The organism is Pseudomonas sp. SG20052, from assembly GCF_031766055.1.
In the GTDB taxonomy this organism is placed as follows: domain Bacteria; phylum Pseudomonadota; class Gammaproteobacteria; order Pseudomonadales; family Pseudomonadaceae; genus Aquipseudomonas; species Aquipseudomonas mandelii.
Map to the genome: position 1 here is coordinate 286,604 of NZ_CP134498.1, position 109,975 is coordinate 396,578.

General features: G+C 57.9%; 120 protein-coding genes, 1 tRNA gene and 4 pseudogenes (1 of these 125 only partly in view). 63 read left to right on the forward strand and 62 right to left on the reverse strand.

The genetic code is table 11. The features are described from left to right. Window positions 1-390 carry the 3' portion of an ATP-binding protein gene (locus RHP74_RS01250; protein WP_010464772.1) on the forward strand. 924 nt of this gene lie to the left of the window's left edge, so the window shows 390 of its 1,314 coding nt (coding positions 925-1,314); its start codon lies beyond the left edge, outside the window; it ends in the stop codon at window positions 388-390. 125 nt (window positions 391-515) lie between these two features. Here RHP74_RS01250 and rimK read toward each other — a convergent pair whose 3' ends face one another. The 3 genes from rimK to RHP74_RS01265 all read right to left on the reverse strand — a co-directional run bounded on the left by rimK (window position 516) and on the right by RHP74_RS01265 (window position 2,694). After that, the gene (gene rimK, locus RHP74_RS01255) at window positions 516-1,421 is read right to left on the reverse strand and encodes a 30S ribosomal protein S6--L-glutamate ligase (RefSeq protein WP_007949201.1); all 906 of its coding nucleotides are present in this window, start codon (window positions 1,419-1,421) and stop codon (window positions 516-518) included. Beyond that, window positions 1,418-1,837: an ATP-dependent zinc protease gene (locus RHP74_RS01260; protein ID WP_229801818.1), complete on the reverse strand. Its 420-nt coding sequence runs from the start codon at window positions 1,835-1,837 to the stop codon at window positions 1,418-1,420. The genes rimK and RHP74_RS01260 overlap by 4 nt, the downstream gene beginning before the upstream one ends. A gap of 77 nt (window positions 1,838-1,914) precedes the next feature. Next, on the reverse strand, window positions 1,915-2,694 hold the full coding sequence (locus tag RHP74_RS01265) for an EAL domain-containing protein (RefSeq protein ID WP_102593423.1): 780 nt from the start codon (window positions 2,692-2,694) through the stop codon (window positions 1,915-1,917). A 116-nt stretch (window positions 2,695-2,810) separates the two neighbouring features. Between RHP74_RS01265 and RHP74_RS01270 the strand changes: the two genes are divergently transcribed. Further along, complete coding sequence (locus tag RHP74_RS01270) at window positions 2,811-3,218, forward strand: S4 domain-containing protein (RefSeq protein ID WP_311097325.1); 408 nt, start codon at window positions 2,811-2,813, stop codon at window positions 3,216-3,218. A gap of 174 nt (window positions 3,219-3,392) precedes the next feature. On the opposite strand, the pseudogene RHP74_RS01275 reads toward RHP74_RS01270, so the two are convergent. After that, window positions 3,393-3,611 (reverse strand): annotated as a pseudogene (locus tag RHP74_RS01275) (phosphoesterase); the annotation flags it as partial. Between the two features lie 102 nt (window positions 3,612-3,713). On the opposite strand from RHP74_RS01275, the gene hslO reads away from it, so the two are divergent. Further along, on the forward strand, window positions 3,714-4,616 hold the full coding sequence (gene hslO / locus RHP74_RS01280) for an Hsp33 family molecular chaperone HslO (protein ID WP_083375279.1): 903 nt from the start codon (window positions 3,714-3,716) through the stop codon (window positions 4,614-4,616). A gap of 182 nt (window positions 4,617-4,798) precedes the next feature. Next, window positions 4,799-6,340 carry a phosphoenolpyruvate carboxykinase gene (locus RHP74_RS01285; protein WP_288114019.1) on the forward strand — a complete coding sequence of 514 codons (1,542 nt, stop codon included), beginning with the start codon at window positions 4,799-4,801 and terminating at the stop codon, window positions 6,338-6,340. Window positions 6,341-6,470: 130 nt separating this feature from the next. Here the strand turns inward: RHP74_RS01285 and RHP74_RS01290 are convergent, their stop codons facing one another. The 5 genes and pseudogenes from RHP74_RS01290 to RHP74_RS01310 all read right to left on the reverse strand — a co-directional run bounded on the left by RHP74_RS01290 (window position 6,471) and on the right by RHP74_RS01310 (window position 9,388). Next, window positions 6,471-6,836, reverse strand: coding sequence for a DUF1493 family protein (locus tag RHP74_RS01290; RefSeq protein ID WP_311097328.1), 366 nt, complete (start codon window positions 6,834-6,836; stop codon window positions 6,471-6,473). A gap of 108 nt (window positions 6,837-6,944) precedes the next feature. Further along, window positions 6,945-7,058 (reverse strand): annotated as a pseudogene (locus RHP74_RS01295) (transcriptional regulator); the annotation flags it as partial. A gap of 102 nt (window positions 7,059-7,160) precedes the next feature. Continuing rightward, the gene (locus RHP74_RS01300; protein WP_288114021.1) at window positions 7,161-7,460 is read right to left on the reverse strand and encodes a hypothetical protein; all 300 of its coding nucleotides are present in this window, start codon (window positions 7,458-7,460) and stop codon (window positions 7,161-7,163) included. Window positions 7,461-7,908: 448 nt separating this feature from the next. Beyond that, the gene (locus RHP74_RS01305) at window positions 7,909-9,036 is read right to left on the reverse strand and encodes a hypothetical protein (protein WP_288114023.1); all 1,128 of its coding nucleotides are present in this window, start codon (window positions 9,034-9,036) and stop codon (window positions 7,909-7,911) included. Between the two features lie 88 nt (window positions 9,037-9,124). Beyond that, on the reverse strand, window positions 9,125-9,388 hold the full coding sequence (locus RHP74_RS01310; RefSeq protein WP_010464748.1) for a hypothetical protein: 264 nt from the start codon (window positions 9,386-9,388) through the stop codon (window positions 9,125-9,127). A gap of 270 nt (window positions 9,389-9,658) precedes the next feature. Here RHP74_RS01310 and RHP74_RS01315 point away from each other — a divergent pair, with 270 nt between their 5' ends. The 4 genes from RHP74_RS01315 to RHP74_RS01330 all read left to right on the forward strand — a co-directional run bounded on the left by RHP74_RS01315 (window position 9,659) and on the right by RHP74_RS01330 (window position 14,419). Continuing rightward, window positions 9,659-10,162 carry a polysaccharide deacetylase gene (locus RHP74_RS01315; RefSeq protein ID WP_145309113.1) on the forward strand — a complete coding sequence of 168 codons (504 nt, stop codon included), beginning with the start codon at window positions 9,659-9,661 and terminating at the stop codon, window positions 10,160-10,162. A 259-nt stretch (window positions 10,163-10,421) separates the two neighbouring features. Continuing rightward, complete coding sequence (locus RHP74_RS01320) at window positions 10,422-12,356, forward strand: ATP-dependent DNA helicase RecQ (RefSeq protein WP_311097333.1); 1,935 nt, start codon at window positions 10,422-10,424, stop codon at window positions 12,354-12,356. A gap of 231 nt (window positions 12,357-12,587) precedes the next feature. After that, on the forward strand, window positions 12,588-13,814 hold the full coding sequence (locus tag RHP74_RS01325; protein ID WP_311097335.1) for a 3-hydroxyacyl-CoA dehydrogenase NAD-binding domain-containing protein: 1,227 nt from the start codon (window positions 12,588-12,590) through the stop codon (window positions 13,812-13,814). Window positions 13,815-13,987: 173 nt separating this feature from the next. Next, window positions 13,988-14,419 (forward strand): thioesterase family protein, encoded by a 432-nt coding sequence (locus RHP74_RS01330; protein ID WP_311097337.1) that lies wholly within the window; start codon window positions 13,988-13,990, stop codon window positions 14,417-14,419. Window positions 14,420-14,487: 68 nt separating this feature from the next. On the opposite strand, the gene RHP74_RS01335 is transcribed toward RHP74_RS01330, so the two are convergent. The 4 genes from RHP74_RS01335 to RHP74_RS01350 form a co-directional block, all read right to left on the reverse strand. Next, on the reverse strand, window positions 14,488-14,976 hold the full coding sequence (locus tag RHP74_RS01335) for a glycine zipper domain-containing protein (RefSeq protein WP_311097338.1): 489 nt from the start codon (window positions 14,974-14,976) through the stop codon (window positions 14,488-14,490). Window positions 14,977-15,334: 358 nt separating this feature from the next. Continuing rightward, window positions 15,335-17,683, reverse strand: coding sequence for an FdhF/YdeP family oxidoreductase (locus RHP74_RS01340; protein WP_311097340.1), 2,349 nt, complete (start codon window positions 17,681-17,683; stop codon window positions 15,335-15,337). Then, window positions 17,680-18,519 (reverse strand): formate dehydrogenase accessory sulfurtransferase FdhD, encoded by an 840-nt coding sequence (gene fdhD, locus RHP74_RS01345; protein ID WP_077747511.1) that lies wholly within the window; start codon window positions 18,517-18,519, stop codon window positions 17,680-17,682. The genes RHP74_RS01340 and fdhD overlap by 4 nt, the downstream gene beginning before the upstream one ends. Window positions 18,520-18,612: 93 nt before the next feature. Further along, a complete protein-coding gene (locus RHP74_RS01350; RefSeq protein WP_077747512.1) occupies window positions 18,613-19,500 on the reverse strand; it encodes a LysR family transcriptional regulator in 888 nt (295 codons plus the stop codon). 137 nt (window positions 19,501-19,637) lie between these two features. Here RHP74_RS01350 and lysM point away from each other — a divergent pair, with 137 nt between their 5' ends. Beyond that, window positions 19,638-20,078 (forward strand): peptidoglycan-binding protein LysM, encoded by a 441-nt coding sequence (gene lysM / locus RHP74_RS01355; protein WP_102593431.1) that lies wholly within the window; start codon window positions 19,638-19,640, stop codon window positions 20,076-20,078. Between the two features lie 124 nt (window positions 20,079-20,202). On the opposite strand, the gene yrfG is transcribed toward lysM, so the two are convergent. Next, the gene (yrfG, locus tag RHP74_RS01360; RefSeq protein ID WP_010464712.1) at window positions 20,203-20,865 is read right to left on the reverse strand and encodes a GMP/IMP nucleotidase; all 663 of its coding nucleotides are present in this window, start codon (window positions 20,863-20,865) and stop codon (window positions 20,203-20,205) included. A 90-nt stretch (window positions 20,866-20,955) separates the two neighbouring features. Here yrfG and nudE point away from each other — a divergent pair, with 90 nt between their 5' ends. Continuing rightward, window positions 20,956-21,522 carry an ADP compounds hydrolase NudE gene (nudE, locus tag RHP74_RS01365; protein ID WP_311097346.1) on the forward strand — a complete coding sequence of 189 codons (567 nt, stop codon included), beginning with the start codon at window positions 20,956-20,958 and terminating at the stop codon, window positions 21,520-21,522. Further along, window positions 21,519-22,346 carry a 3'(2'),5'-bisphosphate nucleotidase CysQ gene (gene cysQ / locus RHP74_RS01370; RefSeq protein ID WP_311097348.1) on the forward strand — a complete coding sequence of 276 codons (828 nt, stop codon included), beginning with the start codon at window positions 21,519-21,521 and terminating at the stop codon, window positions 22,344-22,346. Before nudE ends, cysQ begins: the two co-directional genes overlap by 4 nt. A gap of 170 nt (window positions 22,347-22,516) precedes the next feature. Here the strand turns inward: cysQ and RHP74_RS01375 are convergent, their stop codons facing one another. The 4 genes from RHP74_RS01375 to rfbC all read right to left on the reverse strand — a co-directional run bounded on the left by RHP74_RS01375 (window position 22,517) and on the right by rfbC (window position 26,864). Beyond that, entirely contained in the window at window positions 22,517-22,972 is a 456-nt protein-coding gene (locus tag RHP74_RS01375) for a YiiD C-terminal domain-containing protein (RefSeq protein ID WP_010464706.1), read from the reverse strand. Window positions 22,973-23,012: 40 nt separating this feature from the next. Beyond that, window positions 23,013-24,407 carry a sigma-54 dependent transcriptional regulator gene (locus tag RHP74_RS01380; protein WP_311097350.1) on the reverse strand — a complete coding sequence of 465 codons (1,395 nt, stop codon included), beginning with the start codon at window positions 24,405-24,407 and terminating at the stop codon, window positions 23,013-23,015. After that, window positions 24,404-26,212: an ATP-binding protein gene (locus RHP74_RS01385; protein WP_010464701.1), complete on the reverse strand. Its 1,809-nt coding sequence runs from the start codon at window positions 26,210-26,212 to the stop codon at window positions 24,404-24,406. Before RHP74_RS01385 ends, RHP74_RS01380 begins: the two co-directional genes overlap by 4 nt. A 106-nt stretch (window positions 26,213-26,318) precedes the next feature. Further along, a complete protein-coding gene (rfbC, locus tag RHP74_RS01390; protein WP_311097352.1) occupies window positions 26,319-26,864 on the reverse strand; it encodes a dTDP-4-dehydrorhamnose 3,5-epimerase in 546 nt (181 codons plus the stop codon). 282 nt (window positions 26,865-27,146) lie between these two features. On the opposite strand from rfbC, the gene RHP74_RS01395 reads away from it, so the two are divergent. From RHP74_RS01395 to RHP74_RS01410, 4 genes are all read left to right on the forward strand, one after another. Continuing rightward, a complete protein-coding gene (locus RHP74_RS01395) occupies window positions 27,147-30,059 on the forward strand; it encodes an aminotransferase (protein WP_311097353.1) in 2,913 nt (970 codons plus the stop codon). A gap of 297 nt (window positions 30,060-30,356) precedes the next feature. Beyond that, window positions 30,357-31,235, forward strand: coding sequence for an N-carbamoylputrescine amidase (gene aguB, locus RHP74_RS01400; protein WP_077747518.1), 879 nt, complete (start codon window positions 30,357-30,359; stop codon window positions 31,233-31,235). A 4-nt stretch (window positions 31,236-31,239) separates the two neighbouring features. Next, a complete protein-coding gene (aguA, locus tag RHP74_RS01405; RefSeq protein WP_304818384.1) occupies window positions 31,240-32,346 on the forward strand; it encodes an agmatine deiminase in 1,107 nt (368 codons plus the stop codon). 246 nt (window positions 32,347-32,592) lie between these two features. Continuing rightward, window positions 32,593-32,805: a hypothetical protein gene (locus tag RHP74_RS01410; RefSeq protein ID WP_094469623.1), complete on the forward strand. Its 213-nt coding sequence runs from the start codon at window positions 32,593-32,595 to the stop codon at window positions 32,803-32,805. Between the two features lie 206 nt (window positions 32,806-33,011). Here RHP74_RS01410 and RHP74_RS01415 read toward each other — a convergent pair whose 3' ends face one another. Further along, complete coding sequence (locus RHP74_RS01415) at window positions 33,012-35,105, reverse strand: TonB-dependent siderophore receptor (RefSeq protein WP_311097358.1); 2,094 nt, start codon at window positions 35,103-35,105, stop codon at window positions 33,012-33,014. 254 nt (window positions 35,106-35,359) lie between these two features. On the opposite strand from RHP74_RS01415, the gene RHP74_RS01420 reads away from it, so the two are divergent. The 6 genes from RHP74_RS01420 (at window position 35,360) to RHP74_RS01445 (ending at window position 39,944) form a co-directional block, all read left to right on the forward strand. Beyond that, the gene (locus RHP74_RS01420; RefSeq protein ID WP_221108018.1) at window positions 35,360-35,974 is read left to right on the forward strand and encodes a DsbA family protein; all 615 of its coding nucleotides are present in this window, start codon (window positions 35,360-35,362) and stop codon (window positions 35,972-35,974) included. A gap of 233 nt (window positions 35,975-36,207) precedes the next feature. Continuing rightward, complete coding sequence (locus tag RHP74_RS01425) at window positions 36,208-37,494, forward strand: OprD family porin (RefSeq protein ID WP_010464680.1); 1,287 nt, start codon at window positions 36,208-36,210, stop codon at window positions 37,492-37,494. Between the two features lie 231 nt (window positions 37,495-37,725). Next, entirely contained in the window at window positions 37,726-38,475 is a 750-nt protein-coding gene (locus RHP74_RS01430; protein WP_010464678.1) for a 2OG-Fe dioxygenase family protein, read from the forward strand. A 46-nt stretch (window positions 38,476-38,521) separates the two neighbouring features. Next, window positions 38,522-38,935 (forward strand): GNAT family N-acetyltransferase, encoded by a 414-nt coding sequence (locus RHP74_RS01435; protein ID WP_169857613.1) that lies wholly within the window; start codon window positions 38,522-38,524, stop codon window positions 38,933-38,935. After that, window positions 38,932-39,648: an AzlC family ABC transporter permease gene (locus RHP74_RS01440; protein ID WP_010464674.1), complete on the forward strand. Its 717-nt coding sequence runs from the start codon at window positions 38,932-38,934 to the stop codon at window positions 39,646-39,648. The genes RHP74_RS01435 and RHP74_RS01440 overlap by 4 nt, the downstream gene beginning before the upstream one ends. Next, window positions 39,627-39,944 carry an AzlD domain-containing protein gene (locus RHP74_RS01445; RefSeq protein ID WP_010464672.1) on the forward strand — a complete coding sequence of 106 codons (318 nt, stop codon included), beginning with the start codon at window positions 39,627-39,629 and terminating at the stop codon, window positions 39,942-39,944. Before RHP74_RS01440 ends, RHP74_RS01445 begins: the two co-directional genes overlap by 22 nt. On the opposite strand, the gene RHP74_RS01450 is transcribed toward RHP74_RS01445, so the two are convergent. Further along, on the reverse strand, window positions 39,861-40,787 hold the full coding sequence (locus RHP74_RS01450) for a LysR family transcriptional regulator (protein WP_042932449.1): 927 nt from the start codon (window positions 40,785-40,787) through the stop codon (window positions 39,861-39,863). The genes RHP74_RS01445 and RHP74_RS01450 overlap by 84 nt on opposite strands. Before the next feature lie 474 nt (window positions 40,788-41,261). Between RHP74_RS01450 and RHP74_RS01455 the strand changes: the two genes are divergently transcribed. Genes RHP74_RS01455 through RHP74_RS01470 form a run of 4 tightly spaced genes read left to right on the forward strand, consistent with a single transcriptional unit; the run spans window position 41,262 to window position 45,394 of the window. Continuing rightward, window positions 41,262-42,275: a 2-keto-3-deoxygluconate permease gene (locus RHP74_RS01455; protein WP_311097364.1), complete on the forward strand. Its 1,014-nt coding sequence runs from the start codon at window positions 41,262-41,264 to the stop codon at window positions 42,273-42,275. Beyond that, complete coding sequence (locus RHP74_RS01460; protein WP_311097365.1) at window positions 42,272-43,552, forward strand: four-carbon acid sugar kinase family protein; 1,281 nt, start codon at window positions 42,272-42,274, stop codon at window positions 43,550-43,552. Before RHP74_RS01455 ends, RHP74_RS01460 begins: the two co-directional genes overlap by 4 nt. Before the next feature lie 5 nt (window positions 43,553-43,557). After that, complete coding sequence (gene pdxA / locus RHP74_RS01465) at window positions 43,558-44,559, forward strand: 4-hydroxythreonine-4-phosphate dehydrogenase PdxA (protein WP_311097367.1); 1,002 nt, start codon at window positions 43,558-43,560, stop codon at window positions 44,557-44,559. Window positions 44,560-44,614: 55 nt separating this feature from the next. Further along, window positions 44,615-45,394, forward strand: a complete 780-nt coding sequence (locus RHP74_RS01470; RefSeq protein ID WP_311097369.1) for a DeoR/GlpR family DNA-binding transcription regulator — start codon at window positions 44,615-44,617, stop codon at window positions 45,392-45,394. A gap of 144 nt (window positions 45,395-45,538) precedes the next feature. On the opposite strand, the gene RHP74_RS01475 is transcribed toward RHP74_RS01470, so the two are convergent. Then, entirely contained in the window at window positions 45,539-45,835 is a 297-nt protein-coding gene (locus RHP74_RS01475; RefSeq protein ID WP_311097371.1) for a DUF3077 domain-containing protein, read from the reverse strand. 539 nt (window positions 45,836-46,374) lie between these two features. Between RHP74_RS01475 and RHP74_RS01480 the strand changes: the two genes are divergently transcribed. From RHP74_RS01480 to RHP74_RS01505, 6 genes are all read left to right on the forward strand, one after another. Continuing rightward, window positions 46,375-47,310 carry a hypothetical protein gene (locus RHP74_RS01480; RefSeq protein ID WP_311097372.1) on the forward strand — a complete coding sequence of 312 codons (936 nt, stop codon included), beginning with the start codon at window positions 46,375-46,377 and terminating at the stop codon, window positions 47,308-47,310. Continuing rightward, window positions 47,307-47,534 carry a hypothetical protein gene (locus tag RHP74_RS01485; protein ID WP_311097374.1) on the forward strand — a complete coding sequence of 76 codons (228 nt, stop codon included), beginning with the start codon at window positions 47,307-47,309 and terminating at the stop codon, window positions 47,532-47,534. The genes RHP74_RS01480 and RHP74_RS01485 overlap by 4 nt, the downstream gene beginning before the upstream one ends. A 411-nt stretch (window positions 47,535-47,945) precedes the next feature. Then, the gene (locus RHP74_RS01490; RefSeq protein WP_059406388.1) at window positions 47,946-48,167 is read left to right on the forward strand and encodes a 4-oxalocrotonate tautomerase family protein; all 222 of its coding nucleotides are present in this window, start codon (window positions 47,946-47,948) and stop codon (window positions 48,165-48,167) included. Beyond that, entirely contained in the window at window positions 48,164-48,820 is a 657-nt protein-coding gene (locus tag RHP74_RS01495; protein ID WP_010464653.1) for a DsbA family oxidoreductase, read from the forward strand. Before RHP74_RS01490 ends, RHP74_RS01495 begins: the two co-directional genes overlap by 4 nt. Window positions 48,821-48,863: 43 nt before the next feature. Next, window positions 48,864-49,574, forward strand: coding sequence for an SDR family NAD(P)-dependent oxidoreductase (locus tag RHP74_RS01500; protein ID WP_145309145.1), 711 nt, complete (start codon window positions 48,864-48,866; stop codon window positions 49,572-49,574). Window positions 49,575-49,640: 66 nt separating this feature from the next. After that, window positions 49,641-50,483 (forward strand): oxidoreductase, encoded by an 843-nt coding sequence (locus RHP74_RS01505; RefSeq protein ID WP_311097378.1) that lies wholly within the window; start codon window positions 49,641-49,643, stop codon window positions 50,481-50,483. 152 nt (window positions 50,484-50,635) lie between these two features. On the opposite strand, the gene RHP74_RS01510 is transcribed toward RHP74_RS01505, so the two are convergent. The 3 genes and pseudogenes from RHP74_RS01510 to RHP74_RS01520 form a co-directional block, all read right to left on the reverse strand. Then, window positions 50,636-50,854 carry a hypothetical protein gene (locus tag RHP74_RS01510; RefSeq protein ID WP_311097380.1) on the reverse strand — a complete coding sequence of 73 codons (219 nt, stop codon included), beginning with the start codon at window positions 50,852-50,854 and terminating at the stop codon, window positions 50,636-50,638. A 253-nt stretch (window positions 50,855-51,107) separates the two neighbouring features. Further along, window positions 51,108-52,361: pseudogene (locus tag RHP74_RS01515) on the reverse strand (IS3 family transposase). A 348-nt stretch (window positions 52,362-52,709) separates the two neighbouring features. Then, window positions 52,710-53,609, reverse strand: coding sequence for a LysR substrate-binding domain-containing protein (locus tag RHP74_RS01520; RefSeq protein WP_311097382.1), 900 nt, complete (start codon window positions 53,607-53,609; stop codon window positions 52,710-52,712). A gap of 157 nt (window positions 53,610-53,766) precedes the next feature. On the opposite strand from RHP74_RS01520, the gene RHP74_RS01525 reads away from it, so the two are divergent. From RHP74_RS01525 to RHP74_RS01540, 4 genes are all read left to right on the forward strand, one after another. Further along, window positions 53,767-55,326: an MFS transporter gene (locus RHP74_RS01525; protein WP_311097383.1), complete on the forward strand. Its 1,560-nt coding sequence runs from the start codon at window positions 53,767-53,769 to the stop codon at window positions 55,324-55,326. Next, window positions 55,323-56,309, forward strand: coding sequence for an LLM class oxidoreductase (locus RHP74_RS01530; protein ID WP_311097385.1), 987 nt, complete (start codon window positions 55,323-55,325; stop codon window positions 56,307-56,309). The genes RHP74_RS01525 and RHP74_RS01530 overlap by 4 nt, the downstream gene beginning before the upstream one ends. A 67-nt stretch (window positions 56,310-56,376) precedes the next feature. Continuing rightward, window positions 56,377-57,540 (forward strand): MFS transporter, encoded by a 1,164-nt coding sequence (locus tag RHP74_RS01535; protein ID WP_311097387.1) that lies wholly within the window; start codon window positions 56,377-56,379, stop codon window positions 57,538-57,540. 17 nt (window positions 57,541-57,557) lie between these two features. Continuing rightward, complete coding sequence (locus tag RHP74_RS01540) at window positions 57,558-58,748, forward strand: LLM class flavin-dependent oxidoreductase (protein ID WP_311097389.1); 1,191 nt, start codon at window positions 57,558-57,560, stop codon at window positions 58,746-58,748. A gap of 43 nt (window positions 58,749-58,791) precedes the next feature. Here RHP74_RS01540 and RHP74_RS01545 read toward each other — a convergent pair whose 3' ends face one another. From RHP74_RS01545 to RHP74_RS01645, 21 genes are all read right to left on the reverse strand, one after another. Beyond that, window positions 58,792-59,661, reverse strand: coding sequence for a DUF6282 family protein (locus RHP74_RS01545; protein WP_311097390.1), 870 nt, complete (start codon window positions 59,659-59,661; stop codon window positions 58,792-58,794). Further along, complete coding sequence (locus RHP74_RS01550; RefSeq protein WP_311097391.1) at window positions 59,658-60,431, reverse strand: hypothetical protein; 774 nt, start codon at window positions 60,429-60,431, stop codon at window positions 59,658-59,660. Before RHP74_RS01550 ends, RHP74_RS01545 begins: the two co-directional genes overlap by 4 nt. Window positions 60,432-60,499: 68 nt before the next feature. Next, window positions 60,500-61,471 (reverse strand): nitronate monooxygenase, encoded by a 972-nt coding sequence (locus RHP74_RS01555; RefSeq protein ID WP_311100408.1) that lies wholly within the window; start codon window positions 61,469-61,471, stop codon window positions 60,500-60,502. A gap of 72 nt (window positions 61,472-61,543) precedes the next feature. Next, a complete protein-coding gene (locus RHP74_RS01560; RefSeq protein WP_311097392.1) occupies window positions 61,544-61,912 on the reverse strand; it encodes an antibiotic biosynthesis monooxygenase in 369 nt (122 codons plus the stop codon). A 31-nt stretch (window positions 61,913-61,943) separates the two neighbouring features. After that, the gene (locus RHP74_RS01565) at window positions 61,944-62,507 is read right to left on the reverse strand and encodes a flavin reductase family protein (RefSeq protein ID WP_311097393.1); all 564 of its coding nucleotides are present in this window, start codon (window positions 62,505-62,507) and stop codon (window positions 61,944-61,946) included. After that, window positions 62,504-63,217: an RraA family protein gene (locus RHP74_RS01570; protein ID WP_311097394.1), complete on the reverse strand. Its 714-nt coding sequence runs from the start codon at window positions 63,215-63,217 to the stop codon at window positions 62,504-62,506. The genes RHP74_RS01565 and RHP74_RS01570 overlap by 4 nt, the downstream gene beginning before the upstream one ends. After that, window positions 63,201-64,391, reverse strand: coding sequence for an isocitrate/isopropylmalate family dehydrogenase (locus RHP74_RS01575; protein WP_311097395.1), 1,191 nt, complete (start codon window positions 64,389-64,391; stop codon window positions 63,201-63,203). The genes RHP74_RS01570 and RHP74_RS01575 overlap by 17 nt, the downstream gene beginning before the upstream one ends. After that, a complete protein-coding gene (locus RHP74_RS01580) occupies window positions 64,388-65,413 on the reverse strand; it encodes a nucleoid-structuring protein H-NS (protein WP_311097396.1) in 1,026 nt (341 codons plus the stop codon). Before RHP74_RS01580 ends, RHP74_RS01575 begins: the two co-directional genes overlap by 4 nt. A gap of 278 nt (window positions 65,414-65,691) precedes the next feature. After that, a complete protein-coding gene (locus tag RHP74_RS01585; RefSeq protein ID WP_311097397.1) occupies window positions 65,692-66,615 on the reverse strand; it encodes a LysR family transcriptional regulator in 924 nt (307 codons plus the stop codon). Between the two features lie 1,163 nt (window positions 66,616-67,778). Next, on the reverse strand, window positions 67,779-68,195 hold the full coding sequence (locus tag RHP74_RS01590; protein WP_311097398.1) for a transposase: 417 nt from the start codon (window positions 68,193-68,195) through the stop codon (window positions 67,779-67,781). Window positions 68,196-68,260: 65 nt separating this feature from the next. Next, the gene (xerC, locus tag RHP74_RS01595) at window positions 68,261-69,409 is read right to left on the reverse strand and encodes an integrase (RefSeq protein ID WP_311097399.1); all 1,149 of its coding nucleotides are present in this window, start codon (window positions 69,407-69,409) and stop codon (window positions 68,261-68,263) included. Next, window positions 69,406-69,618 (reverse strand): DUF4224 domain-containing protein, encoded by a 213-nt coding sequence (locus RHP74_RS01600; protein WP_311097401.1) that lies wholly within the window; start codon window positions 69,616-69,618, stop codon window positions 69,406-69,408. Before RHP74_RS01600 ends, xerC begins: the two co-directional genes overlap by 4 nt. Further along, entirely contained in the window at window positions 69,615-69,935 is a 321-nt protein-coding gene (locus tag RHP74_RS01605; protein WP_311097403.1) for an Arc family DNA-binding protein, read from the reverse strand. Before RHP74_RS01605 ends, RHP74_RS01600 begins: the two co-directional genes overlap by 4 nt. After that, complete coding sequence (locus RHP74_RS01610) at window positions 69,928-70,140, reverse strand: hypothetical protein (protein ID WP_311097405.1); 213 nt, start codon at window positions 70,138-70,140, stop codon at window positions 69,928-69,930. Before RHP74_RS01610 ends, RHP74_RS01605 begins: the two co-directional genes overlap by 8 nt. Beyond that, complete coding sequence (locus tag RHP74_RS01615) at window positions 70,137-70,400, reverse strand: hypothetical protein (RefSeq protein WP_311097407.1); 264 nt, start codon at window positions 70,398-70,400, stop codon at window positions 70,137-70,139. Before RHP74_RS01615 ends, RHP74_RS01610 begins: the two co-directional genes overlap by 4 nt. Window positions 70,401-70,459: 59 nt before the next feature. Then, on the reverse strand, window positions 70,460-70,783 hold the full coding sequence (locus RHP74_RS01620) for a hypothetical protein (protein WP_311097409.1): 324 nt from the start codon (window positions 70,781-70,783) through the stop codon (window positions 70,460-70,462). A 19-nt stretch (window positions 70,784-70,802) separates the two neighbouring features. Continuing rightward, window positions 70,803-73,505, reverse strand: coding sequence for a toprim domain-containing protein (locus RHP74_RS01625; RefSeq protein WP_311097411.1), 2,703 nt, complete (start codon window positions 73,503-73,505; stop codon window positions 70,803-70,805). Further along, window positions 73,502-73,753: a hypothetical protein gene (locus RHP74_RS01630; RefSeq protein WP_311097413.1), complete on the reverse strand. Its 252-nt coding sequence runs from the start codon at window positions 73,751-73,753 to the stop codon at window positions 73,502-73,504. The genes RHP74_RS01625 and RHP74_RS01630 overlap by 4 nt, the downstream gene beginning before the upstream one ends. Window positions 73,754-73,827: 74 nt before the next feature. After that, window positions 73,828-74,193 (reverse strand): hypothetical protein, encoded by a 366-nt coding sequence (locus RHP74_RS01635; RefSeq protein ID WP_311097415.1) that lies wholly within the window; start codon window positions 74,191-74,193, stop codon window positions 73,828-73,830. Beyond that, a complete protein-coding gene (locus RHP74_RS01640; protein WP_311097417.1) occupies window positions 74,190-74,669 on the reverse strand; it encodes a YmfL family putative regulatory protein in 480 nt (159 codons plus the stop codon). Before RHP74_RS01640 ends, RHP74_RS01635 begins: the two co-directional genes overlap by 4 nt. Window positions 74,670-74,698: 29 nt before the next feature. Continuing rightward, window positions 74,699-74,899, reverse strand: coding sequence for a DNA-binding protein (locus tag RHP74_RS01645; RefSeq protein ID WP_018929266.1), 201 nt, complete (start codon window positions 74,897-74,899; stop codon window positions 74,699-74,701). A gap of 92 nt (window positions 74,900-74,991) precedes the next feature. On the opposite strand from RHP74_RS01645, the gene RHP74_RS01650 reads away from it, so the two are divergent. Together RHP74_RS01650 and RHP74_RS01655 are read left to right on the forward strand one after the other, a co-directional pair. Next, window positions 74,992-75,339, forward strand: a complete 348-nt coding sequence (locus RHP74_RS01650) for a helix-turn-helix domain-containing protein (protein WP_311100410.1) — start codon at window positions 74,992-74,994, stop codon at window positions 75,337-75,339. 101 nt (window positions 75,340-75,440) lie between these two features. Next, window positions 75,441-75,626 (forward strand): hypothetical protein, encoded by a 186-nt coding sequence (locus tag RHP74_RS01655; protein WP_311097421.1) that lies wholly within the window; start codon window positions 75,441-75,443, stop codon window positions 75,624-75,626. Between the two features lie 57 nt (window positions 75,627-75,683). On the opposite strand, the gene RHP74_RS01660 is transcribed toward RHP74_RS01655, so the two are convergent. The 3 genes from RHP74_RS01660 to RHP74_RS01670 form a co-directional block, all read right to left on the reverse strand. Next, a complete protein-coding gene (locus RHP74_RS01660) occupies window positions 75,684-75,941 on the reverse strand; it encodes an ogr/Delta-like zinc finger family protein (RefSeq protein ID WP_018929263.1) in 258 nt (85 codons plus the stop codon). A 75-nt stretch (window positions 75,942-76,016) separates the two neighbouring features. Further along, window positions 76,017-76,886, reverse strand: a complete 870-nt coding sequence (locus RHP74_RS01665; protein ID WP_311100412.1) for a phage portal protein — start codon at window positions 76,884-76,886, stop codon at window positions 76,017-76,019. Further along, window positions 76,798-78,840 (reverse strand): terminase large subunit domain-containing protein, encoded by a 2,043-nt coding sequence (locus RHP74_RS01670; protein ID WP_311097424.1) that lies wholly within the window; start codon window positions 78,838-78,840, stop codon window positions 76,798-76,800. Before RHP74_RS01670 ends, RHP74_RS01665 begins: the two co-directional genes overlap by 89 nt. Window positions 78,841-79,002: 162 nt before the next feature. Here RHP74_RS01670 and RHP74_RS01675 point away from each other — a divergent pair, with 162 nt between their 5' ends. The 24 genes and pseudogenes from RHP74_RS01675 to RHP74_RS01790 all read left to right on the forward strand — a co-directional run bounded on the left by RHP74_RS01675 (window position 79,003) and on the right by RHP74_RS01790 (window position 96,463). Continuing rightward, the gene (locus tag RHP74_RS01675; RefSeq protein WP_311097426.1) at window positions 79,003-79,929 is read left to right on the forward strand and encodes a GPO family capsid scaffolding protein; all 927 of its coding nucleotides are present in this window, start codon (window positions 79,003-79,005) and stop codon (window positions 79,927-79,929) included. Between the two features lies 1 nt (window position 79,930). Continuing rightward, window positions 79,931-80,950 (forward strand): phage major capsid protein, P2 family, encoded by a 1,020-nt coding sequence (locus RHP74_RS01680; protein ID WP_311097427.1) that lies wholly within the window; start codon window positions 79,931-79,933, stop codon window positions 80,948-80,950. Beyond that, a complete protein-coding gene (gene gpM / locus RHP74_RS01685; protein WP_311097429.1) occupies window positions 80,947-81,669 on the forward strand; it encodes a phage terminase small subunit in 723 nt (240 codons plus the stop codon). The genes RHP74_RS01680 and gpM overlap by 4 nt, the downstream gene beginning before the upstream one ends. A 98-nt stretch (window positions 81,670-81,767) precedes the next feature. Next, complete coding sequence (locus RHP74_RS01690; RefSeq protein ID WP_311097432.1) at window positions 81,768-82,229, forward strand: head completion/stabilization protein; 462 nt, start codon at window positions 81,768-81,770, stop codon at window positions 82,227-82,229. Continuing rightward, window positions 82,226-82,678 (forward strand): phage tail protein, encoded by a 453-nt coding sequence (locus RHP74_RS01695; protein WP_311097434.1) that lies wholly within the window; start codon window positions 82,226-82,228, stop codon window positions 82,676-82,678. Before RHP74_RS01690 ends, RHP74_RS01695 begins: the two co-directional genes overlap by 4 nt. After that, window positions 82,665-83,348, forward strand: a complete 684-nt coding sequence (locus tag RHP74_RS01700; protein ID WP_311097436.1) for a phage virion morphogenesis protein — start codon at window positions 82,665-82,667, stop codon at window positions 83,346-83,348. Before RHP74_RS01695 ends, RHP74_RS01700 begins: the two co-directional genes overlap by 14 nt. 11 nt (window positions 83,349-83,359) lie before the next feature. Continuing rightward, window positions 83,360-84,475 carry a DUF2586 domain-containing protein gene (locus RHP74_RS01705; RefSeq protein ID WP_311097437.1) on the forward strand — a complete coding sequence of 372 codons (1,116 nt, stop codon included), beginning with the start codon at window positions 83,360-83,362 and terminating at the stop codon, window positions 84,473-84,475. 6 nt (window positions 84,476-84,481) lie between these two features. Beyond that, complete coding sequence (locus RHP74_RS01710) at window positions 84,482-84,934, forward strand: phage protein (RefSeq protein ID WP_311097439.1); 453 nt, start codon at window positions 84,482-84,484, stop codon at window positions 84,932-84,934. After that, window positions 84,934-85,143, forward strand: coding sequence for a TraR/DksA family transcriptional regulator (locus tag RHP74_RS01715; RefSeq protein WP_311097441.1), 210 nt, complete (start codon window positions 84,934-84,936; stop codon window positions 85,141-85,143). Before RHP74_RS01710 ends, RHP74_RS01715 begins: the two co-directional genes overlap by 1 nt. Next, window positions 85,143-85,439: a hypothetical protein gene (locus tag RHP74_RS01720; RefSeq protein WP_311097443.1), complete on the forward strand. Its 297-nt coding sequence runs from the start codon at window positions 85,143-85,145 to the stop codon at window positions 85,437-85,439. The genes RHP74_RS01715 and RHP74_RS01720 overlap by 1 nt, the downstream gene beginning before the upstream one ends. Further along, on the forward strand, window positions 85,436-85,963 hold the full coding sequence (locus RHP74_RS01725) for a glycoside hydrolase family protein (protein WP_311097445.1): 528 nt from the start codon (window positions 85,436-85,438) through the stop codon (window positions 85,961-85,963). The genes RHP74_RS01720 and RHP74_RS01725 overlap by 4 nt, the downstream gene beginning before the upstream one ends. Then, window positions 85,960-86,424, forward strand: coding sequence for a lysis system i-spanin subunit Rz (locus tag RHP74_RS01730; protein ID WP_311097446.1), 465 nt, complete (start codon window positions 85,960-85,962; stop codon window positions 86,422-86,424). Before RHP74_RS01725 ends, RHP74_RS01730 begins: the two co-directional genes overlap by 4 nt. A 51-nt stretch (window positions 86,425-86,475) precedes the next feature. Next, on the forward strand, window positions 86,476-86,766 hold the full coding sequence (locus tag RHP74_RS01735) for a putative phage tail assembly chaperone (RefSeq protein WP_085654345.1): 291 nt from the start codon (window positions 86,476-86,478) through the stop codon (window positions 86,764-86,766). A 23-nt stretch (window positions 86,767-86,789) separates the two neighbouring features. Next, complete coding sequence (locus RHP74_RS01740; protein ID WP_039013052.1) at window positions 86,790-86,930, forward strand: DUF6890 family protein; 141 nt, start codon at window positions 86,790-86,792, stop codon at window positions 86,928-86,930. Between the two features lie 5 nt (window positions 86,931-86,935). Beyond that, the gene (locus RHP74_RS01745) at window positions 86,936-88,921 is read left to right on the forward strand and encodes a phage tail tape measure protein (protein ID WP_311097451.1); all 1,986 of its coding nucleotides are present in this window, start codon (window positions 86,936-86,938) and stop codon (window positions 88,919-88,921) included. Continuing rightward, window positions 88,918-89,235 carry a DUF2590 family protein gene (locus RHP74_RS01750; protein ID WP_217858313.1) on the forward strand — a complete coding sequence of 106 codons (318 nt, stop codon included), beginning with the start codon at window positions 88,918-88,920 and terminating at the stop codon, window positions 89,233-89,235. Before RHP74_RS01745 ends, RHP74_RS01750 begins: the two co-directional genes overlap by 4 nt. Then, complete coding sequence (locus RHP74_RS01755; RefSeq protein WP_311097453.1) at window positions 89,232-90,407, forward strand: baseplate J/gp47 family protein; 1,176 nt, start codon at window positions 89,232-89,234, stop codon at window positions 90,405-90,407. Before RHP74_RS01750 ends, RHP74_RS01755 begins: the two co-directional genes overlap by 4 nt. Further along, window positions 90,404-90,928: a phage tail protein gene (locus RHP74_RS01760; protein WP_311097455.1), complete on the forward strand. Its 525-nt coding sequence runs from the start codon at window positions 90,404-90,406 to the stop codon at window positions 90,926-90,928. The genes RHP74_RS01755 and RHP74_RS01760 overlap by 4 nt, the downstream gene beginning before the upstream one ends. Before the next feature lie 9 nt (window positions 90,929-90,937). Continuing rightward, window positions 90,938-92,635, forward strand: coding sequence for a phage tail protein (locus RHP74_RS01765; RefSeq protein ID WP_311097457.1), 1,698 nt, complete (start codon window positions 90,938-90,940; stop codon window positions 92,633-92,635). A gap of 8 nt (window positions 92,636-92,643) precedes the next feature. After that, window positions 92,644-93,351: a hypothetical protein gene (locus tag RHP74_RS01770; RefSeq protein ID WP_311097459.1), complete on the forward strand. Its 708-nt coding sequence runs from the start codon at window positions 92,644-92,646 to the stop codon at window positions 93,349-93,351. After that, a complete protein-coding gene (locus tag RHP74_RS01775) occupies window positions 93,348-94,271 on the forward strand; it encodes a hypothetical protein (RefSeq protein ID WP_311097461.1) in 924 nt (307 codons plus the stop codon). The genes RHP74_RS01770 and RHP74_RS01775 overlap by 4 nt, the downstream gene beginning before the upstream one ends. Beyond that, window positions 94,268-94,819: a DNA-binding protein gene (locus RHP74_RS01780; protein WP_311097463.1), complete on the forward strand. Its 552-nt coding sequence runs from the start codon at window positions 94,268-94,270 to the stop codon at window positions 94,817-94,819. Before RHP74_RS01775 ends, RHP74_RS01780 begins: the two co-directional genes overlap by 4 nt. After that, window positions 94,816-95,520, forward strand: a complete 705-nt coding sequence (locus RHP74_RS01785; RefSeq protein ID WP_311097465.1) for a hypothetical protein — start codon at window positions 94,816-94,818, stop codon at window positions 95,518-95,520. The genes RHP74_RS01780 and RHP74_RS01785 overlap by 4 nt, the downstream gene beginning before the upstream one ends. Continuing rightward, window positions 95,493-96,463 (forward strand): annotated as a pseudogene (locus tag RHP74_RS01790) (hypothetical protein). The gene RHP74_RS01785 and the pseudogene RHP74_RS01790 overlap by 28 nt, the downstream one beginning before the upstream one ends. Window positions 96,464-96,465: 2 nt before the next feature. On the opposite strand, the gene RHP74_RS01795 reads toward RHP74_RS01790, so the two are convergent. The 12 genes from RHP74_RS01795 to RHP74_RS01850 all read right to left on the reverse strand — a co-directional run bounded on the left by RHP74_RS01795 (window position 96,466) and on the right by RHP74_RS01850 (window position 106,630). Continuing rightward, the gene (locus RHP74_RS01795) at window positions 96,466-98,295 is read right to left on the reverse strand and encodes an AAA family ATPase (RefSeq protein ID WP_311097467.1); all 1,830 of its coding nucleotides are present in this window, start codon (window positions 98,293-98,295) and stop codon (window positions 96,466-96,468) included. Between the two features lie 36 nt (window positions 98,296-98,331). Further along, window positions 98,332-98,628: a hypothetical protein gene (locus RHP74_RS01800; RefSeq protein ID WP_311097469.1), complete on the reverse strand. Its 297-nt coding sequence runs from the start codon at window positions 98,626-98,628 to the stop codon at window positions 98,332-98,334. Between the two features lie 451 nt (window positions 98,629-99,079). Then, entirely contained in the window at window positions 99,080-99,517 is a 438-nt protein-coding gene (locus tag RHP74_RS01805) for a DUF2335 domain-containing protein (RefSeq protein ID WP_311097471.1), read from the reverse strand. 28 nt (window positions 99,518-99,545) lie between these two features. Further along, window positions 99,546-99,761 carry a hypothetical protein gene (locus tag RHP74_RS01810; protein ID WP_018929232.1) on the reverse strand — a complete coding sequence of 72 codons (216 nt, stop codon included), beginning with the start codon at window positions 99,759-99,761 and terminating at the stop codon, window positions 99,546-99,548. A 630-nt stretch (window positions 99,762-100,391) separates the two neighbouring features. Further along, entirely contained in the window at window positions 100,392-100,829 is a 438-nt protein-coding gene (locus tag RHP74_RS01815; protein WP_311097473.1) for a DUF4145 domain-containing protein, read from the reverse strand. Between the two features lie 275 nt (window positions 100,830-101,104). Continuing rightward, window positions 101,105-101,180: transfer RNA gene (locus RHP74_RS01820), tRNA-Thr, on the reverse strand. Window positions 101,181-101,258: 78 nt separating this feature from the next. Beyond that, entirely contained in the window at window positions 101,259-102,083 is an 825-nt protein-coding gene (locus RHP74_RS01825; protein WP_311097475.1) for an FkbM family methyltransferase, read from the reverse strand. A 343-nt stretch (window positions 102,084-102,426) separates the two neighbouring features. Beyond that, entirely contained in the window at window positions 102,427-103,656 is a 1,230-nt protein-coding gene (locus RHP74_RS01830; RefSeq protein ID WP_311097477.1) for a methyltransferase, read from the reverse strand. Further along, complete coding sequence (locus tag RHP74_RS01835) at window positions 103,637-104,326, reverse strand: ABC transporter permease (RefSeq protein ID WP_221108040.1); 690 nt, start codon at window positions 104,324-104,326, stop codon at window positions 103,637-103,639. Before RHP74_RS01835 ends, RHP74_RS01830 begins: the two co-directional genes overlap by 20 nt. Further along, a complete protein-coding gene (locus RHP74_RS01840; protein WP_010464638.1) occupies window positions 104,323-105,018 on the reverse strand; it encodes an ABC transporter permease in 696 nt (231 codons plus the stop codon). Before RHP74_RS01840 ends, RHP74_RS01835 begins: the two co-directional genes overlap by 4 nt. 78 nt (window positions 105,019-105,096) lie before the next feature. Continuing rightward, the gene (locus tag RHP74_RS01845; RefSeq protein WP_311097480.1) at window positions 105,097-105,843 is read right to left on the reverse strand and encodes an ABC transporter substrate-binding protein; all 747 of its coding nucleotides are present in this window, start codon (window positions 105,841-105,843) and stop codon (window positions 105,097-105,099) included. Between the two features lie 13 nt (window positions 105,844-105,856). Then, window positions 105,857-106,630 (reverse strand): ABC transporter ATP-binding protein, encoded by a 774-nt coding sequence (locus RHP74_RS01850; protein WP_007897462.1) that lies wholly within the window; start codon window positions 106,628-106,630, stop codon window positions 105,857-105,859. Window positions 106,631-107,183: 553 nt separating this feature from the next. On the opposite strand from RHP74_RS01850, the gene gabP reads away from it, so the two are divergent. Together gabP and RHP74_RS01860 are read left to right on the forward strand one after the other, a co-directional pair. After that, window positions 107,184-108,575: a GABA permease gene (gene gabP, locus RHP74_RS01855; protein WP_311097489.1), complete on the forward strand. Its 1,392-nt coding sequence runs from the start codon at window positions 107,184-107,186 to the stop codon at window positions 108,573-108,575. 345 nt (window positions 108,576-108,920) lie between these two features. Next, the gene (locus tag RHP74_RS01860) at window positions 108,921-109,247 is read left to right on the forward strand and encodes a hypothetical protein (protein ID WP_010464627.1); all 327 of its coding nucleotides are present in this window, start codon (window positions 108,921-108,923) and stop codon (window positions 109,245-109,247) included. A 79-nt stretch (window positions 109,248-109,326) separates the two neighbouring features. On the opposite strand, the gene vapC is transcribed toward RHP74_RS01860, so the two are convergent. Both vapC and vapB read right to left on the reverse strand, forming a co-directional pair. After that, window positions 109,327-109,734, reverse strand: coding sequence for a tRNA(fMet)-specific endonuclease VapC (gene vapC, locus RHP74_RS01865; protein WP_010464625.1), 408 nt, complete (start codon window positions 109,732-109,734; stop codon window positions 109,327-109,329). Then, on the reverse strand, window positions 109,734-109,964 hold the full coding sequence (vapB, locus tag RHP74_RS01870; RefSeq protein ID WP_083375253.1) for a type II toxin-antitoxin system VapB family antitoxin: 231 nt from the start codon (window positions 109,962-109,964) through the stop codon (window positions 109,734-109,736). Before vapB ends, vapC begins: the two co-directional genes overlap by 1 nt. Window positions 109,965-109,975 lie beyond the last annotated feature (11 nt).

A 109,975-nucleotide genomic window follows, 5' to 3' on the forward strand; every position in this document is an offset into this window, starting at 1 on the left:
CGCCTGGAACCGATCCAGGCGTTTCCCCTGCGTCGGGTGTCGATGAAGCGGCTGCTGAACAATTTGATCGGCAACGCGTTGCACCATGCTGGCAGCGGGGTTGAGGTGGCGGCTTATGTCTCCGGTGATACCAGCGCGCCGTACGTGGTGCTGAGCGTCATGGACCGTGGGGCAGGGATTGATCCGTCGGAACTGGAGGCGATCTTCAACCCGTTCACCCGGGGTGATCGTGCCAGGGGCGGGAAGGGGACAGGACTTGGACTGGCCATCGTGAAGCGGATCGCTTCGATGCATGGCGGGAATGTCGAGTTGCGCAATCGGCCGGGTGGCGGGCTTGAAGCTCGGGTGCGGTTGCCGCTTGGGCTTATGTTGCCGCGGGATGCGGTTTAACAGCTGACTACTATTCCCACGCTCTGCGTGGGAATGCAGCCCTGGACGCTCGGCGTCCCAGCAACAGCCGAACGCGGAGCGTCCGTTAGAGCATTCCCACGCAAAGCGTGGGAATGCTCAGTGGGTCAGCCCTTGCCTTTGGTGCGCGTCATATTCGGCCCGCCATTCTTCTCAAGATGCTCGATGATGATCCCCGCCACATTCTTCCCGGTGGTGGTCTCGATCCCTTCCAGCCCTGGCGACGAGTTCACTTCCATCACCAGCGGCCCGTGATTGGAGCGCAGGATATCCACGCCCGCCACCGCCAGCCCCATGACCTTGGCCGCCCGCAACGCGGTCATGCGTTCTTCAGGGGTGATCTTGATCAGGCTGGCACTACCACCGCGATGCAGGTTGGAGCGGAACTCCCCAGGCTTGGCCTGGCGCTTCATCGCCGCGATCACCTTGTCGCCCACCACGAAGCAGCGAATGTCCGCGCCCCCGGCTTCCTTGATGTATTCCTGAACCATGATGTTCTGCTTCAGGCCCATGAAGGCCTCAATCACCGACTCTGCCGCCGTCGCCGTTTCACACAACACCACACCGATGCCTTGCGTACCTTCCAGCACCTTGATCACCAGCGGTGCGCCGTTGACCATGTCGATCAGGTCGGGAATGTCATCCGGGGAGTGCGCAAACCCGGTGACCGGCAAGCCGATGCCGCGGCGCGAGAGCAATTGCAGTGACCGCAGTTTGTCCCGCGAACGGGCGATGGCCACCGATTCATTGAGCGGGAAAACCCCCATCATTTCGAACTGACGCAACACCGCGCAGCCATAAAACGTCACAGACGCACCGATCCGCGGGATCACCGCGTCGAAACCTTCCAGCGGCTTGCCGCGGTAATGGATCTGCGGTTTGTGGCTGGCAATGTTCATATAGGCGCGCAGGGTGTCGATCACCACCATTTCATGTCCACGCTCGGTACCGGCTTCGACCAGACGACGAGTGGAATACAGACGCGGGTTCCGCGACAGCACAGCGATCTTCATGCAACACCTGTGGAAGAGGTAGATACCGGGAACACCGGCTTGTCTTGTACATATTTGATGCCCGGATTGACCACCAGTTGGCCGTCGATCAGGGCTTTGGAGCCGAGGAGCAGGCGATAACGCATGGACTTGCGGCAGGCGAGGGTGAATTCGACCCGCCATACCCGATCACCCAGGGCCAGTGTGGTGCTGACCACGTAACGCATCTGAGCGTGACCGTTGGAGCTTTTGATGGTTTTGCGCGTCACCAGTGGCGCCTCGCAGCGTCGATGGCGCAACTGCACCACCGTGCCCAGGTGCGCGGTGAAGCGCACCCAGCTTTCACCGTCGCGCTCGAACGGCTCGATGTCGGTGGCATGCAGGCTTGAGGTGCTGGCGCCGGTGTCGATTTTTGCGCGCAGGCCCGCGACTCCCAGATCCGGGAGCGCCACCCACTCGCGCAGACCGATAACGGTCAAATGGTCAAATGTCTTCAATAGGAAAAAACCGGCGATTAACGCGTCCAGGCCTCAGGTGCTACCTGGGCCAACGCTTTGAATGCAGGCTTGGCGAACCAGTAACCCTGCATCAGAAATATTCCACAGTCCGCCAGGAAATCCCGTTCTCCGGCGCTTTCGATGCCTTCGGCGATGACTGTAACGTTCAACTCCGCACACATTGTGACAACCCCTCGGACGATCGCCTGACGAACACGGTCGCGATCGACATCGCGGATCAGTGCCATGTCGAGTTTGATCAGGTCCGGTTGGAAATCAGCCAGCAGATTGAGCCCCGAGTAGCCCGCGCCGAAATCGTCGATGGCGGTCTTGAAGCCGAATTCGCGGTATTCACGCAGAATATTAGTCAAATGGCGATAGTTATCTACGTGCTCGCTTTCCAGGGTTTCGAAAATCAGCCGGTTGATGGGGAAGTTGTGTGTTTTCGCGGCTTCCAGAGTGGTGCGGATGCACAGCTCTGGGCGGTACACGGCGTTGGGCATGAAGTTGATGGACAAGTGTGTCTGCATGTTTAGATTGGCCGCTCCTGCAATGGCGCGGGTCCGGCAGAGCTGGTCGAAGCGGTAGCGATTTTCCTCGGTGACCTGGTCGAGCACCGACAGTGCGCCTTCCCCGGCAATGCCACGCACCAACGCTTCGTGAGCAAAAACTGATTGGTCGCGCAAATCGACGATCGGTTGGTAGGCAAAAGAAAAATCGAAGCCCAGCGGCTCGCTTTGCTGGCAGCCCTGGCAACCGCCCTGAGGCGAGGTCAATGAAGACGGGAATATAGTCACTCGATCACTCCATGCCGGTGAGCCGGCCAAGATCACAGTCTATCTGGGGGGCCGAGTTCTTGCGCCCGACAGAAACGGTAGTACAGTTCCGACTATGGGCTGAAAGAGGAATTCCAGTGGCACAAAAAAACGAAGAGGACGACAAGGTCCGTCTCGATAAGTGGTTGTGGGCCGCGCGTTTTTATAAAACACGTGCCTTGGCCAAGGCGGCAATTGAAAGCGGCAAGGTGCATTGCCGTGGTGAGCGCTGCAAACCGGGCAAGGAGCCGAGGGTGGGCGACGAGTTTAAGATTCGTGTGGGGTTCGAGGAACGCACGGTGGTGGTTCAGGCGCTATCGATTGTGCGCCGTGGCGCGCCAGAGGCTCAGACGTTGTATGCGGAAACCGATGCCAGCATCGCCAAGCGCGAAGCGGCTGCGGCCATGCGCAAGGCGGGCGCGTTGGGCATGAGCACCGATGGCAAGCCAAGCAAGAAACAGCGGCGGGATTTGTTCAAGTTTCGTGGGAGCAGTAACGACGAGTGAGGTAGATGCTTCTGTGTCGTCTGGGCTGAAGTCTTCGCGGGCAAGTCACGCTCCCACAGGTATAGCGCAGACCTTTGTGGGAGTGAGCCTGCTCGCGATCGAGTGCGCAGCACTCGCCGGCAGCACCACAAAAAGCAGGCCCTAAGCACCACACTCATCCGCGAAACTCCCCACATCGAATGGGCGCAGACTTGCAATCGCCCAGATGCGTAGCCATATCGGGTTGCTGGCCAGCGGTGCATTCAGCAGATGAAACAGCCACTCGTCGAAAATCACACACAGCATCTGACCTGTAGGCCATAACCAAAAGGCCAGCAGCGCCAGAGGCACGAGATTGCACAGAGCCAACCGGCGCAGGTTCCACCTTGCTTGGAACAAACCCGGATTGTTCATAAAATGCCTCCCATGGCTGAACGTCGCGCACCAAAGCGGTGTTGCAAAGGCGCAATTTTCACGATTTGTAACCATTTTGTCATTACTTCAGAACCCAGACCTATGACCGATCTACCGGATACCGACTACACCCAACGCTTCATCTTCGATGACAGCGACACCCGCGGCGAGCTGGTTTCGTTGGAACGGAGTTACGCTGAAGTCCTCGCCAAACACCCGTATCCGGAGCCGGTCGCGCAACTGCTCGGCGAACTGATGGCGGCTGCGTCGTTGCTGGTCGGCACGTTGAAGTTCGATGGCTTGCTGATTCTTCAGGCCCGTTCCGACGGTCCGATTCCGCTGCTGATGATCGAGTGCTCCAGCGAGCGTGAAATCCGTGGCCTGGCCCGTTACGAAGCCGACCGGATTGCCCCCGACGCGACCCTCGCCGACCTGATGCCCAATGGCGTGCTGGCACTGACCGTTGACCCGACACAGGGTCAGCGTTACCAAGGCATTGTCGACCTGGATGGCGAAACCCTGTCGGAGTGCTTCACCAACTACTTCGTCATGTCGCAACAGGTTGGCACCCGGTTCTGGCTGTACGCCGATGGCCGTCGCGCCCGCGGCATGTTGTTGCAGCAACTGCCTGCCGACCGCTTGAAAGACCAGGAAGAACGCGAGGACAGTTGGCAGCACATCACCGCGCTGGGCAACACCCTGACCGCCGACGAATTGCTGAGCCTGGACAACGAAACCGTGCTTCATCGCCTCTACCATGAAGAACAGGTGCGCCTGTTCGATGTGCAGAGATTGCGTTTCCGTTGCAGCTGCTCGCGAGAACGTTCGGCCAATGCTCTGGTCAGTTTGGGCATGGAAGACGCGCAGGCGCTGGTCATCGAGCACGGCGGCAACATCGAGATCGATTGCCAGTTCTGCAACCAGCGCTACCTGTTTGACGCGGCCGATATCACCCAATTGTTCGCCGGTGCGGGTGTCGAGACACCGTCAGATACCCGGCACTAAAACGGTTCAGCGCAGGTAAATTCACTGGATAGCGCCGGAATAACGCCGTTCTGACGGGAGGGCCCTACTATTTTTGGGCGTTTCTGGCATAATCCGGCCCACTTTTTGTCGCGGTAGTAGTGCACGACTTTCTACTACAAAACGTTTGGAGCACACTCGGCCACTGGCCGACGGGGAATCTCATGACGCAAGCCAATAACGCCGTGTACACCGATCTGAGTGTTGATGATCTGGTAAAAGAAGCTCTGAGTCGCGGTGAAGGCGAGCTTGCCGACACTGGCGCACTGGTTGTTCGCACCGGTCACCGTACCGGCCGCTCGCCAGTCGACCGTTTCATCGTTGAAGAGCCGTCCACTCAGGCCGCCATTGCCTGGGGCCCGATCAACCGCAAGTTCCCGGCCGACAAGTTCGATGCCCTGTGGGACCGCGTTGAGGCCTTCAACAACGCGCAAGAACATTTCGTTTCCCACGTCCATGTAGGTTCGGCTGAAGAGCACTACTTGGCCGTGAAAATGACCACTCAGACGGCCTGGCAGAACCTGTTCGGTCGTTGCCTGTTCATCAACCCGGCTCAGTACAACCCGGCCGGTCGTGAAGAGTGGCAAGTTCTGAACGTCGCCAACTTCGAGTGCGTTCCAGAGCGTGACGGCACCAACTCCGACGGCTGCGTGATCATCAACTTCGCCCAGAAAAAAGTGCTGCTCGCCGGCATGCGTTACGCCGGTGAAATGAAGAAAGCCATGTTCTCGGTGCAGAACTTCCTGCTGCCGGCCGCCGACGTGCTGCCAATGCACTGCGCTGCCAACATCGGTGAAGCGGGCGACGTGACCCTGTTCTTCGGCCTGTCGGGCACTGGTAAAACCACTCTGTCCGCCGACGAGAGCCGTTACCTGATCGGTGACGACGAACACGGCTGGGGCGAAGGCGTTGTCTTCAATATCGAAGGCGGCTGCTACGCCAAGTGCATCGACTTGTCCGAGAAGAACGAGCCGGTCATCTGGAAAGCCATCAAGCACGGCGCCGTCCTGGAAAACGTCGTAATCGACGATGCCAAGCACGCCGACTACGCCGACGTCAGCCTGACCCAGAACAGCCGCGCCGCTTACCCGCTGGAGCACGTTGCCAAGCGTTCCGAGAAGAACCTCGGTGGTGAGCCAAACGCTGTGATCTTCCTGACCTGTGACCTGACCGGCGTTCTGCCGCCAGTCTCGATCCTCAGCGAAGAACAAGCGGCCTACCACTTCCTGTCCGGCTACACCGCACTGGTGGGCTCGACCGAAATGGGTTCCGGCAGCGGCATCAAGTCGACCTTCTCCACCTGCTTCGGCGCACCGTTCTTCCCGCGTCCGGCCGGCGAATACGCAGAACTGCTGATCAAGCGCATCCGCGGCTTCGGCTCCAAGGTTTACTTGGTCAACACCGGCTGGACCGGCGGCGGCTACGGCGTTGGCAAACGCTTCAACATCCCGACCACTCGTGGCGTGATTGCAGCGATCCAGAGCGGCGCGTTGATCGGTGCAGAAACCGAGCACCTCGACACCATCAACCTGGACGTGCCGTTGGCAGTGCCAGGCGTTGAGACTGGCCTGTTGAACCCACGTAACACCTGGGCTGACAAGGCTGCTTATGATGAAGCGGCCAAGGCGCTGGCTGGGTTGTTTGTTGAGAACTTCAAGAAGTTTGAAGTGAGCGACGCGATCAAGGCTGCGGGTCCTAAGCTGTAAGGCTTGGATTTAGCAGATGAAAAAGCCGCCCTTTCAGGGCGGCTTTTTTGTGGGCGTTTGATTCCACCATCCAACTCACAACTGCCAATATTCCAGCTGTGTTGGCGCTAAACGACCAGAATAATGGCACTTATGTGTTGGGCTCGATGCCTTCCAGTTGCTGCGTATCCCACCGTTGCATTTTGATCGCTTGGTAAAGCATGCCGATGGTCAGCGGGACTTTGTCACCGCGACCCTTTGCCTTTCGTTTGAGATGCACATCAAACCCTTCGGGCTGAAAGTAGCGATAGGCGTCGTAGTCCACGAGGTCGATCCCGAACTGTTCTTCCAGCGCCTCCATCAAATGCCGCGCATCAGCGCCATTGCAGCCCAGGTCGAAGTTGATCGAGGTGGTGAGGCTGATGGTTTTGCGTTCGGGCAGGCCGAGTTCTTCGTGCAGCAGTTGCATGAGCAGGTGCATGGTGTGGTCGTCGGGGAAGTTTGGGGCGAGGTTCATGGTGCAGGTGTCCGGTTGGGCTTGCGCGGATCTTATTGGGCGTCAGGCGTGGGGGGAAGGGAGGATCTGTTGATCGCTTCCACACAAGCATCTAATCGACCCCGGTTTTTTTTTGACTGGCGACTCATCGATATAAAACTCGCGGGAAGGCTCTCGCTCAACGCTTATGATCTCGTTCATCTGTTGCACGCTCTCCATTAGCTCATCGAAAAACTTGCTCATGGTTATCTCCGGTGTTTTACGCTCGACGTTCCCAGAGCCGAACGCGGAGCGTCCGTGGAGGCATTCCCACGCGGAGCGTGGGAACGATCTTTTCACTCGGCGTCAGGCAGGTGCTTTCCAGCCCATCATGCGTTGTTGGGCGACTTGGAGCAGGTCGCAGCCGTCCTGGGCCAAGAGGTAGAGCGCGTGGGTGATGTGGGGGATATCTTCGACGTCGCCGTGTTTGAAGCAAACGCAGTGCAGGGTTTTGAGGAGGTCGCTGGAGGCTCGGATGCGCTGGAGGGCGGCTTCGAGGATGTCCTGGGGGTTGGCCTCTGTGTCGATGATCAGGGGCGGGGAATCGGTTAGGTTGGTTTGTAGTGGGAGGTAGCGATCATTTGCGGACGTATTAAATTTATTCATTTCGTTTGATCTCAAATGCATCAGTAGGAACCGCCACCATCGTGACCAAGCGATGGGAGGCGGACTGTGTTCGGGTTGGTCAACCGGTGAGATCACACGCAAACCCGGCACGCCCGAGGACGTCCCAAACACAGCCGCCATAAAGCATGCTGACGCAAAAGCGCCGGCAGCATACAACGGGTGCGTGCGTAGATCTAATTCGGGTGACCAAGCCCGAGTCGCTGATTTGGCAGCGACAGTCACGACTATAGATACGAGCTACCAAGCAGCGATAGGCGACAAAGCATCCCCGCTTGTAGGAACGGGCCGAACCTCGGTTAGGCCCTTTCTATAGGAATTTTCCGCGGCGCAATTTTCCGCGTTTTTCAGCCATCAGCTTCCTCGCGTCCCCATCAGAAATGCTCGGTCGTGAATCATCAAGGTTGGCCTGAACCTGCCCCCCAACCACTCAACCAATATGCTGATAAGCCCCCACATCCTGCAGGCCAGTGGTCAAGCCAGTCGCCGGCGCATAGATCGTGCCTTTCACTGCCGAGAACTTGACCCCGTTGCTGCCTAGCGAAACGTAGCGCTCGCCCTGGTCCAGTTCGGTGAAGAAGGTGTACGAGCACTTTTCCATCGCTTTGTATTTCGCGGCGGCGCTGGCCATGGCGTTGTGGTGGTTTTGCAGGTCGGTCGGGGTCAGGTTGGTGGTTTTGTTCAGCGGCACACCCCAGCGTTTCAAGCACACTTCGGCAAAGTGGCGGACGATCAGGCCGGGTTCGGCCAGCGCTTTAGGGCCGCTGACACCATCGGCGGCGGCGTTGCCGACCAACGTGCCGTGGCGGCCGGGCATCGGGTAGATGTGAGTGCGGGTGCCGGTGGCCGTTTGCGGGATGACGCAGCTGAAGCCTTTGGAGCGTTCGTCCCGGGCGTAGAAGCCAACGTATTCTTTTACGTTGGCATTCAATTTGACTTTTTCTTCCTGAAAGTTACCGATGCCCGGTACCGGATCTATCGCAAAGATGTTCACCGGGATGTTCTTCAGTGCGCTGTCCTTGAACATGGCATTGGCCAGCATATGGCAACTAATGCCGCCGCGGCTCCAGCCTACCAAGTTGACGTTTGTTGGAATAACGCCGTCCTTGCGGAATGTTTTGATGATCTGTTCCTGTAACTTCTGTTGGGTCACGCTGCGGTCGCCGTAGTTGTACTTGCGCCACAACCAGGAACCTTCGACGATCACATCTTCAATAGGGATTCCGGCAGCCTTGAGACGGTTGTATTCAGCCTCCGTCAGTTTTTCACGTTCCCAGTCGCATTTGCCTTTGATGATGTTGATGGCGTGTTTGACGTTTTCTTCCCAGCCCTTGCCGAACAGCGTGCCGCTCAGGCCGTAGTCCCCGGATTTGGTGAACAGCTCGTCGGCTTGCAGGTTGCTGGTGCCGGGGCCGTCAATCACGATCCATTCGGCAAATTCGCGGCCGCCGTGATGGGAAGCCAGTGTCGAGACCAATTCGCCGTTCCAGTAAGTCGGGTTCTGGTTGTCGAATTTGGTCGAGCCGGTGCCGCAGAAGAAAATAGTTAATGTAGTCATTGTAGTGCTCTTGATGGGTTTAAGAGCTTGCAGACTAGTGTTTGTTATTTGCAAGTTGAAGAAGTTAGTTGTTTCTGTATTTGTGTTTTTAAAGTTCTGTTCGTTGTCTTGCAACTTCAAGAAGTTCGCAGCCGTCCTGCGTTAATAAATAAAGTGCATTCACTATATGAGGAATATCCTTCACATCCGCCTGTTTGAAGCACAGGCAGTAAAGTGTTTCGAGCAGGTCACTGGCGGCGCGCAGACGTTGGTGGGCGGCGTCGAGGATTTCGTGAGGGTCGGCCTCGGTGTCGATGACCAACACGGGCGATTCGCTGTAGCGGGTTTTGAGCGGGCGATAGCGGTCTTGCATGAGGTCCGTCCTGTTTTCAGCGGCGACGCAAACTATAGAGGCGTACTTCCTGGCGTCGCAATACAGCGCAAATGGACGGGATTTGTAGGGGATTTACTTGCGTTGTGGCTTTTTGCCTACGTGTACCCCGAGGCTTTTTTCAGCAAATCCCTTAGAAGTCGAATTTCCTACATGTTTGTCAGGCGCAACGCAGCAATCCTCTGTATGGTGCGCGCCAGAATCTGTAGGACGTTTCGAAAACGTCTGTTCAATGCTTAAAGGGAATTAGGTATGCAATGGCTACGTATGGCCTCGATTTTGTTGCTGTGGGCAGGTGTTTGTCGTTTGGCGGGCGCAGCTGACACGGATAATTCGTTAATCCTCGCCAATGTGGATCGCACCGGTTGGCCAGATGCGATGACAAGCCAGGCCAATGTGGACACTGCGTCCCGCGCCGAAGTGTTGATGTTCGGTAAGGCGCTGCTGGCCAGCGAAATGCTCGACGAACAAAGTCTGAAACAGCGACTGGGCGTGCAGGATGTAAAGCTCAAGTCGGTCAGGCGAGTGCGTGACGGGTTGTGGGATCGGTTACTGATCACCTACCGCGGCGCCAGTCAGAACTGCGACGGCGAACCCTTCTGCCCTCGCGTGCGAAGCGTCGCCGATTTGCGTCAGTTGGCGGCGGCCTTCACGGGTGAAATCAGCCCGGCCCATGCGGTTTGGGTGAGCAAGAGCCAAACCGTTCACGAGCAAGCGCTGAATGATCAATTGCGTGTGGCGGTGTTGGTGCCCTGAGGGCTCTCGAAAGTCTTGCGGAGATTGCTCTGGCCTTCTCGCGAGCAGACTCGCTCCCACATTATTTTGAAATGCATTTCCCTTAGGAGTGGGCCTGCTCGCGATAGCGATCTGAACGCTGCCCAACCCTCATGCCTTGCCGTGTCCAGGTTGCATCCGCTGTATCATCCCGTATCGTTTTGGTCCCCGACCTTTTCTCGACTCGCTGCGTTTGCCGGCTAGGCTTTGGGCTTCGCAGCGGTCAACGGAGTGACAGCTTATGCACAACACCCTGGAACAGGTTTTCGGTTATCCACAGTTTCGACCCGGCCAGGAGGCGGCGGTCAGCGCGGTGTTGGCCGGGCGTTCGGCAGCGGCGATTTTCCCCACCGGCTCGGGCAAGTCCCTTTGTTATCAATTGCCGGCGCTTTTGCTGCCGCACCTGACGCTGGTGGTCTCGCCACTGCTGGCGTTGATGCAAGATCAGTTGGCCTTCTTGCAGCGCCACGGTATTGCGGCGGGCAGCATCGATTCGGCCCAGAGTCGGGACGACGCAAGTGATGTGATGGCCCGGGCCAGGTCCGGCGAACTGAAGATTTTGATGATCTCTGTGGAGCGCCTGAAGAACGAGCGCTTTCGCAATTTCCTGCAGCAGGTGCCCATCTCGTTGTTGGTGGTGGACGAGGCGCACTGCATCTCGGAGTGGGGCCACAATTTCCGTCCCGACTATCTCAAGCTTCCCGACTACCAGCGCCAGTTCAACATTCCGCAGGCGCTGCTGCTGACCGCCACTGCGACGCCCAAAGTGATCGCGGACATGGAGGCCAAATTCGCCATCGCACCCGAAGACGTGGTGACCACCGGTTTCTACAGGCCGAACCTCAATCTGCTGGTCGAGCCGGTACGCGGTCAGGACAAGCGCCGACGTCTGGTCGAATGGATGAGCGAACGACCGGGCCAGCCGAGTATCGTCTACGTCACCCTGCAAAAAACCGCCGAGCACATCGCCGAACACCTGGGCCGTAACGGCATACAGGCCGAGGCCTATCACGCCGGTTTGCCCCACGAACAACGCGAAGCCATTCAAAAACGGTTCATGGGCGGGCAGTCCAATTGCATCGTCGCCACCATTGCCTTCGGGATGGGGATCGATAAGAGCGATATCCGCAACGTCGTGCATTTCGACCTGCCCAAATCCATCGAAAACTACAGCCAGGAAATCGGCCGTGCCGGGCGTGACGGGCAAACGTCCGACTGCCTTGTGCTGGCCAATCGCGACAGCCTCAACGTGCTGGAAAACTTCGTCTACGGCGACACGCCGGAACTGGACGGCATTCGTTGTGTGCTCGATGAGATGCAAGCTGCCGCGCCAGAGGGGCAGTGGGAGTTTCTGTTGGGGCCCTTGTCGGACCAGAGCAACATTCGCCAGTTGCCGCTCAAGACTTTGCTGGTGCAACTCGAGCTGCGTGGCTTGATTGCCCCGCGTTACGCCTATTACGCCGAATACCGCTTCAAGTATCTGCAAGAGCCGGAAGCCTTGCTGGCCCGCTTCGAGGGCGAGCGAAGAGACTTCGTTGGAGCCATCATCCAGACTTCCAGCCGTGCGCGGACTTGGGCTACGGTGAATTTCGACGCGCTCTATGAACAGCATCAGGCCGAGCGTAACCGGGTGGTCAAGGCGCTGGATTATTTCCAGGAGAAAGGCTGGGTCGAGCTGGAAAGCAAGCAGATGACCGAGGTCTACAGCCTGCTGCAAGCGAATGTCGACAGTCAGGCACTGAGCGCCGAACTGCACGCCTATTTCACCCAGCACGAACGTACCGAGATTGCTCGGATTCACGCGATGCTGGATCTGTTTGCCACCGACCACTGCCTGGGCTATCGCCTGGCCGAGTACTTCGGCGATGAAAACGCGCCTCGTCAGTGTGGACATTGTTCGGTGTGTCATGGGCACGTGGCGCGGCTGCCATCGCCGCCGGAATTGCCGGCGCTTGTGGATAAAAACTTTGAAGCGCTGTGCGGTGATTTTATCAACAGGCATGAACAGCACACCGGCAATGTGCCGTCGGCTGAACGCGTAACGCGATTTTTGTGCGGGATCAGCGTGCCGCTGTTTACCAAGCTCAAGGCGCGTTCGATATCGGGATTTGCGGCGCTGGAAAACTATCCGTATGCCGACGTGCGGGAGTGGGCTGAACAACATCTCGCAGGCTGAACTGCGCCCCCCTGTAGGAGTGAGCCTGCTCGCGATAGCGGATTGTCAGCCGCTGTCGTTGTTGAATGTACTAACGCCATCGCGAGCAGGCTCACTCCTACAGGGGGCTCCAGTGTCTGGCTGAGGTAGATCCATCCGCTGAATGTTGCTCATCACAGGAATAAATTTCAAAAATGCCCAGCGGCTGACTATGGTGAGGACTGTCTTTGGATCGCCAACAAGAGAGCAAACATGAGCCAGACACCGTTCAACATTCAGCGCGCCGCCGTGATTGGTGCGGGCACCATGGGCCGTGGCATTGTCATGTGCCTGGCCAATGCCGGGGTGCCGGTCCAATGGGTCGATAACAACTCGCAGATGCTGGAACAGGCGCTGATTACCGTGGCGGACACCTACGCGCACAATGTGCGCCAGGGTCGCATCGATCAGGCCGAGGCGGATGCGCGCATCGCTCGGGTCACGGCAGCGGCTGATTATGCGGCGATCCGCGAGGTTGACCTGGTGATCGAAGCGGTTTACGAAAACCTTGAGCTCAAGCAAAAGATCTTTCGCGAACTGGACGGGCTGCTCAAACCCGAAGCCATTCTGGCCAGCAACACTTCAGCTCTGGATATCGACGCCATCGCCGCGGCGACTCACCGTCCGGCTCAGGTCCTGGGGCTGCACTTCTTCAGCCCGGCGCACATCATGAAATTGCTGGAAATCGTTCGCGGTGCGAAGACTTCGCCCGCCGTACTCGATGCGGCGCTGGAGCTGGGCACGCGCATGGGCAAGGTCAGCGTGGTGGCGGGCAACTGTGAGGGTTTCATCGGCAACCGCATGCTCAATACCTACGTGCTTGAAGCGCGCAAGATGCTGCTTGAGGGCGCTTATCCCTATCAGGTGGATGCGGCGTTGCAAGGCTTCGGTTTTGCCATGGGGCCGTTTCGCATGTACGACGTGGTGGGCGTCGACCTGGGATGGCGGGCTCGGGAACTGGCAGGCACAGGCCAGGATGCGCCTGAGGTTCAGGTGGATAACCGTCTGTGCGAACTGGGGCGATTTGGTCAGAAGAGCGGCAATGGCTATTACCACTATGAGCCGGGCAGTCGACAGGCAGAACACGATCCTGAAGTCGATGCGCTGGTGCTAAGTGTTAGCGAAGGGCTTGGCTTCCAGCGTCGGGAGATAAGCCCTGAGGAGATTCTTGAGCGCTGTCTTCTGGCACTGGTCAATGAAGGCGCGAAGATCCTTCAGGAAGGTATTGCGGGGTCGGCGCACGACATTGATCTGGTGTACCTCAACGGTTATGGCTTCCCGGCGGACAAGGGCGGGCCAATGGCGTGGGCGGATCAGCAAGGGCTGGCGGATATTCATCAGCGTTTGATGGCGCTGGAGGCTCGCCAGGGCGATCACTGGAAGCCGGCGCGGTTGATTGGTGAGTTGGAGTTGATGGGTAAAGGGTTTGCTGACAAGTAATTGATGCAGCGCCTGTGCCGGCGCTTTCGCGAGCAGGCTCGCTCCCACAAGGGATCTCGGTCGCCCACAAATTCTGTGTTCACAGAAGATCAAATGTGGGAGCGAGCCTGCTCGCGATGAATACAGCGCGGTATTCGCCTTAGACTGGCAATCCAACTCCAGGAATCGACACGATGTCCAACCCGATGCCCCAACGCACCGACTACCCGCACTTCCAGCCCATCACCACCCGCTGGCACGACAACGACGCCTACGGTCACGTCAACAACGTTACTTACTACAGCTTCTTCGACACGGCAGTGAACACCTACCTGATCGAAGTCGGCGGCCTGGATATCCATGACGGCGAGGTGGTGGGTTTTGTGGTGAGTTCGTCTTGCGATTATTTCGCCTCCATCGCCTTTCCGGAGCGGATCGAGATCGGTCTGCGGGTGGGCAAGTTGGGTAACAGCTCGGTGCAGTACGAACTGGCGGTATTCAAGGCCGGGGAAGACGAGGCCTGCGCGGCGGGGCGCTTCGTGCATGTGTTTGTGGATCGGACGTCGAATCAGCCGGTGGCGATCCCTGCCAGATTGCGTGGTGCATTGGAGCGTCTGGTGGTTTGACGGACAAAAAAAATCGCAGCCCTTGGGCTGCGATTTTTTATCTATCGGTCAGCGAAGCCGTTCAGGCCTCAATGATGACGATAGTGCTTCTTATGTTTGCGATGACCGTAGGCATGACCTCGGCCCGGGTGGCCGTCACGGTAGTAGCGACGATCATCACGGCCGCCGCGATAGGAGCGACGATCTTCGTCTTCATCGCTCTTGTTGCCCATGTAGTTACCCAGCGCGCCACCGGCGCCGCCGCCTGCTGCGGAGCCGATCAGGCTGCCGGTGGTGCCGCCCATGCTGCGGCCGACCACGTTACCGCCTGCTGCGCCCAACGCACCACCAATGGCGGCTTCGCCACGGCTGCGTTTGTCTGCGCCGACTGCGCTACCACCCGCGCCGCCCAAGGCCGCGCCAATGGTGGAACCCGTATTACCGCCAAGCGACTGACCGACGACCGAGCCAAGAACCCCGCCCAATGCGCCGCCCACACCTGCTTCGGTGGTGCCTCCGGCAGAAGCGAAGCCACTGACCAGGCCAAGGGACAACAAGAGAATCGAGGAGAACTTCATAGAGGAACCTCAAGGGGATGACGGCGCGATCCTGAGGCTGTGTCGGGGTTGTGACAATCGAAATCCGACGAGTAACACGACTTGAGCACATTTCTATAAGTTGCTGTTTTTTGGGCGGAACTTAACGGTTTTTCGCCGGTCTTTAGCTACTTCGGATAGGCCGTTTTTGTGAAAAAGCGGCCTTTTTTGTGGGCGATTGGAAAGTACCGAAAGGGGCCCGATCATGTGTTGTCATGTCGGACGCCTTCGCGGGCAAGCCTCGCTCCTACAGGATTCGTGTCATGTACAAAAAAATGCGTAAGACACCGATCCTGTAGGAGCGAGGCTTGCCCGCGAAGAGGCCAGACCTGCCGTCCCGTTAAGCCGACTTGGCCAAAATCAACCCGGTCTCACTCGCCATTTCCAGACGGATCGCCACAAACTTCGACGTTGGCGTATGGCTGCCATCCCCGGTGCTTTCCAGCGGCACCAGCGGATTCACTTCTGGATAGTAAGCAGCCGCCTGCCCTGCAGGAATATCAAACGCCAGCAGCGTAAAGCCCTTCACTCGACGCTCACGTCCATCATCCCAGATCGAAACGATGTCAGCCTTCTGCCCAGGCTTGAACCCCAGGCGAATGATGTCCGCTTCATTGACGAACAACACATCCCGCTGACCCTTCACGCCACGGTAACGGTCATCCAGCCCATAAATCGTGGTGTTGTACTGATCGTGAGAACGCATCGATTGCATGATCAGGTCCGGCAACACGCCCGTGGCGCGGGTGCGTTCGTGCACCAGGTCCTTGGGCAGGGCGTTCGGGCGGAAATTGGCGCGCCCGGACGGGGTGTTCCACCTGCGTGCACCGGCGCTGTTGCCGAGGTAGAAACCGCCCGGATTCTTGATCTTCTCGTTGAAGTCGCGAAAGCCCGGAATGGTATCGGCGATCAGATCGCGAATGCGGCTGTAATCGGCCACGAGCCAGTTCCAGTCCACCGGTCTGCTGCCCAGGGTTGCGGCAGCGATGCCGGCGATGATCCAAGGCTCCGAGCGCATCTGGTTCGACAGGGCCTGCAACTGGCCGTTGGAGGCGTGGACCATGCTGAACGAATCTTCGACGGTCACCGCTTGCGCGCCTTCGGCCTGGATATCGATGTCGGTACGGCCCAGGCACGGCAGAATCAGCGCATCTTTACCGTGGGCCAAATGGCTGCGGTTGAGCTTGGTGCTGATCTGCACGGTCAGGTCGCAATTGCTCAGGGCCTGGAAGGTGCGCGGGCTGTCCGGGGTCGCCTGGGCGAAGTTGCCACCCAGACCGATAAAGACTTTGGCGCGGCCTTCGGCCATGGCATGAATCGCCTCGACCACGTTATGACCGTTTTCACGCGGCACCTTGAACTGGAAGCGCCGCTCCAGGGAATCGAGGAACGCCACCGGCGGACGTTCGTTGATGCCCATCGTCCGGTCACCCTGCACGTTACTGTGGCCACGCACCGGGCACAGGCCGGCGCCCGGCCGGCCGATGTTGCCGCGCAGCAGCATCAGGTTGGCGATTTCCTGGATGGTTGCCACTGAGTGGCGGTGCTGGGTGATGCCCATGGCCCAGCACATGATGACGTTCTTGCCTTTGGCGTACATGCGCGCCGCTTGCTCGATTTCCACCAGGGGCAGGCCGGACTGCTCGACGATCTGCTCCCAGGAAGTGTCGTTGACGGTGCCCAGGTACTCCAGGACGTTGACGCTGTGCTCATTGAGGAAATCGTGGTCGAACACGGCCGGCTCACCCGCCTTCTGCGCGTCGCGCTCCCATTGCAGCAGGAATTTCGCCATGCCACGCAGCACCGCCATATCGCCGCCCAGCGCCGGGCGGAAGTAGGCGGTGTTGGTCGGCTTGTCGCCGTTGGTGAGCATTTCGATCGGGTGCTGCGGGTGCTGGAAGCGTTCCAGGCCCCGCTCTTTCAACGGGTTGATACAGACCACCTGCGCGCCGCGTTTCACGGCTTCGCGCAAAGGTTCGAGCATCCGCGGATGGTTGGTGCCCGGGTTCTGGCCCCAGACAAAAATCGCGTCGGCGTGTTCGAAGTCGTCGAAGGTCACGGTGCCTTTGCCGACACCGACACTTTGCGCCAACGCCACGCCGCTGGCCTCGTGGCACATGTTCGAGCAGTCGGGGAAGTTGTTGGTGCCGTAGGTGCGCACGAACAATTGATAGAGGTACGCCGCTTCGTTGCTGGCGCGGCCCGAGGTGTAGAACTCGGCCTGATTCGGGCTCGACAGGCCCTGCAAATGTTTGGCGATCAAGGCGAACGCCGCTTCCCAGCTGATCGGCTTGTAGCGATCAGTTTCGGCGTCATAGCTTAATGGCTCGGTCAGGCGACCCTGATACTCCAGCCAATAGTCGCTCTGTTCCAGCAACGAACTGACGCTGTGTTTAGCAAAGAAAGCGCCGTCGACACGCCGTTTGGTCGCTTCCCAGTTCACCGCTTTGGCGCCGTTCTCGCAGAACGCCACCATGCCGGCTTCGTTGGAATCGCCCCAGGCGCAACCGGGGCAGTCGAACCCGCCGTTCTTGTTGGTTTTGAGCATCATGCGCAGGTTTTTCAGCGCGTTGTCACTGGTCAACCAGGCCCGGGCAACGCTGGCCAGTGCGCCCCAGCCACCGGCCGGGCCTTTGTAGGGCTTGTAGCGAGGGACGGGTTTCTGGTCGGCTTGACGGTGTTGACTCACGCTTGATTCTCCAATGCCGGGCTGTAGACCCGCGGCGCATTCTTCTGGGGCAGATGGATGAGGTTGAGGTTGTGGCGACGGGCCCATTGCACGGCAAGGCCCGTGGGCGACGACAGGCTGACGAGGGTCTGGATGCCGGCGCGCAATACTTTTTGAATCAATTCGAGGCTGCAACGGCTGGTGACAATCGCCAGACCGCCTTCAGTCGGGATCTTCTGGCGGATGAGCCCGCCAATCAGTTTGTCGAGGGCGTTATGCCGGCCGATGTCTTCACGGCCCAGCAGTAATTCCCCCTGACCGTTCATGAACACCGCCGCATGCACCGCGCCGGAGTACTGACCAAGAGGCTGGAACGCACCGATGCGCTGGCGCAAGCCATCGAGCCATTCGGCGGGGGGCAATGGGGCGCCGGGCAATACCTTGAGGTCTGGCAACGCCTGTTCAACCGCTTCCACGCCGCAGAGCCCGCAGCCGCTGGTGCCGGCCATTTGCCGACGCTGCTGCTTGAGGTTCCAGAACGCGCGGTTGGCGATGGTCACTTGCGCGTACTGCGCCGAGCCCGAGCCGCTGAGTTGCAAGTCATAGATGTCAGAGGCGGCTTCGATGATGCCGCTGCCGAGGCTGAAACCGACGATGAAGTCTTCAAGGTCTGTCGGCGTTACCAGCATCACCGCCTGACTGATGCCGTTATAAGCGATCGCCAACGCGACTTCTTCGGCGAGCGCGGTGCTGGCCGATTCGGTTTGTTGAAGGTCGCTGTAACTGTAGGTCTGGCTGGCGGCGGGTGCGGGCGCTTCAGAGGCGGGCGCCGCGCAGGCAGGGCGCTTGGCTTTCATGGGCATCACCGACGGTTTAGTCAGCTTTAAGCCTAGGCGCGTCAACATGTCGCGTCTAATCGTTATTACTGATCTGCCGATAGATGACGTCGATCAAGAAGCTGTCAGCGATTTCTGATAGATCGCAAAGCAGGCTTCGGCCAGCGCCGAACGCGGAGCGCTGCGACGCATGATCAGCCCAAGCCGGGCAAGGGTCTTGGCGTTTTCGATGGGTTGCAGACGCAAGTGATCGGTGAGGTTTTCCAGGCCGCCATCCAACGGCATCACCGCGCAGCAGAGGCCGCCGTGCACCCCTTGTAACAATTGGTGGACCGCGTCGGTTTGCAGAAGCGGCTGGGGTGTCAGGCCGCGGCTGTGGAAGTTGTGATCGATGGACTGGCGAAAGTGCATGCCGCTGGTGAGCATGCCCAAGGGCAACTCGATCAAGGACTCCCAACTCAACGGCGCCTCGCCGAAGCTGAAGAAGCGCTGATCGTAGAGCAGGCCCATGCGGGTTTCGCTGAAGGCCAGGGAGTCGAAACGCTCGTTGTCCAGTCGCTCCAGGTAAGACACGCCGAGGTCCAGGCGATTGTTCGCCAGTTGTTCGAGGATTTGTTCGGAGCTCAGGGCTGAGAGTTCAAAGCGCAGGTTCGGGTGTTCGGCATGCAGGCGTTGCATCAACGGCAGCGGATCGAAACTCGACAGCGGCACCACGCCCAACCGCAGCGTACCGACCAGATTGCCGCGACAGGCGGCGGCCTCGGCCTGCAAGCCGTCGTAGGCCGCCAGCACCGTCCGTGCCCACGCCAACACGCGCTCGCCCGGCGCGGTGAAGCCTTCGAAGCGCTGGCCGCGATTGACCAACGGCAGGTCGAGCTCTTCTTCGAGGCTGCGCAGGCGCATGGACAGGGTCGGCTGGGTAATATGGCAGCGCGCCGCGGCCTGGCCGAAGTGGCGGGTTTCGTCGAGGGCGATGAGGAATTTCAGCTGCTTGATGTCCATCTTCGCTCCAGGGCGCGGTGAAGGTCGGGATTCTAGCGCTTGTGCCGGATCAGCGTCATTGGTCGGGTTGGAACCGGGGGGTTCAAGCTTGGTCTAGTCTTTTGCGTCTGGAACCCTAAACCCAAGGAGCGTGCACCATGAGTATTTTTAGCTTTGTGAAAGAAGCAGGCGAAAAACTTATCGATCTACTGACACCGGGCAACGCCAATGCCAGTGAGCAGTTGAAGGAACACATCAGCAAGGTCGGCCTGGGTAACCCGAATGTGCAGGCTACGGTGGACGGCGACAAAGTCACCGTCACCGGTGATGTGGGCAGCCAGGAAGAGAAGGAAAAGATTCTGCTGGCGGTGGGCAATATCGCTGGAGTTGGCAGTGTGGACGATCAGATGACCGTGACCGGGCCGGTGGTAGTGGCCGCAAAGTTTGTCACCGTCGTGAAGGGCGACACCCTCAGCGCTATTTCCTTGCGCGTGTATGGCGATGCCAACAAGTATCAAAAAATCTTCGACGCCAACAAACCGATGCTCAAGCATCCGGACAAGATCTATCCGGGGCAGACGTTGCGGATTCCTGAGTAATCCTTAAGTCCGTTTGATGGCCTTCGCGGGCAAGTCGGAACGCCGCATCGCTCGCTCCTACAGGTTTTGTGCACGACGCAAACCCTGTAGGAGCGAGGGTTGCCCGCGAAGCAGGCGATAAGGTCTAAAGCCCTGCAATAAGCTCCCGATAATCCCCCACCGCCGCAAACTCCGCCGTGTCCTTCGGCCCTTTGCGACTGTCCGGCTCACTCACCGCCAACAGGTGCGCCACCCCAAAACTCTGCGCACTGCGCAGGATCGGCAACGTATCGTCGATAAACAGGCTGCGCGCCGGGTCGAAACCGATGTCGGCCTGCAACGCCTCCCAGAACTGCGGATTCTCCTTGGGAAAACCATAGTCATGTGAGCTGATCAACCGCTCGAAGTAGGGCGCCAGTTCAATCCGTTCCAGTTTCAATGACAGCGAATCACGGTGCGCATTGGTGATCATCACCACGCGCTTGCCCGCCTGTTTGATCGCCGCCAGAAACGTGTCCGCATCCGGTCGCAGGGCGATCAGGTGGGCGGTTTCCAGTTTCAGTTCGCGCACCGGCAGTTTCAGCTCGGCGCTCCAGAAATCCAGGCAATACCACTGCAATTGGCCGGCGTTGCGTTCGAACAGCGGCTGCAATTCCATCTCGGCCATGGCCCGGCTGACCCCGTGCAGCTCGGCATAACGCTGAGGCAGGTGCTCCATCCAGAAATGGTTGTCGTAGTGCAGGTCCAGCAGCGTGCCGTCCATATCCAGCAGAACGGTGTCAATGTCGCGCCAGGGCAGCAGGGACATAAAAAACTTCTCCAGCGGTAAAAAAGATATCCGAGGTCAACAATCAGGATAGGCCGGGTATAGTAACCCGCTTACGCCAAGGAGCCTTTCATGCGCCAGAAACCCACCGTACTCGCCCGCGAGATCGTCGCCACCAGCCGTTTGTTCTGCGTCGAGGAGCTGAAGCTGCGCTTTTCCAATGGCGTGGAGCGCACCTACGAGCGCTTGGTCGGCAAAGGCGCCGGCTATGGCGCGGTGATGATCGTGGCGATGCTCGATGCGGATCATGCCGTGCTGGTCGAAGAGTATTGTGGCGGCACCGATGCTTATGAGCTGTCGTTGCCCAAAGGCTTGATCGAGCCGGGCGAGGACGTGCTGGCGGCGGCCGAGCGCGAACTCAAGGAAGAGGCCGGGTATGGCGCGCGGCAACTGGAGCACCTGACCGAGTTGTCGTTATCGCCCGGTTACATGAGCCAGAAGATCCAGGTGGTGCTGGCCACCGATCTGTACGAAGAGCGCCTGGAGGGCGACGAGCCCGAGCCGATGGGCGTGGACAAGATCAACCTGGGCGAGCTCTCATCCCTGGCGCAGAACCCGCGATTCACTGAGGGCCGTGCCTTGGCGGCGCTGTATCTGGCCCGTGATCTGCTGACTCAGCGAGGGGTGTTTCTGCCATGACGTTCCCGCATCCATTGATGGCGCCTGTGATTGAGCTGGCGCTGAAGGCTGGCGAAGCGATTTTGCCGTTCTGGCGCATCGGCACGGCGGTGACCGCCAAGGCTGACGATTCGCCCGTCACCGCAGCCGATCTGGCCGCCCACCATCTGATCCTGGACGGACTGACGGCACTGGACCCGAGTATTCCGGTGCTGTCCGAAGAAGACGCCAACATTCCCCAAAGCGTGCGAGCCGGCTGGCAGCGTTGGTGGCTGGTGGACCCGTTGGACGGGACCAAGGAGTTCATCTCCGGCAGCGAAGAGTTCACCGTCAACATCGCGCTGATCGAGGAGGGCCGGGTGGTGTTTGGCGTGGTGTCGATGCCGACCAACGGGCGGTTTTATGTCGGTGGTGCCGGTCTGGGCGCGTGGCGCGGTGATAAAGGTGCCGAGGCGTTGCCGATTCAGGTTCGGGAGGTTCCTGCTGCGGGTGAGGCGTTTACCGTGGTCGCCAGCCGCCGGCATTCGAGTCCTGAGCAGGAACGTTTGCTGGCCGGTTTGAGCGCCAGTCTGGGTGAGTTGCAACTGGCTAATATCGGCAGTTCGTTGAAGTTCTGTTTGCTGGCGGAAGGCGCGGCGGATTGTTATCCGCGCCTGGCGCCGACCTCGCAGTGGGACACGGCGGCGGCCCAAGGTGTGCTGGAAGGGGCGGGTGGTGAAGTGCTGGATTTGAGCGGGAAGCCTTTTTGTTATCCGGCGCGGGAATCGCTGTTGAATGAGTTTTTTCTGGCGCTGCCGGCGAAGGCTGCGTGGCGAGAGAAGTTACTGGAACTGGCCCGATCCTGAGTTCACCCAAACCTGTGGCGAGGGAGCTTGCTCCCGCTGGGCTGCGAAGCGGCCCCAAAACCTAGACTCCGCGCAGCATCAGTTAAACCCGGCTGCCTGATGTGCGACTGCTGCGCCCGAGCGCGGACCGGCCGGCGGGAGCAAGCTCCCTCGCCACAGGTTTTGTGTCTTTACCGGTGCAAGACGTACTGCCCGGTAAACCTCACCGCATCCTCATCACTATCGGCATTGACGATCCGCGAATGCAACGCCAGCCGCGCCCGTCCATAGCGCTGATACATCGCCAAAAACTTCTTCCACACCACGGCGCTCGGCGCCTGGCAAATCGCAATCGCGTCCATGGTCACCGGCAGCGGATAAGTGATGTGCCCTTCCTGAATCACAATGTGCCCGCCTTCAATCCCTTCTTCGTGCAAGCGCAAATGCAGCCAGCCCCAACCTGCCAGCACCGCGCCGCAGTACAGGCTGCCGCCGAACATGGTGCTTTTGTGATTGACGTTGGCCTCCAGCGGCAAGTGCAGTCGCAGTTGCTGGTCGTGCCAGTCGAGCACTTTGAGGCCCATGTCCCGGGTCAACGGAATATCGCGGTGGAGGACTGATTCCAGGTGACGACTGTCGCGGCTCATTCACGGGTCTCTTTTTTAAAGATGATGATGGGACGGTAGCTCAATCGAGTTCGTCGGTGTGGCTACTGGCGCCGCCGTCGGCGAAGTTCAGGCCGTGCTTGCGCAGTTTGTCGTGCAGAGTCTTGCGCGGAATGCCGAGGGCCTCGGCGAGGCTGCGTACCGAGCTGTGAGAGCGCGCCAGTTCGGCGGCAATCAACGATTTCTCGAAGTTTTCCACTTGCTCGCTCAGGCCGCCGCTGACCACTTCGACGGTCATGCCGGCAGCGCCCTGCGGTGTGTTGTTGTCCAGGGCCAGTTCCAGGCCCAGGGCAAAACGTTCGGCGGCGTTTTGCAGTTCACGCACGTTGCCCGGCCAGGTGTGGCGCAGCAGCAGGGCGCGTTGCCCCGGTTGCAGTTCATGGGGCGGCAAGCCATGGCGGGCGCTGGCTTCGTCGGCGAAATACTGGAACAGCACCAGCGCGTCTTCGCCGCGTTCACGCAGCGGCGGAATACGCAGCGGCGCGACGTTCAGGCGGTAATACAAGTCGGCCCGGAAGCGCCCTTGATCGGCGGATTGACGCAGGTCTTCCTTGGTCGCGGCGATGATGCGGATGTCCAAAGGGATCAGTTGATTGCCGCCCAAGCGTTCGACCACGCGCTCCTGAAGCAAGCGCAGCAATTTCACCTGCACATCCAGGCTCATGCTTTCGATTTCATCGAGGAACAGCGTGCCGCCGTTGGCGAACTCGAATTTGCCGATGCGGCGCTTTTGCGCGCCGGTGAAGGCCCCCGGCTCGTGACCGAACAGCTCGCTTTCCACCACAGATTCAGCCAAGGCCCCGGCGTTGATCGCTACAAACGGACCGCTACGTCGGCTCGACAAATCGTGCAGCGCCCGGGCCACGACTTCTTTGCCGGCGCCGGTTTCGCCAAGAATCAGCACGTCAGCCTTGGTCGCCGCCAGCGCACCAATTTGCTCGCGCAAGCGCAGCATCGGCGCCGATTGCCCGACCAGTCGGGTGCTCAGTTCATTGCGATCGCTCAGGGCCAGACGCAGGCTGCGGTTATCCAGAACCAGTCGGCGCAGGGCCAAGGCGCGGCGAACGCTGTCCAGCAGCGCGTCGCTGGCGAAGGGTTTTTCCAGGAAGTCATACGCCCCGGCGCGCATCGCTTGCACGGCCAGCGGCACATCGCCGTGGCCGGTGATCAGCAACACGGGCAACTCAGGGTCCTGGGCATGCAGTTCGGTCAGCAGTTCGAGGCCGTCCATGCCCGGCATGCGGATGTCGCTGACCACCACGCCGGGCCAGTCGCGCTCCAGTTGCCCGGCCAGGCCCTTGGCTTCGGCCAGTGGCAGGATTTTCAGGCCCGCCAGGTCCAGCGTCTGGCTCAACGCCTGACGCAGGTGGGGATCGTCGTCGATCAGCACGACCTGGACACGGTTATCGATGGTCATGCACTTCGGTCCTCGGACGGTTGCAGGCTCACACCCGGTGCGCCTGCGCGCAACTTCAGGGTAATCAGGGCGCCGCCTTCCTTGTGGTTGGCGAACGACAGTTCACCGCCGAAGGCGCGCATCAGGGTTTCGCAAATCGCCAACCCCAGGCCAAGCCCCTGGGTGCGGGTCTTGGTGGTGTAGAAGGGCTCGCTGGCGCGACCAAGGGCTTCCATGCAGAAGCCGGGGCCGTTGTCGCGAATGTACAGCGTGACGCCGTCCGCGGTGGATTGGGCACTCAACCAGAGTTTACGCGGCGGGCCTTTTTCGGTCAGCGCGTCCAGCGCGTTGGCCAACAGGTTGCCGAGCACCTGGCGCAGACGGGTTTCCCCGGCCTCGACCCACAACGTGGCCGCCGGCAAATCGCGGATCAGTTCGACTTCCATGCTGCGCCGACGCTTGGCCAGCAACGCCAGGGCGTCATCCAGCGCTGGTTGCAGGGCGACACTTTCCGGCGCATGGCGATCGCGCCGGGCGAAGGCGCGCAAATGAGCAATGATCGACGCCATGCGTCCGGTCAGTTCGCTGATCAGCTTGAGGTTACCGCGGGCATCGTCGGTGCGCTGATGATCGAGCAGCACTTCGGCGTTTTCCGCGTAGCTGCGAATGGCGGCCAACGGTTGATTCAATTCGTGGCTGATGCTCGCCGACATCGTCCCCAGCGCCGACAACTTGCCGGCCTGCACCAAGTCGTCCTGGGCGCGCACCAGTTCCTGCTGGGCATGTTCGCGCTCCAGCACTTCCTGTTTCAATCGACGGTTGAGGCCTTCGAGGTCACTGGTCCGCTCGGCGACCCGGCCTTCCAGCTCGCGCCGCGCCTTGGCTTCGAAGGCGATGCGTTCGAGGTAATGGCGGCGGCGCTGCATCATCAGGCCGAGCAGCAACATCAAGACCAGCAACGTCGCGCCGCCAATGGCGACAACGGTACGCACCGGGCGGTCGATCAGGGTGCGGGGGGCGAGGATGCTGACGTTCCAGCCGGTTTCGGCGATCTGCTGGGTTTGAGTCAGCCAGGCGTTGGGGTTGAGCCTCAATGGTTTCGGATCGCGGGTCGGGTACGGCTGGATCGCAGTGATCGCTTTGCTTTCTTCTTCGCTCAAGGGTCGGGTCGAGCGGAATCGCCACTCAGGCCGCGACGTGAGGATGACCACACCGTTATGGTCGGTCAGCAGCAGTTGTTCCGGGGTTTTACCCCACAGGCTTTCTGTGTGGTCCAGGTCGACCTTGACCACCAGTACGCCGATGATTTTCTCGCCGTTGCGCACGGCGGCGGCGAAGAAATAGCCGCGCTTGGCTGACGTGGTGCCTAAGCCGAAAAAGCGCCCGAGCCGCCCGGCCATGGCTTCGCTGAAATACGGACGGAAGGAAAAATTGCGGCCGACGAAACTGTCGTGTTTGTCCCAGTTCGATGCGGCCAGGGTCTTGCCCGTGGTGTCCATCAGGTACATGACTTCGGCGCCGGTCTGGGCGCTGATGTTTTTCAACAGGCGATTGGCATTGCCTTGGGTGACGCTGTCATCCGGCGCCCCGAGCACCGCGCGCAGGGCCGGCAGGTCGCCGAGGATCTGCGGCAACACTTCATAACGGTGCAGCGTGCCCAGCAGGTTGGCAACGTAAAGGTCGAGGGTCTGACGGTTCTGCCCGGCCAGCTCGCTGCGGTAGTAACGCTCGGCCAGATGTTCCAGCGGCCACAGCAACGGCGCCAGGCACAGCGCAAGCAGTGCGAGGCTGCGCCAGCGGGGTCTGCGGGGAAGGGTCGGAGTCATGAGCATCGGGCGCCTGTGGGTACAGGCGCATTATGCCTAGGCTTGCGGGCGCAGTCTGCGCACCATGGGGGCGGCACGCCTGTACGGTGAAAATTCAGACGGTAATTCAGGAAAAGACGTCAGCATCCTTGAAGAACGCAGCGGCTTGGTCCTTGCCGGACAGTTGCGGTGCTTCGTCCAGTTGCCAGTCGATAGCCAGGTCCGGGTCATCCCAACGAATGCTGCGCTCCGCCGACGGAGTGTAATAGTCGGTGGTCTTGTAGAGAAATTCGGCGAAATCACTCAACACCACAAATCCGTGAGCGAAACCTTCCGGAATCCAGAGTTGGCGATTGTTTTCGGCGGACAGGCGCACGGCGACCCATTTACCGAAATGCGGCGAGCTGCGACGAATGTCGACGGCGACATCAAGCACTTCACCGGCGGTGACGCGCACCAATTTGCCCTGGGTGTTTTCCAGTTGGTAGTGCAGGCCGCGCAGTACGCCTTTTTGCGAGCGGGAATGGTTGTCCTGAACAAACTGTGTGGCCAGGCCTGTCGCTTCTTCGAAAGCCTTGGCGTTGAAGCTTTCATAGAAAAAGCCGCGCTCGTCACCAAATACCTTGGGTTCGATGATCAGAACACCGGGCAGGTCGGTGGTGACTACATTCATGTCTTTTCTCCAGCAAATGGCATTGATGGCGGACATTCTTACGCAAAGTGTCAGCCGACGCGAGTGGTGTGGTTTATCAAGACAGAAATGGCGACTTGAGCCTGAGTGAAAGGGTCGCATTGTGGTTGTGTTCATTTCTATAGGACGTCAGGGTCAATAAAGGCCAACCGGGATTTGTGCAGGAAAGTCCGGCCAAGAGGTTTCAGGTTTGAGAGGGGGGGGTTGCGTATCGCCTCCAGCAGTGGCGATATAAGCGCCTAATAAAACTTCAGGGGTCGTTGTATGCCGCTCGCCACGTTGATTCACCGCGCCAGTTTGCCCAGCCCGCAAGTGTCTGCGGAGCAAGCGCTAGAGCTGCTGGAAGGGCATTACGGGCTGAGTGGAAGGTTGCACGCCCTGGGTAGCCAGCAGGACCTCAATTTTCGGGTCGACAGTGATCACGGGCGTTTCGTCCTGAAAATCTGCCGTGGCGACTATTCGGCGCTGGAGCTGCAAGCCCAACATGCCGGACTCAAGCAGTTGGGTGAACACTCCGGCGTGCATGTGCCGCGAGTGATTCCTGCAATAAACGGCGCTGAACTGCTCACGCTGGAAGTCGGGGGTCAGGCCGTGCATATGCGCCTGCTCGATTACATCGAAGGCCAGTCGCTGACGCACCTTGATCATTTGCCCGGTCCGGTGGTGGCCGGTTTCGGTCGGCTGTGCGGCGAAATGGACCTGGCGCTGGCTGCTTTTGAGCATCCGGGGCTTGAGCGCACGCTGCAGTGGGATGCCCGCCACGCCAGCGCGCTGATTGGCCATTTGCTGCCGGTGATCAAGGATGACGCGCAACGCCAGTTGATCGCCGACGCGGCGGAACGAGCCGAGCGCCATTTGCTGCCGCTGGTGGACAAGCTGCCGGTGCAGGCGATTCACATGGACATCACCGACGACAACGTGGTCTGGCAGCGTGACTCGCAACGCCAATGGCAGTTGCAGGGCGTGATCGATTTCGGCGACCTGATCCGTACCTGGCGCATCACCGATCTGTCGGTCACTTGCGCGGCGTTGCTGCATCACGCCGATGGCGATCCTTTCTATATTTTGCCGGCGGTTCAGGCGTATCACGCCGTCAATCCGCTCACCCATGAAGAACTGCGGGCGCTGTGGCCGCTGATCGTTGCGCGCGCGGCGGTGCTGGTGCTCAGTGGCGAGCAGCAAGTCAGCATCGATCCGGGCAATGATTACAGCCGCGACAACCTGAGCCACGAGTGGGAGATCTTCCGCGTGGCCACGTCGTTGCCGCTGGAATTGATGGAAGCGGCGATTCTGACGTCGGTCGGCCAGACACTGCCGAGCATTGGCAGCGAAGGTTTCGCGCCGTTGCTGCCGAGCCTGGTGGGGCGTGAATTTGCCTTGATCGATCTGGGTGTGCTGAGCCCGCATTTTGAGGCGGGCAACTGGGAGCAAGAGGGGGTTGATCAGCGTTTGCTGACTGAAGCTGCGGCGGCGCATGGATTGGCGGCCAGTCGTTATGGTCAATACCGGCTGTCCCGTACTCGTCCAGATAGCTCAGGCGAACCCGACACCTGCCCGTTGCACGTGGAGTTGCGAGTGCCAAACGGCACGGCGGTCGAATCGCCGTTTGCCGGCGTGGTCCATCAGCCGGCGGCGGGTGTGTTGCAACTGGACGGTCCGCAACTGAGCGTGCGGTTGTGGGGCGTGACGCCGTCGCTGCACACCGGCGCGGCGCTGGTCAAAGGTCAGGTGCTGGGTGCGGTCAGCGGGCCGTTGATTGTGCAGTTGTGCCGAGGCGCTTCGTTCGATGCGCCGTTGTTTTGCACGCCGTCTCGCGCACCGGCCTGGCAAGCGTTGTGCCCGTCACCGGCGGCGCTGCTGGGGCTGGCTTGCGATGCTGAAGCCGAGCTCGATTCGCAGACGTTGCTGGCGCGCCGTGACGCCAGTTTCGCGCGCACGCAGAAGCATTATTACGTCGACCCGCCGCGCATCGAGCGTGGCTGGCGCAATCACCTGATCGACATGCAGGGCCGCTCCTACCTCGACATGCTCAACAACGTCGCGGTGCTGGGCCACGGTCATCCGCGCATGGCGGCGGTCGCCAGTCGTCAGTGGTCGTTGCTCAATACCAACTCGCGCTTCAACTACGCGGCGGTGGCCGAGTTTTCCGAGCGCCTGCTGAAGCTGTCACCGGAGGGCATGGACCGGGTGTTCCTGGTCAACAGCGGCAGCGAGGCCAATGACTTGGCGATCCGTCTGGCATGGGCCTACAGCGGCGGTCGCGACATGCTCAGCGTGCTGGAGGCTTATCACGGCTGGACAGTCGGCGCGGACGCGGTTTCGACCTCGATTGCCGACAACCCGCAAGCCTTGAGCAGCCGTCCCGATTGGGTGCATCCGGTGATCGCGCCGAATACTTATCGCGGCGAATTCCGTGGCCCAGGCAGCGCGCCGGACTACGTGCGCAACGTTGAACACAACCTGGCGAAAATCGCTGAGCAGAAGCGCCAGTTGGCCGGTTTCATCTGCGAACCGGTGTACGGCAATGCCGGCGGGATCTCGCTGCCGCCGGGTTATCTGAAACAGGTCTATGCGTTGGTTCGCGCCCAAGGCGGTGTGTGCATCGCCGATGAAGTGCAGGTCGGCTACGGGCGCATGGGTCACTTCTTCTGGGGCTTCGAGGAGCAAGGCGTGGTGCCGGACATCATCACGATGGCCAAAGGCATGGGCAACGGCCAGCCGTTGGGCGCGGTGATCACCCGCCGGGAAATCGCCGAGGCGCTGGAGGCCGAGGGTTACTTCTTCTCGTCGGCCGGTGGCAGTCCGGTCAGTTGCCAGGTCGGCATGGCGGTGCTGGACGTGATGGAGGAAGAAAAGCTCTGGGAAAACGCTCAGGTGGTGGGCGGGTATTTCAAGGAGCGGCTTGAAGCGCTGATCGATATTCATCCGTTGGTGGGCGCGGTGCATGGTTCCGGCTTCTATCTGGGTGTCGAGCTGATCCGCAACCGCGAGACCCTGGAACCGGCGACCGAAGAAACCACGGCGCTGTGTGACCGGTTGCGGGAGTTGGGGATTTTCATGCAGCCGACAGGGGATTATCTGAACGTACTGAAGATCAAACCGCCGATGGTGACCTCGCGCCGGAGTGTGGATTTCTTTGTCGACATGCTTTCGAAGGTGTTGGGTGAAGGGTTGTAAGGCTTGATATCGCCTTCGGGGGCAAGCCTCGCTCCTACAGAATTTGCGCGATTTAAACGTCGTCGCATGACCTGTAGGAGCGAGGCTTGCCCGCGAAGGAGTATTCGGTAATACCGATTGTTATCGGGATTAAGTGCGTAAAACTAGACAGCCGGAAGATTAATTGCTTTTAAAGCCGATATTTATCGGCTATAAAGTCGCCATTGCTCACGGCGTGCCTCATCGCGCCCGTGCTTCCCGTTTCTGTCATCGGTCGAGGCCATACTCGACCCATCAGCACTTGCCCGGAGATGATTCATGAGTCGTATCGTTACCGTCGCCGCCACCCAGATGGCCTGTTCCTGGGACCTTGAAGCCAACATCGAGACCGCTGAGAAGCTGGTTCGTGAGGCTGCAGCCAAAGGCGCGCAGATCATACTGATCCAGGAGCTGTTCGAGGCGCCGTACTTCTGCCAGAAACCGAACCCGGATTACCTGCAACTGGCCACGACGGTTGAAGACAACGTCGCCATCAAGCACTTCCGGAAAGTCGCCAAGGAACTGCAAGTGGTGCTGCCGATCAGCTTCTATGAACTGGCCGGCCGTGCCCGTTTCAACAGCATCGCGATCATCGATGCCGACGGCAGCAACCTCGGGATTTATCGTAAAAGCCACATCCCGGACGGCCCTGGCTACCACGAAAAGTATTACTTCAACCCGGGCGATACCGGCTTCAAAGTCTGGAACACCCGTTACGCGAAAATCGGCGTCGGCATCTGCTGGGACCAGTGGTTCCCGGAGTGCGCCCGCAGCATGGCGTTGCTGGGCGCGGAAATCCTGTTCTACCCGACCGCCATCGGCAGCGAGCCGCACGACAAAACCATTTCGTCCCGCGACCACTGGCAGCGCGTGCAACAAGGCCATGCCGGCGCCAACCTGATGCCGCTGATCGCGAGCAACCGCATCGGTAACGAAGAACAGGACGGCTACGACATCACGTTCTACGGCTCATCGTTCATCGCCAACCAGTTCGGCGAGAAGGTCCAGGAACTCGACAAGACTGAAGAGGGCGTGCTGGTCCAGAGCTTCGACCTCGACGAGCTGGAGCACATTCGCAGCGCGTGGGGTTCGTTCCGTGATCGTCGCCCGAACCTATACAATGCGATCAAAACCCTCGACGGTTCCCTGGAGTCCTGATCGCATGACCACTTTAAACAGCACCCCGCGCGCCGACGGCTTCTACATGCCCGCCGAGTGGGCGCCACAAACCCAGACCTGGATGATCTGGCCGGAGCGCCCGGACAACTGGCGCCTGGGCGGCAAACCCGCGCAAGCCGCGCACGTGGTCGTCGCCAAGGCCATCGCCCGTTTCGAACCGGTGACCGTGGCGGTCTCTGCCGGCCAATACGAAAACGCCCGTGCCCGTCTCGACGTGCCGAATATTCGTGTGGTCGAGATGTCCAGCGACGACGCCTGGGTTCGCGACACCGGCCCGACGTTCGTCATCAATAACAGTGGCGAAGTCCGTGGTGTGAACTGGGACTTCAACTCGTGGGGCGGTTTCGATGGCGGTTTGTACTCGCCGTGGAACCGCGACTCGCAGGTGGGCGGCAAGATCCTCGAGATCGAGCGCAGCCAGCGCTACCGTACCGAGGGCTTCGTGCTCGAGGGCGGTTCGATTCACGTCGATGGCGAAGGCACCCTGATCACCACCGAAGAATGCCTGCTCAACCGCAATCGCAACCCGCACCTGAGCCGTGGGGAAATCGAAGCGGTGCTCAGTGCTCATCTGGCTGTGGATAAGATCATCTGGCTGCCGGACGGTCTGTTCAACGACGAAACCGACGGCCATGTGGATAACTTCTGCTGCTACGTGCGTCCGGGCGAAGTATTGCTGGCCTGGACCGATGATCCGCAGGACCCGAACTACCCCCGCTGCCAGGCGGCAATGAAAGTGCTGGAAAGCAGCACCGATGCCAAGGGTCGCCCATTCACGGTGCACAAGATGCCGATCCCGGGGCCGCTGTATGCGACCGAGGAAGAGTGTGCCGGTGTGGACCCGGTGGACGGGACTCAGGAGCGTAATCCGAGCGTGCGTCTGGCCGGTTCCTACGTGAACTTCCTGATCGTCAACGGCGGCATTATCGCGCCGAGTTTCGACGACCCGCTGGACGGTCCTGCGAAAGAGATTCTGCAGGCGCTATTCCCGCAGCATGAAGTGGTGATGGTGCCGGGCCGCGAACTGTTACTGGGGGGCGGTAACATCCACTGCCTTACCCAACAACAGCCGGCGCCGCACAAGGAGTGAGTGGGGTTGTAACAGCCTGAACCGGCTGAAAAAATCACCAAGACGCCGGTTTATCCCCGCTGTTCACCCAGAAGCCCGCAGCCCCAAAGGACTGCGGGCTTCTTTGTATCCACTTGTCGACACTTGGGAAACATTGGCACAGCTCTTGTATCTGTCACGGGGTGAAACAGGGAGGGGGAGGACTTCGATGTTCTGTCATAAACCTTGGATAAGTTAGCCGCTCACGAACCAGGAGAGAGCGCTGAAATGAACGCCGAAGTGAACGTAGTAAGCGAGCGGGCGTTGCATCCCCTGGCAGTTAATAGCGAATCGCTCCAGGTCCTGGCGCACTGGTTGAAGTCCAATGGAACGCGTCAGATCAGAGAACCTGATCCGCGCCGGATGATGATCGAGCGCTACCCCGCTGGTTTATTCAGCGAGGCGGAACTGGAAGCGTTGTGGGATGTGATGGAAGGATAAGAAGAAAAAACAAAGGATTGATGAGAGCGCTGCCGGGATGGCGGCGCTTTTTTATGGGCGATGGATTTGTAAGCTACACCCTGACCATTGTAGGAGCGAGCCTGCTCGCGATGGCGGCCTGGCAGTCACATTAACGTTGACTGACCCGCCGCCATCGCGAGCAGGCTCGCTCCCACAGGTGATTGGTGGGAACACATCAGCAGTGTTTAGAAGCTGTAGGTCCCCGTCACCACCAGGCTGCGCGGTTCGCCGGGTTGAATCTGCGCGGCGCTGGTGGCCGACGAGTAATAGTTCTTGTCGCTGATGTTGTTCAGTGCCGCACGCAAGTCCCAGTCCTTCTGCCGGAATCCAGCCAGTGCATCCCAACGGCCATAACCCGGCAGCACGACGGTGTTGAGGTTATCGGCGTAACGCTGGCCGACCAGGGTCAACCCGGTTTCCGCATACCAGCCCATTTCCGGTTTCCAGGTCAGGAACAGACTGCCGTTGTGCTTGGCCACGTTGCTGATGCGTTTGCCTTCAAAGCCGTTGTTGTCCTTCTCGACCGTCGCGTCCTGTACGCCCACGCCACCGCGCACGTACCAGTTGCCGGCAATTTTACCGGTGCCGGTCAGCTCGATCCCGCGGGAACGTTGCAAGCCCGAGAGCAAGGTGACGGTCGGGTTGAGTGGATCGCTGGTGCGGCGGTTGTAGAGTTCCAGTTCGTAGATTGCCAGGGTGGTGCTCAGGCGGTCGTCGAGCCAGTCGCTCTTCACGCCGATTTCCTTCTGCTTGGTCAGCTCCGGGCTCAAGTCGTTGCTGTTACCGGCAGCGCCGGGCGTGATGCCGATCAAGCCGCCGCCCACTGGCGAGAACGTCTTGGTCCAGGAGGCATAGAAGGAATGATTCTGCAGCGGCGTCCAGACCAGGCCTACACGCGGGCTTGTGCTGTGGCTGTCACGGTCTTCGGAAATGTCGCGCAGCTTGTTGGTCGATTCGATGTCGAACGTGTCGTAGCGCAAACCGGCCAGCAGTTGCCATTGATCGTTCAGACGCAATTGATCCTGCACGTACACCGCACGGCTTTCGACTTCGGTGTGGTTGTCGCTGGACACCTGCATGCGGCCGGTATGCCGCAGATCGCGATTCGGGTTGTGCAGGTCCAGCGCCGGCACCGGCGAGCTGCCCGGCCCGGAAGTGGCCGCGTTGTAAAGGGTCGGATCGCGGCGCTGGCTGCCGATCTCGATGCCGGTCAGCAGGCGATGCTCCAGGCCGAAGGTGTCGAAACCTCCCTCCAGTTCGACGTTGTTGTAGACATTGCGGGTGGTCAGGTCTTGCTGCCAATGCTGACGCGTGACCTTGTTGGTGGCCGGGGTGTAACCGGTCGGGTACGTGTTGTCGAAATCGCTGTCGAGCTTGAACACGCCCAGGGTGTGGCGCAGCTGCCAGTTGTCGCTCAGTTCATAGCTGAGTTTGGAACGCAGGGATTGCGACTTGTCGTCGATGAAATCGTGCTCGCTGCCGTAGGTCGTATCGCGTCCTACGTCTGCCGGGCGCCCGTTTACGCCAGGAATACCGCGATCCGGCGTGCGGTTGTAACGGCTGTATTCGTATTGCACCAACCAGTTCAGGTCCGGCGTCAATTGCCAGCTCATGGAGGGCGCGAACAGTTGGCGGTTGCCGCTGACACCCTCGCGAAAGCTGTTCTGATCCATGTTACCCATGTTCAGGCGCAGGCTGATGTTCTCGGACGGATCGGTGCTGAGGTCGGCATAAAGGCTGCGTAAATCATCGCTGCCGCCCTGGGCTTCGATGGTCGAACGGCGGCCGAACTCGGGCAGTTTGCTGACCCGGTTGACGATCCCGCCCTGGCTGCCACGCCCGTATAACACGGCGGCCGGCCCTTTGAGGACTTCGATACGCTCGATGTTGTGCAAGTCGCGCACGTATTGGCTGTCGTCACGAATGCCATCGAGGTAGAAGTCGTTGCTCGCATCGAAACCGCGGATGCGCAGGCTGTCGAAACGGGTGTCTGCACCGCTGCTGACGTTGGGGATGCCGCTCAATGCAGTGCCCAGATCATTGGTGCCGTAATCCGAGACGTTCGAGGTTTTAATCGAGTCGATGGCTTGTGGCACGTAGCGCACCGGGGTCGCAGTCCGGGTGGCGGTGCTGGTTTCCTTTACTCGCGGATCGTCGGCCTCCGCTTCGGCACTGATCGAGGTTTCGGGTAAAACGGTGGTCGCGGCGCAGGTGAATCCGGCAGACAGAAAAGCAGAAAACCCAAGGGTGACGGGCATAAGGCGGAAGGGGGCAGGCATCTGAAGCGCATCCGAAAGGGTAGAAGAATTCGAGGGTGCGAATGGTAATGCTTGTTATTTGCTTCGGTTAATTATTCCTGAAAAGCTTCGCTGTTCGATTGTTTCAAGTTGTGTCGAGATTGCTACAGAGGCTTGTCGAGGCTATTCGACCGATTCATGAAACAGACTGAACGCCATTCCAGCGTTTTTCCGCAACGGTCCGAGGATTAGTCTGCCGGCACTGAGTTTCCCTGATTGATTGCCGGAGTCTTTCCATGATCCTTCACTACATTTACGACCCTTTGTGCGGCTGGTGCTACGGCGCCAAACCGCTGGTGCACGCCGCCCAAGGCGTGTTGCCGGTGATCGCCCACGGTGGCGGCATGATGAGCGGTGCCAACCGCAAAGCCGTTTCGCCACAATTGCGCAACTATGTGATGCCCCACGACCGCCGAATCGCCGAGTACACCGGCCAGCCATTTGGCGAAGCGTATTTCGAAGGTTTGCTACGCGACGACACGGCGGTGTTCGATTCCACCCCACCAATCGCTGCGGTGCTGGCCGCCGAACACATCGCCGGCCGTGGGCTTGAGTTGCTGGGGCGTTTGCAAACCGCCCATTACGTGGAAGGGAGGCGGATTGCCGATGAGGCGGTGTTATTTGAGCTGGCAAAAGAGATTGGTATTGAGCCTGATGCCTTTGCGTCAGCCTTCATAAGCACCGACTCGGATCGCCACATCAAGGACAGCCGCGCATTGCTGGCCCGTGTCGGTGGTCAAGGTTTTCCGACCTTGGCGTTGGAGCAAAATGGTCATTTCACGGTGGTCGATATCAGCCCTTGGCTTGGTAAGCCGCAAGCGTTCGCGTCCTGGCTTGCTCAGTCCGCTTAGATGTTTTTCGCCTATGGATAGACGATTCATCAAATTGACACAGCCTTCTGGGCGCGGCTACGATCGCGCCCAACGCCTGTGGCTAACCGCCATGACTCATAAAATAATAAAAAGGCCCGCCACGATTTCTTCGTGGGCGGGCCTTTTTGTTTTGGGGTGAAAAAAGAGTGCGATAGCGCCGTTTCAGCCGTTCGACACAGCGCGTATCAACCGGTAATAAGGAAAAAAACAAAATGTTGAATAAGCGAATCAGCTTGATCGCTCTGGGGATGTTGAGCGCTACACAGGCCATGGCTAACGACCAGGCCGAATCCAAGGGATTTGTTGAAGACAGCAGCCTCAAAGTGCTGCTGCGCAACGCCTACATCAATCGTGACTACAAAGATGGTCGTGCGGACAAAGCCGAATGGGGCCAAGCGGCCATCGGCACGTTCTCGTCCGGCTTCACCCAAGGCACCGTCGGTGTCGGTGTGGATGCTTTCGGTCTGTACGCACTGCGTCTGGATGGCGGCAAGGGTCGCACCGGCGCACAAGGCATCGACTTCTTTAAAAAGGGCGACAGCGGCAACGCGGCTGACGACCTGTCCAAAGGCGGTGCAGCAGTCAAATTCCGTGTCTCCAGCACCACGCTGACCTACGGCGACCAGATGCCGGCCCTGCCGGTGCTGAGCTACGACAACTCGCGCCTGCTGCCGGAAAGCTACACCGGCACCTTGATCACCTCCAAGGAGATCAAAGGCCTGGAGCTGAACGCCGGTCGCTTCACCGCCGAATCGCGCAAAAGCGCTGAAGGCCGTGACAGTGGTGGCCTGAAGTCGATCAACGTATTGGGCGGTAGCTACCAGTTCACCGAACAATTCAAGGCGGCGCTGTACGCATCCGACGTTGAAGACGTGTTGAAGAAGCAATACGTGAACGCCAACTACGTGTTCCCGATCGACAAGGATCAGTCCCTGACCCTGGACTTCAACGGCTATCGCACCAAGCTGGATGATTCCTACGTTCGCGAAAGCGGCGCCACCGGCGACGACAACAAAATCTGGAGCCTGGCGGCGACCTTCGCCACCGGCCCGCACTCGTTCACCCTCGCGCACCAGCGCAGCACCGGTGACAGCAACCTGGGCTATGCCTACGGCGGTTACCAGAAGGATCAAGGTCGTGTCGGCGACGGCGGCAACACCATCTACCTGGCGAACTCCTACTGGTCTGACTTCAACGCCGAAGACGAGCGCAGCTGGCAGTTGGGCTACGGCCTGGACTTCACCGCATTCGGCGTTCCTGGCCTGAGCTACAACTTCGCCTACGTGCGCGGTGACAACATCACCACGTCCACCAGCGAAGGCGGCACCGAGCGTGAAATCTTCAACCAGTTCAAGTACGTCGTGCAAAGCGGCCCGGCCAAAGACCTGAGCGTGAAACTGCGCAGCTCGATCCTGCGTGTCTCGCAGAAATCCAGCGAGTACAACGTCAGCGGTAACGAAGTGCGTGTGTTCGTGGATTACCCGATCAACATCTTCTGATGATCGACTGAGTGTTCAACACTCACTAAAGAACCCCGACTGGCTCGGGGTTTTTTTCGCCTGAGAACCGTTGAAAAACGCATAAAAAGGCCATTTTCGATCGTAAAAAGTCAAACTAAAGCAACGTCATGCTCCGTTTCAAGCAGCGCTTGATATGCCTCAAATTCTTTCTCATGGACGTAAATCCTGTGCTCTCTAGATTAGGCAGCTAAATGCACGGAGATTTTTAAAATGATCGTTTTGAACAAAGAAGTGGGCGAGTTTCTACGGCGTGACAAATATGCGAACGTCCGGGGTGCTGACTTCAATCTTTTCGGTCATTTCAACGATTTCGTCAGATTGACCAAAAGCTGGGAAAACATGGAGCCGGACAGTTACTACGGACAGTCCGAGGCGGGCATGCGCTACCGTCGCTACAGCGATTTCGAGTACAACCCGGTCACGCGCGATCTGAAGCAGCTGGAACACCGCGCCTATGTTCAGTCCAAGGCGAACAACAGTTACGTTGGCGGGATGGTTCGGCACTTCCAGGACTTCTCTGATGAAATCATCAGTTCGCCGGTGATGCGCAGCCTGATCGACACCGACTTCGAAGTGTACAAAAACGTTTTGCCACCTGAGTTGCACGACGAAATCTGGCAATGCCAGATTCATCAGATCCGCATCGAGATCAAGCCCGGCAAACAACTGGAAATCACCCCGGAAGGTATTCACTGCGACGGTTATCCGTTCAGCGGCGTGCACTTCTGGGGACGCAATAACGTTGAAGGGGCAGAGAGCCGTTTGTACGACACGGAAAACCAGGAGCACCTGGCCTCGACGACGTATCAGGAAATCCTCGACACCACCTACTTTCTCGATCGCGACATGCGTCACTACGTGACACCGGCACGCAATACCCATTCTCACGACATGGCGTACCGGCAGATTCTGGCGATCTCTTTCTCGCGGCCCGGGACCGCTTTCGACATTGTTCGCTGAACAGTACAACACCGTGACCAGCCTCGCCGAGTGCCCCGCACCGGTGATGCTGCGGCGCACCACGGCCAAGGATGCACAGCGCCTGGAACGCTTCTTTCGGCAATTCGAAGAAGTGTCTTTCTGTGAGTGGCAGGACGCCAAATGCCTGCGCAGTGTGCTGGTGCAGAAGACCACCACCGCGTTTATCGCACTGGACGTCAGCGGCGAAATAGTCGGCGCGGTGTTGGGCGGAATGCTCGGCAGTCGCGGCACGATCAACCACCTCGCCGTGAGCCCGGATTACCGCAGCCAAGGCGTCGGTCAACGCCTGGTTGAAGCAGCGTCGTCAGACATGAAGCGCGTGGGCGTGCTGCGGATGTTCCTGTTTGTCGACGATGCTAACCTTGCCGGCCAGCGCTTCTGGAGTGCCCAGGGTTTTTGCGAGCCGCGCGGCGAAAGAACATTTGAGAGGGACCTATGAATGAGACGTCCAGCAGCCAGCCGCTGATGGTCGAGCCGCACGCTTCGCGCACCTTCGCCGAAGCCAGCCCGGTGGTTGCGGGTTACTTCACGGTGTCGTTTGTGTTCGGTTTGATGGCGGTGAACGCCGGGTTGCCTGTGTGGTTGCCGGTCGCCATGTGCCTGTTCGTGTATGCCGGCGCTTCGCAGTTCGCCGCCCTCGCGCTGATTTCCAGCGGTGCGTCGCTGACCACCATCATCCTCACCACGTTTCTGATCAACGCGCGGCACATGCTGATGTCGGTCTACATGGCCAAGGCGTTGCAGGCGATGGGCCTCAGCCGAATGGAGCGCTGGTGTTACGCGGGTGGGCTGACCGATGAGTCATTCGCTTTTCACAGCGTCAAACTGGGCAAAGGCTCGCCCGTCAACGTGCGTTACCTGATCGGTTTCAATCTGTATTGCCACACCTCGTGGGTGCTCGGCGGTTTGCTGGGGGCGATTTGCGCGCAGTATGCGGCGCACTTGATCCAGTATCAGCTCGACTACGCGTTGACCGCGATGATGCTCTACGTGCTGGTGTCGCTGTGCAACACGCGTAACAAACTCATCGCCGCACTGGCCGCCGTCGCCTGCATGGGCGTGCTGAGCCTGGTCGGCAGCTCGCCCTTCAACGTATTCATCGCCACATTTGTGGGCTGCGGGGTGGGCGTATGCCTGACCAAACGTTCCTGATTCTGGTCGTTGTGCTGATGATGGCCGTGACCTTCCTGCCGCGCGCATTGCCGCTGCAAGTGAACACTGACCATTGGCCGCCCTTCGTCGCCCGGGCGCTGGAATACCTGCCGGTGGCGATCGTCGCTGCAATCAGCCTCACGCCGTTGTTGATCAAGGATCAGCACGTGCAGCTCGATCGCCCGGAATTTTATGCCGCGATTCCGACGTTGTTATGTGCGTATTTCAGCAAAAACCTCTTTCTCTCCGTTGCGGTGGGAACGGCTGCGTACATTGCGCTCGGCTCGTTCATGTAGCGGGAGGTCGACCACATCGTGCAAAGCCTGGCCCGACAACTCAGGATTATTGATCGCCAGCCGCACTTCAAGGGCATCCTCGAAGCCGGGGAAAATCGTCAGGCCATTGCGCTGGGCTGCATCCCGCGAAACCATGCCAAGGCCGTCCATCTGGGTGATCAACGACAGCGTCAGGGTTTCGCTGCACGAATAGACCATCCGCTTGCCCGACTCGTAATTGCCCAGACCCGCGTCGAGAAAGCGCAAGAAGCTGTGGGAATACGGACAATCGTCTGCCGGACGCACCTGAAACTTGTTGCCGAGCAGCACCAGCGGATCATGTTCCTGACCGCAATGCGCACCGACCACCTGCACCTGGACCTCGGGCAGGATGATGCTGGGCAATCCCGGCTTCTGCGGACCAATCAGCACCGCCAGGTCAAAGTCTTCGTTCTTCAGCTTGCTGAGGTTTTCCATCGACTCGGCGTAGCTGAATTCCAGCTGATAGTCGGGAAACACCTCAATCAAGCGTCCGATCATTCGCCGATTGAAGTCAGCCGACAGCGTCGTGTTCAGCGCTACCTTGAGCGTGCGCTGCCCAGGCACCTTCAACGCGGCGACTTTTTCTTCCAGTTGCCGCGTGGCAACCAACACCTTGTCCATGTAAGGCGTGAGTTCCGTGCCCTGCGTGGTCAGGGTCAACCCCTTGTTGGAGCGACGAAACAACCGAAAACCGAACTGTTCTTCGACCTTGTTCAACTGCGCGGCCAACGCCTGCACGGTTAAACAGGAATGCTCTGCCGCGGCCGACAAAGAGCCGGTCTGAACAATGCGCATGAGGTTGCGTAGGGTTCTGCTATCCATTGGGTAATGCCCTCTAAAGTGGGCTGGCTATTGTTGAGTACCTGGCCGCCGGTTGGGCGATACGTGCTGGCTATAATCCTGCACCTGAACACGCTTGTCCCGAGTTTAGTAGCGAATTGATGCTGCGTCCGATGGTTGGAGGCTTACATAGAGTCGAGGTTTTTTGGGAATGTTGGGTGATCAGGGTCAAAAAAATGCTCAGGCCGGGAGGTTTGGGCATTTTTTTTGGGGTTGTGAATGCTCGACCTTGCCGCTTTTCTGTATCTGAGGGCGGCTACTGCGGTGGCTGGCAAAGGTATTTGTGAAAAAACAGGTTTCCTCCATAAATGATCAAAACGATCATTTGAATGATTGGTTTGCGCAATTAAGAACGAAAGCCTAAGATTATTTTGACTGACTCAATCACTAGATGATCGAATCAGTCAGTTTCGAGGTGAAGTACGTCTTACCAAACAATTATAAAAGGAGACCCTCGTGGCCCAAATTCCTATCAAGCGCACCATTGAACGCATCCCTGGCGGCATGATGATTGTCCCGCTGCTGATTGGCTCACTGGTGGCTACATTCCTTCCTGACACACCGAAGTTTTTCGGCTCTTTCACCAATGCGCTGTTCACCGGGGCGTTACCCATCCTAGCGGTGTTCTACGTCTGCATGGGCGCGAGCATCAATATCAAGGCCACGCCTTATCTGCTGAAGAAGGGCGGCACGCTGCTCATCACCAAAGTCGGCATCGCCGTGCTTATCGGTATTGTGCTCGGGCATTTTCTCGGCGAGCAGCCGATCTCGTCTGGCCTCTTCGCCGGCATTTCAACGCTGGCGGTCGTCGCAGCGATGAACGACACCAATGGCGGCTTGTACATGGCGCTGATGGGGCAATACGGTCGATCCGAAGACGTCGGCGCCTATTCGGTCATGTCCCTGGAGTCCGGGCCTTTTCTGACCATGGTCACCTTGGGCATCGCAGGCCTGTCGGCTTTCCCTTGGCCGACGCTGGTGGGCAGCATCCTGCCATTGGCCCTCGGTATGTTGCTGGGAAACCTCGACCGTGACATGCGCGACTTTCTGGCCAAGGCCGTCCCGGTGATGATCCCGTTTTTTGCCCTTGCACTCGGCGCCAGTCTGGACTTGCATAACGTCTGGCAGGCCGGTTTGCTGGGTCTCGGTATGGGCGTTGCAGTGGTTGTGCTGACCGGCATTCCGCTGTTCTTCGCCGATCGTTTGACCGGTGGCACGGGCGTCGCGGGTGTTGCCGCCGCCACCACCGCCGGGAATGCCGCCGCCGTCCCAGCGCTGATTGCGGCAGCCAACCCGGTGTACGCCGAAGCGGCCAAGAGCGCGACCATACTGGTAGCCGCCTGCGTCGTGGTCACCGCGATCCTCGCGCCGTTACTCACCGCCGCCGTCGCCAAACGCGTGCAGCAGCGCAATCCTGTCGTCATACTTGAACCGGGGATCGAACCTCAAAAGCAGGAGGCTTTGCGATGAGGATTCTGATCATCGCTGACGATCTGTCCGGCGCGGCAGATTGCGCCATCGGCTTTGCCAGCGTGGGGATGCAAACGGTCGTTACCCTCGACCCCCTGAATGACGAGGCTGACGCTCAAGTGATTGCCGCGGATACGGACACTCGGCGCCTCCCACCCGCGCGGGCTGCCGAGCGCACGGTGGCGGCATTCAAAGCACTGCACAAACCCGGGCAATGGCTGTACAAAAAAATCGATTCGACGCTGCGTGGCAACTGGGCGGCTGAGGTTGCCGCCCTGCAACCGTTGGCCGGCCTGGCCATCGTCGCCCCGGCGTTCCCGGCCACCGGGCGCACGTTGCGCGGCGGTCGCGTGTTCGTCAACGGCCAGCCGCTGGAAACCACCGACACCTGGAAACTGGAAAACGCCGACCGTCCGGCCGATGTCGAAGCGATGCTGATTGCCGCAGGCCTGAGCACTGCGAAGCTCGATCTCGACACCTTGCGCGGCAACGAAAAAGCGCTCGAGCGGCACATTGCTGAAATTGCCGGCAATGGCACGCAGGCGCTGATCGTCGATGCGCAGACCGAAGACGACCTGCTGACCCTCGCTCGCTTGACCGCGTCGATGGATCAGCCGCTGTTCTGGATCGGTTCGGGGGGGCTGGCACGGGAAATCGCCAGTCTTCCTGATTTATCCGAAGCACAGTTCACGGCTGTCGAACCTGCGACCCTCGAAAAAAGCCAGGCGCCGATTCTGATCCTTGTCGGCAGCCTCTCCGGCGTCTGCGAGCGACAATGCGAGCGGCTCAAAGCGCGTGGCGGCGTCAGCGAACTGGTTATACCGCCTGAAGTCCTTCGTCAGGGTTCAACCCACGGCGATTGGTCGCTCTGGCAATCGCGCATTGGCGAGCAACTGGACGGCTGGAGTGACCTGCTGCTGCGCATCGGCCGCGATCAAGCGTTCGATCCCCAAGAGGGCGCGCAACTCTCGACCATGCTCGCCGTGCTGGTCGAACCGCACTTCGCCAAGGTCGGCGGCCTGATCGCCACCGGCGGCGAAACCGCGCGGGCCATATTGACCACCGTCGGCATCGACAGCCTGCAACTGCTGACCGAAATCGAAGCCGGCGTCGCCTTCGCCCGCCCGACCGTTTCCCGCCAGGGCCATCGTCCCGGCATCGTTACCAAGGCCGGCGCGTTCGGTACCGACAACGCCTTATATGCGGCATGGCAACACCTGAGCGACAGCGCCGATCGCTCCCCGCCCCAACGCACACGAATCCAAGGACTCGAATGAACACTATGAGCAATTACCTCCCCATCATCGGCATCACCATGGGCGACGCGACGGGTGTCGGCCCGGAAATCATCGTCAAGAGCCTGACTCACGACATCGTCTACCAACAATGCCGGCCGCTGGTGATCGGCGATGCCCGCCGCCTTGAACAGGCCAACGTCATCGTCGGCGGAAAGGCCAAAGTGCGCCGCATCGAAGACGCCTCCCAAGCCTTGTACGAAGCCGGCACCATTGACTGCATCGACCTTAACCTGATCCCCGACGACCTGCCGTTCGGCGAGTTGTCGCCCATCGCCGGTGACGCTGCTTATCAATACATCGCCCGCGCCGTGCAACTCGCCGAGGCCAGCCAGATCGACGCGATCTGCACCGCACCGCTGAACAAGGAAGCGCTGCACGCCGGTGGCCACAAATACCCCGGCCACACAGAAATGCTCGCGCACCTGACCAACGTCGACGAAGTGTCGATGATGTTGGTGGCGCCGCAGTTGCGGGTGATTCACGTCACGACCCACATCGGCATCATCGACGCGATCCGCAAGATCGAACCGGGCCTGGTCCAGCGCACCATCGAGCGCGGCAACGCGACACTGATCAAGGCCGGCATTGCTCGCCCGCGAATTGGTGTTTGCGGGATCAACCCCCATGCCGGTGAAAACGGACTGTTCGGTTATGGCGAAGAAGAGGAAAAAATCATCCCTGCGGTGAAGCTGCTGCAAGAACGCGGCGTCGACGTCACCGGCCCGCTGCCCGCTGACACCCTGTTCTTCCGCGCCGGTCGCGGTGACTTCGACCTAGTGGTGGCGATGTATCACGACCAAGGCCACGGCCCGGTCAAAGTGCTCGGCCTGGAAGCCGGCGTGAACGTCACCGTCGGCCTGGACGTGATCCGTACCTCGGTCGACCACGGCACCGCGTTCGACATCGCCGGTAAAGGCATCGCCGATGAGCGCAGCCTGCTCGAAGCACTGCGCCAGGGCGCCGAGCTTGCCACGCGACGGGGATGAGGCGCAGGGGCTCGGTCGTGTAAGATCGACCACCGTCCCCACAACGAGACCCGCCATGAAAGCCTCCGAACGCCACCGCGCCATCCTCGATCTCGTACGCATTGGCGACGCCAACGTCGAGCAATTGAGCGCGGCACTCGGAGTCTCGGAAGCCACAGTGCGACGCGACCTGACCATGCTCGCCAAACAGCGGCACCTGGTGCGGACCTATGGCGGCGCGACTGCGGTAATCGGCGTTCATGAGCCGGAAGCCTCACTCGAAGAACGCAAAACATCCCAGTGGGAACAGAAAGACGCCATCGCCCAGGCTGCGGCGGCTCACGTTCAGGATGGCGATACCGTGTTGCTTGATGGCGGCACCACGTGTGCTGCGCTGGCCCATCATCTTTGCTCGCGACAAGACGTGCATGTGGTCACCAACAACCTGCTCGCCGTGATGACTTTGGCCAATGCGCCGGGGGTGCGGTTGACGTTGATCGGTGGCGATCTGCGCGGTTCGAGCATGAGCACGTTGGGGCCGCTGGCGGAGCTGACGTTGAGTCGGCTCAGTGTCGACAAGGCTTTTCTTGGTGCGGATGGTGTGGTGGCGGAGTTTGGGTTGTGTGAGGCGAGTGCGCAGCAGGCGTATTTGAAGGAATGCATCATCAAGCGGGCGGCGCAGATTGTTGTCCTCGCTGACACTGACAAATTGGGTCGTGCCCGGCAGCAGCACTGGACGCCGATTGAGCGGGAGTGGCGGTTGATTACCGGCTCCACCGCGGATGAAGCTGCGCTTGCGCCGTTTTATGCGCTGAAGCAGATCACTGTGGAAACTGTGAGCGTCGACAACGCTTAAGGTTGTGAACGTTTTTATGCAAAAGACCCATTTTATGATCGTTTTTGTGCACGTAGATTCGTTTTTACGCACAAAGCATATGCCAACACCCTCTCATTGACGCAAAAAGCCCCGATTGATTCGGGGCTTTTTTATGCATGCGATTTAGATAGGTACGACGTTACTGGCTCGGTTGTTACATGGCGCGTCCAACACCTTCACCACATCATCAATGATCGCCTTGCTCATATCCTGCAAGTAATTCGATGCCCAGGCGTGCCGGTCGGTGTCGCGAACCATGGCCGCGTCTGACGCGAGCAGTTTGGCGACGTGGAGCAGATCGGAGGCGTGGGAGAGGGCTGCAATGACCGGGACGCCGGCGTTGATGCGGAAGAGCGGTTCGTTGGCGTGGTAGGAGAAGGGGGTGAGGCCGATGGTTTTAAGGTCTTTGGGGTTGGTCATTGAGCACCTCCGGTTTTTGGGCGGTGGTGGGTGATGGCAGGCGTAGCAAAGAGGGAAGTTTTGAACGGATCAATAGCGTGCATTTGCAATACTCCAAAATCAAAGTAGAGCTGCCGCGTTCGTTCTCAGGCGAATGGGTGGCAGCTGTGCGCAGGCTGAGAAACCGGTATGCACGACCCGGCAGACCCGAAGGTCTCCCACGCACAGCCGCCATTGCACGGAAATGCAGGCACAAAAAAACGCCGGCAATCGTGATTTAGGGCGCTGGTGCGCGCGCATATTACCCGGGTTCTCAGGCCCGGTCGCTGAATTGGCAGCGACGGTCTGAAGGTAGCTTGAGGGCGGCGGATGCGCAATCGTGGCTAGGTGGTGGCTTGTGTGCAAATTTAACAAAGGAGATTAATAAGAATTTTAAATTACACCTACGTCGGAAAATTCATTCGACTTTTTAGGAGGGATTTGTAGGAGCGCTGTGTCACTGAACTAAAAAAGTCAGCTATATTTATGGCTTGGATCGAGCCTTGAAAAAATGCGGGTGTATGTTGAAAAAAATAACAAAAAACAATTCAAAAAACAGATCGATTGAAGGTAGGGTTTTTTATTTTTCTGTAATGTTTTCCAATTTTTGGATGACGCTAATTTCTCCCGTTATCATTGGTGCGTTTATTAGTAAATATTTTGCGACTGGGGAATTATCTAAGTTTACGTTGGGTGAAACGGTACTTTTTTCATTAAGCGCTTTTCTGCATCTAGTGTTTACCAGTGTTTTATTGTCGTCGAGCACTCGTAAATCCGTGACTCAAGAAGTAGAGAAGCTTATTAAGCAGAATAAGATTTTCAGAAAGATAGTGATTCCGAAAGCTTCCCAAATGTATCAAAACCTAAAGTTTCAACAAACTGTGTCGTATATTTCCACGTTGGAGTTGGAGAATTTAATCGATGAAATCAATGATTCTAATAATACTGACTGCACAAGCGCTCGGGTATCTGCTGATTTAGGAAAAATACTTTCGCCTCTAGTCAAATATAGAGCGGAGCTTTTTGGTTATAGCTCAACGGCTTTATATAACTTTGCATTATACCTTTATAATGAGAGCACAGCTCAGCTTGAGCTTAAATGGAGAAGCCATGATGACAGGCTCGTTACCACGGGGAGGAGCTGGAAACCGGGATTCGGCCATGTAGGATTAACATACATTTTGGATGAGATAAAAATTTGCCATGATATTACTAGGAGCACGGAGCTTTCGGTAAGCTCAAGTACTATCGGTGATGAGCATAAATATAAGTCATTTCTTTCTATGCCAATAAAAGACTCTGCAAAACTCAGCTCTGGCAGCAAACCGTTGGGTGTGCTAGTATTCACTAGTAATGAATCTAATCAATTTTCCCTGGAGAGAGATAAGATGTTAGGCCTGACAATAGCTAAACTCTTATCGATTTATCTGGATAAACGATTTGGAGCAAGATCATGAGGATATTTAATTTTCTTTCAAAGAAAAACAGCGAAATTGATAAAAATAGAGTTGCTGGCGGAAATGATATATATCATTCGTCGATATCTATGTTTTTTGAAGACGAGCTTTTAAAGGGCTCCGAAGAGAAAAATTCGTTTGTAGCGAGCTGGGTTGATTCTGAAATAAAAAATAGCGAAGATTATTTTAATAATGAGCTGAGGTCATCAGTTTCAAAAGAGTAGAGTCTTGTATTTGTTAATGACTAAGTAAGAGTTTTTTGAGTTTATATACTTACTTCGGTTCAATGCAGCATCACTATAATGAACTTAGGTGTCGAAGGCTCTAATTAGAGGCCGTCCTGAGTGGAATTATGAAATTACGATTTGTTGACGAGAGCCCGACCTGTTCGGGCTTTTTTACGTCCGGAAAGGTACTGGGCGCCCCAGGAAAATGTGCCCCTAACAACAGATCTCTTAAATCTCTGCGAGAGCTTCCTGATTAGCGAAGAAGTCACGTCGAGCTCGGATTGTAATAATTACACCGCGTAACTAATGATGTTCCCGCCCCCACCTTTATCCCCTCCAGCGAACTCCCTACATTGAACTCCAACGCCGACCCATTCATTCCGAAGGGAAGGTCACTGGAGATTCCTCATGCCTTTCGTAAGCGTACGCATCACCCGCGATGGCGTTACCTCTGAGCAGAAAGCTCAGGTGATCGCCGAAATCACTGAAACCCTGGAACGCGTCCTGAAGAAGGATCCGCACCTGACCCACATCGTGATCGAAGAAGTCGACACCGATAACTGGGGCTACGCCGGCATCACCACCACCCAGTATCGAAAGCAGCTGGCTGAGGCGGAGGGCAAGTCATGACCGCGTCCGTCTCCATCGATTTCATCTCCGACGTGGTGTGCCCGTGGTGTGCATTGGGTGCGACGGCGCTGGAGCAAGCAATCGAGAACGTGGCCGGTGAGATTTCGGTGGAGCTGACCTACAAGCCTTTCGAACTGAACCCGGACATGCCGGCAGTCGGCGAAAAAGCGGTCGAGCATTTGATGCGCAAATATGGACGCACCGCCGCAGACGTCGCCGCTGGCAAAGCGATGCAGATCGAACGTGGCGCGGCCCTGGGTTTCAAGTTCGATCTGGACAAGCGCACTCACTTCTACAACACGTTTGATGCGCATCGGCTGCTGTTGTGGGCGTTGCAGGAAGGGCGGCAGGTCGCACTCAAGAAAATCCTGCTCCGCGCTTACTTCACCGACGGCCAGAACCCGAGCGATCGCGAGACGTTGGTGAGTCTGGCTGCTGAAGCGGGACTGGATGCGGCGGCGGCTCAAGAGGTGTTGGCGTCCGGCGCATTTGCCAAAGAAGTGCGTGAGCTTGAAGCGTTTTACCGCCAGCACGGCATCAACTCGGTCCCGGCCATGGTGCTGAACGGTCGCCACCTGGTGTCCGGTTCGCAGTCAGTCGAGTACTACGAACAAATGTTGAGACAAATGGCCAAGGCCCCCGCCGAAGCCTGATTACTTACTTATTCAAACCATTCTTAATTAGTAGAGGTTCATCATGAGCAATTCGAAAAAAGTCATCGTTATCACTGGCGCATCCCAAGGCCTCGGCGCCGGCATGGTCAAAGCCTTCCGCGATCTGGATTACAAAGTTGTCGCCACTTCGCGTTCGATCAAACCGTCCACCGATCCGGACATCCTCACCGTGGCGGGCGACATCGGCAACCCGGAAGTCGCACAACAAGTCATCCGTGAAGCCATCGCACGTTTTGGTCGCATCGACACCCTGATCAACAACGCCGGCATCTTCATCGCCAAACCGTTCACCGCGTACACCGCCGAAGACTACGCCAACGTGCTGTCGGTGAACCTGAACGGCTTCTTCTACATCACCCAACTCGCGATCAACGAGATGGAAAAGCAAGGCAAAGGCCACGTCGTCAACATCACCACCAGCCTGACAGACCACGCGATTGACGGTGTGCCGTCGGTATTGGCCTCGCTGACCAAAGGTGGTTTGAACGCTGCGACCAAGTCCCTGGCGATTGAGTACGCCAAGCGCGGGATTCGGGTGAACGCGGTTTCCCCGGGCATCATCAAGACCCCGATGCACGGCGAAGAAACCCATGCAGCGCTGGGCAGTCTGCACCCGGTCGGCCACATGGGCGAAATCAACGACATCGCTCAGGCGGTTGTGTATCTGGACAACGCCAACTTCGTCACTGGCGAAATCCTGCACGTCGATGGCGGTCAGAGCGCCGGTCACTAAGACCTCTTTGACTTGTCCACAGCGCCGTCGATCACTATCGACGGCGTTTTTATTGGAGAACGCAGCATGAACACCCACGCTCACAAGGTTTTCCTGATCACCGGCGTCAGTTCAGGTTTCGGCCTGGCCTTTTCGCAAGCAGCGCTGGCGGCGGGGCACACGGTGGTTGGCACGGTGCGGCGCGAATCCGAGTGCGCCGCGTTCGAAGCGCTGGACGCCCATCGCGCTAAAGCGTTCGTGCTCGACGTCACCGATTTCCCATCCATCGAACCACTGGTGGCTGACATCCTGCGCGAGGTGGGGCAGATCGACGTGCTGGTGAACAACGCCGGCTATGGGCACGAAGGCATTCTCGAGGAATCGCCACTGACTGAAATGCAGCGCCAGTTCGACGTCAACGTGTTTGGCGCGGTGGCAATGATCAAAGCAGTCCTGCCCGGCATGCGTGAACGGCGCAGCGGGCATATCGTCAACATCACCTCCATGGCCGGCTTCATCACCTTGCCGGGCATCGCTTACTACAGCGGCAGCAAATTCGCCCTTGAAGGCATCAGCGAAGCGCTGGCCAAAGAAGTCGAAAGCCTGGGCATCCACGTGACCGCCATGGCACCTGGCTCATTTCGCACCGAATGGGCGGGGCGCTCGATGATCCGATCCGGTCGCACCGTGAGTGACTACGACGCGGTGTTCGATCCAGTGCGCAAGGCGCGGGAAGAGAAGAGTGGCAAGCAGGCTGGCGATCCGCAAAAGGCTGCGCAGGCGTTGCTGACCTTGGTCGCCGCTGAAAAGCCGCCGGTTCATCTGTTGCTGGGTAAGGATGCGGTGAGGTTGGTGCGTGAAAAGATTGCGCGGTTGCAGGGGGAGATTGATGCTTGGGAGCATCTTTCGGTTTCTACGGAGTTTGAGTGATTGATGGCCGGTGTATAAAAATCCAGAACCCAGAAACAACAAAGCCCTCGTATTTCTACGAGGGCTTTGTTTTGTGGTATCGGCAATAGATCTGAAAATCATTTGGGCGCCCCCCTCCTCTCGTAGGAGGCGAGTGATTCCATTCGCTACAGTCAGAAAAGCGCCACATCTTCTTCGTCGGGGACTTCGTCGGGGACTTCGTCCGTGACAATCACCCGTGCGTGTGCGCTGTGCTCGTCCTCCATGCGCAACCCGAAGTAGCGGGTATCGTTGGCGTCCCAAAATGCCTCTATCTGCGCCATGGCTGCATGTTCAAGCAGCACCTCGGCGCTGTGCTCCAAGATGATCGAGTAACGTCGTTCGGTGTTCATTACAAAGGGGCTCGCAACGGCGGAGTGAAGTGGCAGGTTGTGCATAAGCACTGCTGTCATTATGCCGCCTCACTGATTTTCGACCGTAACCGCTCATCGTTTCGGTGAGATATGTAGATGCACGGTACCAGAATTGGCTGCGTCGATTCCGCACCTTTGATGAATATAACCACCCTTCAGCGAGCGGGGCGCAAAAAGGGGCGAACACGAAACGGGGAGCGAGCAGAGGAAACCCAGGAGCGTAAGACCCTGTCTAGTCCTGAAATAGGTTTACACCTGTTTCACCCTAACGCCCGATGCACCGCATCGGGCGTTTTGTATTTCAAAGACAGGTGCGGTCGCTCGCCGTTGTAGATCGATACCGACTCACTCACCATCTTCTTCGCTTGCGTCAAATCCTGCGGCCGCTGAAGCATAAGCTCTGTCTTCAGTATCCCGTTGACCCTCTCTGCCAAGGCATTTTGGTAGCAGTCATAGCCATCCGTCATTGAACATCGAATGCCGTATTTCGCGTGCAACGCTTGGTACATCCCCGAGCAATATTGGATACCTCTATCTGAGTGGTGCACCAACGGCTGCTCTGTCCGACGGTGCTTTACCGCCCAGCTCAGCGCGTGTGCTACCGACTCGGCATGAAGGCTTTCATGGACGTGATAGCCCACGATCTTTCGCGAAAAAGCATCCGTCACAAGGCTCAGATAAGCCACACCTTCCTGAGTTGGCAAATAGGTTATGTCAGCCACCCAGACTTGTTCCGGGCCGCAGGGAACAACCTGATCAGGACCTGGTTTGAGCAGGTTCGGGTGGCGGTGAAAGCGATGATGACTATTGGTCGTCTTGTGATAAGCCCGCTTGCGAGCCACCAATAAACGCCGTTCACGCAGAATCGAAAACAGCCGATCTCGCCCCACTTGCAGCTCAAGTTGAGGCTGGCATTGCAGCAAGTAATACAGCTTTCGGGTGCCCAGCCGCGGCTGCCGCAGGCGCTTTTGTTGAACGAAATCGGCAACTTTCTGATCCAGAACCAGACGAGCTGCATCGGCGCGATTGCGTTTGTAGTAAGCCTGGCGGCTTATCCCCATGAACTGGCAAGCCCTGCTGATGCTCAGGTTTTGGATTCGTTTTTGCGCGAGGACTTGCCGGGACGCTTTTTTACGACAGAGAGACCGTAGTCATTTTTCAAGACATCCACGACCGCCTCGAAAAACTGCGCTTTCTGATTGGACAGCGCCAACTGTTCTTCAAGCTCTTTGATGCGTTGTTCTGGCGTTAATGGTCGGTTTTTGTCGGGCATAGACCCCATCCTCGGCGAGCCAATGTATGTGCCTGGGCTCCAATCCTGCCGACCGTGCTTGCGTAACCACGTCAGAACGGTCGTTTTGCCTTGAATCCCGTAGCGCTCCTGAGCCTCTTTATAGCTCAGCTCGCCTTTTTCGACCTGATCGACTACCGACAATTTAAAGGTCAGCGTGTAGTCTCGCTGACTACGCCTTTTTGCTGATTCCATTACGTCCTCCTGAAAAACAGATCAGAAGGTGTAAACCTTATTCAGGACGGGACACCCATAAACGAAAAAGGCCCACCTTTCGGTGAGCCTTTTTCGATACTGCGTATGGTGCGGGCACCAAGAGTCGAATGGATATTTAACTATTTGCCATTAATGATTTTTCTGAAGGTAAATATTCTTTTCTACCTCTAAAACTACCCTTTACTTCTAGATAAGGAAGGTCCTCTCGCTCTTGGCCTAGCTGATGAGCTTGGCAAAGGGGCAGGACTGTCAAGTGGTGTGATTGTGACATCCTAGGCTTAGGGTCGTCGCTGCGAGGTGAGCTGCGTCGGCGAGCAGATAAACGAACTATCCGTGCAGGTCACTAGTAAATAGCTGACTGTGCATAAAATCTATGAATACCCGTAGTCTTAGAGAAAGGTGTTTGCTCGAGGGCCACAGAAGCCTGAACACCCCGGTGTGAACCGTATAGTCTGCTAACACCTGAACCAGTTCGCCGTTTTTGATGGACTTAGAAGTCATGAAGTCAGGTAGGCAAGCAATTCCCAAACCTGAACGAGCCACATCGACAATCACTTCAGTCGTGTTGCATACCATAGTCTGAGGTAGCTCGAAATCCGGCTCTCCAGTCTCAATGCGTAGCGGCCAAGGTTCAACCTTCCCAGTCGAAGGAAACTTGTGCAACAAACATGAGTGCGTAGCGAGTTCTGCTGGCCGTTTGGGTACACCGTACTGTGCGAGATAGTCCGGAGACGCCACAATCTGGAGCTGAAAGCCCCCCAGCCTTTTAGAAATCAACCGAGAGTCACTAGGCTCGCCTGTTCGCAACACAGCATCAAAGCCCTCCTCAATAACGTCGACCATTCGATCAGAAAAATCAATGTCGAGTTCTATTTCGGGGTAAGTGCGCATGAATTGAATGATTGCTGGCATCACTAGACCGCTGACTAGAGGCAAGCTAATTCGCAATTTGCCCTTCGGTTGTTCACGGGCATTGCTTAGCTCCATTTCTGCGGCTTCAAGCTCCGACAGTATCCGTCGGCACCGCTCAAGAAACAGTGACCCTTCTAACGTCAGGGCAATACTGCGGGTGTTGCGCTGGAATAGGCGTACTCCGAGTTTCTCCTCCAGCCGACCAATACTTTTGCCGACGCCAGAAGAGGAAATACCTAGTCGTTTCCCTGCTTCTGTAAAGCTTCGAGTCTCAGCCACCAATACGAATAGTGAAATGCTGCCAAGCGATTCCAAGGGCTGCCCTCACTGCGGACACCAGCGTCCGATATGTTCGGATTATAGGCCTGTTTTTGTTTGCGGACGCAAGCCCTAACCTCTTGTCGGCCGATCACCGCGGACAACCGTGCGCTGAGGACCAACACCTCCGCACACCAATCAGGGAAACATTCAGATGAATTCAACACGCAGCGTTCAGGCGGCTCCCCAGTTTTTGAAGTGGATGCAGTTATTCGCAGCTTGCCTGACAGGCGTTCTCATCCCGCTTTGCTTCACCGGGCCGGCAGTTGTCCTCTCTTCCATCAGCGCTGCCATGGGCGGATCTGCTGTCGAGCTCAGCTGGGTCGTCAATGCATACATCCTGACTTATGGCAGCGCCATGATGGCGGCAGGGAGTCTGACGGATATCTATGGACGCAAGCGGGTATGGCTGATTGGTCTAGTAATCTTTGTGTTGTCTACCATTGCTATTCCCTTCTCTTCCACTGTTTTGCAGATTGATGTCCTACGGCTTGTACAGGGGTTGGGCGGAGCAGCTGCTTTCGCCGGCGCCATGTCGTCTCTAGCTCAGGTATTCCACGGTTCTGAACGCACCAAGGTTTTCAGTCTCCTTGGGACGACTTTCGGCATTGGATTAGCTTTCGGCCCATTGGCAGCGGGGCTACTGGTCGACTCTGCAGGCTGGAAATGGACGTTCCACGCTACGGCATTGATAGGTGTAGCGGGCTTCGTACTTGTCTGCGTGAGCGCGACTGATTCTAAAGACCCGGCTAACAATGGTATGGACTGGCCCGGTGCTCTCAGCTTCACGGCCGCACTAACCTTGTTTACCTATGGCATTCTCCTCGCGCCTGAGGATGGCTGGGCCAGCCCAATCGTTTTGGGAAGTGTCGCCGGCGCGATCTTGCTGTTCATGATATTCGTGCTGATAGAGCGCCGAACCAGTAGTCCTATGCTCGACCTTTCGTTGTTCAAGCAATCCAAGTTTGTTGGTGTGCAGATTCTTGCAGCGAGCCCTGCATTCTTTTTTGTCGTCCTCATCATCATGCTCCCAGCGCGATTCATCGGAGTCGATGGGCTTAGTGCTTTGCAGACCGGACAAATGATGATCGCACTGGCCGCACCGTTGTTGCTTGTGCCGTTTCTGGCTGCTCAGCTCGCGCGACACTACACCTCAGGGATGCTCTCGGCGATCGGGCTGATGCTGGTGGCTGTCGGACTGTTTTGGCTAGGCGTCGTGCTAGATAGCGGAGTCAGTAATGCGGTAATGCCTATGGCGCTGATCGGCATCGGCATTGGCCTGCCTTGGGGTTTGATGGATGGCATGGCCGTTAGCGTGGTTGAAAAAGAACGCGCGGGAATGGCCACAGGGATTTTTAACGCAGTTCGCGTTTCCGCCGACGGTATAGCCATCGCCGTCGCCGGGGCGTTGCTGGCGACGTTCATTCAATGGGGGCTATTCGACGCCGCCACGAATTTTGCACCACATCAGATTATGGAGGCATCCAGCCGGGCTGCGCTCGGCGATCTGCAGAACGCCGGCAACCAACTACCAGGGCAGTCAGAGCTTTTGCGCCACGAGTACGCGAACGCGTTTCGTCATCTGCTTTTCATCTTGGGCGCTGGCAGCGTGCTCACGGCAGTGGCTGTGTTCGCAACGCTCGGTCGAGTTAGCGCGCATGATCATCAACCAGTAGAAGCAGTCCGTCCCGTGATCGTGGGTGACCGCGAGTGATCGGGCGGATACGAACGAGCGGCGATTCCAATGAAGCTCACCCTGCGTTTTCCCGAGTGTTCGCACCAGGCCATCTTACGTTTGGCCTGATCGCGCCGCTGGAGGGATATCCCAACCTCATGGCTCCGACTATGCAAGATCATGTTGACTTGGCCCGACAAGCTGACGTCGCTGGTTTCTCAGCGATCTGGCTACGCGACGTGCCTCTGCTGGATCCGGAGTTTGGAGACGCGGGCCAGATGTTTGATCCCTTGGTGTACGCAGCTCACTTAGGGGCGGTCACTCAAAGAATCTGTATCGGTACTGCCGGGATTGTACTGACGCTACGCGATCCCTTGATGGTCGCCAAGCAAGCCGCAACCCTTGATGTGCTACTGCAGGGCCGCTTTCTACTCGGACTCTCAACGGGAGATCGGCCCAGCGAGTATCCAGCATTCGGCCAGGACTTCGACAACCGGGCGGAGCGATTTAGAGACGGTTGCGAAATTTTGCGTATCGCTACCCAACAGTCTTTTCCCAAGTATGAGCTTTGTCACTATGGCAGGCTCGACGGGACACTGGATTTGCTTCCAAAGCCATGGTCCACGCGAATGCCAATGCTCGCCGTTGGCCGTTGTGGGCAAGATATGAAGTGGTTGGCATCGCATATGGATGGATGGCTATGGCACCAAAGCGACTTTGGCAGCCTGCCCAACTTGATTGAGCAATGGCAGTCCTGTACTGAGCCTGGCACATTCAAACCCTACGGCTATGCGACATTTTTCAACCTGGAAGAAAACCCCGACGCCCCCTTGAAGGTTGGACGAGGGATAAGCACCGGCCGCAATGCGCTCATTGACTTGTGGCAGCGACAACAAGCGCAAGGTGTTTCACATGTCGCATTGAACCTGAAGCCATTACGACGGCCTGCAAAGGACGTCTTGCAGGAACTTGCAGAATACGTGCTGCCGCTTTTTCCGGCACAGGGAGCGAGCCTTGTCTGATCGAAATGCTCCATCCGCTCAAGATTTGCTGAACCAAAGTACCGACCTGCCCCGGAGCCCCATACGTATGTGGCTCGCTGGTTGGATGGTAGTGTCGGTGTTTATCTTGTCCAATACAGCGACCCCGCTATACGTCTTGTGGCAGGGCCAACTCGGTTTCGCATCATCGACCCTTACGTTGATATTCGCAGCTTATATCTTGGGGCTATTGCTCAGCTTGCTGATAGCTGGACAAGTATCTGATCGCTACGGCCGCAGGGTGGTACTGCTGCCCGGTCTAGTCTGCGCTATGTCGGCTGCATTGCTGTTCAGGTCCGCCGAATCAGTTGAAGGATTGCTTTTTGCACGCCTACTCACAGGTATTGCCGTGGGGATTATCGTCTCAGCGGGGATGGCAAGTGTTGTTGACCAGGGTGGTGTGCAGAGGCGAAGGCTATCTTCGTTAGTGGCCTCAATGTCGATGGTGCTGGGCGCAGGCCTCGGGCCTTTGCTGGCTGGAAGCCTTGCCACGTTTGCCAGCCGGCCGATCGAAAAAGTGTTTACCTTGGAGCTGGGGATACTTGCACTCGCTTTTCTGATCGCCTGGACGATGCCAAACGGAGCGAGTGACACCCAACGAAGAGGCGGCGCCAGATGGAGGCTCCCTTCGGTAGAGCGACATCATCGCCTTCACATACTGCTAGGTGTCGCGCTGTTCGGTCCAGGAATCACAGCTACATCGTTTGTCTTGTCGTTGGGACCGTCTCTAATGGCAAGTCTGCTCCACATTAAAACACCGCTGATGGCAGGTGCCACTGCGTTTCTAATGTTTATCTCGGCTTTCGCCGTACAGATTGTGCTGCGTCGGCGAACTGTTGAACACATCTTCTATTTCAGTGCCGCCGCGACCTTCGCCTCGATGCTGGGTATCTCCACTGCGATAGTGATCTCCTCTCCCGCTGTTCTGATTATCGCCGCGTTGCTAGCCGGTGCCGGACAGGGATTGGGGCAACTGGGGGGGCTGACGTTAATAGCCTTGAGGGTATCGGACAACAAGCGGGCGCAGGCAAATGCATTACTCAATATGGGCGGCTATGTGCCCGCGGGCCTACTGCCTGTAGCAACTGGTTTCTTGATCGACCGAACTAACTTGGCCGTCGGTGCTTACACATTGGCAGGCCTGCTCGCTAGCTGTGCGCTACTCGCAGCCTGGTTCGTCGCAAGAAACAAGGAAGAAGTTCACTACTATTGACGACCTAGGAGGTCATCATGCGCTCTACAAAGTCCAACCCTGCTAAACCTAATCCAATGCGTGTCAGCCGCAACAAGATGCAATTAGGGGTTTTTTCCACCAACACGGAGGGTGGTTGTACGGTGACGAATGCGCCAGAGCGGATTCGAGGGGATGACTGGGCGGGCAATCTGGAGATCGCGAAGGATGCGGACCGGGCAGGTTTTGAAGCGTTCATCCCGGTCGGCCGTTGGAAGGGATTTGGGGGCGCCAATAACACCGGTGGTGTGTGTTACGAGACCTACACGTGGGCGGCGGGTATCGCTGCACTGACTGATCAAATCGCGGTGTTCACGACGTCGCATTTGCCGACTGTACACCCTCTGTTCGCCGCTAAACAGGCGGTTACAATCGATCACATCAGCGGCGGACGATTCGGTCTAAACATTTTGTGCGGCTGGTATGGCGCTGAGATGAGGATGTTCAGCGGCCAGATGATGGAACACGACAAGCGATATGACTACGCTGAAGAGTGGTTGCACATCGCGCAAAACGCCTGGCAGCAACAGACCCCTTTTAACTTCAAAGGGGAGTATTTCACGATCTGCGACGCGATCTCTCAGCCGCAGCCAATCAACAAGCCTTACCTTATCAACGCTGGCGGCTCCCCTCGCGGGAAGCGGTTCTGCGCAGAGCATTGTGATGCGGCGTTCTTGATCATCAAGCACTTGGATGGCGAAGCGGCTGTGCGTGAACAGATCGCCTCCTACAAGGATCTCGCCAAGAACGAGTTCGGCAGAGACCTCAAAATTTGGTGCTATGGCTACGTTGTTCAGAAAGACACGCAAGAAGAAGCCGAAGCGTACCTTGACTATTACGCAAACCAAGTGGGCGACGACGAAGGGTGCGACATCATCACGACCGAACTGGGCATTCAGACCGGAATCTTTACGCCGGAGGATGCGGTCCGGTTCCGTTTTCACTTCAAGGCTGGCTTTGCTGGCGTACCGTTGGTAGGAACGCCAGAACAGATTGTAGAGCTCTTCCAAAAATATTCAGACTGGGGAATCGACGGCATCGCGCTTACATGGTTGGACTACCACCAAGGGATCAAGGACTTCGTGGCGGGCGTACAACCACTCATGGAGGTTGCAGGTTTGCGCGAGCCATTCCTTAAGGAAGCTCTACCAGCGCCGAAAGAGGAGCGGGAGGCTGTGGAAGTGGCATAACTGTTGGGGCCCCGGCGAATTTACCTAGGGGCCCAACTCCAACTTAGATTTCCAACATCTTTTGCGGATTAGAAAGGGTCACCTCCGCGCGGCGAGAGACAACCAGTTCAAACGTATCAAACCACTGTTGGCTTCGTTCGAGCCAGTCGTTGACGTCCATCTGGCTCGTTTGCCCCAAGTCTGAGCTATAGACAACATTGGGGACAGACGACAATACCTCGCGAAAATCCTCTTCTTGTTGATACCCTAAAAGATAGGTCAACGCTGTCTGTTCGATGTACACATTTGGGGCTGCGGCGATCTCTAAAAGCTCGGCAGCCTTCAAATCAGTCAACGGGTTAGCTGGTTGATTGAGCATCAAACGTGGCACACCCAACCGAACGGATTCATCAACTAAAGCACGAACCTCGCGAGCGTCAGCGTGGCCGGTTGATATCACAAGAGGGTAGTCACACGCCATCTTGAGTACATCCAACGCCTGGGGCGTTAGCCGCCCTGCGTCTGTTGTCACGCGGAGGGGCTTGATCGGTTTGCTTAGCAATAGCGGATGGCTGACATTACGAGCGAGGGTGCTGGTGTGCTTGCGTCCTGTCACTGTAGGAAAGTGGACAATGAAGCGTCCCGGTTCGTCGCCGCGCAAACACAGACTTCGCTCCACGACCCTGAAGTCAACACCTCCTGCAATCTCGTTTAAAACCAAAGAGCCGCTGACGGGAAAACCCTGCGAGCGCGCCTCCCAGGCTTGTCCGGCAGTGCATCCCATGTGATTTTTCAGTACGACCCAGCCTTTTGCTGCTGCGTACAGCTTCCCGGCATCTATTGCGCCGTGGCGGCGAATGAACGCATCCGGATTCGCGTGGTAATGCAGGTCTATAAACCTCGGGGAGTGGCTATTACCTTTGAGATCGTTCATGCCGCGCGTTCCGACCGGGGTATAAGAAAAGTGTCGACTGCGCTCAGCACCGAATCGAGGTCGTCAGCCAAAGGTCGCATACCTCCCCCCTGGATGCAGAGTGTGCGCTGATTGTTTCCGGTGGTTTCTATCGCGTGCGTCTGGGTAACAAGTTGAGATCGCTCGCCAACAATACTCAGGACCCTTCCTTGATATTTCTGCAGGCTGTGACTGAGATCGATACCGGCCAAAAATCCAAAACCACGCGTTAGCCGTTGTCCCTGTACCACGAGGGGAACGTTACTTTGACTCTCTGTGGTCTGCTGAGGAACCCCGTCCTCGGGTAAAACGAGCGCATCCAATAGGCGCTTGGCTTCTTCAACTTGGCCAAGGCTTGCAAGCTCTGCCATTCGCCCAAGTCTGGCATCCAGTAACGCGTTGGCTTTGGCCGGGGATGAGAGCAGCAGCAGAGCCGTCGTGGACGCAAGTGAAGATGAGCTAACCAGCTCTAGGGCCAAGGCGCCGCCTAATGCGACGCCGGCAAGTACGTTGGGTACGCCCCAAGGTTGCAGTACCTCAGCCCAACGCTCGCTAAAGGTTTTCAAAGTCTCACCTGCGATAACCGGTATCGAGAGCGAATCAAACACCACCACCCGATAGCCTGCGCTGAGAAAGTGGCCTATCAGGGGCTTGATAAATGCTCCTTCATCCCACACAGGCATGACCGGGGAAAGAACAAAAACGGACAACTTCCCTTCCCCATACTCTTTGAATTGCACGTCCTGGTTCATTGCTTTGCTCCTGCAGAAATAACAAAGCCCACTTTTACAAGCAGGCCGATTGTGATCAGTGGATCCGGTTAGAGGGTGAGACCAAGCTTTGCTACGATGTCGGCATAGCCTTTCATAGTGGCCTCGACTATTGAGTGCGCTGGCTGTACGTCTTTGATTAAATCCGCCACCTCGCCTGCCCAAATAGCCTTAGTACCTATGTCATCCTCTGCCAGGGCCTGTTCGTACTGAGGCCGCAACTGATCAATTGCTGCCGAGAACGCCTTTTCATTGCCTACCCATGACTCGGAAAAGTGGTTCGCGATTGCCCGCCCGCTGTACTCCGCGGGCCAGGATATTCCGCGCACGTCATCAAAGATGCGGGTTCTGACGGTATCGCTTGCGACGGCGTGGACCAGTCTGCTTTTCACCCGTTCTGAGGGGAGTGCTTCGTCGGACGCCAAGAACCGCGTTCCCATCATTACCCCGTCCATTCCGAGCGCCATCGCCGCGGCCATTCCCCGGCCGTCAGCTATCCCACCGGTTCCGATCAGGATTACATCCTCGCCCACAGCATCCCGAACTGCCGGGAATAAAGGCATGGAGGATCTGCGCAAGCTATGCCCCCCTGCTTCCGCACCCTGCACTATCAATGCATCGGCGCCGGCGTCGAGGGCGTAGAGCGCCTGGTCAACGTCATGCACCTGAACGATAACTTTCGCGTTCGCTTGATGAATGGGACCGACAAATGGACGGACATCGCCAAAGGACAGGGCTACCACGTCCGGGCCATAATCCAACGCCAAATGCAGTAACTCGAAACGTTTCGCGACTGTGAACATAACCAGCCCGATGCCCCAGGGCTTGTCCAGATTTTGCATGAGCGGCAACTGCTGAGCCATCCAGTCAGGGTCCCCATAGCTTGCTCCCACTAGGCCAAGGCCACCTGCGTTTGAAACTGCTGCCGCCAACCGTCCTCCGGACGCTCCCCCCATGGGCGCGAGAACCAGCGGGTGCTGGATGCCCAGGAATGTTGTTAACGCTGAATGAATTGCGACCATAGCTTCTTCCTTGATCGAATATTGATAGGCTTGGGCGGGGCGCAGCGCCAAGCACTGCGCACGCGGTTGCAGCTAGCCAACAGTTTCGAGGGCGGCGGCGGTGGCGGGGGTGATGTATGTGGCGACGGTGTACAGGTGGTATTCCCAAGTACCAGTTTCTTTCAAGCGCGAATAACGCGAAAGAAATTCCTCGTCGGTGAAGAGCGATTCGAACTGCCCACGATCACTCCACTGAGCTTGGTTGATGACCGTCTTACCGTCCGTACTCTTCATCAAACGGCTCCACTGGAAAGCACTGTATGTCCTTGCGACGTAGTTGACCGTGTCTTCCAGAATTTCCACAGCGAGGTCCTGCGCGCCTTCTTGGACATGCACCACATTCACGAGGTAAATCGCGGTGTCGTCCGAAACAGATTGAGGGTCAAACAATTCCATTTTCATGGTTATCTTCCATTAGTGAGTAACGAGCGTTTTAAGAGAGAGCGGGGACCGATCCCGTCGGCTTTCCGTCCTGCCAAAGCAATGGGGTGATGGCTTCAGCCACCACAACGTCGTCGACTTGACCGATGATTATTTCGTGGGTCCCATAGCTCATGCGTTGAGCAACTGTGCAAAAAAGTGAGGCTTGTGCACTTCGCAGAAACGGCAGGCCGTTGGAATGTTCCCAATCGGCCGTTTCGAATCGGGCTGGGCCGTTGACTGCCCCACCGAAGACCTTCACTAAATCCTCTTGGCCAACCCGCAGCAGATTCACCGAAAACCTTCCATGGTCAATGAGAGGCCAGTACATGCTTGCCCCGTGGTTGATACAGACAAGGATGGACGAAGGGTCAGTGCATACCGACGTTACGGCGGTTGCAGCCATTCCAAAAGGAACGCCCTCATGTTCAGTAGCAATGAGGGTGACCGTGGAGGTCAGGCGACGCATCGCCTTCTTGAATGCGTCAGTGATCGAACCCTTATCTGTGAAGGAATGCTGTTGCAGGGGCGGGCTTAAGGCGCTAGCCCTGGCTAAGTACTCACTTGAAAGGCTCATTGGCTTAGCTCCGTTTCAACCTTTTCAGCAGCACCCAGCCAAGGCTGGTCATAGCGATAGGTCTTTCGAGCGTCCTCAAGTGAAGACCCGGTTGTTATCGCCCCGATGATCTGCCGTTCGGTGTGCTCTACGGCGCACGCACGGCGAATGACCTCGGCAGCTATCTGCTGCGGAATAACAAGACAGCCGCTGCCATCGCAGACCATAAGGTCTCCTGGATTGACAGTGACGTCACCGATCTCAATCGGGACCTGCACTGCTTTTAGCTGTGTTCGGTTTTTTGCTGACTGCATGAACCTTCCGCGACTGAACAGGGGATAACCGAGCTTGACGACCGTATCGATATCCCTGGCCACTCCATCGATCACAGTCCCTTTGATGCCTCTCGCCACCGCGAAATGCGTCATGATATCGCCCCAGACAGTGCAGTCCTGGCGCCCCGCGTTGGAGCTAACGATCACTGCTCCGCGCGGGACCTGGTCGATGTAATTAGCAGCATTTTTGAACCCGTGTGAATTCCCGACCGGTTCATACTGCACGGTAAAAGCGATGCCCACGCAGCGAGTTCCAGGCACTTGCGTACCGATACCCAGCAGGCCACCAGAAACGTCCAGGCTATCCAAAGCGTCGGACAGAGACGCGGTGTCCAATCTTTCGCATTCGTCCAACAAGGTTTGAGAAATATCGGTCGACTCAAAGGGCTTCAACATGTGTTGCTCCCAGGTGTGAATTTGAGATAGGACGTTCCGTCGAGGTTAGCGCGGCCATAGAAACGCACTCGCCGATAATTGCCTCGCCAACCTGTGCCGTGGTGTGTGAGCCACCCATGTCATAGGTGCGCACAGTTGAACGCGAGACCCGGCTGACCGCAGCCGTGACGTACCGGGCTTCCTGCGGATAACCCAAATGCTCAAGCATGAGCGCGATGGCCATGAACATCGCGCTAGGATTGGCCTTGTTGAGGCCTGCATGCGCAGGGGCGCTCCCGTGAACCGGCTCGAAATATGCCCCCAGCTTTCCGAAGTTCCCACTCGGTGCGAAACCCAGACCACCCATAACGCCTGCACCGAGATCGGAGAGGATGTCTCCGAACATATTCTCGGCCACTACAACGGAGAAACGCTCTGGGCGCTGCACCATCCACAGCGCTACGGCATCCACATTTTCGATCACACCCTCAATGCCGGGATATCTCTGAGCTACACCTTCAAATACATGTCGGGCGAAGGCACTGCTGTGACGAAGTACCATGGGTTTGTCTACGAACGTGACCCGCTCGAATCCTTGGTTAGCCGCATATTCGAAAGCGTATTCGAAGATGCGCTCAAGCCCACTGCGTGTCTGTAAACGCACTGAAATCGTCGCGTCCTCCTGGCTATCCCGGTGCCATGGCGCGCCCAATGCCTCCCGTTCTTCCAGTAATGGCAAGAACGCATCAGGTATCCGGCCAAAATCCAAGCCGGCGTACAGCCCCTCAGTGTTTTCCCGGATGACGACGAAGCGGAATCGGTTTTCGCCTGTCATATCAGTCACTGGCCGCACGTTTGCGTAAAGGTCCAGGTTCTGCCTGAGTTGGATGACAGGGCTGACATAACGGCGGTTTTGCCCCTGAAGGTGAGGGGGCAGCTCGGCTTCCGTTTCGGCAAGGGGTTTGCTCGTGATAGCGCCCAACAATGTGGCATCACAATCACTAATTTTCTTCCAGGTCTCATCCGGGACGGTATTGCCTTCTCGCTTCCAGCATTCCCAACCAATGTCCCCAAACTCTAGATCGAAGGGCAGGTTCAAAGCCTGAAGGACGGGCAGTGCGGCATTCATAACTTCAATGCCGATACCGTCACCGGGAAGGACACAAATGCGCTTGCGAGTGTGGAAGTCGCTCATCCCGCTATCTCCTGTGCAATCTTGGTAGAGCTGCCGTAGATGTTCGCGATGGCTCTCGGAGCAAGGCGTGCGACCTGATCCTGCTGGTGCATGATCTCAAGGGCACGATACTCGGACGTTAGCTGGAAGCGCTCGAGCGTTTCCTGCATACGTTTTGCACTGTCGAACGGGAAGTTATACGTCCCCATAATGATGTCCAGCAGAGGGCTTGGAATGTTATTGAATGGGATCGAAGCCGCTGTCAGGTTTGACAGTTCGAGAATTTTGACGAGATCAAACCCGTGGCTAGTGCCAATGCGCTCGAGATAAGCGACCAGCATACTTAGATGTAAGTTGCCGGCACCCTTCCCCATTCCACAAATGGAGGTGTCAATGTATTCGGCACCTGACTCGATGGCAGCGGCAGCATTCGCCAAGGCCATCGAAAGATTGTTATGGGCGTGGAAACCCAATGGCACAGCTAGTCGATTAGAGAGACGACTGATCAATCGCTCGACATCGTTCGGGAGCATATGCCCGTTAGAGTCTGCAAAACAAATAATGTCTGCTCCAGCACCTTCGGCTCGGACGGAAGTGTCAATCACGGCGCTGAGAGTCTGTGTCGTCACATGGGTGACATTGGCACTGACACTGAAGCCGTAATCTCGAGCGAGTGAAAGAGTGGCAAGCCCTTCAGCCAACTGCTCTCGTCGCAAGCAGACTCTAATCATAGAGACGCCTTGCTCCTTTAGCATGGCGAAATCCTGATCACCAACGTTCTTTGGGTGGACCATTACCGCAAGCTCAATTCGACCACCTCCAGCCTGGCGAACTTTCTCGATAAACTCAGCACTTATATTACTAGTGAGTCCATGCTCTGCTTTGGGCGCGAACGACCCTCTGCAGTAACCAACTTCACACAAATCAACGCCGGCCTCTGCCAAGCTTGATGTTATTACCAGGGCCTGTTCATCCGTGAAGTTGAAATTATTGCGATACCCGCCGTCACGCAGCGTGACGTCGAGAACTTTTACTTTCCCCATGATAATCTCCTGCTTTTGATGGCAGTAACGAGGTGTGCACAATTTGAAGAAAGGCCATGAAATTCTGGTTATTGTTTTTGTAAGCGATGGCCTTCATCAGCGTGTCCGAGCGGATCTGATTACGCGTCGGTTCTTCGAAACACCTCTAAAGGTGCTCTCCATTGATCCTCGTCAATACAAGTAGGTTTGTAAATTCGCGATAATCACCGGTGCCTGTGAATTTTTTCCCATTCTGGAACAGCGCCACCTGTACATTTGCGCGCCTCAGGTGATTGCCTTCAGTCATGACTGAGGAAGCAGGTCTCAACGTAATCCATGGCGGCCTGGATTGAAGGGATCGCACGGAAGTCCTCGTGAACACCTAGCCAAACATCCACCATCAGCGGGTCCGCAAGCTCAAGCTTGCACAACTGTGAGTGATGTCCTACTGCGAAGCTGGGCAGCAGCGCAATCCCTACACCCGCCTCTGCTGCCCGAACCTGCAGCTCAACCGTTTTCGCTTTGAGGACGCATGGGCGATGTCCGACGATTTTTTTGAGCCAGTCGTTCTGAGGAAGTGTCATAGCTCCGGTTTCATAACCGATAAATTCGTATTGCTCGGGAGGGCGACCCTGAAGGTAGGTCTTCGCACCGTAGAATGAAAATGATGCAGAACCTATTCGCCGAGCAACAATTCCGAGCTGGCGGGGCTTAGCAAAGCGGATGCACAGATGTGTTTGGCACTTTGACAGCGACGAGTACTGATTATCTCCTAAGAGGTGCAAAACTATGCTCGGGTGTGTAACCCGGAAGCGCCCAAGGTTTGGTATAAGTTTCTCAGAAGTCACGGATGGTGGAGCGCTAATGGTAACTTCGACAACTTGAAGGGTTTGTGCGGCGGCGGCTGCCAATCGCTCAATCGCTTCCGTCTGAGTCTCTATCTGTTGTCCAATGTCGGCGAGTTTGCGTCCGTCGGCCGTAAGTTCGTAGAGCCGCTTCCGTCGATCAACTAATTTTACACTCAGGGACTTCTCAAGGGCCGCGATACGCCGAGAAACCGTTGCGTGCTCAACACCCAAGATTCGCGCCGCGCCGCTCAAGGAATTAACTTGTGAAAACGTCACGAAGTAATGAAGATCTTCCCAGTTTAAGTGTGCCGCACTCTGGCTTGAAATGGCAGGCTCAGCATTCGACGCGATTCTATTCCTAGATGCCAAAGACATTTAATATTCCCTATATAAATAGCAGTGGTAAAAACTCTAAGGCCGGTAAAAGCAGCCGGCCCACAGTGATTACCCAATGAAGCTCAGCGTTATCTAAGCCGTCTTGCATCCAATGTGCAGGATGGAGTAGGTCGTGATCTTAGGTCTTTGCGCGCGGTCTATGTGTACCAGGAATGTCGGATCATACAGGACAGAATAGTCCGGTATTCTGCGCCTTGCGGCCGTTGAGGCGGCTATGTCGTTGCGTAATCTGAATGGTCCCCGAAAGGGTACGATCAGAATATAAACATGAATCGAGAGGCTTTGAGCAATTGGCCATGAGATTCATAAGGTTAAATACGATGTTTTCAGCATGTTATTGCTCGTTTCCCTAGGAGGCTAATTTTTTTCATACCGCATTCAGCCTTGTCCTACAATTTTCACATTTGCTACTCTGCCGTGCGCGATACTTCTTCGTACATTAGACCAATTTAACGCTTCGGTTTTTTTATCATCATGATCGAAGTTCTGATATTTCTTGTTCGGCGATCCCGCTATTGATGGTGCGAATTTTGACTGAATTGTTCATATGGCCCTTGTGGTCGAACTGAAAGGCGAATCGATATGCCGACTTGGCGCGGGAATACCCCATTGCGGAGTACTCCATACACTTTTGGCTGTGCCGCTACCGAACCCCCCCACTTGAGATTCTCCAGAGGATTACCTTAGGCGAAACTCATTTCTTTCATTCAAAGAAGATAGAAGCTTTTGAATTTCCTGGTCAGATCTAGACTAAGTATCAAAAAAACAGTACGGCTTCAATTAGTTGTAGAAGTGATGATGGCACGTTTCCCCATGCGCGATCGAAGTGACCTGTATCCCAAACTCTACCCTTAAAACGGTTGGAATCCACCAGTTTCTGGCGGAAACCGATGGAGCGCTAAAACGAAAAAACCCGCCAGAAGGCGGGTTTTTCGGGGGTTCCAGAGATTTTGAAAGCCTTCTATGGAACCTTGTATGGTGCCGGCACCAGGAGTCGAACCCGGGACCTACTGATTACAAGGAAGATGCTTTAAACAATAAAATCAATAAGTTACGGAGTCTGTTGTTACGTGCAAACACGTGAAAGCCCGCGTGTTTCGCAGGCTTCGGTTCTCTTCTTACGTGGGGTTACGGTCTCTTGCCTATGCTGCGAGCACTCGCCTCAGCATTGCTTCCGCTTCATCGTCATCCTTGCAGTGGTAGACCTGCTTCGCCATCAATCTCATAGAAACTCCTGGCGCCACCTCCGCTTCACCATCGGCCAGGTCGACTTCTGCCAGATCTTTCGCGCTAGGCAATCCATATGGAAACTGGACGATCACCCAGACATCAACTGCCCGGAATACGGCACCGTCTCTTGTTTCCACCCTGTCCATCAGCTCTTTGATTTTCACTGCTCCAGCTCCATACATAAGTGCGGCATTCAGAGTGGGTTTCAACCGAACGCCAATTAATGGTGGGGCGTTATGAAATGTGATGTCGCAATAGCCCTCTCTCATCGAGAGATCCACAAGTTGTTGCATTGTGTGTTGCAAGGGGGAGATATGTTCGTCTGGCATTGCGTCATCCTTTTCGTTGGCGGTGTCCGCTTTCAGGCTAGCAGGCAATACAAGAGCCAGTTCCGTTAATCGGCAGAAGGCGAAACAACAGGGACACTGTGGTCATAGACATCCATCATTTTCGCATCACGGTGACCACTGGCTTCCTGTTTGTCTGCCCTGGTGCCGGTCGTATCAGTGATGCCGCGCCGCTTTAAGTCATGCAAGGCGAAACGATCTTCCGGGTGAATGTTCCCGTCCGCGATCGCCAGTGTGATGAATCGCTGCCAAGCAGTGTCGAGGCTGGTTTTCCGAAGCGGGCCACCGTGGCTGGCCACGATGATAAAGCGCTTGGACGGTGCGATCGGGATCGGCGTCTTCCGGCTTTCCCAGGTCCTGGCGCGGAGAGCCTTTGCGCCATCCCACACCGCACGCAGCCGCGGAGTCCAGCGGACAATGTTGTCCCGACTGCCCTTGCGCCGATTGGTCAGTATTCCTTCTTCCAGCTCGTTGGCATCAGTGAGTGTCACGACCTCGATGCCGCGTAGTCGGCACAGGTACGCCAGCTCCATCACGCTGGCCAGGTACTCGGGACAACCGCCTGGCTCATTGCGTGCCAGCCGTCCCCGCGCCGTTGCACGATCGATCAGAACATCCATCACCTTCTGCCGTGGCAACCGGCGTTGCTTTCGTTCAATCGGCGCCTCGATGCCCAGGGCGGGGTTAACCTCCAGGAATCCACGATTGCGTCCCCACTGCAGCACGCGGCGCAGATATCGCAGCGCGTGCGCGGCCTTAGAGGGCGTGCCCTCGTCCGCGAGCCGATCGACAATGCGTTGCACCAGGGCGGCGGTGAACTTCTTCACTGCCAGATCGCCCAGTGGCTTACCCAATTTGGTGGGGATGTTTAGCAGTACATCGCGGGAGTAGCAGTAGTCGTCGTGAGTCTTCGGCGCGAGCTTCTTGTAACGGTCGCTCTGATGGAATTGCTCGCAGACGTAGCGGAGGGTGCCACGATCGACGTTGGACGCCTCGTCCATGATCCGGTGAAGTTCTGCCAACGATACGTCAGCAGGCGCCACGTTCTTGCGGCGCTGCTTTCCTGTCTCGTCGTAGTGAAGGGTGTACCAGACTCCACTGCCGCGATGGTCGAAGTAAATGGCCGCCGGGAGGGCGGCCTGATCGACATGGGCAGGAATATGGGGATTGTGCTTACGCTTCCTCGCTCGCCTCATAATATGTCGGAGTCATACCTTTCAGCGCTGGCCGACGTGACGCCGCCGGCATGATTAATCAGATCAAGAGTTGTCCAGGGGCCAGTCCGGCCACGGAATAACCGCACGCCTTGGTCGATTAACGATCGTTCAACATCCGATCTGCGTTGATAACCAGTGATTTGCTGCAGGTCTTGAAAGGTCAAAACACCAGGTGTTACTTGAGTCACGACTCAGCCCTCGAACCTGAAGGTTCCCGCGCCTGAAGGCACTGCAGTGTAGAGACGGGTCCTAAAGGAAGCGTAGTAGAAACCAACGAGTTCGATTCTGGCACCCTGGTTTCCAGCTCCACGATCCGATCGCTGAGCTGCTGGATTAACTGAGCCTGGAGTGTGCACAGCTCTGTATTGACCATTGAGCGCTCAAGCCTATTGATGATTTCACTGTTCATGCTGCGGTGATTCTTACTCGCCAAGGTGGTGATGCGGTCGCGCAGTCCATCAGGGAGGCGGAGGACAAACTTATCTTGCTCACGGGATTTAGACATAACGGCGTTCCTTTGCTTTTCTGATTGCAGCCCTTTCGGCCATTACAGCGGCCCATTCCTCAGTCTTTCGTTGCTGGCGAATACGGCTGCATTTTTGATGTTTACGGGTGGATCTGGCGTTGCCGCAGATGTCGCAGATGCTCGGTAGGTCCAGTCGTTTACTGGCCATTGCCGGCCGCTCTCGAATGACCTTCCCTTCGTTCATAACGTAACCCCTGACGACGCATTGCTGGCCAGCAACTGGGCCACAATGGCGGCTTCTACCGCGTCGATGTCGCCTTGCTGCTTGGCAAAGCTGGCCAGGCATTCGAGGCGGATCCGCGTCTCGTCGGTTTTGCGCACCTGGTAATCAAACAACGCTGTGCCGACTATCCGGATCGCCGTCAGATGGCGGGCGGACTGGGCGTCAACGCTGCCCTGTGTGTTAGCCTTCAAGTCGCTACCGCTGTCGTGCTGTGCTTTCATCGTGTTGCCCTCAGTGGTGGTCGGTGTCGGGGGGCTGCAACCCCTCGGCACCACTTTCGTTACCGGCCTTCGCCGGCAAGCCGTTGTGGTAAACGCGCCTTCTTGACCAGGTGGATCAGCAGATCCTCAAGCTCGGTCACTTCTTCTGTTGCTGACTGCCATTCCAATACCGCTTGGATTTGCTCTGTGGTGCATCCCAACACCAGAATCTCGTTGTCCCCACCTACTGCGCGTACCTCAAGAATCTCGACCAGCCCCGTCGTACCGTATGCTTCTGCGTGAACGGGCGCCGGTTCTCCCATCCACTCCTGCAGACTCCGCATGTGTTTGTGACGATCTGTATCGCCCTCCCGGCCGGCGCCGGTGATGACTTGAATATGCATTTCTCTCTCCTTGTGGCTGTCAGGCTTTGAAGTGCCAGCAACTGACCGATTCGGGCGGGGGATTCACCAGGTTGTGCCGGCGCTGAATGCTGTTGATCGCGCTGGAGGTGGTGCGGTTGATGTCGATCAGCTTGTGCGATCGGCAATCACGCAGGAGGCTGCGCAGGGTGGTGAGGTCGGCCAGTTTCTGGCGATGCTCGGCCGCGATCTTCGCGAAGCCGTTGAGGTTGATTGCGATGATTTCCGGCTTTTTGCTGTGGTTGACCAGCGGCTCGCTGCTGAGTGATTCCAGGTAGTCGTACACCTGCCAGAACTCGACGACCTCCGGCGGATCGGTAACGATCGCGGCCTGGCGTTCATGCGCCATGGCGATGACTTCACTACGGGCGTCCTCGATCATCGTTCCGCTGAGGGGCAGAACCAGGGCGAGACAGTCCAGCAGCGCGAGCATCATGCTGTGGTTCTTGATGATCCGAGCGGAACCGATGGAGCGAAGGGAACGCAGGTACTCGCGATGTTTCGGGTACTTCTCTGCAAATAGAGCCATCACCTGCGGTTCGTGGCTGATCGCTTGAACAAGAAAATTGCTAACTTCATCTATTTCCACCTGGTTAAGCGCATCCGCTGCTGCAGTGCTTTCAGGGGTGATCTTGGGCTTGAGGAAGTGCAGTTTTACGATTCGGCTGATGATGGCTTCGTGGCCGGTCACCGGGGCGTTCATGCTGATAGCAATAGTCCCGCGAAACTCAGGCTCGTAGGTTTCGTTTGTATTGTTTTTCACGCCACGAGTGCCCAATAGACCGCCGCCGAAAAAGTCCTTCAGTTCGTCCCAATCAAATGATTTCGTGTTTGCTGCGTCGCTATTCCGATCGCCCTCGATCAGCACGACTGGCATGCCCGCGACCTGGCCCATCGCCCGGCTGCGGCCAGATGTGGTGCCTTTTTTAGGGTCGAAGCCTTCGTAATGGCGGCCGAAGAGTTTCCACAGGAACACGATTAACGTGGTCTTGCCGGCGTCCGCTTCACCGGTGGCTTCAAGGAACGGAAAGCTTTCGTACTTTGCACGGATCTGCTCCGCGAACAGCGAACCGAACCAAAACGTTAGGGCCATAAGCCCCTTGGCACCGAAACATAGCCACAGCTTCTCCAGCCAGTCGTCGCGGTAACCGTCACGGTTGGCCTTGGGATTGATCTTCACGTTCTTGACCAAACACTTCACGCGGCGTTTGCCGAACTCGAAATAGTCGTCCTTGTTGGGTTTAAACACCGTCCCGTTATGGCAAGCCAGGTCATTGAAGATGTATGCGCCGTGTTCCTTGCTGTACCCGACAAAGTCCACGGTTTCGACGTTCTTAATGCCCTCGATCTGCTTCATCGAGATTTGATCCAGGTGCTTTTGTGCGCCCAGCCAGACAGCGCTGGAGTACAACAGCCGGGCTTTGAATTCTCCGCTCGATGCAAACTGTTTCAGCGTGAAGGTGATCTTCTCGCTGGGGGCGTCGTTTGGCGGGCAGATCCGCACGTAATACCAAGCTTCGCCGGTCGACTCATTCACCTGCTTGTACAGAGCCTCGAACTTGCAATTGGCCAACAGCTTTAATGAGCAGGCGCTCTCCAACGCCTTGCGTCTCGCGGCTTTATCGTTCAGCAGCTGGTCGTCGTGATCATCGCTGTTCAGCAGCTCTCGCTGTTCTTCGTCCAGCTTGTGTAGGTCGAACTTTGCCCAGTACATACGGTTAGCAAAGTCGAAGTGGAATTCCGAACCATCCTCTTCCCAGGTGTAGATCAGCAGCGCCTTTTCCCGGGGAGACTCGGCCAGCAGTAGGTCGCCCTGATGGCGTGCAATGTCAAAGTCACGGGAGCGACGGTGCAAGCGCTTCTCTTCGTCGTCTTCGAATTGCCAGCGTTGGTGGAGGTCATTCCAGTCGACTTTGCGGCCTGGCTGGGGAATCAGGGCGGCTCTGCAGGTGAATCCCATTTCACGGGCCAGGCGAACCCATCGGCGAGCGTATTCACATGCCTCTGGCTCGTTGTCAGGTGCCCACACAAGCGTCGGCAGTTTGCCGGCACGCAATTCGACCAGTTTCTGCAGCGACGCTTCCGGAAAGGCATTGGAGGACATTGCCGCCACGGCTGCGATGTCGTTGTGAACGAGTGCGATGGCGTCGAAGATTCCTTCGGTAATCCAAAGCTCTTTGACTTCCAACAGATCGACGCATGGCGGGCACCACCACACACCTTTGTAGCTTTCGCCCGTTTTGAAGCGTGCCTTTTTCTTACCGAAGCGGTGGGGCTTATCAATCAGCCGTTCCCAGTAGCCGCCTTTCTCCAAGGGAAAGCGCACGGTGGCTGTGCCGGCATTGGCCGTTGGGCAATAGAAACTTTCTTGGGTGTACCAGCCTGCGAGGACTTCATGGCGGAAGCCTCGCCCGAACTCCAGATAAGCCCGTGCTGTAGCGGTCGGTTGATCCGTGGTTGCAGGCACACGTTTACTCCAATCCTCAAACAGATCGTCGTAGATTTCCTTGACGGGCATGGTGTGTTTGCACTTTTCAGGGCGCCCGCAGATGACCATCCAAGGAGCAGAGAAGCGCGTGAACAGCGTCTTCTGGTTGCAGGCCGGGCAAGTTCCGCCGCGCATGTAGTCGGTTCCCGTACGGTGTTTCAGGCCGTAATCGGATTCAAGGCGCTGCAGGACGTCGATTCGAAGATCGTCTCTCATGGTTTTTTCACTGTTTTGAGGCTTTGAGTCAGGGCATCGGCGAGGGCGCCGATCAGGTGTTTACGTGCCGCCATAACTGGGCAATTGGCGAGGATTGATCCGTGGCGAAGACCGTCCGGGATCAGGCGATATTGGTCTGAGTACCAGAGTTCATTGAGGCTGAGACGGTACTGTTCGCGCAGGTTGACCAAGAGCGCTTGAGCCTCATTCGGCGACAGCTTTGCGTTGATGTTCATGGCGTTTTCCATCGTCAAACCTCAATTTCGGGCGCAGCTCACCCAAACCCACGGGAATGGGGGATCGGGGATTTATTGGTTGGGTGTTACGGAGTGGTTATGCGAAAGCGCCCGTTGTCCGGTGCGTTGAGAATGCGTTCATAGATCAGGCTGACAGGGACAGCCCAAACCTCACCGGTGGCAGTGTCGGTAATGACGGTGTGTGTCGGCGTACTGGTGAGGACGTCCAGGCGCTGCCGATCGTTGGCTGCAGACAGATCGCTATAGGCCAGATGAACCATCTTTTCGGCGGTTGGGGTCAGTACGTCGAAGTCCGCCACTAAGTGTTGAATTGCGCGTTTGAGCAGTTGCTGATCATCGCCAAGGTGTTCGCACTGATGCCGCTTAAGGAACACCAACGCCGCAGCTTTGAGCATGTCCTGATATTCCTGCACTGCAGGCAGATTGTTCATTGGCCGTTCACCGATTTAGAGCGATACAGATCGATGGCTGCCAGCACTTCCGCGTGCCGTGCTGCCATGTGGAGGTTGTGCGCGTTGAGGATCAACTCGGCTTCTTCTTTGTTGATCGAGCCGTCTTCAAGCGCCTTGGCTATGGCCTGGTCAACACAACCGCGTTGCGCTGCTACCTGCACCGACCGGGCGTACATCTCCACATTGTCCAGCGTCTCGGGGTCGGCCACGGGTACGAAGAGGCCGCCGTACAGGGACGCTACATAGTTCGGGAAGTGGTGGGTGCCACAGTCCTGCTCGAGCATGTAGACCTGTGCGTCACTGAGAGGGCTGCAACCGGCATTTTCGTATGCATGGTTGTCGAACTTTTTGAGCTTCATTTCCAAGCGTGCAGCGGCGGCTTCGCGTCCGCCTGTGTAGCTACGAATGATCTCGCTCATTACTTCTTTGCGAGTTTTTAGGATCGGGCTTTTCATCTTCTACTTTTCCCTGTTGAGCGCTGCCACTACTGTTCGATTTCGCCGTCTTTGATACCAAGTAGTACGGCGGCTCGATGTGCCTCCCCACGGCGACCTTTGATCCGACCGTTCAATAGGTCGCTGACTAAATTTTTGTTCAGCCCGTGTTTGCGACTGAACTCTGCAATGCTGACGCCTTTTCGATCGAGAGCCGCCCGGGCTTGCTCGTGTGTAACGGTGGCGGGCATAGTGTTCCCTCTGTTCGTTAGTGTTTGTTTGCGTTCGTCTGTGGTGATTCTTGGTCAAAAAAATGATCAAGTCAATGGTGGTGACTAAAAAAATGCTCATAGCGGATCGAGTGGGTGAACGCCTCAGGGAAGAGCGCGAGCGCTTGGGGTTAAATCAAACTGATTTTGGTGTGCTTCTCGGGGTCAGTCGGGGAACGCAAAAAAACTACGAATTGGGAGCAAGCTCCCTTGACCTGCGGTATGTAACAGCGCTTGAAGAACGTGGTGTGGATGCGGCATACGTGCTCACTGGCCGTCGCTCGACCCCGTTGGGGCAACTTTTTAGCGCGTCGGAAGAGGAGTTGATAAACCAGTTCAGAACTATCTCTGACGATGATCAGAAAGCGATCCGCCGCTTCCTTCAAGCGATGGCGGACGACGCGGGTCGTCACAAGTCTTAACTTGCAACAATGCGCATGACTCATTAGTCGCGCTCCCGTTTCAATGCCATTTGGCGCCCCCAAAACGTCGATTCAGCTATGCATTTTATGGAGTAGTACGCATGTTGGATCGCACCACCAAAGCAGCCGCTTACGCCGGTTTTAATGAATTTGAATGGCGTGGCTTGACCGAAATTGAACGCCGTCTGATCGGTCTATACCGTCGGCTGAGCGAGCAAGAGCAGTTACAGCTCCGGCGGCTTTCTGAGGTACTTGCAACCAATCCGAAAAAACCATCCGGGAGCTAATTTTCAATTGTCGGAACAGTTGTAACTGATCGCCGGCCATGTGTCGGCGGTTTGCCGCTACGCCACGGCCTGCGATCCCAACTGTTCGAACAGCTCCCGTTGTTTCGCCCTGGGCATGTCGCGCAGGCGATCGATCAGCATCCGCTCGAACGACTGCGACGACGGGCTTAACGTGTGTGAGAACGTGAGGTTTGCCACCCAAGTGTGCCCGCACTTTGCGTCCAGGCACTGGCAGTACAGCTTCACAAAATCCATGGTCACTTCTTCCCGCGAAGCAATCCGGCCCTTGTGTCCGCATTTGCATACAACTCTCATTATGTCCCTCCCCAGGGGCAGCTGATCGCCGCCATATTGCCACAATATGTAGTGGCATTCTCTCTGTTGAGCGCTTCATGTAGTGGTATCCACTGCTTCTGGCTCTTCTCGCCAGCTGAATCGCCTATCTTCTCGCAGCGTCTCATTCAGCTGGTTGAACAGCTGGCAGATCGGCCGGATTTCGTTGCTGGTGTACACCCGATCGATTTTCTCGATGTCGCCGAAACCGCCGGTGTTTTCCGGAATGATGCCGGCCAAAGCAGGGTTCATGCGCCAGGCGGCGATGACATCGTTTCGCGTGATGTTCTTCACCTTCTCCAGCTCGTCCTTGGCCTGGAAATCACCCACGGGGATGATCTGGATCGCGTTTTCCTTGCCATTGGGGATGTTCACGAACATCGAGCGAAAGTTGCCCACGCCCTTGCTGGCACTGATCTGTGCGCGCAGCTCGTCCTCGTCTTCCTCGGTCAGGTCGGGGTCGTTGGTGTAGAAGATGTAGCCGGCGTGCGCGCCGTTGCTGTAGTACCGGCGACGGAACAGGGTCGCGGCTTCGTTGAGCAACAGCGCCTGCAGACCGCCCAGATAGTCCGGAACCCCGTAGATGTTCTGTTCCACGTCGTAGTCCAGGACGTGGGCGATCTCGTCCTGGTCGAACTCCATTTCCTTGTTGTCGGGTAGCAACATCACGAACCCACCGCCGACCTTGACCCGCATGTTGATCGCCGGCAGGTGTTCGAGCGTCAGGGTCTGGCCGAAGGCGTTTCGGTGTTTGTAGCAATACGATTCGCCGAACACCATGTAGTCCAGCCCTGCGCGGCCCATAGTCTGAGTGCTGCAGCCGGGGGAGGGGATGAACTCACGCAGCAGCAGGTTGCGCTTGAACTTCGGAATGGCGCCATGGTGCGCGTTGGCGCGCAACAGCTTGGCCAAACCAACCCGCGACACTGGCGGTTTGTAGATCTTGCCGTCGTCGCTGGGAAACACCCCCACGTACTCGCCGATGTTGCCGGACAGCACTTGCTCGGGCTCCCCGAACGTGAAGGTGCGCATGGGCTGCTGCGGTTGTTGGGTTACGTGAGGTTTTTTGCGTTTGCGGTTGGCCATGGCTGCTGTGATTACTCGTGACGTAGCGGCTACGGCGCCGCTTGTTGGTGTTCAAAGGTTCGTTGGACAGGGCGTGCATCACCGCCCAGGCAATATCGGCGTGGCCGGTGGCCTCGGTGCGCGAGGCGCTGTAGGTGATCTGGCCGCTGTTGGTCGAGCCCCGTTTGATGGTCAGGAAGGCCTGGGCAATGTCCGTCCAGCCGGCGTCCCACTCGATGCGGCTGCCTTGGATCGTGTCCTGGGCCTTGAGCACCAGGGCGTTTTTCGCCTCAAGGCTGTAGTGAATCGGGGTCGCCTTCGCGTAGAAGTCGCGCACTAGGTCGAACACGCCATAACCCACACCGGTGACGTCGATGCCGATGTGCTGGACGTTGAAGCGTTCGGTCAGCTTCTTGACCTGGGCGGCCTGGTAGGTGAACGAGTGGCCCCGCCAACTGTGCTTCTCCAGGATCCGGAACTTCGCCCCGGGTTCGAGCGGTGGCGCAATGACCACGCAGGTGGCATCGTCGCGGGTGCGGCTCGGGTCGTAGCCCAACCAAACTGGGCTGTTGCCGAATGGTCGATCCAGATCCGGGTTGTAGTCCTCCCACAACGACAGATCGGAGTAACAGCGCTCCAGATCCTTGAGACTGAACGCGCTTTGGGTGCTGTCGATGAACTTGCAGTAGAACAGCTGCTGGAACTTGTCTTCGTCGTACTCCAGCTGCAGCTGCTCGAGGTCGAACAGATCGCAGCCGCCGGCGATCGCATCGTCCAGGGTGATGGTCTTGCGCCACTGGCCGTCCGGACACAGCGCGCCCTGCGTGTAGGCCGATTCGCTAGGCCAGACGCCGCCAGCCTTCTTGCCGCGCTTGCTGTTGCGGAACTCTTCGCCCGACCAGAACGGGTAAGCCTGGTGCGACACTGCGCTGGGCGTCGAGAAATAGGTTTTGCGCCATTTCTTGTGGGTGCCCATGGCGCTGGCCACGGTGCTGAGTTTTTCGAAGTCACGGATCCAGAAATATTCGTCCACGTAGACGTGGCCGTGGTAGCCCTGGGCGGTGCTGCTGTTGGTGCTGAGAAAGCGCAGTTCGGCGCCGTTGCTGAGGGTGATGGGGTTGCCGGTCAGCTCGATGCCGAACCACTGCTGGGCGAACTGGATGATGTAGCTGCGGAAAATCTCGGACTGCGATCGACTGGCGGACAGGAACACCTGGTTATCGCCGCTCAACACGGCATCCATGAACGCTTCGCCGGCGAAGTAGTAGGTAAGGCCGACCTGCCGGCTTTTGAGGATGTTCCGGATCCGGCGTGTCAGCGGGTTCTGTTTCGCCTCGAACAGCTCTTTCTGGTAGCCGTACATCTTCGAGATGAACTTATCCAGGAAGTCCACTTCGGTCAGGCCGCTGATGTCGTTCTTGGCCTTCTTTTCGCGCTTCTTGCCACCACCATCGCCCCGATCGCGGCGCTGGCCCGAGGGACGTTCCCGGGGCGCGTCCGGACTGTCGGACGACGCTGCCGGCGCAGGCTTGGCCGACTGCTTAATCAGGCGTTCACGCAGGGTAGTCAGGCGCTCCAGTTCGTCGAGTTCGCCCTTTGACAGCGTGTCGACTTTCTCCAGGATCAGGGTGATTCGCCGGCTGATGGCGGTCAGCGGTTCCTCGTCCGTCAACATCTCGTCCCAGCATCCTTGGCGGATCCAGTAATAGACGATGCGGATGTTGGGCAGCTTCAAATGCGCCTGGATTTCCTTCACCGAACAGCGGCGCAGGTAAAGGCGTTTGGCGGCTTCTTTGACTTCGGTCGGGTAGTTCATGGGCCGCAGTCTATGCGGCGAAAACGCTGGAAACGCGGGGTTAAATTCCGTGATCCGCCTATATCGCGAATATAGGAGAAACACGAATTTGAACCGTTTGTTTGGGTGCAAACGGCTCCCTATTGTGGCGGCTCATTCAACGATTGAGCGCAGTTATCACTCATGCCCCGTTCCCTTGTCTCCTACTGGAAACGTGTTGCCACCAGCGGCCCGACCGTCGATGGCCGCGAGATCCTTCCCCAGGAACTGCGCGATATCGCGGAGACGTACAACCCGGCGTTGTACACCGCCGTTATCTGGTGCGAACACGAACGTTGGTTCGGCTCCTTCGGGACAGTTTTTGCTGTCCGTCTCATTGAGGAAGGCGAAGACCTGGAACCAGGCCAAGTCGCCCTTGAAGCGCAGCTGAAGCCCAACGACAAGCTGCTGCGCCTGAATGACGCCGGTGAAAAAGTCTTCACCAGCATTGAGATTCGCCCGAATTTCCGTGGCCGTGGCAAAGCCTACATGACCGGTATCGCGGTCACTGACGAACCCGCCAGCGTGGGCACCCAGGAACTCTATTTTTCCAGTCGGACCAGTCGGGACGCTTATTTTGCGTCCTCCGTCGAGCTGGGCTCCTTCCGTGAAAACGAGCCCAAGGGCGAGCTGGGCAAGCTCACCGCGCTCCTCACTGGCCTGTTCAAGCGTTTCAGCGCTGAAGACAACCCCACCGAAACCACTACGCAAACCCCAACCGAGAGCAAACCCCCAATGGATGAAGCTACCGCAACGGCCTTGAAAGCCCTGCTGGCGCAGCTGCTGGTCGTCGCTGCCGGCATTCAGGCCGTGATCGAGCCTGCAGCCGAAGAAGCACCAGAACCCGATCAAGCCCCGATCGATGACGTAAGCGCGGCGGTGGACGAGATCGTCGCCACTGCAGAAGAAGAGCGCGAGTTCGCACGTAAGGGTGGCGCCTCCAACAAGGCCGTTCTGGCTGCACTGTCGGAACTGTCGAAACGGTTCTCTGTACTGGAGAACACCACCACTGGCCGTCAACTGCCGCGCACCACTGGCGCAGCTGACAAAACCAAAGCGCGGGTCCTCTGACATGGCCCATTCTCTGAGCGCCTACGGCGCGAAAATGTACGCGCAGTTGCAGCTCGCCATCGCCGAAACCTACGGCGTGGAGCTGTCCAGCAAGCAATTCAGCGTGGAACCCTCGGTCGCGCAGGAGCTGAACGACGCGATTACTGCCAAGTCGGACTTCCTGCAGCGCATCAACGTCATTCCAGTGACCGAGATCAAGGGTCAGAAAGTCTTCATTGGCGTTTCCGGCCCGGTTACCGGCCGCACCAACACCAAAACCACTGACCGCGAAGCGAAAGACGCCTCCGCGCTCGATGACAGCACCTATGAACTGTCCTCGACCGAATCCGATGTGGGCCTGCCGTACGCGAAAATCGACGCCTGGGCCAAGTTCCCGGACTTCCACCAGCGTTACTCCGCTGCCGTGCAGAAACAGATCGCCCTGGATCGAATCATGGTCGGCTTCCACGGCGTGAAAGCTGCAGCGCAGACCGATATCGCCACCTACCCAATGCTGCAGGACGTGAATAAAGGCTGGCTGCAGCAGCTGCGCGAGCAAGCCCCGCAACAGGTGCTCAAGGAAGGCAAGGTAGCCGGCAAGGTCACCTTGGGGCCGAACGGTGATTACGCAAACCTCGACGCCCTGGTGCATGACACCAAGCAGATGGTGGACGAACGCCTGCGCGACGGCGGTGACCTGATCGCCATCATCGGCACCGATCTGTTGGCTGCTGATAAGGCGAAGCTGTACGCCAAGCAAGGCGACGTGCCGACCGAAAAAGAGCGCATCGAGGACGCCCAGGTCATTGCCACCTATGGCGGTCTACCGAGCTTCAGCGTTCCATTCTTCCCGGTCAACGGCGTGCTGGTCACCAGCTGGGACAACCTGTCGATCTACTTCCAGGACTCCAGCTGGCGCAAGCAAACCGTGGACAACCCGAAACGTTCTCGCGTCGAGGATTACAACAGCCGCAACGAGGGCTACGTGATCGAGCAACTGGAAAAAATCGCGTTGACCGAAAACGTCGAGTTGGCTGCATGAGCCTGGCCCTTGCCCACAAGCGCCGCACCTTGGCTCAGGGAACCGCTGCAGTGATCGCCGCTGCAGCTGCACCGCTGGCGTATTCGCCGGCGGAAGCCCTGAGCAGTCCGGCCAACGCCCGCAAACACCTGCTGCTGCAGGAAGCGTCGCTGGATCAGGATCTGGAGCGCCTGAGTGCGATCAAGGGACTGGCCGGACGCCAGGCACTCAAACGCGAGGAACTGCTGCCCAAGTACCAGGACTTTATCCAGCGCTACATGGAATCGGGCCTAGTGATGCCGAACCGTGTCCTGGTGCAGGTAATGGTCTGGCTGTTCGACACCGAGCAATTCGAAGATGGGCTGGAGCTGGCGGACTTTGCGATCGAGCAGGGCCAGGAAATGCCGGAGCGCTTCAAGCGCCGCGACGTGCAGACCTTCGTCGCGGACGCTGTGATCGAGTGGGCTTACGCCGAGTACAACGCCCAGCGCAGTCCGGAGCCGTACCTGTCCGACCTGCTGCCGCGTGTCGATGGTGAATGGGAGCTGACTGAACAGATCCCGTCCAAGTACCACAAGCTGATCGGCATGCGCGCCATGGAGGCCGAGCAGTGGGAAACCGCGCTCAAGCATCTTGAGCGCTCCACTGAGTTGTACGCGAAAGCCGGCAACGAGACGCGCATTGCCAAATGCCGCAAGGCGATCGCCAAACAGACACCCGCCGTCACCGGCGCCCAATAACCGACTACCCCCCCAGCGGGGAACTGTGGACGTGTGTCTGCCATTCATGGCCAGCCCCACGAAAAACAGTCTCCCCGCCCTAATTTGAGCGGCCAGCAATGAGCTTTTCAGGCAAACCCACCACCTTTGTGGAACAGGCGATCGAGAACGACGGCTTCTGGCCGAACCTCTCCGTGTCCGAGTTCCAGAAGGGTTACCGCCTGCCGGCGGAGTTCCTAGGCGAGCTGCTGACCGACGCACTGAGCATCGCCATGGCCGAGGTCAACACCGACCTGGCCAAGCTCAAAGCCCGCTGGCAAGCCGTCGGCATCACCCAGGTCGAATCCGCGGATTCCACGCTGCTGCCTGAGCGTGCCTTGAAGGCCAAGCTCTACAAGCGCGCCGTGTACTGCCGCGCCAAGGCCAGCGCGCTGCAGCAGTTTCCAACCGTGACCCGTCGCGAGAGCGCCGAGAACACCGGTAAGGAAGCGCCGGAGCGTGAAGACACGTTCCTGGCTTTCAGCCAGCAGGCCGTGCGCGCCCTGCAGGGCCGTGGCCGCATTACGGCGGCGCTGCTATGACCAAGTTGCAGAAACTGACCGCCTACCTGCTGGAGCGCCGTCTGGTCGAGCCTGAACAGCTCGACAGCTGGACCGAGCAAGTGACGCTCAACCTGGTCTGGAAGCCCGACGTGGATGGTATGCACCTGGGCGACATGCGCTATCGCGCTGCAATTGTCCTGGAGCGCTTCGCCGACCATCCGGCACGGCTGATGGCCCTGATCGGCAGCTGGCTGGAAACCCACGATTCGGAGCGCGATCTGCACGAACTGCCGGCGGCGCAGTTCGCCGTCGAGCCGCTGGACAATGACCTGTTCGATGTGGAAATCACGTTGGAATTCGTCGAGCCGCAATACCTGGCCGAAGACCCTGCCGGTGAGATCCAGGCCTTTGGCAAGACCTGGGCGTTTGTGCCGTTTGACCTGTGGATCGCTGAGCGCGGCGAGGTGGCCACCCATGGCCGGCCGTAGCACCTTTGAACTCGACGCACGCGGTTACCTGGGCGTGCGCGAGCAACTGGCTCTGCTCAGCCTGCCGCCCCAGTTGCGTCGGCGCCTGCTGAATAACGTGACCAAGCGCGTACGGACCATGAGCCGCAAGCGTGTGCGCGATCAGCAGAACCTGGACGGCTCACCTTTCGAAGCGCGCAAGGGTTCAGCCAAGGGCAAAAAGAAGATGGAAGCCGGTCTGGCCAAGCTAATGGTGGTGACCCGCGTCAGCGCCGATGAAGCCGAACTGGGCTGGAAAAACGCGCTGACGCGCTGGGTTGCTGCGCAGCAACACCACGGCGTCAGCGAGCGCCGTACCGCTGCGCAGATGCGCCGCTGGAGCAAAACCCCTCCGGGACTCGCCGCTACCGACAAGCAAGCCAAGCGCCTGCGTCGGTTGGGCTTTCGTGTGCGTCAGTCGGGCAAAAAGACGCTGACCCGGCCGTCAGTGGCGTGGATTCAAGAGCATGTGAACTACGCCAAGGCGGGGCTGCTGATCCGCATCCTGGACGACGAGCGAAGCGAATCCACCGGCGCACAGAGCTGGGAAATCACGCTCCCGAAACGCCAGTTCATCGGCGTCAACACCGACCGCGATACCAGCCTGCTGGTTAACCAGGTGTTGCAACAAATCCTACATTCACCCCGCTAACGAGGCACTGCATGGCACTCGGTCAAGTCACCGTCGACAATCTCAATCTGGGCCAGGGTGCCGTTACAGAGATTGAGCGCTACTTCCTTTTCATCGGCCCGGCCGGCAAGAACGTCGGCCAGTTCATCCCGCTGAACACCGACAGCGACCTGGACGCCACTCTGGGGGTTCCGGCCAGCGACCTGAAAACCCAAATCACCGCCGCCCGTCTCAACGGTGGCCAGCGCTGGGCATGTGTGGCCGCTCCGATCGGCGCCGAGGGCAATTGGTCCGAGGCCCTGGAAAAAGCCCAACAGCAAGGTTTCTCCGTGGAAGCCGTGGTGATCACCAAGCCGGTGACCACCGCTGCCGAGCTGTCGACCATGCATGACGCCGCGATTGCCCTGAACAACACCTACGGTCGCCGCGTGTTTTTTATGGCGGCCGCTGTGGGCATCACTGCACAACAGACCTGGGCGCAATACGTCACCGAGCAGAAAGCCCTGGTCGCTGACCTGGCGGCGCCGCGTGTCCTGCCGGTGCCGCAACTGCACGGCAATGACCTGGGCGTGTTGGCCGGCCGCTTGGCCAACGCAGCGGTAAGCATTGCCGACAGCCCGATGCGTGTGGCTACCGGCCCAGTGCTGGGCCTCGGCCCGGTGCCGATCGATGCCGACAAAATCCCGCTGTCGTCGGCCGTGCGTAGCGAGCTGGACCGTGCGCGGTACTCCGTGTCGCAGACCTATCCGGATTACCCGGGCGTGTACTGGGGCGACGGCAACATGCTCGACACCCCGGCGAGTGACTTTCAAGTCGTTGAACACCTGCGCATCACCGACAAGGCAGCGCGCCTGATTCGTCCGCTGCTGATCCGCCGCGTGGCCGATCGCCGCTTGAACAGCACCCCCAACAGCATGGCGGTCAACACCAACCAACTGATGGCGCCGCTGCGGGCGATGGCCAAGTCCACCACGTTCAACGGCGAGGTGTTCCCCGGCGACATCGAGCCGCCGAAAGACGGTGACCTGGTGCTGAGCTGGCTGAGCAAAACCAAGGTCGCGGCCTACATCAAGCTCAAACCCCTCAACTGCCCGAAAGACCTGACGGCGAACATCGCCCTGGATCTTTCCACTGACAAAACGGAGTAACGCCCCATGGCAAAGATTGGCGGCAAGAACTTCGACGTGAGCCTGGGCGACCTGTCGCTGCACGTCGAGAACTGCACCCTGGACATCACCGACAACTCGGCGGTGGCCCAAACCCGTGGCGTGCCGGATGGCTTCGTGGATGGCGACGTGGCGGCGGCCGGCGAATTCGAGCTGGACACCACCAATTTCAACTTGCTGATCGACGCGGCGCGATCGGCTGGCAGCTTCCGTGCCCTGAAACCGTTTGACGCGGTGTTCTTCGCCAAGGCCGGCGAAGAAGAGGAACTGCGGGTCGAGGCCTTCGGTTGCAAGGTGAAGGTGTCCAGCCTGCTGGCGATCGATCCCAAGGGCGGCGAGAAGAGCAAACACAAGGTGCCGTTCGACGTCACCAGCCCAGACTTTATCCATATCAACGGCGTGCCGTACCTCGACGCTGCAGAGATCGAGGGGCTGCGCTGATGGTGGATTGGTTCGACCGCGCCCAGGAACTGGAGCAACGCCAACGTGACCAGGCGATCAAGGCCCAGCTGCAGCAGCCAAGGCCGGTCGGGCCAAGCCTGACCCATTGCCAGGACTGCGACAAAGAGATCCCGCCGGCGCGCCAGGCGCTGGGCGGCATGACCCGGTGCGTCCCGTGCCAGACGGGCCACGAAAAGAGTAATCGTTGATGACGACTGAAGCCGTACGCCTCGGATCGCTGGAACAGAAATTTGCCGTTGTCGAACACCGGTTGAGTGAGCTGGAAAGTCGGCACGAAACCGTCCCAACGCGCGTCACCAAGCTGGAGCAGGGTTTCGAACACATGGCGGGTCAGCTGTCGGAACTCAACGCCGGCCAGCAGACGCTGACCGTGGCGGTAAATGACATCGGCGCGAAGGTGGGCCGCTTACTGACCATCCTGACGCTGGTGGGGGCCGTGCTGCAAATGGCCGTGCCGGCACTCCTGCGGGTGTGGTTCCCGTGAGCCTGCGCGGCCGGATTCAAGCCGGTGCGATCGCGCTGGCCAGCGCTTCGCTGCTGACCTTCCTGGGCACCTGGGAAGGGCAGGGACAGAACACCGTTTACGCGGACAACCTGGCCCGTGGGTTGCCCACCGTGTGCAAAGGCATCACCCGACACACCAGCCCGTTTCCGGTGGTGATCGGTGACTACTGGTCGGACGCTCGATGCGCGGAGGTGGAGCAGCTGGTGATCGGCAAAAGTCAGCTGCAGCTCGCCGACTGCATCACCAACCCGAACGTGGGCCAGAACACTTTCGACGCCTTAACCAGCCACGGGCACAACGTCGGTGTGCCCAACACCTGCGCCAGTCGAGCGGTCGGGCTGATCAACGCCGGCCGCATTGCCGAGGGCTGCAAGGCTATGGCCTGGGCGCCAGATGGCAAGACGCCGGTGTGGGCTTATGTCACCGACGCCCGAGGCCGCAAGCAGTTCGTTCAAGGCCTGCACAGCCGCCGGCTGGCCGAGATGGAGTTGTGCCTGAAATGACCCTTTCCCCGTTGCGCCTGGCGCTCTGTGTGCTGCTGGCCGGCTTGCTGGTATGGGCGGCGTTTGACTGGGTGACCGACCAACGCGATGACGCCCGACGCGAGCGCGATAGCGCGCAATTCGAAGCGAATGGTCTGCGTGAAGCGGCCCGCATCAGCGGCGAAATGCTCGCCGAGCGCGACGCGATCGACCTGCAAAACACCACGGAACTGAACCATGTACGCACTGAAAACCAAGACCTGCGCCGCGCTGTTGACGCTGGCGCTGAGCGGTTGCTCATCAAAGCCGCCTGCCCAGCAGTGCCCGCCGATTCCGGCGCCAGCCGCCTGGCTGATGCAGGAACCGCCGAACTCGCAGCAGACGCTCGATCGGATTATTTCACCCTCCGCGACCAGCTCGCCCTAAGCCGGCAAATGGTTCTCGGCCTGCAGCAACACATCGTCAGGGTGTGCCAGCGATAACCGGCGCACCAGGACAACCAATTTCTTCAACCTCGACAAGAGAACTACCCCATGAGCCAACAAAACACCGAAATCACCCTGGAAGTCGGCGAGCAGGAATTCACCTTCAACCTCACCCCGGCAGACGTGACCAAGTACTTCAACGCCCTGACCCAAACCAACAAGGTCGCCCCGGGCAACAACCTGCTGATGACCACCGTCAAGCAGGAAGAAAAAGCCACCTTGAAACCGCTGCTGGCCAACCCGGTGATGGTGATGCAGCTCGCCGGCGCGCTGCTGGAGGAATACGCACCGAACGTTGAGGTGATCGTAAAAAAGCGCTCGAGCACGCTGAGCGCCTGACCGAAAACGGCCTGGGCCAGCTGATGGCCCTGACGAACCGCTGGCTACCTGGAGCCGAACCCACGCCCGAGGCGATGGGCACGGCCAAGTGGCTGGAGGATGAACACTGGAGACGCATGGAGTTTGCCGTGGCTAACGGCATCGCCCTTGCGCTGAACGGGTAACGACATTGGCAGACCGTAGCGCCAGCCTGGCTTTCATCTTGAGCCTGACCGACAAGGTCACCGCGCCCCTGGGCAAGGTGAAAATGGGTTTTTCCGACCTTGCCGAGCAGAGTGAAAAGCACATCAAGACGATGGGGCTGGGCCTGGGCGGTCTGACGGCGGCGGTAATCGGGATTCAGCAATCCATGGTGCCGGCGCTGGAGGTCAATCGTGCCCTGGGCGACGTCCGCTCTTTGGGTGTCGCTGAGGACGCACTGTCTGCGCTCAACGCCAAATCATTGGAGTTCGCCGTGAACTACGGCGAGAACGCCAAGGACTTTGTGGCGTCGGCTTACCTGATCGATGGCGCCATCAAAGGGCTGGCTGGCAACCAGCTGGCGACCTTCACCAACACCAGCAGCCTGTTGGCCAAAGTCACCAAAACCGACGCCGCCACCATGGGCGAATACGTCGGCACCCTCTACAACTTGCAGAAATCCCAAGCCGATGCGATGGGGAAGGGCGCATGGGTCGAACGACTGGGCGGCCAGACGGCGTTGGCGGTGCAGTTGTTCCGAACCAGCGGCGCCGCGATGAAAGACGCCTTCAAGGAAGCTGGCGCGATCGCGACGACGGCGGGTGTGGACCTGGCCGAACAGATGGCGGTGATCGGCACCCTCAGCAGCACCATGGAAGGTGGCGACGCGGGCGGACGCTACAAGGCGTTTTTCGAGAACATCGGCGCCGCCTCGGAAAAACTGGGCATGAAGTTCACCGACCAGCAGGGCAAGATCCTGCCGATCATGACCATCCTGGACAAACTCCAGGGCAAGTTCGGCGACCTGACCAGCGCCTCGGCCGGGGCCAAGCTGATGGAGGCCTTCGGCGGCGAAGGCGCCCAGGTAATCGGCGCATTGGCCAAGGACACCGGGCGTTTGCGCGACGGCATCGCGCAGCTGGGCAAGGTTCGCGGCCTGGAGAACGCCGAGCGAATGGCCCAGGCGATGGTCGATCCGTGGCAGCAATGGGCGTCCCTGGTCGAGGTCATGCGCGTGGTGTTCGGCCAGGTGCTGATCCCGGTGCTGTCGCCGTTCATGAACAAGATGGTCGACATCGGCAAAACGCTGGTGCGCTGGTCGCAGCTGTTCCCCAACATCACCCGCGTGATCGGCATCACCGCGCTGACCATTACGACGATCATCGCCAGCATGTCGTTACTGACCCTGACCGTGGGCATCGCGAAGATGACCTGGCTGGGCCTGTTGACGGTCTGGAAGATCCTCAACATGACCGGCCTGCGCAGTGTGGCGATGTTCATCTATCACACGGCGATGGTCATTGCGTTCGTGGCTGGACTCGCCCTGATGTACACCTGGATGGGTCTTGTGCGCGTGGCCATGCTGGTTTGGCAGGGTGCGATCTGGCTGGTGAACACCGCGCTGCTGGCCAACCCGGTGGTGTGGATCATCGTCGCCATCGTGGCCCTGGTCGCGATCGTCGTCGCGGCCATTTACTACTGGGACGAATGGACCAGCGCGCTGCTCAACAGCGAGGCGTTCCAGTGGGTCAGCGACCAGTTCCAGGTGTTGTCCAACTGGTTCAATTCCATGGGCGGCTGGTCCGGCATGGCCAAAGCCGCATGGGACAGCATTGCCGGCGTCTTCAGCCAGGCCATCAATGGCCTGATCGAGATGATCAACAGCATCCCCGGGGTGAACATCGAGGCGCGCTTCGGCGGCATGCCTGAGGTGCCCGGTGTTGACGTGGCCACCAACGCTGCCGACACCGCCAACGCCGCGCAGAAAGCCCAGCAGACCATCAACGCGGCCATTCCCAGCCTTTCCCCCACACGCCCGACAGCGGTGCCGCCCGGCGGTCTGCTGACCAGCATCCAGAACACCAGCAGCAGCCAGAACAAGGGCACCCATGTGGAGAACGTGAACATTCACACCAGCAAACCAATGACCCCGCTGGAGATTGAAAACGCGATGGCCATGGCGGTGGGCGGATGAGCGAGTACGTGGATTTGTTGATCGTCGACAACGACCTGGCGTTGGACCCTTCGAATCAGCCGCGGCTGATCGATGACCGCGCCTGCATCGCCCAAGACATCGCGCACATGATCCGCGACAGCGGGCTGTTGGTCACGCTGGTGGCCGAGCGCGATCGGCTGCGGCAACGCGACTGCATCCAGCAGATGGAGTTGCTGGTGGAGGCTGACGAACGCTTGGTGCCCGGGACTGCGCGCATCACACAACTGGAACCAGGTCAGTACCTGGTCACCGCCAAAACCCTGAAATTCGGATTGATCGAGGTAAGCCTGTGAGTGAGGTCGATTTTAAACAGGTGATCGCCGACGCCGGCATCCCGACCACCGAGGCCGGCTTGAAGGCCGCTTGGGAAAAGGAGGTCGAAGCCCAAGGCGCCAAGGTCGCCAACACCAGCAGCTATTCGCCGTTCTGGCGGGTGATGACGGCGCTGGTTACCAAGCCGGTGTTGTGGCTGCTCGATTTCCTGTGCCTGACCGTGCTGCCGAACTTCTTTGTGAAAACGGCGGTGGACGCCTGGCTGGACATGCTGGCTTGGGCGGTCAACGTCGAGCGCAAGGGCGCGACCAAGGCCCGGGGCACGTTGCTGTTTACCCGGGCGACGCCAGACGGCGTGATGGAGCTGGAAAAAGGTATCGCGGTGCAGTCCGCTGCAATCAACGGCAACGTCTACCAGCTGACCACGACGGCCGCCGCGACCTTTCAGCAGGGGCAGTTGCAGCTGGAAGTGCCGGTGGAGGCGATCGAGGCCGGCAGCGGCTACAACCTGGCGCCGGGTTACTACGCGATCCTGCCCGTTCCGGTACCGGGCATTGTCCAGGTGGCGAACAGGGACGGCTGGCTGGAGTCACCAGGTGCGGATTCGGAACCCAACGACCAACTGCGCCTGCGTGTGCGCAACCAGTTTTCGGCAGTCAACCAATGGCACACCGACGCGGTGTATCGCGCCATGATTTCCGCCTTCCCGGGTGTGCGGCCGGATGGCGTGTATTTCGAACATGGCGCGCCCCGGGGGCCGGGCAGTGCGAACGCCTATGTGCTGTTTGATGCCGGTGTGCCGGCAGACAGCTATCTGGAGCAAATCAACGCGCACATCCGTGACCAGGGCAACCACGGCCATGGCGATGACCTGCTGGCCATGGTCATGCCCGAAGTGCCGGTGGTTCTGCTGTTCAACGTCTGGCCACGGGCCAATCTGACACCTGCCCAGGTGATCGATCTGCAACATGAAGTCGAGTTGTTCGTGCGGGCCGCGTTCCGTGAAAGCACGCCCCGCGATTATCAACCGACGCTCACTTATCCGCAGTCGCGGTTCAGTTTCAGCCGTTTGACCGAGGAACTGCACGGCCAGTTTCCCGGCATCGAGTCGCTGAGGATTACCCCGATGGTGGACATCGTCAGCGCGCTGACCATTCCTCGAATCGAAAAACTGACGGTGGTGATGAAGTGATCAAGCTCAAATTGCCGTTCTGGCTGGAAGGGACCGAACTGTCGAAGCTCACTGCCGCCGCACAAGCCTGGTGGGAAACCGTCACCGGCTGGCTGCGTTGGCCGTACCTGCAAATCGACCCGGACACCTGCCACCTGGCCATCCTCGAACTGTGGGCCTGGCAGCGCGACGTCACCCGCTTCAAGGGCGAACCCGAGGCTTTGTTCCGGCTGCGGGTGAAATACGCCTTTATCAACTCCGTGGACGCCGGCAGCACTGCCGGCATGAAACGCATTTTCGAACGCTTGGGCGTGGGTTACGTCGAGATCGAGGAGCGCCAGCCCGATCGGGATTGGGACGTGGTCCTGCTCAAATTCAGCAATGCCCAACTGTCGCTGAATCCGGAGTTGCTGCGCGTGTTGATCCAGCAATACGGCCGCACGTGCCGGCGCTATGACTTCGTGACCATCACCCCCGTGGCGCTGCAAATCGCCTTGATCGACTTTAACGACGACCAGCAAACGCTGGTTGCCAGCCTGTAGGAGCGCATTGTGAGCGCCAATATCACCTTGGCCGGCGAAAGCCTGATTGCCCTGAAGCAAAGCCAGAAAAAACCGCTGATCATCAGCAAATTCATTTTCGCCAACGTGCCCGGGCTGGACCCTGTGGCGCCACTCGATCGCGCTGCCGGCAAGCCACCGGCGGAACAGATCGTCCACGTCTACAGCATTCCTGCGCAAAACGCCGGCTACGTGAACCCCAACCAGGTCGTGTACAGCGCCCAGCTGGGCTCGGATATTGGCGACTGGGATTTCAACTGGGTCGGCCTCGAGTGCGAAGAGGGCGTGCTGTTCGCGGTGTCCTCCGTGCCGTTGCAGCAGAAGCGCAAGAATATTCCGCCGCTGCAGATCGGCAACAACGTCACCCGTAACTTCTTGGTGGCGTTCGACGGTGCCCTGGCGCTGACCGGTGTCACCATCGACGCCAGCACCTGGCAGCATGACTTTACCGTGCGCCTGGCCGGCATCGATGAGCGCGCGCGGCTGAGCAATCGCAAGCTATACGGTCGTGCCTGCTTTTTCGCCGGTTCGCTGACCTTTGAGAGGGTCGGCAGTGGCTTTCAGATCCGACCAGGAGCGGCCTACATCGAAGGCATTCGGCTGGCCCTGGACGAGCCGTTCCCGGTCACGGGGGTTATTCCTGTAGGCAAAGTCTGGTTGGACGTCTGCCTGGAACGCCAGCTCAATGACCGGGTGGCCACCTGGAAAGTGGTGTACGGCGATCAGGCGGACTACACCGACACCGCCGGCGCCCATCACTACTGCGTGCCGATCGCTGACTTTATTTCCTCGAGTCAGATCGTGGATCTGCGGCCTGATGAGCCGGTCGCCGGCGCATTAATCCAGTACCTGGCGGCGCGCAATGGTGACTACGAGAACCTGCGCGCCCGGGCGACGACCAAGGAAGACGTGGACCTGGGCAATTTGCCCAACGCCAAGAGCGATGACCCGGCGACCAACAGCAGCGAAATCCTGGCCACCACCGCCGCGCTGAACAAACTGCAACAGCAGGTTGGCGATTCGATGACCGGGATGGTGTCCGCCTTCGCGATGAAAGTAGCGCCCACGGGCTGGTTGACCTGTAACGGCGCGGAGGTGTCGCGCACCAGCTTCGCCAGTCTCTTTGCCCGCATCGGTACGACATTCGGCGCCGGCGATGGCGTGAATACTTTCACCTTGCCCGATATGCGCGGCCTGTTCCCCCGGGGCTGGGACGATGGTCGCGGCCTGGATCCGAACCGGGTGTTCGGTTCGTTCGAAGACATGATGCTGCATTCCCATGCGCACACGGCGACGGCTACCGCCGTCGGTGATCACGTCCACACTGCCTGGACCGATGCCCAGGGCAACCACGTTCACAGTGCCTGGACCGATGCCCAAGGCACTCACGACCACGGTTTTCGTTTTGTTGATAACGGTGCAGGCATCTCGATAGGGGGCTCAACGGGAGGGGGCAGCGCCGTAAACCTCGAATCGCCCAATGGCCAGAACGCCGACAACCGGCCTTATCGAACGGATTACCAGGGCAACCATGCGCATAACGTCGGCATCGGCGCCGCCGGGAACCACGCGCACAACGTCGGCGTGGGCGGTGGCGGTAACCACACCCACGCTCTGACGGTCGCTGCTGCCGGCGGTACCGAAACCCGTCCGAAGAACTTGGCCCTTCTTTTCTGCATCAAGTATTGAGATCGATCATGACTGACAAACTCGTCTACCAGACGGACCACCTGGGCGTTTACATCGGCGCGGTGGAGGCCTACGAATCGCCCCTGGAGCCGGGCGTGTACCTGATTCCCGGCGGCTGTGTGGAAACCCCGCCACCGGCGATCCCGGAACACAAAGTCGCCTGGTGGAATGGCCAGGCCTGGCAACTGGTGGACTACCTCGGCGGTGTGGTGGTCTACAGCATCGACACCGGCGAGCCACGAACCCTTGAAGGGTTTGAACCACTCCCGGCTGGCTACACCCTGAAAAAGCCCGGGCCGAATCAGATCTGGCAGGACGGCGAGTGGGTCGACGATATCGACGCCGTGCTGGCCGCGCTTTATGACAACAAGCAGCAGGCGATCGGCGCCGCGTACAGCCAGTACATCGCCGGCGGCTTTAGTTCGGATGCCCTGGGCGAGGTGCACCGTTACAGCAGCGCGATTGACGACCAGGTGGATTTAAACGGTCAGGTGCTGCTGGGCATGGATGACGTTTACCCCTGCTATGACGTTGACCAGGTGAAAGCCTTTCGACCGCATACCGTCGCCCAGTTGCAGAAGGTGAGCCAGGACCTGGTGCGCTTCAAACAGGCGGCCATGCAGCACGCCGACAGCCTCAGGCAGGCCTTGGCCAACGCCTTGGACGACAAGGATCTGAAGGCCATGAAAGCCATCACCTGGACGCCGCCGGCATGACCTGGGCACCGGTGACGATGCGCTGGCCTGAACAGGCCACGCAATGGATGGGTGGCCTGTCGGCCGCCAAGGATCTGGCCGGCGGCGAGCTGGCCAGCACGGCCCAGCGCCTGGCCGGCCTTGATGGCTTGGCCAGTACCAACCCGGGGCCGGTCGGTGACGCGGCCAAAGGCGCGATCGCTACCGGCCGTGCGGCCTTGGCCGAGCAGCTGGGGCAGGCGCCGGCGTGCCTGGTGGTGACGCCGTTTCAAAGCGGCATCGGTCAGGGACGCGGCTATCAGCGTTTTCTGTCGGCGCCCAATGTCCTGGAACACCTGGCGAGGAAACTGGAGGACGTCACCGACACCGGGCGCCCGGCCGGGCCGCAATACGCGCTGTCGATTTTGTTCCTGGGCACGCGCCTGGAACAGCTGGCCAGCAGCCTGTCGCGGTTCAACGCCTTGCTACCGATCCCCGACCTGGTGCGCACCGAGCGCCGCGCCCAGCACCTGACGAAGTTGGAAACTGAAAAGTGGGAGATCCCCGGCGCCGGTCCGTTGCCGCGCTGGCAGGCGTTGCCCCTGGAGCGCTGCACGGTGGTCAAGGCCGCCAAGCAATCCATGGCCGGCCAACTGGCGGTGCTGGAGAGCTACGCGGCCGACAGCTCGCCGTTGGGTGATCTGGCCGCTTTGGCGACCCGCAAAGCCGCTCAGCAGCAGGGGCGGGATCAGCAGCTGGCTGACCTGAAAAATCTGCTGGCCGGCGGCAACCCTGACGTCAGCATGCAGGCCCGCCTGATCGGCCCCGGTAACACCAGCGAATTGCGGCGCGAGCTGTTGGCCAGCGATGCCCCGGGGCATGAGTGGGTGCTGTGCGCCGGGCTGATGCTGGTGGGCTCGAAAGCAGGGCTGAGTTTTGTGCAGGAGCTGGTCGGCCTATGACGCTGCTACTTGATGGCCACAAGGTCCAGGGCAAGAACCTCAAGGTGACCGCGAACCTGCGCATTGAAAGCGGCGACATGTCCGGCCAGACCAGCAACACCGACAAGGCCCACAAGGGCTTCAAGCCCAAGACGCTGACCGTCTCGCTGATGATTCCGTTTGTGGACAAGTCCCAGCTGGTCGACCTGATGCGCCTGGCCGAAGCGACCGCCGGCGGCGGCCAGTTGCACCTGTACCGCGTCGTCAACGACTCGGCCGAGGCCTTCGGCGTGCGCCAGGTCGAGTTTTCCGACGGCATCAGCGCCCGCGAGGACGATTCCCTGCGTGGGTGGTTGGTCCAGTTCACGCTGAGCGAACGCGAGTCGAACCCGGAAAAGGTCGAGAGCCGACGCGCCGGCAACAAGGTCAACGCCCAAGGCGCCCCGGGCAGTGCGGTCGGCGACGCCGGCGGCGGGGCGGACGCAACGAGCGACAACCCGGCGCTGAGCGGTTTTGAAAAGGTGCTGGGCCGCGTGGACAAGTGGCTGGGCGGGAGTGAGCCGACATGAAGCTGCACAAGGTATTAGCCATCAATGGCGCGCCGATCGCCCTGGTGAAGGACGACGTTCGGCTGGACGCCACCAGCCCCGGTCGGGCGACCTTCACCATCCAATCCGCGGTGCCGGTCAAAGGCCTGGTGACGCTGGACATCGGCTACAACGAAGGCACGCTGCAACGGCACTTCATTGGCTATGTCGAGCGCTGCACCGCCGCCAATGCCGTCGAGCAGGTGCTGTTCTGTCGCGAGCTAGCCGCCGTCCTGGCCAACCCGCTGCCGCTGAACCTACGTCACGTCGATTTGCGTGCCGTGCTGGCCGAGATCAGCGAGCAGACCGGCCTGCGCTTTCGCGTGCCCGATCGGCCCTACGCCAGTGTTAAGGCGCCGTTCTTCTACAGCCTGGCCGCCGGTTACCAGGCGATGGACAGTCTGGCCCGGGTGTTCAGCATTCCCGACTTCACCTGGCACCAGCTGGGCAACGGTGAAGTGTTTGCGGGCAGCTGGGCCGACAGTTTCTTCGGCGCCCGTGCGCCGCTTCAGATCCCCACGGAGCTGTTCGATGGCTACCAGGGCAACCAAAGCGCGATGGTCGCGGCCCTTCCCGGGTTGCGACCAGGTGCAACGATCAACCACGGCGAGCGCATCACCAGTGTGGCCCTTGCCGATAACCAGATGGCCATCCGATGGAAGACGCAATCCGCCGCAGCGTAGAGCGGCAATTCCCCGAACTCACCGGTGGTTATCACCTGCCGCGCTTTGCCCGGGTTGTTGCCGTGGCCGACGCCCCGGCCGGCGCCGGGATCTGCGACGACTTTCGGCCACGCTATGCCGTAGACATCGAAGTCCTCGGCCCGGACGGCGAACCCGATCCGCAGCTGCCGCAGCTCGCCGGCGTACCGTTGCCACTGCCCACCGGCGGCGAGGAAATGGGCATCTATGCCTTTCCGGAGGAAGGCACCCAAGTGGTGGTGTGCTTCGCCTACGGCCTGCCGAACAAGCCCTACATCCAGACGATCCTGCCTCACGGCCTGAGCATGCCGAAAGTGCCGAAGGGCGACCAGGTCTGGCAGCACAGCGAGGCTGCCCAGCAGCGCGTCGACGCCGACGGCAACTGGCTGCGTCAGACTGACGGCAAGATCCAGGACAAAGCGATCGAGCGCGAAGTGGAAGCCTGGAGAATCGCGAGCAGTTTCAGAGCCACACACAGACGATTGATGACCATTCGACCGAGACGGTGGGTGGGGTGAAGACGATCGAAGCCCTGGGCGCGCTCAAGCTGCTGTCGGGCGGATCCGCGAGTCTGGCGGCGGTGAACGATCTGCACCAGGCCACAGGTCGGGATCTGAACTTGGTGGTGGGGCAGAAGCATAACGTCGCCATCGGAGGCGATATGCAAGAAAAAATTCAAGGACTGAAAGAAAGCATCGTCACGGGAAGCCAGAGGTTGGTTGCGACGAAAACATGGATCGGTTCAACAGAGACCAACATTCTGACTGTTTTGTATGAACTCATCACGTTGGTTGAAACGATGAATAAGCAAATCGCGGAGCATGTACACCTATCGAGTCCCCCGCCTAGCAGCGCGGCGCTCTTCGTCGCGGACGCGGAGAGCGCTAAGCTGCTGTCAGAAAAAGTAAATGCGGTGTCGTTATAGACTCAATTGCACATCTTAGTCACCGCAGTGAGGAACGTAATGATATCTTGCGGAACCTCTTCTTTTTCCATCGCTTTAGCTACATCGTCGCGCGTTATCTTATGCGCCTCTCTGAAAGATGTTGCGCCCTGAATCATTATCTCTTTGCCTCGTGCGTCCCTTATAGACATGAGAATATCTGAGGGAGTGGTATCGTCAGGCAAAGCCAAACCATGTTTTTCTTTAAGAAATAGCGTAACAATATCTTCACTAATATTTGCAGTTCGCGCAATCGCTGGTGTACAAAGCAAGTAGTTTTCGATATGCCTTCTGCGCCATTTAAGAGCGATGAAACCTGGTGTGACAGCATCGTTAGATCTGTCTATAAGACTGGCATGAACCGTTCCGTCAGATTCTTCATCTCTATCCCTTATGCTTATCGCGTGCAATTCAGGAATATCTTGTTTTAACTGCATAAACAGTTGCTTTCTTTCCGACGCTTTTCCTGGCCAAGCCCATGTGACAAGGTTTTTTGGCCATTCTATTCCGACTCTGCTAGCCAACAGCTTTAGAAATCTCTCGTCACTTGGCCCCTCTACAATCAACATACGTTTGTGTCTAATCAAGGCATGGAGCTTCGGAGTGTGTATTGCCCCAACACCTGCTAAGATTCCTATCTTATCGGAGTCTTCCGCCAGATACTTACCTTTGCGGTCTCGCAATGCCAGCACTTTGTCGTAATCGTACGCCCGTATAAGTTCAGTAGAATGCGTAGCGAGTAGCACCTGTTTTTGCATTAATCTCGAAACGCTATCCAACTCATTGGTAAGTTGCTGCTGTAGGAGCATATGCAGATGAGCATCAGGCTCGTCTAGTAGTACGACATTGAACTCAGGCGAAAGGGCCAGTGCGTAAACACTGAGCCATTGTAGAAAACCGCTGCCTTCAACCATCAGATCTCGGGAGTTGTAGTTTGCGTGGCGCTTAAATACGCCGTCTGTCATTTTTCCTTTAAAACTCTCAACCTTGAGATAACTGTGATAGCGCTCATTAAAAGGGACAACTCTCAACTCGGTAGCGAAGATTGTCTGCATTGTTCTTTGCAGAATCTCCCAAGGATCGTTCTTTCTGAGAAAATCAAGATCGCTATTTTTGATTTTTGGACGGCCCTCTCTAAGTCTTGAACGCTCTCTTTTGTTTATTTCGTGCAAATCAAAAAGAGCATTTCGTATCACTCCGCCAGATAGCCCCTGCCCGATAAGCCGTCCACGCATAGCAGGAGTCAATCGCGTTTCTCGATCAGTTACACCTGCGAATGGAGGCAAGTACGCAATTTGAGGGACGTTTGAATCTATTGCTATTCCATCGGCGTCTTCGACTTCCTCTAGCTGAATACTAGACTCTGTCGTTTTTATAAACAGCCTATCGTTCGCAAGAGAAAGACCAATTTCAAGATAACGCTCTTCTCCGTCTGGTTTGTCCCATACGACTTTGATCTTTAATGTATAACCATCAGGTTCATCTTTTTTCTGAGATTTTAAATTGGTCCATAGATGTGCCAGAGAGGGCAAATGCATTGGGGTGAAGTCAACTATACCCATGCCGATGCCTTGATTCTTTTGACCTGCAACCCAGCTTTGTCGGCCCTTCTCAATCTCTAGAAGAGTTTTGCAAAACTGCCAAGCTGCAAGCGCTTGAAGAATCGTTGATTTGCCGGAGTTGTTTCCGCCTACAACCAGCGATAGTCCTTCTTTAAAATTAATTGTTGTATCTGTAAATTGTTTAAATCGTTTCAATTGCAGGCATTTAATATGCATTTTATTCCATTGCCAAGACTCCAGATGACTGATCATAAGCGGGTTTTATGGCATCGCGCCAGCACTGCTGAGTTAGCCTTGCCGGCACCACCAGGATTGCGCGTAGGCGCAGCCATCGATGTACTCAATGCCGCTTAGAACGAAGCCCGTCACAGCCATGCCTGCCAGGGATGCGTCGAGCAAAGGCGGAAGCGGATCAGGATCAAGCGGCATTCCCACCTCAACGCGTGCGACGTTGGATGCTCGGCCTAATTCGTGGCAGACAATAGAGTTCACCATGACGTTGCCCCGGATCGCGGGATAGCGCCGTCGCTCCTTCGCATCCAACGCGACACCACGTAAGCGCATAGGTGTGACCAGAACGTGCATTGAGCCTCCTACTCGTCAGCCCCGAGGAAAATCATGCAGCTACGAAAAAATGTGCGGAAAAAGCACTTAGCCCCCTCCCGCCGACGGGCTTTACGTCTGTTTTTTATGCAAATCCGAAAGCAGTGCAAATGATCCTGCACCCCAAGCCTACCGTGGGGCTTGGCGGGCGATGAGTCATTTCATTGTGTGCAAGGTTTTGAAAAGAAATGCAACGCAGCGGCATCTTAGAAGCGGGGGAGGATCACAGAACCGAAGCCCAGAGGCCCCGAGTTGGCAGGGATAAAAATAGAAAAATGTCGATTTGGCGTTGTTTTAGATATTGGAAAGGTTGGGATAGCGCAAATTTTTCACGGCCTGCAACCAACGACCAAAGAGGCTAGAGACCCCGTGTCTTGGGGCTGCAGGCATCTTTGGCCATTTCATGATTTAGCAGCATCGACGTGGGAAAGCCTCAAGCCTGTTTAGGCTTCTTTTTTTCCTGTTTTTCATTTCCTTCGCTCGCTACACGTTTCCGACGACCTGTGATGAATGCGGCCACCATGCTGCCGAAACCAATGGTTCCTAAGGCTCCAGCGGCAAGCTCTTTTCCGTTCATCGCCATATACACCACTGCAATAATCACCGAGAGGGCGATAAGGAAGCCGAGGAGCTGGCCAATCATGATTTCGACAACGTACCAGGTGGAAAGCTTTTCATCGATGCCGATGGCACGCTCTTCCATTTCTTGCCGATGGCTAGTTTGAGAGGTAGTCCAATCAACGATTTTGGCTGCTAGCCCTGGAACGACATCGTTGTAGTCTCTGAGCAAACTAGGGGGTGGGAGAGGGCCTTGGAATGAGGTCGCGACAATTTTTTTGCCATTGCCTTCGGGCTTCGACTCACGTTCCACAACACCCTCCCTTACATCTGGATGGGGTTTAGCGGCACTCGTTGGTGGCTTTTTTCTCGGCTGCATACTCACGTCCATGATCTGCTGCTTTGTAGAAGTCAACGCCAATGGCTTCGACATCTGCCTGTAAAGCCTCGAAATCGCTGCGTTCGAAGTCTATACCGTTGCCTTTGTAGTGGCTGTAACCACTCGTTGGGCACAGAACCAGGACGGAGCCAATGCCGGATAGTATGTTTTTGATCATACGATTCTCGCTCGCTTCCGTTGGTTGATGGGATGGGGCAAGCATTCTACGTAGTGAATGCATTAGCCACAATGGTTCGACTGCTGAAACGTTGGACCGTTCGTTCCCTTTAACGGAACACAACAGGGTCGAACGCTTTGGAGATTAGCTTCGATTGACCGGTCAAGCAACGTGTTGTCTATGACAATTCTTAATCGAAGGTATTACCACGTCGACTGCAGAAAAGAAGGTTTTTCGGGATAGGGGTAAAAAGTGGCTATTAAAGCTAACTGACAACACGGACAGGGCGCAACAGGACTCGCAGGCCTCGTAACACAAGGGTTTGAGTACCTGAGTTTTGTGTCGCCATGAAGGGTATTTATAACGGTAATATTTTATAAAACCCTTATAAATCAATGGCTTGATAGCCGCGCACAAATCCCTTTCCTGATAGCCCCAAAAATAGCGAGTGTGGCCAAAAAAAGAGGGCTGTTGGATGTGCTGGAACCCTTGATTTGTATAGCTTGTAGAGTAATGAAAGAAAAAAATACTTTTAATACTCACTTTACACAGCAAACCGAAAAACCGATTTCCCCTACGGCCGATGACTCTTACAGGGGCTGGTCTCTCAGGCGCCGGGGTAGCTCCTGGTCACTTTTCCCTACCGCGAGCGACACTGGCAGGGAGCACGAAAAGGAATTGAGCCAGCGCCGTAGCGAACTCGATAGATTTTCGTGCATCCGCTTCATCAGGTAGGGCGCCATCTTCATCATCATGACGCTGATCATTTGCATCCAGCCTCACCTCGTGGGCCCAAGCCGCCATCTCCGCAGTAATGAGATGTTCTGCAGAGGCTTTCTCAATGCGGGAGTAAAGCGAACCTTCCTTTAGGCCCTTTGTCTTTAGCATCGAATCCACTGCCGAGGCTGTGAGCATCACGGCGCCAGAGGGAGCAGCAATGCTTGCGATAGCCTGTTCCAGGTAGGACTTTGCCCGATCAGGTACTGAGTCATGGACCGCTTGTGGAGCTGGCCACATCTCACTAATGTCGTAAAGCTCGCCTGAGCCGCGATAGCCAGCAACAGCCATAGTGACTCCGCCGCAGGTTGAGCACTTATAGTAGCCCCAGCGGCGGCGCTGACGGTTTCGATCATCGTGTGTGTCGTGACTACCTATGCTGGAAAGCGTCGGTTTGGCGATGTTGCAATGGGGGCACCGAGGTAATGGCAAGGTTTGACCGTGCTGCATATTCTGAAGCCTCCCTTTCCAGTCGGTGCGCCAGTCCACTACGACGCTTATTACGTCGCTTATTACGTGCGGCAGAAAAAACAAAGGCCTGCATCGCTGCAAGCCTTTGATTTATATGGTGCCGGCACCAGGAGTCGAACCCGGGACCTACTGATTACAAGTCAGTTGCTCTACCAACTGAGCTATACCGGCGTGTTAGGGCGACGATTATAGCGATTGGGTTGGTTCTGTAAACCCCTGAATTCAGACTATTTTTGCGCAGGCGTCAGGTCAGGCGCGAAGCAGGGTTTTCTTGAGTTTCTGAAGGGCTTTCCAGGTGCGGCTGTGTTGCATCGCCCGCAGCTGTGCTTCGGCCTGTTCGGCGCGTTGCAGAGCGGCGGCGAGTTGGTGTTCGGCGTCGCTGACGGGGTGGCTGAAGTTGTGGCCTTTGCAGAACTGGAACTCGTCCAGGTTGCACGGCGGGATGTCGAAGGCGGGTTTGAGGTTCAGGTGTTCGTTGGCCAGGTAGTAGGTGTTGATGCCGTCGAACAGGATGGATTGATAGCCGGCGTCGGTGACGAGGGTTTCCCAGGTCTGGTCGCGGTCCCATGGGGTTTCGATGAGGATGACCCACGGCCGCCATTGGCTGAAGTCCATGCCGCGCAGGACGGTTTCTTCGTGGCCTTCGACGTCGATTTTCAGAAAGTGGATCTCGCGGCCTTGGGCGTGTTCTTCGCAGATGGAGGTCAGGGTGCGGGATTGGACGGTTTGGCTGCGCACGTCCATGCCGGCGTCTTTGTGCATTTGCGCCATGGCCGGGTCAAGGGTGGAGAGGCCGGTGCCGGCGATGCCGTAGAAGGTCAGGTCGTTGGCGCTTTCACCTGCCACGCATTGCAGGTTGGTGTCTTTGGCGCGTTCCTGACACAGGGCTTCGTAATAATTGGGCATCGGTTCAACGTTGATGCCAGTCCAGCCACGGTCATAGAAAGCTTTGGTCACGGAGTCGTGGGTGGGGTGGTTGGCACCGACGTCGATATAGAAGCCGTTTTCGACGGTTTTGAGGGCGCGCCACAGGCGTATGTCTTCGAAATTCTGTGCGTAAGAAATGAACGTCACTGTGGCTTCCTGTCTGTCAGAGATTTCTTGTTCGTGGGCGCACTTTGGCGCTCTTGCCTGCCTGTATAACAAGGGTGATCGCGGCACGCAATTTTCCGCCGAGCGCGACCGGGTTTCGGCGGTTATGTCCTTTTCGTCGGACGCTTATGCACAACGGCCGCACTCAGGAGTGGCGCTCATGACTTTTTTGTGGACCCATTCTCATTTGTGCGCAAATGCCTGTTTTTCTCGGTTTTTTATCATGTGTACGAAAATTGAACAGTAGCGTTTCACCGCTGAAACAGGCGGTTATATTGGATCCATGATAGTTCCATCAACAGAGTTATCCACAGGCTGTGGCTTTTTACGGACGTTCTGCCAGGAGCAGGAAATTGCGCGGCGTGAGCGGGGTTTTGCAGAAGGTGCCGAGGCGAACGGTGTAGCCCTGATCGGCCAGGAAAAGTGCCCGATCGAGCACCAGCCAAAGCTCCAGCGGGCGTCGGAAAAGGCCACGCAGCAATTCCAGATTGCGCACTTCGGCAAGTCGCTGCCAGCCAGCGGCTTCGAGTGCTGACCAATCTTGCGGGCCGGTTGTGGATAACTCTTTCAACGCGGCCAAATGATGGCAGTAGTCGGCGAAGGATTTATCCAGCCAGGCACTCGGTAGGGAGGGAGTTGGCAGGTACTCGTCAACGCCACGCAGTTGTCTTTGCAGCAGGTCGAAGCCGAGGCGCCGGGCCATGGAAGTGTCGCGCTGACGTCTGACGCGAGCCCCGGCGGTGACGGTTTCGCTCATCGGCAACGAGAGATCGTTGAGGGAGAGTTGTAGGTCGGATCGCAAACCGGCCGGGGAAAGCGGTTGGTACGCAGTAAGGCTGATTCGGTTATAGCAGCAGGGCGCGATGGCCAATTGTTTGCAGCCTGCGGCGCTGGCCAATTGAATGAGCCGCACGTGCAGATCACCACAAGCATGCAGCGCAACGGGCGTGTGATCGGCATTCAACATCGCAATGGTATCCGCCGCGAGCACATCCTGTTCGACATGCAGCGCATGCAGGTGATGGCGTTGACTGAGCGTCTGGCCGCTGGAAACCAGCGCAGGGTCGTATTCCAGGCAGGTCAGTTGTTGGCCGTGTTGCAGCAACCGTCGACCCAAATGGCCCTTGCCTGAACACCAATCCAGCCAATGCCTGGGCGGCGTGGTAAACGACAAACGACTGGCGAACGCTTCAATCTGCTGCCACTTACGGCCCGGCACATCGACATTCAATCGATGCCCGGCCGCTTCCAGTGCATGCGCCGGCAACTCGCCCACCGAACTCAACTCAAGGGACAGCGCCGCCAACGCAGCAAACGGCTGCGGTGCATCCAGCAAACCGGGTTGGTTATGGCTGCTTTCCGCATCCTCCAGCGATCGGCCGCGTAGCCACGTTGCCAGTTCCGGGTAGGACGCTTCCCAAGGAAGCTGCAGATGAGTAAACGGACGAGGTTTCCACAACGCCTGATGCTTTATCAGAAAAGCATCCAGCGCCGTGAAACGGGCGAGCAGGGCCTCGCCCGTCAGCACAGGAGAATCAGCGCCCTTGGCAGGCATCGACGCGCAGCCAGCGCTCCAGCAGCTTGAAGCCACGCACCAGCACGTAAGCCATCAGCAGGTAGAACATGCCCGCGGCGAAGAAGATCTCCACCGGCAGGTAAGTCCGGGCAATGATGGTGCGGGCCATGCCGGTCAGTTCCAGCAGGGTCACGGTGCTGGCCAGCGCGCTGGCCTTAAGCATCAGGATCACTTCGTTGCTGTAGGCCGGCAGGCCGATGCGCGCGGCACGGGGCAGGATGATGTAGAACAGTGCTTTCGGTCGGGACATGCCCAGCGCCCGCGCGGCCTCGATCTCGCCCGGCGGGATCGCCTGAATTGCACCACGCAGGATTTCGGCGATGTAGGCCGCCGTGTGCAGGGTCATGGTCGCCGTGGCACACCAGAACGGATCGCGCAGGTACGGCCACATCGGGCTGTTACGGACCGCATCGAATTGCGCCAGGCCGTAATAGACCAGGAACAGCTGAACCAGCAGCGGCGTGCCCCGGAAAAAGAAGATGTAGGCGTAGGGAAATGCCCGCACGTACCAGAGCCGCGATGAGCGCGCGATGCCCAGCGGAATGGCCAGCAGCAAACCCGCAATGACGGCGATGGCCACCAGTTCCAGGGTCAGTGTGGCGCCCTGGGCCAGTTTCGGCAGCCACTTGATGATGACTTCCCAGTTCATTGGGTGCTCCTCGCGAAGCCGCGAGCGGCGCGTTTTTCCATGAAGTACATGCCCGTCATGGCCAGAATGGTCAGGCCCAGGTACATGAACGCGGCCACCATATAGAAGGTGAACGGCTGTTTGGACACGGTCACGCCGATTTGCGCATGACGCATGATTTCTTCCAGGCCGATCACCGACACCAGCGCCGTGTCCTTCATCAGGATCATGAACAGGTTGCCCAGGCCGGGCAGGGCGATGCGCCACATCTGCGGCATGATCAACCGGGTGAAGATGCGAAACTTCGACAGGCCCAAGGCGACGCCGGCCTCACGGTGACCTTTGGGAATCGCCAGGATCGCACCCCGGAACACTTCCGTGGCGTAGGCGCCGAAGCACAGCCCCAGCGCAATCACGCCAGCGGCGAAGGCATTGAGTTCGAGGTCGGGATTGCCGAAAAACTCGCCCAGGGCACGCATCAGGTTGACCGTGCCGAAGTAGATCAGCAGCACCCACAGTAATTCCGGGATGCCGCGAACCAGTGTCGAATAAGTGCCGCCAAGCCATTGCAACGGCTTGTACGGGGAAGTCTTGGCCAAGGCGCCGAGCAGACCGAGCACCAGCCCCAGGCACAGGGCCGAGAGTGCCAGTTTCACAGTCATCAGCGCGCCAGCGGCGAGTGCCGGGCCGAATCCGTAGAGATCGATAGTCATGGATTTCTTTTCAATGTGCAGCAGGCAATGCCAAGGGCTGGCGCCGTCAAAGAACGGCGCCGGCCAGGCAAGTCAGAATCAATAGATGCTGAACGGGAAGTACTTGTCGTTGATCTTCTTGTAAGTGCCGTCTTCGACGATTTCTTTCAGGGCAAGGTTCAGCTTCGCGCGCAGGGTGTCGCCTTTACGTACAGCGATACCAATCTTGTCGCTTTCTTCCACCGGGTCGCCCTTGAATTCATACGAACGACCGGCGTCGCTTTTCAGCCATTCGTAGTTGACGTATTTGTCGGCCAGGATGCCGTCCAGGCGACCGGAGGTCAGGTCCAGATAAGCGTTTTCCTGGGTGTCGTAGAGTTTGACTTCGACGCCTTCCATGTTGTCTTCCATCCAGGTGCCGGCGAGGGTCGCACGTTGTGCGCCGATCACTTTGCCTTGCAGGGAAGCCTTGTCGGTTTTGAACTCTTTGTCTTTCGGCGCGATGAACTGCAGTTTGTTCGAGTAGTACGGCTCGGTGAAGTCGACCGCTTGCTTGCGCTCGTCGGTGATCGACATCGAGGAGATCAGGAAGTCGAACTTCTTGGCGTTCAGGGCCGGGATGATGCCGTCCCAGTCGGACGTGACCACGGTGCAATCGACTTTCATCTTGGCGCACAGGGCGTCGCCGATTTCCTTGTCGAAGCCGACGACATTGCCACTGGCATCTTTATTGTTGAACGGCGGGTAGGCCGCTTCGATGCCCATCTTCAGGGTTTCAGCCATGGCACCGGCGCTGAACGCCAGGGTGACGGCGGCAGCCAGGAAGACTTTTTTGAAGTTCTGCATGCGGGTAGCTCCGTTAGCGGTTGCTGGACATGAATTGTTTGCAGCGTGCCGAAAGCGGGTTTTCGAACACCTGCTGTGGCGATCCTTGCTCTTCTACCAAGCCCTGGTGGAGGAACACCACCTCGCTGGACACCTGACGGGCAAAGCCCATTTCGTGGGTGACCAGCAGCATGGTGCGGCCTTCTTCGGCCAGTGCGCGGATGACATTAAGTACTTCCTGGACCATTTCCGGGTCAAGGGCGGAAGTCGGTTCGTCGAACAGGATCACCTTGGGCTGCATGGCCAGCGTGCGGGCGATGGCCGCGCGTTGTTGCTGGCCGCCGGACAGTTGCGCAGGATAGGCGTGACGCTTGTCAGCGATGCCGACCTTGGCCAGCAGGGCTTCGGCGACTTCGATGGCTTCGGCCTTGCTCTGGCCGAGCACCCGGCGCGGGGCTTCGATGATGTTGTCGAGCACGCTCATGTGCGGCCACAGATTAAAGTTTTGAAACACAAAACCAATCTCGCTGCGCAGACGGTTGATCTGCTTGCCGTCGGCAGCCACCAGTTCGCCGTTCTTGGCGGCTTTGAGCTTGAGTTCTTCACCGGCCACCAGGATCTGGCCCTGGTGCGGGTTTTCCAGCAGGTTGATGCAACGCAGGAATGTGGACTTGCCGGAACCGGAAGAACCCAGGATCGAGATCACGTCACCGTCGCGGGCGGTCAGCGAGATGCCTTTGAGCACCTCGAGCTGTCCGTAGCGTTTGTGCAAGTTGCGAATTTCAAGCGCGGGCGTGGCCTCAGCCATGTGCGTTCCTCATAGTGTTTCGCTCCTGCTGTTGGTTGGCCTTCCTGGCGAGGCGGCCAAGCTAGCATAGCGTTCGAATGGCAGCCAACAGCGCTACGGGCGGTAAACGGGTGGCATGTGGCAGGTTGTCGCATCGGTACAGCAGACTGTCGCGCTGCTATCAACCGAACAGCCGTTTGAACCAGCTGCCCCGCGGGTGTCGCGTAAAAAAGGGCGCGATGTTGCCAGCTTTGACGGGGTGTTGGAAGCGCTAACCGGCCAAACGTTCCTGATCTGCACTTTTATTGTGCGTCGACTCATTTTTGGGTGTGTTTCTGGTGCGTTGTTTCGTTCTCAAAGTGGGTCGCAGGGTAACGCTCTGGCGAATTGCCATTAATCTCAATGACTTGCGATGACTGTCCGGTCACGCCGCAGGCCCCGTGCTTCGGGAGTTTGAAACATTTTGGCGCAATTATTGCGTGCAGAATATGGAACGCCCTGTTGGTTTCTTTTTACGAGAAGGAACGCCGGACGGGATGGATGCAAATCGCTTTCCCTTACAAAGGTAGTTTCAATGAGCAGTAACCCAAGCTCCAATGGCCTCGAACAGGGGCTCAAACCGCGTCATGTGACCATGCTGTCGATCGCCGGGGTTATCGGCGCCGGCCTGTTCGTCGGCTCCGGCCACGCCATTGCTGCCGCAGGCCCGGCCGTGCTGTTGGCGTACGCCGCCGCCGGTGCTCTGGTGGTGCTGGTCATGCGCATGCTCGGCGAGATGGCTGTCGCCTCGCCAGACACGGGCTCTTTTTCGACCTACGCCGATCGCGCGATCGGTCACTGGGCCGGTTTCACCATCGGCTGGTTGTACTGGTGGTTCTGGGTATTGGTGATCCCGTTGGAGGCCAATGCCGCCGCGACCATCCTGCATGCCTGGTTTCCCAACGTGGCGATCTGGGCCTTCACTTTGGTCATCACTTTGCTGCTGACAGTGACCAACCTGTTCAGCGTGAAGAACTACGGTGAATTCGAATTCTGGTTCGCCCTGGTCAAAGTCATCGCGATCATCGGTTTCATCGCACTTGGCATCATGGCGATCTTCGGCTACCTGCCGAACAGCCAGGTCAGCGGCGTTTCGCATTTGTTCGACACCCAGGGCTTCCTGCCAAACGGCATGGGCGCGGTGTTGGGCGCTATTCTGACCACCATGTTTTCCTTCATGGGTACCGAGATCGTGACCATCGCGGCCGCGGAATCGAAGAACCCGGGCCAGCAAATCTCAAAGGCCACCAACTCGGTGATCTGGCGGATTGGTTTGTTCTACCTCGTGTCGATCTTCATCGTCGTGGCCCTGGTGCCATGGAATGATCCGGTACTGGCCGCTGTGGGTTCCTACCAGACCGTGCTTGAGCGTATGGGCATCCCGAATGCCAAGCTGATCGTCGACATCGTGGTGCTGGTCGCTGTGACCAGCTGCCTGAATTCGGCGCTCTATACCGCTTCACGCATGATGTTCTCCCTGGGCAAGCGCGGTGATGCGCCGGCCGTTTCCCAACGCACCAACAAGAGCGGCACGCCGTACTGGGCCGTCATGTTGTCGACTGGCGCAGCGTTCCTTGCCGTGTTCGCCAACTACGTAGCCCCGGCTGCGGTGTTCGAATTCCTGCTGGCCAGTTCCGGCGCCATCGCGCTGCTGGTGTACCTGGTGATCGCGATTTCGCAGCTGCGTATGCGCAAACAACGTATGGCTCGCGGCGAAAAAATCGCCTTCAGCATGTGGCTGTTCCCGGTCCTGACCTATGCGGTGATCATCTTCATCGTCGCGGCCCTGACCATCATGCTGTTCCAGGAAGCCCACCGCGTCGAGATCCTCGCGACAGGTCTGCTGAGCTTGTTGGTCGTGGCTGCGGGCTTGTTCGTAGCGCGCCGTCGTCGCAACGAGCAGTTGATCGCAGCGGTTGCGCGCTGAGTGTTCTGACACTGTAGAAACACAGAAACGACCGCCATCAGAAATGATCGCGGTCGTTTTTGTTTTCATTCAGACGAGTGATCGGGCGTTTACCTGATGGACACAGTGATGGCTAGATAGTAGCCTTCTCGCCGAATGTGTATCTCGCTGTTGCGGGGTGCGATGGAGTTTCAGGACACGGATTGTTCGACGCCCCCAGCCTTCCTGGCTAAAGCCCCGACCCTTTCTTGCCTGCTCCCTCATCTGACGCGAGTCACAGATGCATTTGCGTGTGCTTGCCGTTTAAAGCGCTGCATGGAGAGCCCGGCCATCCAGCCAACCCATTGGGGCATCAAGGAGACAGGCATGGCGTTTACATCGGTTGTGTTCAAAAACCCTAACACCGGAGCCATGAAAGAAGCGCCAATCGGCTTCTCGTGGACCGTGTTTTTCTTTGGCTTTTTCCCGGCTTTGTTCCGTGGTGATTTCAAGTGGGCGGCGATCATGTTCGTCGTGGCCTGCTTCACGTTCAGCCTCAGCAACCTGGTGTTCATGTTCATCTACAACAAGCTGTACGTTAAGGACCTGATCGATGCCGGCTACAAGGCTCAGTCCATCGCCAAAGGCGAACTGGGTTATGCCAGCGCCAAGCTGGGTTTTGATATTCCGCGTCTGGAAGGTGTTGCTGCCTGATTGTTGTTTGAAGGTTTAAAAAAAACGGCCGCTGTCAGTGATGACAAGCGGCCGTTTTTTTTCGTTAGCTTTATTCGATTCAATCGGGATGAACCCAATCCTCTACACGTAATCCTGGCACCCGTTCGAACTCACGCAGATTGTTGGTGACGACAATTAACCCTCGTGAGCGCGCATGTCCGGCAATCATTTGGTCATAGGGACCAATGGGCGTTCCGGCCTTCGCTAGCTCGGACCGTATCATTCCGGTATGCGCGGCTGCTTCATTGTCGAAAGGGAAAACTTCAAGGCGGGCTGTGAAGCCTTCAATTACCGCGAGGTTCTTTTCGGGGGTCGCTGATTTTTCGGCACCGTAGATCAACTCCATCAGCGTAATCGCGCTGATGCATAACTGTCCGTCATGCAAGTTGAAAGCTTCTCTGACTATTTGCGGTTTGTTCTTGATGGTGAAGATACAGATATTGGTATCGAGCATGAACTTGATCATCAGAACGACTCACGCTCCTGATCGGCGGGTTGTTGGCGATCAGTCATAAAATCTGTGCTGACGTTATCTCCATCGAACCAGCTATCCCATGTCTCGTCTGCAGGCGTAATGATGCGAGCCCGACCGATGGCAAATACGTTGACCCGTTTGACGTCACTTGGCATCGCCACAGCTTTCGGCAGACGGACAGCCTGGCTTCGATTGCTCATGAAAAGGGTAGTCTGTTCCATTGTGGCCTCCT

Coding starts and splice junctions, on each gene's coding strand:
- rimK (WP_007949201.1), bottom strand. CDS start 1,421: ATGAAGATCGCTGTGCTGTCGCGGAACCCGCGTCTGTATTCCACTCGT.
- hslO (WP_083375279.1), top strand. CDS start 3,714: ATGACCGATCTACCGGATACCGACTACACCCAACGCTTCATCTTCGAT.
- RHP74_RS01285 (WP_288114019.1), top strand. CDS start 4,799: ATGACGCAAGCCAATAACGCCGTGTACACCGATCTGAGTGTTGATGAT.
- RHP74_RS01290 (WP_311097328.1), bottom strand. CDS start 6,836: ATGAACCTCGCCCCAAACTTCCCCGACGACCACACCATGCACCTGCTC.
- RHP74_RS01300 (WP_288114021.1), bottom strand. CDS start 7,460: ATGAATAAATTTAATACGTCCGCAAATGATCGCTACCTCCCACTACAA.
- RHP74_RS01305 (WP_288114023.1), bottom strand. CDS start 9,036: ATGACTACATTAACTATTTTCTTCTGCGGCACCGGCTCGACCAAATTC.
- RHP74_RS01310 (WP_010464748.1), bottom strand. CDS start 9,388: ATGCAAGACCGCTATCGCCCGCTCAAAACCCGCTACAGCGAATCGCCC.
- RHP74_RS01315 (WP_145309113.1), top strand. CDS start 9,659: ATGCAATGGCTACGTATGGCCTCGATTTTGTTGCTGTGGGCAGGTGTT.
- RHP74_RS01320 (WP_311097333.1), top strand. CDS start 10,422: ATGCACAACACCCTGGAACAGGTTTTCGGTTATCCACAGTTTCGACCC.
- RHP74_RS01325 (WP_311097335.1), top strand. CDS start 12,588: ATGAGCCAGACACCGTTCAACATTCAGCGCGCCGCCGTGATTGGTGCG.
- RHP74_RS01330 (WP_311097337.1), top strand. CDS start 13,988: ATGTCCAACCCGATGCCCCAACGCACCGACTACCCGCACTTCCAGCCC.
- RHP74_RS01335 (WP_311097338.1), bottom strand. CDS start 14,976: ATGAAGTTCTCCTCGATTCTCTTGTTGTCCCTTGGCCTGGTCAGTGGC.
- fdhD (WP_077747511.1), bottom strand. CDS start 18,519: ATGAAAGCCAAGCGCCCTGCCTGCGCGGCGCCCGCCTCTGAAGCGCCC.
- RHP74_RS01350 (WP_077747512.1), bottom strand. CDS start 19,500: ATGGACATCAAGCAGCTGAAATTCCTCATCGCCCTCGACGAAACCCGC.
- lysM (WP_102593431.1), top strand. CDS start 19,638: ATGAGTATTTTTAGCTTTGTGAAAGAAGCAGGCGAAAAACTTATCGAT.
- yrfG (WP_010464712.1), bottom strand. CDS start 20,865: ATGTCCCTGCTGCCCTGGCGCGACATTGACACCGTTCTGCTGGATATG.
- nudE (WP_311097346.1), top strand. CDS start 20,956: ATGCGCCAGAAACCCACCGTACTCGCCCGCGAGATCGTCGCCACCAGC.
- cysQ (WP_311097348.1), top strand. CDS start 21,519: ATGACGTTCCCGCATCCATTGATGGCGCCTGTGATTGAGCTGGCGCTG.
- RHP74_RS01375 (WP_010464706.1), bottom strand. CDS start 22,972: ATGAGCCGCGACAGTCGTCACCTGGAATCAGTCCTCCACCGCGATATT.
- RHP74_RS01380 (WP_311097350.1), bottom strand. CDS start 24,407: ATGACCATCGATAACCGTGTCCAGGTCGTGCTGATCGACGACGATCCC.
- RHP74_RS01385 (WP_010464701.1), bottom strand. CDS start 26,212: ATGACTCCGACCCTTCCCCGCAGACCCCGCTGGCGCAGCCTCGCACTG.
- rfbC (WP_311097352.1), bottom strand. CDS start 26,864: ATGAATGTAGTCACCACCGACCTGCCCGGTGTTCTGATCATCGAACCC.
- RHP74_RS01395 (WP_311097353.1), top strand. CDS start 27,147: ATGCCGCTCGCCACGTTGATTCACCGCGCCAGTTTGCCCAGCCCGCAA.
- aguB (WP_077747518.1), top strand. CDS start 30,357: ATGAGTCGTATCGTTACCGTCGCCGCCACCCAGATGGCCTGTTCCTGG.
- aguA (WP_304818384.1), top strand. CDS start 31,240: ATGACCACTTTAAACAGCACCCCGCGCGCCGACGGCTTCTACATGCCC.
- RHP74_RS01410 (WP_094469623.1), top strand. CDS start 32,593: ATGAACGCCGAAGTGAACGTAGTAAGCGAGCGGGCGTTGCATCCCCTG.
- RHP74_RS01415 (WP_311097358.1), bottom strand. CDS start 35,105: ATGCCTGCCCCCTTCCGCCTTATGCCCGTCACCCTTGGGTTTTCTGCT.
- RHP74_RS01420 (WP_221108018.1), top strand. CDS start 35,360: ATGATCCTTCACTACATTTACGACCCTTTGTGCGGCTGGTGCTACGGC.
- RHP74_RS01425 (WP_010464680.1), top strand. CDS start 36,208: ATGTTGAATAAGCGAATCAGCTTGATCGCTCTGGGGATGTTGAGCGCT.
- RHP74_RS01430 (WP_010464678.1), top strand. CDS start 37,726: ATGATCGTTTTGAACAAAGAAGTGGGCGAGTTTCTACGGCGTGACAAA.
- RHP74_RS01435 (WP_169857613.1), top strand. CDS start 38,522: ATGCTGCGGCGCACCACGGCCAAGGATGCACAGCGCCTGGAACGCTTC.
- RHP74_RS01440 (WP_010464674.1), top strand. CDS start 38,932: ATGAATGAGACGTCCAGCAGCCAGCCGCTGATGGTCGAGCCGCACGCT.
- RHP74_RS01445 (WP_010464672.1), top strand. CDS start 39,627: ATGCCTGACCAAACGTTCCTGATTCTGGTCGTTGTGCTGATGATGGCC.
- RHP74_RS01450 (WP_042932449.1), bottom strand. CDS start 40,787: ATGGATAGCAGAACCCTACGCAACCTCATGCGCATTGTTCAGACCGGC.
- RHP74_RS01460 (WP_311097365.1), top strand. CDS start 42,272: ATGAGGATTCTGATCATCGCTGACGATCTGTCCGGCGCGGCAGATTGC.
- pdxA (WP_311097367.1), top strand. CDS start 43,558: ATGAGCAATTACCTCCCCATCATCGGCATCACCATGGGCGACGCGACG.
- RHP74_RS01470 (WP_311097369.1), top strand. CDS start 44,615: ATGAAAGCCTCCGAACGCCACCGCGCCATCCTCGATCTCGTACGCATT.
- RHP74_RS01475 (WP_311097371.1), bottom strand. CDS start 45,835: ATGACCAACCCCAAAGACCTTAAAACCATCGGCCTCACCCCCTTCTCC.
- RHP74_RS01480 (WP_311097372.1), top strand. CDS start 46,375: ATGTTGAAAAAAATAACAAAAAACAATTCAAAAAACAGATCGATTGAA.
- RHP74_RS01485 (WP_311097374.1), top strand. CDS start 47,307: ATGAGGATATTTAATTTTCTTTCAAAGAAAAACAGCGAAATTGATAAA.
- RHP74_RS01490 (WP_059406388.1), top strand. CDS start 47,946: ATGCCTTTCGTAAGCGTACGCATCACCCGCGATGGCGTTACCTCTGAG.
- RHP74_RS01495 (WP_010464653.1), top strand. CDS start 48,164: ATGACCGCGTCCGTCTCCATCGATTTCATCTCCGACGTGGTGTGCCCG.
- RHP74_RS01500 (WP_145309145.1), top strand. CDS start 48,864: ATGAGCAATTCGAAAAAAGTCATCGTTATCACTGGCGCATCCCAAGGC.
- RHP74_RS01505 (WP_311097378.1), top strand. CDS start 49,641: ATGAACACCCACGCTCACAAGGTTTTCCTGATCACCGGCGTCAGTTCA.
- RHP74_RS01510 (WP_311097380.1), bottom strand. CDS start 50,854: ATGAACACCGAACGACGTTACTCGATCATCTTGGAGCACAGCGCCGAG.
- RHP74_RS01525 (WP_311097383.1), top strand. CDS start 53,767: ATGAATTCAACACGCAGCGTTCAGGCGGCTCCCCAGTTTTTGAAGTGG.
- RHP74_RS01535 (WP_311097387.1), top strand. CDS start 56,377: ATGTGGCTCGCTGGTTGGATGGTAGTGTCGGTGTTTATCTTGTCCAAT.
- RHP74_RS01540 (WP_311097389.1), top strand. CDS start 57,558: ATGCGCTCTACAAAGTCCAACCCTGCTAAACCTAATCCAATGCGTGTC.
- RHP74_RS01545 (WP_311097390.1), bottom strand. CDS start 59,661: ATGAACGATCTCAAAGGTAATAGCCACTCCCCGAGGTTTATAGACCTG.
- RHP74_RS01550 (WP_311097391.1), bottom strand. CDS start 60,431: ATGAACCAGGACGTGCAATTCAAAGAGTATGGGGAAGGGAAGTTGTCC.
- RHP74_RS01555 (WP_311100408.1), bottom strand. CDS start 61,471: ATGGTCGCAATTCATTCAGCGTTAACAACATTCCTGGGCATCCAGCAC.
- RHP74_RS01560 (WP_311097392.1), bottom strand. CDS start 61,912: ATGAAAATGGAATTGTTTGACCCTCAATCTGTTTCGGACGACACCGCG.
- RHP74_RS01565 (WP_311097393.1), bottom strand. CDS start 62,507: ATGAGCCTTTCAAGTGAGTACTTAGCCAGGGCTAGCGCCTTAAGCCCG.
- RHP74_RS01570 (WP_311097394.1), bottom strand. CDS start 63,217: ATGTTGAAGCCCTTTGAGTCGACCGATATTTCTCAAACCTTGTTGGAC.
- RHP74_RS01575 (WP_311097395.1), bottom strand. CDS start 64,391: ATGAGCGACTTCCACACTCGCAAGCGCATTTGTGTCCTTCCCGGTGAC.
- RHP74_RS01580 (WP_311097396.1), bottom strand. CDS start 65,413: ATGGGGAAAGTAAAAGTTCTCGACGTCACGCTGCGTGACGGCGGGTAT.
- RHP74_RS01585 (WP_311097397.1), bottom strand. CDS start 66,615: ATGTCTTTGGCATCTAGGAATAGAATCGCGTCGAATGCTGAGCCTGCC.
- RHP74_RS01590 (WP_311097398.1), bottom strand. CDS start 68,195: ATGCCAGACGAACATATCTCCCCCTTGCAACACACAATGCAACAACTT.
- xerC (WP_311097399.1), bottom strand. CDS start 69,409: ATGAGGCGAGCGAGGAAGCGTAAGCACAATCCCCATATTCCTGCCCAT.
- RHP74_RS01605 (WP_311097403.1), bottom strand. CDS start 69,935: ATGTCTAAATCCCGTGAGCAAGATAAGTTTGTCCTCCGCCTCCCTGAT.
- RHP74_RS01610 (WP_311097405.1), bottom strand. CDS start 70,140: ATGAACGAAGGGAAGGTCATTCGAGAGCGGCCGGCAATGGCCAGTAAA.
- RHP74_RS01615 (WP_311097407.1), bottom strand. CDS start 70,400: ATGAAAGCACAGCACGACAGCGGTAGCGACTTGAAGGCTAACACACAG.
- RHP74_RS01620 (WP_311097409.1), bottom strand. CDS start 70,783: ATGCATATTCAAGTCATCACCGGCGCCGGCCGGGAGGGCGATACAGAT.
- RHP74_RS01625 (WP_311097411.1), bottom strand. CDS start 73,505: ATGAGAGACGATCTTCGAATCGACGTCCTGCAGCGCCTTGAATCCGAT.
- RHP74_RS01630 (WP_311097413.1), bottom strand. CDS start 73,753: ATGGAAAACGCCATGAACATCAACGCAAAGCTGTCGCCGAATGAGGCT.
- RHP74_RS01635 (WP_311097415.1), bottom strand. CDS start 74,193: ATGAACAATCTGCCTGCAGTGCAGGAATATCAGGACATGCTCAAAGCT.
- RHP74_RS01640 (WP_311097417.1), bottom strand. CDS start 74,669: ATGAAAAGCCCGATCCTAAAAACTCGCAAAGAAGTAATGAGCGAGATC.
- RHP74_RS01645 (WP_018929266.1), bottom strand. CDS start 74,899: ATGCCCGCCACCGTTACACACGAGCAAGCCCGGGCGGCTCTCGATCGA.
- RHP74_RS01650 (WP_311100410.1), top strand. CDS start 74,992: ATGCTCATAGCGGATCGAGTGGGTGAACGCCTCAGGGAAGAGCGCGAG.
- RHP74_RS01655 (WP_311097421.1), top strand. CDS start 75,441: ATGTTGGATCGCACCACCAAAGCAGCCGCTTACGCCGGTTTTAATGAA.
- RHP74_RS01660 (WP_018929263.1), bottom strand. CDS start 75,941: ATGAGAGTTGTATGCAAATGCGGACACAAGGGCCGGATTGCTTCGCGG.
- RHP74_RS01670 (WP_311097424.1), bottom strand. CDS start 78,840: ATGAACTACCCGACCGAAGTCAAAGAAGCCGCCAAACGCCTTTACCTG.
- RHP74_RS01675 (WP_311097426.1), top strand. CDS start 79,003: ATGCCCCGTTCCCTTGTCTCCTACTGGAAACGTGTTGCCACCAGCGGC.
- RHP74_RS01680 (WP_311097427.1), top strand. CDS start 79,931: ATGGCCCATTCTCTGAGCGCCTACGGCGCGAAAATGTACGCGCAGTTG.
- gpM (WP_311097429.1), top strand. CDS start 80,947: ATGAGCCTGGCCCTTGCCCACAAGCGCCGCACCTTGGCTCAGGGAACC.
- RHP74_RS01690 (WP_311097432.1), top strand. CDS start 81,768: ATGAGCTTTTCAGGCAAACCCACCACCTTTGTGGAACAGGCGATCGAG.
- RHP74_RS01695 (WP_311097434.1), top strand. CDS start 82,226: ATGACCAAGTTGCAGAAACTGACCGCCTACCTGCTGGAGCGCCGTCTG.
- RHP74_RS01700 (WP_311097436.1), top strand. CDS start 82,665: ATGGCCGGCCGTAGCACCTTTGAACTCGACGCACGCGGTTACCTGGGC.
- RHP74_RS01705 (WP_311097437.1), top strand. CDS start 83,360: ATGGCACTCGGTCAAGTCACCGTCGACAATCTCAATCTGGGCCAGGGT.
- RHP74_RS01710 (WP_311097439.1), top strand. CDS start 84,482: ATGGCAAAGATTGGCGGCAAGAACTTCGACGTGAGCCTGGGCGACCTG.
- RHP74_RS01715 (WP_311097441.1), top strand. CDS start 84,934: ATGGTGGATTGGTTCGACCGCGCCCAGGAACTGGAGCAACGCCAACGT.
- RHP74_RS01720 (WP_311097443.1), top strand. CDS start 85,143: ATGACGACTGAAGCCGTACGCCTCGGATCGCTGGAACAGAAATTTGCC.
- RHP74_RS01730 (WP_311097446.1), top strand. CDS start 85,960: ATGACCCTTTCCCCGTTGCGCCTGGCGCTCTGTGTGCTGCTGGCCGGC.
- RHP74_RS01735 (WP_085654345.1), top strand. CDS start 86,476: ATGAGCCAACAAAACACCGAAATCACCCTGGAAGTCGGCGAGCAGGAA.
- RHP74_RS01740 (WP_039013052.1), top strand. CDS start 86,790: ATGGCCCTGACGAACCGCTGGCTACCTGGAGCCGAACCCACGCCCGAG.
- RHP74_RS01750 (WP_217858313.1), top strand. CDS start 88,918: ATGAGCGAGTACGTGGATTTGTTGATCGTCGACAACGACCTGGCGTTG.
- RHP74_RS01770 (WP_311097459.1), top strand. CDS start 92,644: ATGACTGACAAACTCGTCTACCAGACGGACCACCTGGGCGTTTACATC.
- RHP74_RS01775 (WP_311097461.1), top strand. CDS start 93,348: ATGACCTGGGCACCGGTGACGATGCGCTGGCCTGAACAGGCCACGCAA.
- RHP74_RS01780 (WP_311097463.1), top strand. CDS start 94,268: ATGACGCTGCTACTTGATGGCCACAAGGTCCAGGGCAAGAACCTCAAG.
- RHP74_RS01785 (WP_311097465.1), top strand. CDS start 94,816: ATGAAGCTGCACAAGGTATTAGCCATCAATGGCGCGCCGATCGCCCTG.
- RHP74_RS01795 (WP_311097467.1), bottom strand. CDS start 98,295: ATGATCAGTCATCTGGAGTCTTGGCAATGGAATAAAATGCATATTAAA.
- RHP74_RS01800 (WP_311097469.1), bottom strand. CDS start 98,628: ATGCACGTTCTGGTCACACCTATGCGCTTACGTGGTGTCGCGTTGGAT.
- RHP74_RS01810 (WP_018929232.1), bottom strand. CDS start 99,761: ATGATCAAAAACATACTATCCGGCATTGGCTCCGTCCTGGTTCTGTGC.
- RHP74_RS01815 (WP_311097473.1), bottom strand. CDS start 100,829: ATGGCTGTTGCTGGCTATCGCGGCTCAGGCGAGCTTTACGACATTAGT.
- RHP74_RS01830 (WP_311097477.1), bottom strand. CDS start 103,656: ATGCCTGCCAAGGGCGCTGATTCTCCTGTGCTGACGGGCGAGGCCCTG.
- RHP74_RS01835 (WP_221108040.1), bottom strand. CDS start 104,326: ATGAACTGGGAAGTCATCATCAAGTGGCTGCCGAAACTGGCCCAGGGC.
- RHP74_RS01840 (WP_010464638.1), bottom strand. CDS start 105,018: ATGACTATCGATCTCTACGGATTCGGCCCGGCACTCGCCGCTGGCGCG.
- RHP74_RS01845 (WP_311097480.1), bottom strand. CDS start 105,843: ATGCAGAACTTCAAAAAAGTCTTCCTGGCTGCCGCCGTCACCCTGGCG.
- RHP74_RS01850 (WP_007897462.1), bottom strand. CDS start 106,630: ATGGCTGAGGCCACGCCCGCGCTTGAAATTCGCAACTTGCACAAACGC.
- gabP (WP_311097489.1), top strand. CDS start 107,184: ATGAGCAGTAACCCAAGCTCCAATGGCCTCGAACAGGGGCTCAAACCG.
- RHP74_RS01860 (WP_010464627.1), top strand. CDS start 108,921: ATGGCGTTTACATCGGTTGTGTTCAAAAACCCTAACACCGGAGCCATG.
- vapC (WP_010464625.1), bottom strand. CDS start 109,734: ATGATCAAGTTCATGCTCGATACCAATATCTGTATCTTCACCATCAAG.
- vapB (WP_083375253.1), bottom strand. CDS start 109,964: ATGGAACAGACTACCCTTTTCATGAGCAATCGAAGCCAGGCTGTCCGT.